Source organism: Rhodococcus sp. SMB37, from assembly GCF_004345605.1.
In the GTDB taxonomy this organism is placed as follows: domain Bacteria; phylum Actinomycetota; class Actinomycetes; order Mycobacteriales; family Mycobacteriaceae; genus Rhodococcus.
On the sequence record NZ_SLVY01000011.1, the window covers coordinates 1 to 113,500 of the forward strand.

Annotated in this window: 110 protein-coding genes, 1 tRNA gene and 4 pseudogenes (1 of these 115 cut by a window edge); 63 read left to right on the forward strand and 52 right to left on the reverse strand. The window is 64.8% G+C overall.

The annotated features are described in order from the left end of the window. Positions 1 to 355: 355 nt before the first annotated feature. Positions 356 to 429 (reverse strand) — tRNA-Gly (locus tag EV641_RS17720). Between the two features lie 85 nt (positions 430 to 514). Continuing rightward, positions 515 to 1,336: an oxygenase MpaB family protein gene (locus EV641_RS17725; RefSeq protein ID WP_132473434.1), complete on the reverse strand. Its 822-nt coding sequence runs from the start codon at positions 1,334 to 1,336 to the stop codon at positions 515 to 517. Positions 1,337 to 1,426: 90 nt separating this feature from the next. Between EV641_RS17725 and EV641_RS17730 the strand changes: the two genes are divergently transcribed. The 3 genes from EV641_RS17730 to EV641_RS17740 all read left to right on the forward strand — a co-directional run bounded on the left by EV641_RS17730 (position 1,427) and on the right by EV641_RS17740 (position 4,037). Then, positions 1,427 to 2,050 carry a TetR/AcrR family transcriptional regulator gene (locus EV641_RS17730; RefSeq protein ID WP_054719015.1) on the forward strand — a complete coding sequence of 208 codons (624 nt, stop codon included), beginning with the start codon at positions 1,427 to 1,429 and terminating at the stop codon, positions 2,048 to 2,050. A gap of 32 nt (positions 2,051 to 2,082) precedes the next feature. Then, positions 2,083 to 2,673, forward strand: a complete 591-nt coding sequence (gene dcd, locus EV641_RS17735; RefSeq protein WP_054719007.1) for a dCTP deaminase — start codon at positions 2,083 to 2,085, stop codon at positions 2,671 to 2,673. A 185-nt stretch (positions 2,674 to 2,858) separates the two neighbouring features. Continuing rightward, positions 2,859 to 4,037, forward strand: a complete 1,179-nt coding sequence (locus EV641_RS17740; RefSeq protein WP_132473436.1) for a glycosyltransferase family 87 protein — start codon at positions 2,859 to 2,861, stop codon at positions 4,035 to 4,037. 258 nt (positions 4,038 to 4,295) lie between these two features. Here EV641_RS17740 and EV641_RS30285 read toward each other — a convergent pair. Then, positions 4,296 to 5,243 (reverse strand): annotated as a pseudogene (locus EV641_RS30285) (hypothetical protein); the annotation flags it as partial. Here EV641_RS30285 and EV641_RS17750 point away from each other — a divergent pair. The 12 genes from EV641_RS17750 (at position 5,215) to EV641_RS17805 (ending at position 17,556) form a co-directional block, all read left to right on the forward strand. Beyond that, on the forward strand, positions 5,215 to 5,499 hold the full coding sequence (locus tag EV641_RS17750; RefSeq protein WP_054720271.1) for a SelT/SelW/SelH family protein: 285 nt from the start codon (positions 5,215 to 5,217) through the stop codon (positions 5,497 to 5,499). The pseudogene EV641_RS30285 and the gene EV641_RS17750 sit on opposite strands and share 29 nt — an antisense overlap. 667 nt (positions 5,500 to 6,166) lie before the next feature. Beyond that, positions 6,167 to 6,901 (forward strand): GntR family transcriptional regulator, encoded by a 735-nt coding sequence (locus EV641_RS17755; protein ID WP_054720275.1) that lies wholly within the window; start codon positions 6,167 to 6,169, stop codon positions 6,899 to 6,901. Between the two features lie 8 nt (positions 6,902 to 6,909). After that, a complete protein-coding gene (locus EV641_RS17760) occupies positions 6,910 to 7,347 on the forward strand; it encodes a phosphonate C-P lyase system protein PhnG (protein WP_132473438.1) in 438 nt (145 codons plus the stop codon). Further along, the gene (gene phnH, locus EV641_RS17765; protein WP_158289187.1) at positions 7,344 to 7,946 is read left to right on the forward strand and encodes a phosphonate C-P lyase system protein PhnH; all 603 of its coding nucleotides are present in this window, start codon (positions 7,344 to 7,346) and stop codon (positions 7,944 to 7,946) included. Before EV641_RS17760 ends, phnH begins: the two co-directional genes overlap by 4 nt. A gap of 1 nt (position 7,947) precedes the next feature. Continuing rightward, positions 7,948 to 9,057: a carbon-phosphorus lyase complex subunit PhnI gene (locus EV641_RS17770; protein WP_132473442.1), complete on the forward strand. Its 1,110-nt coding sequence runs from the start codon at positions 7,948 to 7,950 to the stop codon at positions 9,055 to 9,057. Then, complete coding sequence (locus EV641_RS17775) at positions 9,057 to 10,910, forward strand: alpha-D-ribose 1-methylphosphonate 5-phosphate C-P-lyase PhnJ (RefSeq protein WP_132473444.1); 1,854 nt, start codon at positions 9,057 to 9,059, stop codon at positions 10,908 to 10,910. Before EV641_RS17770 ends, EV641_RS17775 begins: the two co-directional genes overlap by 1 nt. Before the next feature lie 2 nt (positions 10,911 to 10,912). Further along, on the forward strand, positions 10,913 to 11,680 hold the full coding sequence (locus EV641_RS17780) for an ATP-binding cassette domain-containing protein (protein ID WP_132473446.1): 768 nt from the start codon (positions 10,913 to 10,915) through the stop codon (positions 11,678 to 11,680). After that, the gene (locus EV641_RS17785; RefSeq protein WP_132473448.1) at positions 11,677 to 12,918 is read left to right on the forward strand and encodes an alpha-D-ribose 1-methylphosphonate 5-triphosphate diphosphatase; all 1,242 of its coding nucleotides are present in this window, start codon (positions 11,677 to 11,679) and stop codon (positions 12,916 to 12,918) included. Before EV641_RS17780 ends, EV641_RS17785 begins: the two co-directional genes overlap by 4 nt. A 250-nt stretch (positions 12,919 to 13,168) precedes the next feature. Beyond that, a complete protein-coding gene (locus EV641_RS17790; protein ID WP_132473450.1) occupies positions 13,169 to 14,092 on the forward strand; it encodes a phosphate/phosphite/phosphonate ABC transporter substrate-binding protein in 924 nt (307 codons plus the stop codon). Positions 14,093 to 14,121: 29 nt separating this feature from the next. Continuing rightward, on the forward strand, positions 14,122 to 14,952 hold the full coding sequence (phnC, locus tag EV641_RS17795; RefSeq protein WP_054713432.1) for a phosphonate ABC transporter ATP-binding protein: 831 nt from the start codon (positions 14,122 to 14,124) through the stop codon (positions 14,950 to 14,952). Next, the gene (gene phnE, locus EV641_RS17800; protein ID WP_054713433.1) at positions 14,949 to 16,664 is read left to right on the forward strand and encodes a phosphonate ABC transporter, permease protein PhnE; all 1,716 of its coding nucleotides are present in this window, start codon (positions 14,949 to 14,951) and stop codon (positions 16,662 to 16,664) included. Before phnC ends, phnE begins: the two co-directional genes overlap by 4 nt. Before the next feature lie 97 nt (positions 16,665 to 16,761). Then, positions 16,762 to 17,556, forward strand: coding sequence for an inositol monophosphatase family protein (locus EV641_RS17805; RefSeq protein ID WP_054713434.1), 795 nt, complete (start codon positions 16,762 to 16,764; stop codon positions 17,554 to 17,556). Between the two features lie 4 nt (positions 17,557 to 17,560). Here EV641_RS17805 and EV641_RS17810 read toward each other — a convergent pair whose 3' ends face one another. After that, positions 17,561 to 19,654: a copper-translocating P-type ATPase gene (locus tag EV641_RS17810; RefSeq protein WP_347238243.1), complete on the reverse strand. Its 2,094-nt coding sequence runs from the start codon at positions 19,652 to 19,654 to the stop codon at positions 17,561 to 17,563. A 504-nt stretch (positions 19,655 to 20,158) separates the two neighbouring features. Between EV641_RS17810 and EV641_RS17815 the strand changes: the two genes are divergently transcribed. Then, positions 20,159 to 21,661 (forward strand): sugar transferase, encoded by a 1,503-nt coding sequence (locus tag EV641_RS17815; RefSeq protein ID WP_054713435.1) that lies wholly within the window; start codon positions 20,159 to 20,161, stop codon positions 21,659 to 21,661. A gap of 14 nt (positions 21,662 to 21,675) precedes the next feature. Here EV641_RS17815 and EV641_RS17820 read toward each other — a convergent pair whose 3' ends face one another. The 3 genes from EV641_RS17820 to EV641_RS17830 form a co-directional block, all read right to left on the reverse strand. After that, positions 21,676 to 22,026 carry a PLDc N-terminal domain-containing protein gene (locus EV641_RS17820; protein ID WP_132473454.1) on the reverse strand — a complete coding sequence of 117 codons (351 nt, stop codon included), beginning with the start codon at positions 22,024 to 22,026 and terminating at the stop codon, positions 21,676 to 21,678. 72 nt (positions 22,027 to 22,098) lie between these two features. Beyond that, positions 22,099 to 22,557 (reverse strand): hypothetical protein, encoded by a 459-nt coding sequence (locus EV641_RS17825; protein ID WP_054713437.1) that lies wholly within the window; start codon positions 22,555 to 22,557, stop codon positions 22,099 to 22,101. After that, the gene (locus EV641_RS17830; RefSeq protein ID WP_054713438.1) at positions 22,554 to 23,219 is read right to left on the reverse strand and encodes an NAD(P)-binding oxidoreductase; all 666 of its coding nucleotides are present in this window, start codon (positions 23,217 to 23,219) and stop codon (positions 22,554 to 22,556) included. The genes EV641_RS17825 and EV641_RS17830 overlap by 4 nt, the downstream gene beginning before the upstream one ends. Before the next feature lie 108 nt (positions 23,220 to 23,327). Here EV641_RS17830 and EV641_RS17835 point away from each other — a divergent pair, with 108 nt between their 5' ends. Continuing rightward, positions 23,328 to 23,891 (forward strand): PadR family transcriptional regulator, encoded by a 564-nt coding sequence (locus tag EV641_RS17835; protein ID WP_132473456.1) that lies wholly within the window; start codon positions 23,328 to 23,330, stop codon positions 23,889 to 23,891. A 181-nt stretch (positions 23,892 to 24,072) separates the two neighbouring features. Further along, a complete protein-coding gene (locus tag EV641_RS17840) occupies positions 24,073 to 25,110 on the forward strand; it encodes a beta-ketoacyl-ACP synthase III (RefSeq protein ID WP_132473458.1) in 1,038 nt (345 codons plus the stop codon). On the opposite strand, the gene EV641_RS17845 is transcribed toward EV641_RS17840, so the two are convergent. After that, positions 25,042 to 25,887: an MHYT domain-containing protein gene (locus EV641_RS17845; RefSeq protein ID WP_241997329.1), complete on the reverse strand. Its 846-nt coding sequence runs from the start codon at positions 25,885 to 25,887 to the stop codon at positions 25,042 to 25,044. The genes EV641_RS17840 and EV641_RS17845 overlap by 69 nt on opposite strands. Before the next feature lie 43 nt (positions 25,888 to 25,930). Beyond that, positions 25,931 to 26,869 (reverse strand): alpha/beta hydrolase, encoded by a 939-nt coding sequence (locus tag EV641_RS17850; protein ID WP_054713440.1) that lies wholly within the window; start codon positions 26,867 to 26,869, stop codon positions 25,931 to 25,933. Positions 26,870 to 26,944: 75 nt separating this feature from the next. On the opposite strand from EV641_RS17850, the gene EV641_RS17855 reads away from it, so the two are divergent. The 3 genes from EV641_RS17855 (at position 26,945) to EV641_RS17865 (ending at position 29,214) form a co-directional block, all read left to right on the forward strand. Then, positions 26,945 to 27,631 (forward strand): TetR family transcriptional regulator, encoded by a 687-nt coding sequence (locus tag EV641_RS17855; protein WP_199233292.1) that lies wholly within the window; start codon positions 26,945 to 26,947, stop codon positions 27,629 to 27,631. Positions 27,632 to 27,723: 92 nt separating this feature from the next. Next, positions 27,724 to 28,038, forward strand: coding sequence for a hypothetical protein (locus EV641_RS17860; protein WP_054713443.1), 315 nt, complete (start codon positions 27,724 to 27,726; stop codon positions 28,036 to 28,038). Between the two features lie 42 nt (positions 28,039 to 28,080). Further along, positions 28,081 to 29,214: a Rieske 2Fe-2S domain-containing protein gene (locus EV641_RS17865; protein ID WP_132473460.1), complete on the forward strand. Its 1,134-nt coding sequence runs from the start codon at positions 28,081 to 28,083 to the stop codon at positions 29,212 to 29,214. Between the two features lie 38 nt (positions 29,215 to 29,252). Here EV641_RS17865 and EV641_RS17870 read toward each other — a convergent pair whose 3' ends face one another. Next, positions 29,253 to 29,849, reverse strand: a complete 597-nt coding sequence (locus tag EV641_RS17870) for a TetR/AcrR family transcriptional regulator (protein WP_054713444.1) — start codon at positions 29,847 to 29,849, stop codon at positions 29,253 to 29,255. A gap of 102 nt (positions 29,850 to 29,951) precedes the next feature. On the opposite strand from EV641_RS17870, the gene EV641_RS17875 reads away from it, so the two are divergent. Further along, complete coding sequence (locus tag EV641_RS17875) at positions 29,952 to 30,728, forward strand: SDR family oxidoreductase (protein WP_241997330.1); 777 nt, start codon at positions 29,952 to 29,954, stop codon at positions 30,726 to 30,728. On the opposite strand, the gene EV641_RS17880 is transcribed toward EV641_RS17875, so the two are convergent. The 4 genes from EV641_RS17880 to EV641_RS17895 all read right to left on the reverse strand — a co-directional run bounded on the left by EV641_RS17880 (position 30,710) and on the right by EV641_RS17895 (position 34,488). Next, positions 30,710 to 31,465, reverse strand: coding sequence for an IclR family transcriptional regulator (locus EV641_RS17880; RefSeq protein WP_054712518.1), 756 nt, complete (start codon positions 31,463 to 31,465; stop codon positions 30,710 to 30,712). The genes EV641_RS17875 and EV641_RS17880 overlap by 19 nt on opposite strands. Positions 31,466 to 31,566: 101 nt before the next feature. After that, the gene (locus EV641_RS17885) at positions 31,567 to 32,208 is read right to left on the reverse strand and encodes a helix-turn-helix domain-containing protein (RefSeq protein WP_241997331.1); all 642 of its coding nucleotides are present in this window, start codon (positions 32,206 to 32,208) and stop codon (positions 31,567 to 31,569) included. A 171-nt stretch (positions 32,209 to 32,379) separates the two neighbouring features. Next, entirely contained in the window at positions 32,380 to 33,288 is a 909-nt protein-coding gene (gene bphC / locus EV641_RS17890; protein WP_132473464.1) for a biphenyl-2,3-diol 1,2-dioxygenase, read from the reverse strand. A gap of 27 nt (positions 33,289 to 33,315) precedes the next feature. Continuing rightward, on the reverse strand, positions 33,316 to 34,488 hold the full coding sequence (locus EV641_RS17895; protein WP_132473466.1) for a hydroxylase: 1,173 nt from the start codon (positions 34,486 to 34,488) through the stop codon (positions 33,316 to 33,318). A gap of 210 nt (positions 34,489 to 34,698) precedes the next feature. Between EV641_RS17895 and EV641_RS17900 the strand changes: the two genes are divergently transcribed. The 5 genes from EV641_RS17900 to EV641_RS17920 all read left to right on the forward strand — a co-directional run bounded on the left by EV641_RS17900 (position 34,699) and on the right by EV641_RS17920 (position 38,324). Further along, complete coding sequence (locus tag EV641_RS17900; protein WP_132473468.1) at positions 34,699 to 35,184, forward strand: nuclear transport factor 2 family protein; 486 nt, start codon at positions 34,699 to 34,701, stop codon at positions 35,182 to 35,184. A gap of 79 nt (positions 35,185 to 35,263) precedes the next feature. After that, complete coding sequence (locus EV641_RS17905; protein ID WP_132473470.1) at positions 35,264 to 36,121, forward strand: alpha/beta hydrolase; 858 nt, start codon at positions 35,264 to 35,266, stop codon at positions 36,119 to 36,121. A 12-nt stretch (positions 36,122 to 36,133) separates the two neighbouring features. Continuing rightward, the gene (locus tag EV641_RS17910) at positions 36,134 to 36,367 is read left to right on the forward strand and encodes a hypothetical protein (protein WP_132473472.1); all 234 of its coding nucleotides are present in this window, start codon (positions 36,134 to 36,136) and stop codon (positions 36,365 to 36,367) included. Between the two features lie 142 nt (positions 36,368 to 36,509). Next, on the forward strand, positions 36,510 to 36,941 hold the full coding sequence (locus EV641_RS17915) for a MarR family transcriptional regulator (RefSeq protein ID WP_241997332.1): 432 nt from the start codon (positions 36,510 to 36,512) through the stop codon (positions 36,939 to 36,941). Positions 36,942 to 37,049: 108 nt separating this feature from the next. Further along, positions 37,050 to 38,324: an MFS transporter gene (locus EV641_RS17920; protein ID WP_199233293.1), complete on the forward strand. Its 1,275-nt coding sequence runs from the start codon at positions 37,050 to 37,052 to the stop codon at positions 38,322 to 38,324. Here EV641_RS17920 and EV641_RS17925 read toward each other — a convergent pair. The 4 genes and pseudogenes from EV641_RS17925 to EV641_RS17940 form a co-directional block, all read right to left on the reverse strand. Then, entirely contained in the window at positions 38,312 to 38,884 is a 573-nt protein-coding gene (locus tag EV641_RS17925; protein ID WP_132473474.1) for a hypothetical protein, read from the reverse strand. The genes EV641_RS17920 and EV641_RS17925 overlap by 13 nt on opposite strands. Next, positions 38,884 to 40,719: a DEAD/DEAH box helicase gene (locus EV641_RS17930; protein ID WP_241997333.1), complete on the reverse strand. Its 1,836-nt coding sequence runs from the start codon at positions 40,717 to 40,719 to the stop codon at positions 38,884 to 38,886. Before EV641_RS17930 ends, EV641_RS17925 begins: the two co-directional genes overlap by 1 nt. Positions 40,720 to 40,826: 107 nt before the next feature. Further along, positions 40,827 to 41,969: pseudogene (locus EV641_RS17935) on the reverse strand (Na+/H+ antiporter NhaA); the annotation flags it as partial. A gap of 53 nt (positions 41,970 to 42,022) precedes the next feature. After that, positions 42,023 to 43,273 (reverse strand): transposase, encoded by a 1,251-nt coding sequence (locus EV641_RS17940; protein WP_241997334.1) that lies wholly within the window; start codon positions 43,271 to 43,273, stop codon positions 42,023 to 42,025. Positions 43,274 to 43,298: 25 nt separating this feature from the next. Between EV641_RS17940 and tnpA the strand changes: the two genes are divergently transcribed. Next, the gene (gene tnpA / locus EV641_RS17945) at positions 43,299 to 43,715 is read left to right on the forward strand and encodes an IS200/IS605 family transposase (protein ID WP_132473476.1); all 417 of its coding nucleotides are present in this window, start codon (positions 43,299 to 43,301) and stop codon (positions 43,713 to 43,715) included. A 48-nt stretch (positions 43,716 to 43,763) separates the two neighbouring features. Here tnpA and EV641_RS17950 read toward each other — a convergent pair. Next, positions 43,764 to 44,459: pseudogene (locus EV641_RS17950) on the reverse strand (Na+/H+ antiporter NhaA); the annotation flags it as partial. A 102-nt stretch (positions 44,460 to 44,561) separates the two neighbouring features. Between EV641_RS17950 and pip the strand changes: the two are divergent. Continuing rightward, on the forward strand, positions 44,562 to 45,524 hold the full coding sequence (gene pip, locus EV641_RS17955; protein WP_054712523.1) for a prolyl aminopeptidase: 963 nt from the start codon (positions 44,562 to 44,564) through the stop codon (positions 45,522 to 45,524). Here pip and EV641_RS17960 read toward each other — a convergent pair. Then, positions 45,521 to 45,946, reverse strand: a complete 426-nt coding sequence (locus tag EV641_RS17960; RefSeq protein ID WP_132473478.1) for a helix-turn-helix domain-containing protein — start codon at positions 45,944 to 45,946, stop codon at positions 45,521 to 45,523. The two genes, pip and EV641_RS17960, sit on opposite strands and share 4 nt — an antisense overlap. Positions 45,947 to 46,025: 79 nt before the next feature. Between EV641_RS17960 and EV641_RS17965 the strand changes: the two genes are divergently transcribed. Continuing rightward, on the forward strand, positions 46,026 to 46,892 hold the full coding sequence (locus EV641_RS17965) for an SDR family NAD(P)-dependent oxidoreductase (RefSeq protein ID WP_054712524.1): 867 nt from the start codon (positions 46,026 to 46,028) through the stop codon (positions 46,890 to 46,892). Between the two features lie 27 nt (positions 46,893 to 46,919). On the opposite strand, the gene EV641_RS17970 is transcribed toward EV641_RS17965, so the two are convergent. Next, entirely contained in the window at positions 46,920 to 47,666 is a 747-nt protein-coding gene (locus EV641_RS17970) for a GAP family protein (protein ID WP_054712471.1), read from the reverse strand. A 21-nt stretch (positions 47,667 to 47,687) separates the two neighbouring features. Next, the gene (locus tag EV641_RS17975) at positions 47,688 to 48,443 is read right to left on the reverse strand and encodes an IclR family transcriptional regulator (RefSeq protein ID WP_241997335.1); all 756 of its coding nucleotides are present in this window, start codon (positions 48,441 to 48,443) and stop codon (positions 47,688 to 47,690) included. A 270-nt stretch (positions 48,444 to 48,713) separates the two neighbouring features. Between EV641_RS17975 and EV641_RS17980 the strand changes: the two genes are divergently transcribed. The 8 genes from EV641_RS17980 to EV641_RS18015 are packed head-to-tail and all read left to right on the forward strand — an operon-like array spanning position 48,714 to position 56,384. Next, positions 48,714 to 49,775: an NrtA/SsuA/CpmA family ABC transporter substrate-binding protein gene (locus EV641_RS17980; protein ID WP_132473480.1), complete on the forward strand. Its 1,062-nt coding sequence runs from the start codon at positions 48,714 to 48,716 to the stop codon at positions 49,773 to 49,775. A 1-nt stretch (position 49,776) separates the two neighbouring features. Then, the gene (locus EV641_RS17985; RefSeq protein ID WP_132473482.1) at positions 49,777 to 50,640 is read left to right on the forward strand and encodes an ABC transporter permease; all 864 of its coding nucleotides are present in this window, start codon (positions 49,777 to 49,779) and stop codon (positions 50,638 to 50,640) included. After that, positions 50,637 to 51,434, forward strand: coding sequence for an ABC transporter ATP-binding protein (locus EV641_RS17990; RefSeq protein WP_132473484.1), 798 nt, complete (start codon positions 50,637 to 50,639; stop codon positions 51,432 to 51,434). Before EV641_RS17985 ends, EV641_RS17990 begins: the two co-directional genes overlap by 4 nt. A gap of 11 nt (positions 51,435 to 51,445) precedes the next feature. Then, positions 51,446 to 52,495 carry an ABC transporter substrate-binding protein gene (locus EV641_RS17995; protein ID WP_054712474.1) on the forward strand — a complete coding sequence of 350 codons (1,050 nt, stop codon included), beginning with the start codon at positions 51,446 to 51,448 and terminating at the stop codon, positions 52,493 to 52,495. Continuing rightward, a complete protein-coding gene (locus EV641_RS18000; protein ID WP_054712477.1) occupies positions 52,492 to 53,538 on the forward strand; it encodes an LLM class flavin-dependent oxidoreductase in 1,047 nt (348 codons plus the stop codon). The genes EV641_RS17995 and EV641_RS18000 overlap by 4 nt, the downstream gene beginning before the upstream one ends. Next, complete coding sequence (locus EV641_RS18005; protein ID WP_132473486.1) at positions 53,535 to 54,692, forward strand: LLM class flavin-dependent oxidoreductase; 1,158 nt, start codon at positions 53,535 to 53,537, stop codon at positions 54,690 to 54,692. Before EV641_RS18000 ends, EV641_RS18005 begins: the two co-directional genes overlap by 4 nt. A 10-nt stretch (positions 54,693 to 54,702) precedes the next feature. Then, positions 54,703 to 55,410, forward strand: coding sequence for a class II aldolase/adducin family protein (locus EV641_RS18010; RefSeq protein WP_054712481.1), 708 nt, complete (start codon positions 54,703 to 54,705; stop codon positions 55,408 to 55,410). A gap of 26 nt (positions 55,411 to 55,436) precedes the next feature. Continuing rightward, positions 55,437 to 56,384 (forward strand): ABC transporter substrate-binding protein, encoded by a 948-nt coding sequence (locus tag EV641_RS18015; protein WP_132473488.1) that lies wholly within the window; start codon positions 55,437 to 55,439, stop codon positions 56,382 to 56,384. A 102-nt stretch (positions 56,385 to 56,486) separates the two neighbouring features. On the opposite strand, the gene EV641_RS18020 is transcribed toward EV641_RS18015, so the two are convergent. Continuing rightward, positions 56,487 to 57,182, reverse strand: a complete 696-nt coding sequence (locus EV641_RS18020) for a lysophospholipid acyltransferase family protein (RefSeq protein WP_132473490.1) — start codon at positions 57,180 to 57,182, stop codon at positions 56,487 to 56,489. Positions 57,183 to 57,219: 37 nt separating this feature from the next. Between EV641_RS18020 and EV641_RS18025 the strand changes: the two genes are divergently transcribed. Together EV641_RS18025 and EV641_RS18030 are read left to right on the forward strand one after the other, a co-directional pair. Then, a complete protein-coding gene (locus EV641_RS18025) occupies positions 57,220 to 57,765 on the forward strand; it encodes a TetR/AcrR family transcriptional regulator (protein ID WP_347238241.1) in 546 nt (181 codons plus the stop codon). A 45-nt stretch (positions 57,766 to 57,810) separates the two neighbouring features. Beyond that, positions 57,811 to 58,254 carry a hypothetical protein gene (locus EV641_RS18030; RefSeq protein ID WP_054712486.1) on the forward strand — a complete coding sequence of 148 codons (444 nt, stop codon included), beginning with the start codon at positions 57,811 to 57,813 and terminating at the stop codon, positions 58,252 to 58,254. Positions 58,255 to 58,265: 11 nt separating this feature from the next. On the opposite strand, the gene EV641_RS18035 is transcribed toward EV641_RS18030, so the two are convergent. Together EV641_RS18035 and EV641_RS18040 are read right to left on the reverse strand one after the other, a co-directional pair. Continuing rightward, complete coding sequence (locus tag EV641_RS18035; RefSeq protein ID WP_132473492.1) at positions 58,266 to 59,465, reverse strand: flavin reductase family protein; 1,200 nt, start codon at positions 59,463 to 59,465, stop codon at positions 58,266 to 58,268. Between the two features lie 25 nt (positions 59,466 to 59,490). Then, entirely contained in the window at positions 59,491 to 60,906 is a 1,416-nt protein-coding gene (locus EV641_RS18040; protein ID WP_132473494.1) for an MFS transporter, read from the reverse strand. Between the two features lie 189 nt (positions 60,907 to 61,095). Between EV641_RS18040 and EV641_RS18045 the strand changes: the two genes are divergently transcribed. From EV641_RS18045 to EV641_RS18055, 3 genes are all read left to right on the forward strand, one after another. After that, on the forward strand, positions 61,096 to 62,388 hold the full coding sequence (locus EV641_RS18045) for an amidase (protein ID WP_054712488.1): 1,293 nt from the start codon (positions 61,096 to 61,098) through the stop codon (positions 62,386 to 62,388). Positions 62,389 to 62,479: 91 nt separating this feature from the next. Next, positions 62,480 to 62,800 (forward strand): hypothetical protein, encoded by a 321-nt coding sequence (locus EV641_RS18050; RefSeq protein WP_054712490.1) that lies wholly within the window; start codon positions 62,480 to 62,482, stop codon positions 62,798 to 62,800. Then, on the forward strand, positions 62,800 to 63,453 hold the full coding sequence (locus EV641_RS18055) for a response regulator (protein ID WP_054712492.1): 654 nt from the start codon (positions 62,800 to 62,802) through the stop codon (positions 63,451 to 63,453). Before EV641_RS18050 ends, EV641_RS18055 begins: the two co-directional genes overlap by 1 nt. Before the next feature lie 8 nt (positions 63,454 to 63,461). Here EV641_RS18055 and EV641_RS18060 read toward each other — a convergent pair whose 3' ends face one another. From EV641_RS18060 to EV641_RS18090, 7 genes are read right to left on the reverse strand one after another with little or no spacing between them, the layout of a single operon-like run. Beyond that, positions 63,462 to 64,412 carry a PDR/VanB family oxidoreductase gene (locus EV641_RS18060; protein ID WP_054712495.1) on the reverse strand — a complete coding sequence of 317 codons (951 nt, stop codon included), beginning with the start codon at positions 64,410 to 64,412 and terminating at the stop codon, positions 63,462 to 63,464. A 41-nt stretch (positions 64,413 to 64,453) separates the two neighbouring features. Then, the gene (locus tag EV641_RS18065; RefSeq protein WP_054712497.1) at positions 64,454 to 65,203 is read right to left on the reverse strand and encodes an SDR family oxidoreductase; all 750 of its coding nucleotides are present in this window, start codon (positions 65,201 to 65,203) and stop codon (positions 64,454 to 64,456) included. A 9-nt stretch (positions 65,204 to 65,212) separates the two neighbouring features. Next, positions 65,213 to 65,707 (reverse strand): aromatic-ring-hydroxylating dioxygenase subunit beta, encoded by a 495-nt coding sequence (locus tag EV641_RS18070; protein WP_054712500.1) that lies wholly within the window; start codon positions 65,705 to 65,707, stop codon positions 65,213 to 65,215. Continuing rightward, the gene (locus tag EV641_RS18075) at positions 65,700 to 66,980 is read right to left on the reverse strand and encodes an aromatic ring-hydroxylating dioxygenase subunit alpha (protein ID WP_054712535.1); all 1,281 of its coding nucleotides are present in this window, start codon (positions 66,978 to 66,980) and stop codon (positions 65,700 to 65,702) included. Before EV641_RS18075 ends, EV641_RS18070 begins: the two co-directional genes overlap by 8 nt. 41 nt (positions 66,981 to 67,021) lie before the next feature. After that, a complete protein-coding gene (locus EV641_RS18080; protein WP_132473496.1) occupies positions 67,022 to 67,519 on the reverse strand; it encodes a nuclear transport factor 2 family protein in 498 nt (165 codons plus the stop codon). Positions 67,520 to 67,523: 4 nt separating this feature from the next. Further along, on the reverse strand, positions 67,524 to 67,883 hold the full coding sequence (locus EV641_RS18085) for a hypothetical protein (RefSeq protein WP_054712503.1): 360 nt from the start codon (positions 67,881 to 67,883) through the stop codon (positions 67,524 to 67,526). A gap of 32 nt (positions 67,884 to 67,915) precedes the next feature. Then, positions 67,916 to 69,088, reverse strand: a complete 1,173-nt coding sequence (locus EV641_RS18090; protein ID WP_132473498.1) for an acyl-CoA dehydrogenase family protein — start codon at positions 69,086 to 69,088, stop codon at positions 67,916 to 67,918. A 161-nt stretch (positions 69,089 to 69,249) separates the two neighbouring features. On the opposite strand from EV641_RS18090, the gene EV641_RS18095 reads away from it, so the two are divergent. The 5 genes and pseudogenes from EV641_RS18095 to EV641_RS18115 all read left to right on the forward strand — a co-directional run bounded on the left by EV641_RS18095 (position 69,250) and on the right by EV641_RS18115 (position 73,667). Further along, positions 69,250 to 70,728, forward strand: coding sequence for an ATP-binding protein (locus EV641_RS18095; protein ID WP_199233295.1), 1,479 nt, complete (start codon positions 69,250 to 69,252; stop codon positions 70,726 to 70,728). An 80-nt stretch (positions 70,729 to 70,808) separates the two neighbouring features. Continuing rightward, positions 70,809 to 71,002: pseudogene (locus tag EV641_RS18100) on the forward strand (hemerythrin domain-containing protein); the annotation flags it as partial. A gap of 309 nt (positions 71,003 to 71,311) precedes the next feature. After that, positions 71,312 to 71,653, forward strand: a complete 342-nt coding sequence (locus EV641_RS18105) for a hypothetical protein (protein WP_199233296.1) — start codon at positions 71,312 to 71,314, stop codon at positions 71,651 to 71,653. Positions 71,654 to 71,847: 194 nt separating this feature from the next. Then, positions 71,848 to 72,822, forward strand: coding sequence for a 3-carboxyethylcatechol 2,3-dioxygenase (locus EV641_RS18110; protein ID WP_132473500.1), 975 nt, complete (start codon positions 71,848 to 71,850; stop codon positions 72,820 to 72,822). After that, positions 72,819 to 73,667: an alpha/beta hydrolase gene (locus EV641_RS18115; RefSeq protein ID WP_132473502.1), complete on the forward strand. Its 849-nt coding sequence runs from the start codon at positions 72,819 to 72,821 to the stop codon at positions 73,665 to 73,667. The genes EV641_RS18110 and EV641_RS18115 overlap by 4 nt, the downstream gene beginning before the upstream one ends. Positions 73,668 to 73,673: 6 nt before the next feature. Here the strand turns inward: EV641_RS18115 and EV641_RS18120 are convergent, their stop codons facing one another. Next, a complete protein-coding gene (locus EV641_RS18120) occupies positions 73,674 to 74,375 on the reverse strand; it encodes a helix-turn-helix domain-containing protein (RefSeq protein WP_132473504.1) in 702 nt (233 codons plus the stop codon). A 161-nt stretch (positions 74,376 to 74,536) separates the two neighbouring features. Between EV641_RS18120 and EV641_RS18125 the strand changes: the two genes are divergently transcribed. The 4 genes from EV641_RS18125 to EV641_RS18140 all read left to right on the forward strand — a co-directional run bounded on the left by EV641_RS18125 (position 74,537) and on the right by EV641_RS18140 (position 80,328). Next, positions 74,537 to 76,186 carry a bifunctional 3-(3-hydroxy-phenyl)propionate/3-hydroxycinnamic acid hydroxylase gene (locus EV641_RS18125; protein WP_132473506.1) on the forward strand — a complete coding sequence of 550 codons (1,650 nt, stop codon included), beginning with the start codon at positions 74,537 to 74,539 and terminating at the stop codon, positions 76,184 to 76,186. 138 nt (positions 76,187 to 76,324) lie between these two features. Beyond that, on the forward strand, positions 76,325 to 78,733 hold the full coding sequence (locus EV641_RS18130; RefSeq protein ID WP_132473508.1) for a CoA transferase: 2,409 nt from the start codon (positions 76,325 to 76,327) through the stop codon (positions 78,731 to 78,733). A gap of 40 nt (positions 78,734 to 78,773) precedes the next feature. Further along, positions 78,774 to 79,733: an enoyl-CoA hydratase/isomerase family protein gene (locus tag EV641_RS18135; RefSeq protein WP_132473510.1), complete on the forward strand. Its 960-nt coding sequence runs from the start codon at positions 78,774 to 78,776 to the stop codon at positions 79,731 to 79,733. A gap of 16 nt (positions 79,734 to 79,749) precedes the next feature. Next, positions 79,750 to 80,328 carry a TetR/AcrR family transcriptional regulator gene (locus EV641_RS18140; protein WP_132473512.1) on the forward strand — a complete coding sequence of 193 codons (579 nt, stop codon included), beginning with the start codon at positions 79,750 to 79,752 and terminating at the stop codon, positions 80,326 to 80,328. Positions 80,329 to 80,331: 3 nt separating this feature from the next. Here EV641_RS18140 and EV641_RS18145 read toward each other — a convergent pair whose 3' ends face one another. After that, positions 80,332 to 81,693, reverse strand: coding sequence for an alpha/beta hydrolase (locus tag EV641_RS18145; protein ID WP_241997336.1), 1,362 nt, complete (start codon positions 81,691 to 81,693; stop codon positions 80,332 to 80,334). Positions 81,694 to 81,935: 242 nt separating this feature from the next. Here EV641_RS18145 and EV641_RS18150 point away from each other — a divergent pair, with 242 nt between their 5' ends. Further along, a complete protein-coding gene (locus tag EV641_RS18150; protein WP_132473516.1) occupies positions 81,936 to 83,732 on the forward strand; it encodes an NAD(P)/FAD-dependent oxidoreductase in 1,797 nt (598 codons plus the stop codon). Positions 83,733 to 83,809: 77 nt separating this feature from the next. Here EV641_RS18150 and EV641_RS18155 read toward each other — a convergent pair whose 3' ends face one another. Next, complete coding sequence (locus EV641_RS18155; RefSeq protein WP_132473518.1) at positions 83,810 to 85,393, reverse strand: AMP-binding protein; 1,584 nt, start codon at positions 85,391 to 85,393, stop codon at positions 83,810 to 83,812. Then, positions 85,390 to 87,015, reverse strand: coding sequence for an FAD-dependent oxidoreductase (locus tag EV641_RS18160; protein WP_241997337.1), 1,626 nt, complete (start codon positions 87,013 to 87,015; stop codon positions 85,390 to 85,392). Before EV641_RS18160 ends, EV641_RS18155 begins: the two co-directional genes overlap by 4 nt. Before the next feature lie 130 nt (positions 87,016 to 87,145). Here EV641_RS18160 and EV641_RS18165 point away from each other — a divergent pair, with 130 nt between their 5' ends. From EV641_RS18165 to EV641_RS18185, 5 genes are all read left to right on the forward strand, one after another. Next, positions 87,146 to 88,789, forward strand: a complete 1,644-nt coding sequence (locus EV641_RS18165; protein WP_132473521.1) for an FAD-dependent oxidoreductase — start codon at positions 87,146 to 87,148, stop codon at positions 88,787 to 88,789. Positions 88,790 to 88,923: 134 nt separating this feature from the next. Further along, positions 88,924 to 90,234 (forward strand): NtaA/DmoA family FMN-dependent monooxygenase, encoded by a 1,311-nt coding sequence (locus tag EV641_RS18170; protein WP_132473523.1) that lies wholly within the window; start codon positions 88,924 to 88,926, stop codon positions 90,232 to 90,234. A gap of 34 nt (positions 90,235 to 90,268) precedes the next feature. Next, a complete protein-coding gene (locus tag EV641_RS18175; RefSeq protein ID WP_132473525.1) occupies positions 90,269 to 92,095 on the forward strand; it encodes an NAD(P)/FAD-dependent oxidoreductase in 1,827 nt (608 codons plus the stop codon). A 40-nt stretch (positions 92,096 to 92,135) separates the two neighbouring features. Continuing rightward, entirely contained in the window at positions 92,136 to 92,330 is a 195-nt protein-coding gene (locus tag EV641_RS18180) for a ferredoxin (protein ID WP_054719124.1), read from the forward strand. A 5-nt stretch (positions 92,331 to 92,335) separates the two neighbouring features. Further along, positions 92,336 to 93,574 (forward strand): cytochrome P450, encoded by a 1,239-nt coding sequence (locus tag EV641_RS18185; protein WP_054719133.1) that lies wholly within the window; start codon positions 92,336 to 92,338, stop codon positions 93,572 to 93,574. 19 nt (positions 93,575 to 93,593) lie between these two features. Here EV641_RS18185 and EV641_RS18190 read toward each other — a convergent pair whose 3' ends face one another. After that, the gene (locus EV641_RS18190) at positions 93,594 to 94,403 is read right to left on the reverse strand and encodes an SDR family oxidoreductase (protein WP_132473527.1); all 810 of its coding nucleotides are present in this window, start codon (positions 94,401 to 94,403) and stop codon (positions 93,594 to 93,596) included. A gap of 176 nt (positions 94,404 to 94,579) precedes the next feature. On the opposite strand from EV641_RS18190, the gene EV641_RS18195 reads away from it, so the two are divergent. Continuing rightward, the gene (locus EV641_RS18195; protein ID WP_054716360.1) at positions 94,580 to 95,080 is read left to right on the forward strand and encodes a hypothetical protein; all 501 of its coding nucleotides are present in this window, start codon (positions 94,580 to 94,582) and stop codon (positions 95,078 to 95,080) included. 493 nt (positions 95,081 to 95,573) lie between these two features. After that, a complete protein-coding gene (locus tag EV641_RS18205) occupies positions 95,574 to 95,834 on the forward strand; it encodes a hypothetical protein (protein WP_132473529.1) in 261 nt (86 codons plus the stop codon). A 172-nt stretch (positions 95,835 to 96,006) separates the two neighbouring features. Here the strand turns inward: EV641_RS18205 and EV641_RS18210 are convergent, their stop codons facing one another. Then, a complete protein-coding gene (locus tag EV641_RS18210; protein WP_132473531.1) occupies positions 96,007 to 96,894 on the reverse strand; it encodes a DUF2268 domain-containing putative Zn-dependent protease in 888 nt (295 codons plus the stop codon). A gap of 136 nt (positions 96,895 to 97,030) precedes the next feature. Between EV641_RS18210 and EV641_RS18215 the strand changes: the two genes are divergently transcribed. Next, positions 97,031 to 98,638, forward strand: coding sequence for an AMP-binding protein (locus tag EV641_RS18215; protein WP_132473533.1), 1,608 nt, complete (start codon positions 97,031 to 97,033; stop codon positions 98,636 to 98,638). Between the two features lie 89 nt (positions 98,639 to 98,727). Here the strand turns inward: EV641_RS18215 and EV641_RS18220 are convergent, their stop codons facing one another. The 13 genes from EV641_RS18220 to EV641_RS18280 all read right to left on the reverse strand — a co-directional run bounded on the left by EV641_RS18220 (position 98,728) and on the right by EV641_RS18280 (position 108,570). Then, a complete protein-coding gene (locus EV641_RS18220; RefSeq protein WP_054716369.1) occupies positions 98,728 to 99,114 on the reverse strand; it encodes a hypothetical protein in 387 nt (128 codons plus the stop codon). 98 nt (positions 99,115 to 99,212) lie between these two features. After that, the gene (locus tag EV641_RS18225) at positions 99,213 to 99,638 is read right to left on the reverse strand and encodes a hypothetical protein (protein WP_054716372.1); all 426 of its coding nucleotides are present in this window, start codon (positions 99,636 to 99,638) and stop codon (positions 99,213 to 99,215) included. After that, positions 99,626 to 100,396, reverse strand: coding sequence for a twin-arginine translocase subunit TatC (gene tatC / locus EV641_RS18230; RefSeq protein ID WP_054716375.1), 771 nt, complete (start codon positions 100,394 to 100,396; stop codon positions 99,626 to 99,628). Before tatC ends, EV641_RS18225 begins: the two co-directional genes overlap by 13 nt. Beyond that, the gene (gene tatA / locus EV641_RS18235) at positions 100,393 to 100,593 is read right to left on the reverse strand and encodes a twin-arginine translocase TatA/TatE family subunit (protein WP_132473535.1); all 201 of its coding nucleotides are present in this window, start codon (positions 100,591 to 100,593) and stop codon (positions 100,393 to 100,395) included. The genes tatC and tatA overlap by 4 nt, the downstream gene beginning before the upstream one ends. A 44-nt stretch (positions 100,594 to 100,637) precedes the next feature. Next, on the reverse strand, positions 100,638 to 101,603 hold the full coding sequence (locus EV641_RS18240; protein WP_132473537.1) for an intradiol ring-cleavage dioxygenase: 966 nt from the start codon (positions 101,601 to 101,603) through the stop codon (positions 100,638 to 100,640). A gap of 140 nt (positions 101,604 to 101,743) precedes the next feature. Continuing rightward, positions 101,744 to 102,184 carry a RidA family protein gene (locus EV641_RS18245; RefSeq protein WP_132473539.1) on the reverse strand — a complete coding sequence of 147 codons (441 nt, stop codon included), beginning with the start codon at positions 102,182 to 102,184 and terminating at the stop codon, positions 101,744 to 101,746. Next, positions 102,174 to 103,763: a gamma-glutamyltransferase gene (locus tag EV641_RS18250; RefSeq protein ID WP_132473541.1), complete on the reverse strand. Its 1,590-nt coding sequence runs from the start codon at positions 103,761 to 103,763 to the stop codon at positions 102,174 to 102,176. The genes EV641_RS18245 and EV641_RS18250 overlap by 11 nt, the downstream gene beginning before the upstream one ends. Next, positions 103,760 to 104,116 (reverse strand): non-heme iron oxygenase ferredoxin subunit, encoded by a 357-nt coding sequence (locus tag EV641_RS18255; protein ID WP_132473543.1) that lies wholly within the window; start codon positions 104,114 to 104,116, stop codon positions 103,760 to 103,762. Before EV641_RS18255 ends, EV641_RS18250 begins: the two co-directional genes overlap by 4 nt. Positions 104,117 to 104,144: 28 nt before the next feature. Next, positions 104,145 to 105,581, reverse strand: coding sequence for an aldehyde dehydrogenase family protein (locus EV641_RS18260; protein ID WP_132473545.1), 1,437 nt, complete (start codon positions 105,579 to 105,581; stop codon positions 104,145 to 104,147). Beyond that, complete coding sequence (locus EV641_RS18265) at positions 105,578 to 106,804, reverse strand: FAD-dependent oxidoreductase (RefSeq protein WP_132473547.1); 1,227 nt, start codon at positions 106,802 to 106,804, stop codon at positions 105,578 to 105,580. The genes EV641_RS18260 and EV641_RS18265 overlap by 4 nt, the downstream gene beginning before the upstream one ends. Beyond that, a complete protein-coding gene (locus EV641_RS18270) occupies positions 106,801 to 107,148 on the reverse strand; it encodes a Rieske 2Fe-2S domain-containing protein (RefSeq protein ID WP_132473549.1) in 348 nt (115 codons plus the stop codon). Before EV641_RS18270 ends, EV641_RS18265 begins: the two co-directional genes overlap by 4 nt. A gap of 68 nt (positions 107,149 to 107,216) precedes the next feature. Beyond that, positions 107,217 to 107,936: an iron-containing redox enzyme family protein gene (locus EV641_RS18275; protein ID WP_054720235.1), complete on the reverse strand. Its 720-nt coding sequence runs from the start codon at positions 107,934 to 107,936 to the stop codon at positions 107,217 to 107,219. 184 nt (positions 107,937 to 108,120) lie between these two features. Then, complete coding sequence (locus EV641_RS18280) at positions 108,121 to 108,570, reverse strand: heme-binding protein (RefSeq protein ID WP_054720234.1); 450 nt, start codon at positions 108,568 to 108,570, stop codon at positions 108,121 to 108,123. A gap of 205 nt (positions 108,571 to 108,775) precedes the next feature. Between EV641_RS18280 and EV641_RS18285 the strand changes: the two genes are divergently transcribed. Continuing rightward, positions 108,776 to 110,431 carry a helix-turn-helix domain-containing protein gene (locus tag EV641_RS18285; RefSeq protein WP_132473551.1) on the forward strand — a complete coding sequence of 552 codons (1,656 nt, stop codon included), beginning with the start codon at positions 108,776 to 108,778 and terminating at the stop codon, positions 110,429 to 110,431. Here the strand turns inward: EV641_RS18285 and EV641_RS18290 are convergent. Further along, entirely contained in the window at positions 110,418 to 111,839 is a 1,422-nt protein-coding gene (locus tag EV641_RS18290; protein WP_199233298.1) for an MFS transporter, read from the reverse strand. The two genes, EV641_RS18285 and EV641_RS18290, sit on opposite strands and share 14 nt — an antisense overlap. 354 nt (positions 111,840 to 112,193) lie before the next feature. Here EV641_RS18290 and EV641_RS18295 point away from each other — a divergent pair, with 354 nt between their 5' ends. Further along, positions 112,194 to 113,500: the 5' portion of a hypothetical protein gene (locus tag EV641_RS18295; RefSeq protein WP_132473555.1), read on the forward strand. It continues 274 nt past the right edge of the window; only the first 1,307 of its 1,581 coding nucleotides appear in the window; it begins with the start codon at positions 112,194 to 112,196; its stop codon lies beyond the right edge, outside the window.

Sequence of the window (113,500 nt, forward strand, 5' to 3'; positions counted from 1 at the left end):
AGCAACTGCGACGGCTTCGCCGTAGTCCGCCACGCCGGCGATGAACCATTCCGACCGCGATGGCCGCGATCTGGGGCACGATTAGCCGGTCAATGTTGGGACAACAGTCCGTCCGAATCTTTCTGGTCGATCTTCAAGCATGAGGAGTACTACCGGCACGTGTATGCCACGAAGTCGGGGCTTGTTGCTGGCGTTGACAATTGGATTGTCTTCTACAACACTGTTCGACGGAACTCTGCTGTGGGGATGCTCAGTCCCGACAGGTTCGAGAACTCGCTTCGGGTGGAAGTCGCCTGAAGAATGTAACCCCCTTGTCCACTGTTCGGGGTGAACCTCACCCTGCCTGTTGGAACGATGGAGCCGATGACGGGAATCGAACCCGCGTACCTAGCTTGGGAAGCTAGTGTTCTACCATTGAACTACATCGGCACGCTGGGCTTTTGTCGATTCTCACCGACTCCGGCCCACGCTCGGAGCAAACTTTAGCAGACTCTCCGACCGCTACCGCAAACCGCTATACCAGCGCGCGTCCGGTTTTGATCCGCCACCGCATGTCCGCCAGTAATAGGCGGTACGGTGCTTCGCGGACGGCAAGCGGAAGTTGCTTGTTGACCTTGCCGATGGCGCGCATCACTCGATCGAATCGGCGTTGGTCGCGAGGTGTCCACGACAGCAGCATCTCGTCGCGGAACCGCTGCGGCAGGAACCCTGCGGTGAAGAACATGTTGATCGGTCCCGCCACCAGCGACACGGGCTTGGGGAGAAACTCCATCCGCGCGATGGAGATCAGGTGTTCGCGGATGACGTCGTCGATCCGAACCTTCGCGAGGCCTTCGTTCCAGTACTCCTCGAACAGTTCACGATCGGCCGGCCACATGTCGGGCTTGACTTGCAGTGTCGTGCCGAAGGTCGCGCCGCGCTGATAGAAGTAATCGACGGCGTGTTCGGGGATCGGCCCGTACAGCGCGCGGTGGACATCCTCGAATCCTCGGTAGATGCACGCGGCAACCCAGAGTTGGAGTTCGGGATCGAACGCGTTGTATTTGACGGGGCTCGCCCCGGTCGAGCGCACCTGGGCGTGTGCCTTGTTCACGCCGTTGCGGAATACTCGCTTCTCTTCGTCGGTGCCTTTGGCTGCGACAGCGAGGTAGCCGAGGGTGGTGCGGCTCCGCTTGTACGGGTGGTCGAACAGGCGACCCGATTCGACGCGGCTTTCGAATACGCCGTAGCCGACGCCTGGCCAGGACAGCTGCATGATGATGTTCGCGGCGCCCGCGGCAAGGCCGATGCCGTCCATCGCATCATCGAGACCTGCGGGTTTTTCGATCGTGGGCATGCTGAACTCTCCTCCGAGGTCGAAAATTGCTTACGACTGTACTCAGATGAAAGACGGGCGTAAAGGACCTTTGCTGAGATGATGGGCGGCATGGCGACAGGACGGATCTACGGTGGACGCGCAGGCGAGGAACGATTGGCCGACCGAAGGGCGAAGCTGATCGACGCCGGTCTCGACCTGCTCGGCGCCGCCGACGGCGAACCGACTCTGTCCGTCCGCGGCGTCTGTAAACGCGCCGGCCTCGCATCGCGCTACTTCTACGAGAGCTTCGCCGATCGCGACGAACTCACAGGTGCGGTGTACGACTACGTCGTCCAGCGCATCGCCGAAAGCACGCTCGCGGCGATAGCAGAGGCACCTCATGAGGACCGGGCCCTCGTCCGAGCATGCGTCGGGAACATCGTGCACGAGATCGGCGAGGACCCCAGGCTCGGCCGCATGCTGTTCTCCGTCAGCCAGGCCAACCCGCAACTCGCGAAGCGGCGGCTCGAGTCCACCCGGATGTTCGCCGGCCTGGTGATGTTGCAGGCGGAGAACTTCTACGAGGTCAAACCCAGCCCGCGCCTCGACCTCGCCGCCCACTACGTCGTCGGTGGTCTCGCACAGGCGCTCACCGCGTGGCTCGACGAAACCGTGCCGCTGAGTCGGGACGATGTCATCGAGGAATGCACCGAGCTGCTCCTCGCGATGGCCACCCATCTGAACAGGAGCTGAGGTCGCGCGAGCGAGGTTGTTAACCTCTACCCGTGCTGCTCTCCGATCGCGACATCCGCGCCCAGATCGCCTCCGGACATCTGGGGATCGACCCATACGACCCGGACCTGGTGCAGCCCTCGAGCGTCGATGTGCGCCTGGACAGTCTGTTCCGCGTCTTCAACAACACCCGCTACACCCACATCGACCCTGCAAAACAGCAGGACGAGCTCACCTCCCTGGTGGAGGTTCCCCGGAACGAATCGTTCGTGCTGCACCCGGGAGAGTTCGTCCTCGGGTCGACGATGGAACGCTGCTCGCTGCCGTCCGACCTCGCGGGCCGGCTCGAAGGTAAGTCGTCTCTCGGGCGCCTCGGCCTGCTCACACACTCGACGGCCGGCTTCATCGACCCGGGTTTCGACGGGCACATCACCCTCGAACTGTCGAACGTCGCGAACCTGCCGATCACGCTGTGGCCGGGAATGAAGATCGGGCAGCTGTGCCTGTTCCGCCTGACGAGCCCGGCCGAGCATCCGTACGGTAGCGCGAAGGTGGGATCGAAGTATCAGGGCCAGCGCGGCCCGACTCCGTCCAAGGCGTACCTGAACTTCGTGCACGAGCATCCCGACGCACGTCCCAGCTGAATCCGGCGGCCACGGCCCCGTCGTCCGCAGCCGTCGGTGGACGCGCCTCGCAGAGTCGAGATCTCATCTACCGGCCACGCCTTGTCGGTCTGGCATGGCAGGGAGTGCATGGGCAGCGAGATCATGATCACGTCCAGCTCCTGGAGCCGAACCTTCCGGGTGGAGGTATCCGTAACCTCACGGGCATGACTATGCGTCGTCTGATTCGTGCGTTGGAGCCGCGGACTGCTCGTTCGTTCGCTCAGATGGTGGCGTACATCGTGTGGCCGCTGGCGGTGATGGTGGCCGTGCAACGGGTCTGGTGGTCGCTCGCCGACCCGACTCCCGGCCGGTTCCTCGCCCTTTACGACGCATCATTCCGTTTCCTCAACCCGCACACAGCATTCGCTTCCGGCGAATCAGCACTCAGCCCCGGTGCCATCATCCTGACCGCACCATGGGCAGTCCTCGATCCGGACCAGGCGCGGTGGGTGCAACTGAGTCTGAGCGTGCTGACGCTACTGGGCGCATGGGTGCTCCTGCTGCGTCTGCTGCAGATCCCGATGTGGTCGGTCCTGGCGCCGGTGTTTCTGCTCGTCGGGTTCCATTGCGGGCCGGTGACGGACACTCTGCTCACGGGCGACCTCGGTGCATTCGTGGTGCTCGCGTTGGTGACATGGTTGTACCTGACGGTGAAGGGGCACCAGGTCGCCGCCGGGGTTGCACTCGGGGCAGTCGTGGCATTGATGCCGATCTTCGCTGCGCTGCTGGTGGTTCCGCTGCTTCAGCGCCGGTGGCGCGAGTCGGTTCTCGCAGCAGTGATCGCCTGTGCGGCCACCGCGCTGGTGTGGGCACGCCTCGGCGGTGGTGATGGCCTGGGCATATCCGCGCTCGGTGGCACCGCCGCCGCCGCCGATCGTTCGTTCTTTGCGCTTGCCGAGTACCTGCACATCCCTACCGTCGGGACGGTGGCAATTGCGGTGGTGATCGCGGTCGTCGCCATCGCCGCAGTGGCCCTGGCCTATTCCCGGCAGCGCGGCAACGAGGTGCTGTTCCTGATCACGGCCGGCGGCGCCCTCGTTCTCGCGTGCTGTCTGCTCGCCCCGGTCGGTCACGGGAACTATTCGATCGCGCTGTTACCCCTGGTCGGTAGCGTCGTGCTCGCCGGTTCCGCTGTACGGGTATGGCCGGCGTGGCTCGCCATCTATGCCTTCGGCTCCGAACAAAACTGGTACTCGACACATTTCGGTGGGTTCGGGGAACACATCGAGGTCCTCAGAGTGCCGGCGGGATGGTTGCTGCTGTTGGCCACGATTTGCGCGGTGCTCACCGCAGCTGCTCCTCGCACGCGTGCCGGTGCTGCGGAAGGGGCAGATTCGAAATGATCCCGGACTGACGTCATCCCGGGCCGTTTCCCCGATCAGGTACTCGACTGCGCTCAGTTCAGGCCCGCATACGAATGGAACCCGGACACCACATAGTTGATGACGAACATGTTGATCAATGTCACGGCTGAAGCCGCCACATTGATCCAGGATGCCGTAGTGGACTTCCAATTCCGCGTAGCCTGGGCGTGCAGGTATGCGGCGCTCGGCGATCACATGCAACAAGCTCGCGGGGCTGGCGAACAACAGAATTCCGCACGCACTGACGATGATCGTGACGTGGATCGCGATCCAGTACGAGCGCAACGCCGGTACCACCGGAGCGGCATCGTTGTACATGAGCGCCGCCGCGACGAAGAACAGCACGACCACCGGTGCGAGCACGATCGCCGTCAACGAGCGCAGCGCATATCGGCGCACGACGATCAGCCAGCAGATCACGGTCGCCGCACACAGAAACACCGAGTACTCGTACAGATTTCCCAACGGCCAGCGCGACGACGCCAGGCCGCGCAGGACGAGCGCAGCGACATTCAGCACCGCCGCGACGACAGTCACCGCGATCGCAGCACGTCCGGCGTGTTCGGCCGGAGGGCGTCTGACGCCACCATCGTCCGGCACCCGGCCCGGGGCCAACGCGCCAGTGGTGGTTCCCGCCCCGACAACGACCAGCCGGCGAGACTCGCCGCCGAGCCTGCACCGCGTCGAGGCCCCCGCCAAGTCGACAGCGGCCAGGAGAAACGCGAGCACATAGACTGCGAAGGTCGACGCGGCCGCATAGTCACTATATTGCGCCAAAGTGGTGTCGACCGGCATTGTTTCTCTCCCCGAGGATATGTAGATCTCTCTACGACACATCATCGTAGAGAGATCTACGACAAGCCGTCGTAGAAAGCCCCAGGCCGGCTCGCGTACTGCTTCGGCCGTCCGAGTTGGCTTCGGAGCATTGCGCATCATCTGTTGCCGACTGATGTCGTACCTACCCGATCGGGTAGTTTCTCGGCAATACTCGCGAGTAGCAATCTTGGTCGATAGACTCGAAATCGAGTCGTCCTCCTGTCCCCCCTGCGAGGACGACCACGCGGGCCGGTACCCCCCATCTCCGGCCTGCGTCGAAGCCCCGCCGATCCCCACCACGATCGGCGGGGCTTCCTTCATCCGCGATAATCTCGTCTCCATGACCACCACTGGGCCTCGTGTCACCATCGCCTACTGCACCCAATGCCAGTGGCTACTGCGTGCGGGGTGGATGGCGCAGGAATTGCTCAACACCTTCGGCACCGACCTCGGTGAGGTGGCGCTCGTGCCCGGTACGGGCGGGATCTTCCACGTTGCGGTGGACGGCCGAACGGTGTGGGATCGCAAGGCCGATGGCGGGTTTCCCGACATCGTCACTCTGAAACAGCGCGTCCGCGACATCGTCGACCCGGCACGCGACCTCGGGCATGCCGATCGTAAGTAACGCTTGCGTGATCGAACGTATGATCGAGTAGTGAAACTGTATCGAGTCGCGTCCGGATGGGCCGAGCCTGCGCCCTCGCGCTGCCCGAACGGGCACGAACTCGGTGCGAATCGGGTGCTGGTGGGATCGCAGGTGTGCGAGTGCGGTGGCAGGCATCGCACGCATTCCTGCCGGGAGTGCGACGCGGTCGTCTACACCCCGCCGATGGGGCCGAGGTGTCGCTTTCGCGCGTTCGACGAACGATGAATGCCATTCGGTACACATCAGTGAGCAGATTGTTCTATGGTCGAACGGCAGTCGTCGCCGGAGGTCGATTCGGAGTCGGGGAGGTTCTGGACCGGCCGCTGCGCAGGCCTTCGGGAAGGCCGGGCGGCTGGTAGGGGAGCCCCGCCGGCGAATTGAGGGGAGGAGCCGGCGGGGCCCTGAACTGCATCTCCTGTGTCGGGGAGGACCTTCAGGAAGAAGCGTCGCGTCAAGGCGACGGGCGCCACTGTATGGGAGTGCGGCCGACCCCGTCCACTTCCGATGCCGAAATGATATGTAGCACCATAACTATTCGTGCCTGCATCATCGGCGCGAACAACTGGGCCAGTCGTTCAGCTGCGTTTCCCTTCCGGTTACCTACAGTGAAGTTGCCCGTACAACTCGATCGGCCACTGTCTACGGTGTGACGCAGCGCAACGGTTACCACAAGATCGCCGGCCAGCTGGCCGACGAGATCGCCCAGCTGGAATCGGGCACGAAACTCGCGAGCGAGCACGAGCTGATGGCACGGTTCGGCGTGGGACGGGCGTCCGCCCGCTCGGCGGTCCAGGAACTCGAACGGCGCGGGCTCGTCCGCAGGCTCCGTGGCTCGGGCACCTACGTCAACCGCCGCATCGACTACGTCGTCTCCAAGGAGAAGCGACCGTCGTGGCATCGCACAGTCGAAGCGGCCGGAGCGGTACCGCGCTCGTCTGTGTTGCAGTCCGAGATCCGGCCGACTCCCGAGACCCCGGCGGGGTACCTCGGGATCGAGCCCGGCGACCCCGCACATTACATGCGACGCCTGCGGTACGTGGACGACCACGTAGCCGCGTTGGGGGAGGAATGGGTGGCGTGTGACGCCGTCACCGAACTCGGCTCTGCCATGCGTGTCGAGGAATCACTCGACGAACTTCTGCGCCAGATGGGCAGATTCGACGTGGTGCGGTCGTGGTGCCGTACCGCGACGGAACTTCCGACGCCCGAGATCTGCAAGGCCCTCGAGATGACCTACATCGCACCCGTGTGGGTCATCGAAAGCATCAACCGCGACTCCGAAACCGGTGTCGCCGTCACGTACAGCACCGCGTGGATGCGCGCCGACATGATCCGCGTGGTCATGGAGATCGGCGACCAACCTCCCGTTTCGAACCACTAAGGAAACTCATGACGTCCCACACCTACAGCAGGGAGCGGCTCGCCGAGCTGCTCGCCGTGGCACCCGAAGAGGATCTGGTGAGCACAGCCGACGCCTGCCTGTCCGACGGCGCGGCACTGACCGTGCTGACCACCCCGGAGATCGGGTGCATCGCGACCCAGGTTCGTGAACCGATCGGCCATGTCCGCTTCTTCCTCGGCAACGTCCTCGCATGCCATGCGGAGGTGCGCCTCGACGGCACCCGCGGCTGGGCCATGCGCATGGGCGACGACCGCGCCGCGGTGCTCGCCGCCGCCGTGTGCGACGCCGAGGTCGCCGCGGGCCGCCCGAACGCCGGCCACGTGCTCGACCTGTGCGCTCGCATCGAAGCCGAGCTCGGTCGCGCCGACGCCGAGGAATGGGCGCACATCGCCCCCACCATCGTTCAATTCGAGGAGTTGACGTGACCACCGCCGCCACCGACAAGGTCATCGGGATCGGACTCGACCCCGTTGTCGCACAGCAAGTATATCGTGCGATGCTCCAGGCGTTCAGCCGCCCGGGCCTGCCGCAGCCATTGCCGTCGACGGACTTCCCGCCGGCATTGCTGCCCGCCCTCGCCCTCGCCGACCTCGAAACCGGCGTCGCCGTGCTCGAAGACGACTCCGACTGGAGGGAGGTGCTCACCGTCGCCACCGGTGCCCCCGTCGCAGCCCTCGGCCAGGCGAAGTACGTCACCGCGCTTCGCCCCATCACCACCGATGAACTGCTTTCTGCCACACGTGGAACCGCGCTGTCGCCGGAATCTGCCGCGACCGTGATCTGCTCGGTCAGATCCCTCGACGGCGGAACGCCCGCCGAACTCGCCGGACCGGGCGTGAACGGCACCGAAACGATTGCGCCGCTCGGCTTCGACGACGCGCTGCGCAGCGCCCGCAACGACGCCGTCGCCGACTTCCCCGCCGGCATCGACATTCTACTCGTCGCAGACGACGGCGCCGTCCTCGGGCTGTCGCGTACCACTCGCATCAGCACCCCGCATTCGAGCACCGCACAGGAGAACTGACATGGGATACTCCGGAGCCCGCGGCGGACTCGACGCGATCCTCGCCGCCGAAAGCCTCGTCCGCACCGCACGGGAAGCCGACAACTCACCGCGCCTGACCACCGAACAGATCACCGGCCGAATGCGCCTCGCCGTCGACCGTGTGATGGGTGAGGGGTCGCTCTACGACCCCGAGACCGCCGCCGATGCTCTCCGTCAGGCGGAAGGCGACGTCATCGAGGCCACTCACCTCGTCCGCGCCCACCAGTCGACCCTGCCGCGACTGGCAGTCAGTGAACCCGTCGACCCAGACGAAATGACAGTGCAGCGCCGCATCGTGCCGGCGTGGCGTACCCCGGACGGCCCGCAGTTGCTCGGCCGCACCAGCGATTACACCGGCCGCATGCTCGTCCGCGACGACGAGCCCGTGCCGCCGGTCGTGATCGACGAGGCCCCCACCCCGGATCGCACCGACGCCGAACGTCATCCGAAGCGCTTCTCGGAACTGCTGCGCGAGATGGATCTGCTCGCCGACAGTCGCCCGACCGACGGCTCCGACCCCGAGCCGTTCGATATCTCCCGCCACCCCGCCGCGCCCCCGGCGCCACGCTCGGCAGTGCTCGCGTCGATGGCACGCGCCGAGACCGGCTCGCTGATCGGCACGTGGTACCGCTCGATCCGCGGCACCGAAGGCAACCTGCACGAGGTCACCCTCGGCGAGGTACGACACGGCCGCGTCCCGGTGCGCGTCCGGCACCCCCACACCGGAAATGCGTTCTCCGTCGGAGATATTCGTGTCACCGAGTGCGAGGCGATCGAAGATCTCAACGGCCCCGACGAGGATCGCGGTCGCTTCGACGTCGGTTACGGATTGTGCTTCGGACACAACGAACGCAAAGCCATCGCGATGGCGAACCTGGATATCGCATGCCGCCGTTTCGGCGACACCGGAGGTCTCGAGCAGACCCTGCTGCTCACCACCGACGGTCTCGATTCCTGTGGTTTCCTCGAACATCTCAAGCTTCCGCACTACGTCACCTTCCGCTCGATGATCGACCGGAAGATCGCCGTGCAGGCCGGCGCCGGCGACGCCGCGGACCGCAACACCGAACCTCTCGGAAGGACCTGCTGATGACCGACCTGCTCACCACTCGCGACACCGGTTCGCGCGTCACCCACACGCTGGACGCGATCGACGCCGCCACCCGCGAACGCGGCATCCTCGACGAAGGGTCCAAACGTGAGATCCGCCGCGCGACATTGACCGCGGTGTGCGTGCCCGGCTACCTGACTCCGTTCGGCTCCCGCGAGATGCCGGTTGCCCGCGGCTGGGGCTCCGGCGGCCTGCAGGTCACGCTGGGTCTCGTCGGCGGCACCGACGTCGTCAAGGTCATCGACCAGGGCGACGACGACGGCGTGAACGCCACCAACCTGCGACGGCTGATCGAGTCGAGCGAGAAGTGCGCCTCCACCAAGGACACCCGTGAGTCGACGATCATCCAGTCGCGCCACCGTATCCCCGAGGAACCGATGTCCGAGGACCAGATCCTCGTGCTGCAGGTACCCAACTCGGAACCGCTTCGGGCCGTGCAGAAATCGGTCACCGAATGTGCCCGTATGCACGCCGAGGCCGACTACTCGATGATGTGGGTCAGTCTCTACGAGGACCTCGTCCGCAACGGCGTCATCACCAAGACCACCGGATACCCGGTGCTCGTCGACGACCGGTATGTGATGATCACGTCGCCGATCCCGCGGTGGGACGTTCCGCGCCTGGACAATTCACCGCACCTGACGTTGCTCGGCGCCGGACGCGAGAAGCGCATCTTCGCGGTCCCGCCCTACACTCCGGTGCAGCCGCTCACGTTCGACGATGTCCCGTTCGAGGTCGAGGGCAGCGACGACCAGGTCTGCGTGCGCTGCGGCTCGTCCGACACGTTCCTCGTCGAGGCGTCGCCCGGACGGATGATGTGCAGTGACGTCGAGTGGTGCACCCGCGTCGTCGACGCCGACATCGACGAGGCGCTCCACAGTGCGCACGCCCCGATGCAGTTCCTGCCCGACCCGCAGCGCCGCGTACGCGCTGCACACGCCGCGACGCGCCGCGATCCGGCCGAACTCACCGATCGACCCGTGCCCGCGCACCCCGACGGCTGGACCCTCGCCGTACGGGACGTCGGCAAGGTGCACGGCCCCGGCGGCGCCGACGCCGTCCCGGGAACCGGCCCCGACACCGGCACCGCGATCAGCCCGGTCACCGGCGCCGTTGTTGCCGCGTGGGACGTCAGCTTCGACGTCGCACCGGGTGAGGCGCTCGGTCTGATCGGCGAGTCCGGCTCGGGTAAGTCGACGGTGTTGCGCTGCCTGATCGGCGACGACAAGGCCACGAACGGCTCGATGTTCCTGACCACCGTCGGGGGCGGCACCACCGATGTATTCACCCTCGACGACACCGAGCGCCGCGCGCTGCGCATCGACACCCTCGGCCTCGTGCACCAGAACCCCGCTGACGGACTCACGATGACGGTCTCCGCGGGCGGCAACATCGCCGAGCGTCTCACCGCAGCCGGCTGGCGCAACTACTACGAGATCCGCGACCGCGCAGCGTATCTGTTGGAGAAGGTCGAGGTACCCCTCGAGCGTATGGACGATCCCGTCCACACGTTCTCGGGCGGCATGCGCCAGCGCGTGCAGATCGCGAAGGCTCTCGCGACCGATCCGCGGGTGCTGCTGCTCGACGAGCCCACCACGGGCCTCGACGCGTCGGTTGCGGCGGGCGTGCTCGATCTGCTGCGGAACCTGCTCGCCGAGCGCGACACCGCGGCGGTGGTCGTGAGCCACGACTTCGCGGTCATCGAGGCACTCACCGATCGCACGCTGGTCATGAACGTCGGCCGTGTCGTGGAGACCGGCCTGACCGACCAGCTGTTCCAGGACCCCCACCACCCCTACACCCAGCGGCTCGTCGCAGCCGCACGGAGGTGACCATGTCTGTGTCCACTGTGCCTGTGCCCACCACTGCTGATCCGGTCCTCACCGTCCGAGACCTACGTAAGTCCTTCACGCTCCACACCATCGACGGCCGCACCGTCACGTCGTTGCACGGCGTCGATCTCGAGGTCGGCCGCGGCGAGCACGTCGCGCTCGCCGGACCGTCCGGTGCCGGGAAGTCGAGCTTCCTGCGCTGCGTACACCGCAGCTATCTGCCCGACGCGGGCTCGGTCGTGCTGCACACCGACGACGGACCGGTCGAACTCACCGAGCTGTCCGACCGGGAGATGGCCCGGCTGCGCGGACGCGAACTCGGCTACGTGTCGCAGTTCCTGTCGGCGCCTCCGCGCACCGCACCCCTCGAGGTGGTCGCAGCGTCCGCACGTCGTCGTGGGATGAACCGAGCCGATGCCCGCGACGCCGCTGCCGAAGCACTGCAGCGACTCTCACTCGACGAAGCGCTGTGGGACGTCGATTGCAGTGTGCTCTCCGGCGGCGAACGTCAGCGCGTGAACATCGCTGCCGGCACCGTCCACCCGCCGCGGCTGCTGCTGCTCGACGAGCCGGTGTCGGCCCTCGACCCGGTCAACCGCGAGCGTGCACTCGAGCTCATCGCGTCGCTGTCGGCATCCGGTGTCGCGGTGCTCGCGGTATTCCACGATCTCGACGCCATGCACCGTCTCGCGACACGTGTCGTGCGGTTCGCCGACGGCCACGTCGCCCAAATAGGATCCGCCACAGACATATTGGGAGATTCAGCATGACCGGAACAGAAACCGTCGAGTCCCCTGTCTCGACTGCCACAGCGTGGACCCTGCAATCGGCACCGCAGAACTATGTGGTCGGGCACGTCCGGGCGGTACTGCCGGACCGCATCCTCGAGGATGCGCGCATCGTCGTGCGTGACGGCAGGATCGAGGAGGTGGGACCGTCCACTCCCGGCGTGCGGCCCGACGTCGACGGCGGTGGTCTGCTGTGCCTGCCGGGCCTGGTGGACGTGCACTCCGACGGACTCGAGAAAGAACGCCTCCCGCGACCGGGAGTCGAGCTGCCGTGGGCGTTCTCGCTCATGTCGTTCGAGGGCAAGGTGCGCGCGGCCGGCGTGACGACCGTGTTCCACGGTGCATCGTTCTCCGACCGAGCCACCGCGACGACGGGACGCAGCGTCCATGTCGCGCAGCAGATGTGTGAGTCCATCGAGGGTTGGAATACGCGCGACACGGACGCACGACTCGTCGACCACCGAGTCCTGCACCGCCTCGACGTGCGGTCCGTAGCCGGATTCAAGGCCATGCGTGACGAGTTCGACCGGTTGGTCGCGGCAGGTGCCGTCACCACTGCAACGCCCGCGGTCATCTCCCATGAGGATCACACGCCGGGGATCGGCCAGTATGCCGACCGCACCTACTACGAGAACCACATCGCCGGCGTCCGGGGTATCTCGGCGGAGGACGCGCGCAAAGTGGTGGACGGTCTGGCGGCCGAACGTGAGGCCAACGCCGGGATCCGCGACGAGACGATGGGCTGGTTGGCCGAGCAGTCCCGCAAGGGCCTGGCCCGCGTCTTCGGCCACGACCCCGAATCGGCCGTCGAGATCGCCGATCTGGCCGCCCGCGGAGGCAACGTCGCCGAGTTCCCCACGACCGTCGAGGCGGCACGGGAAGCGCGTGACCGCGGCATGTCCGTGGTGATGGGCGGCCCGAACGTGCTGCGCGGACGCTCCCACTCGGGCAACGTCTCCGCCGGGGAACTCGCCGAGCTGGGACTGGTGACCGCGCTGGCATCGGACTACCTGCCCTCGTCGCTGCTCGGTGCGGCGTTCTCTCTCGCCGACGGATACATGACGTTGCCGGCTGCCGTGTCGCTCGTCACGAGTGGCCCGGCAACGGCAGTAGGGCTCGCGGACCGGGGTGCTCTGGGTACCGGTCAGCGCGCCGACCTCGTCCTCGTCTCGTTCGAACATGGTCACCCGGTGATCCGCGCGGTCCTGCGCGCATCATGAAATCCCGGCCCCACACCGAATCGGTGTGGGGCCGGTCTCGTAGTGGGCGGACATGCCACCGCGAACGTCTTCCGCTCGAGGTCGGAAGTTCACCTCGGGTTGGGGAATTCGATACACCGTACAGACAGTCTGGATTCCGACGATGCCGCTGGGTGTCGCCCCCCTCGTGCCCCGACTCCGCGTGCGCGGATTCGACAAGGAGCTTTTCTTCATGCGTACCTCTCGTTCCCGATCCCTGGTAGGGATTACCATGGCCGCCGCAGCGGCGCTGGCTCTGTCCGCGTGCGGCTCGAGCGCCGACGAAGACACCTCGGCCGGCGCATCCGCCGACGAAGGTGCACCCGAGACCCTCGTGCTGGCCTCCATCCCGAGCGAGGACAGCACAAGCCTGCAGCAGGAGTTCGCGCTGGTTCAGCAGGTCATCGAGGATGAGACCGGTATCCCGGTCGAGTTCCAGAACGCCACCGACTACGCGGCCGTCATCGAGGCCCAGCGCGCCGGCAAGGTGCACATCGGTCATTACGGTCCGTTCTCCTACGCCACGGCGAAGGACAGCGGCGTACCGGTGACACCGCTCGGCGTGTTCGCCGACAGCGCCGACGAGGAGCCCGGTTACCAGTCCTACGCGATCGTGCCCGCGGGATCCGATATCCGCTCACTCGAGGACTTCCGGGGCAAGACGGTGTGCTTCGTCGACCCCACCTCCACTTCCGGCTACCTCTACCCGTCGGCCGGTCTGCTCGAGGCGGGCATCGACCCCGCGACGGACGTCACCCCGGTCTTCGCCGGCGGCCACGACGCATCTGCCCTCGCTGTCAAGAGCGGCCAGTGCGATGCCGGATTCGCATTCGACACCATGGTCACCGAAACCCTCGTCGACAAGGGCGATCTCGCTGAGGGCGACCTCGACGTGATCTGGGAGTCCGAGATGATCGCGGCCAGCCCTTCTGCTGTGCTGACCACGTTGCCGCAGGATCTCGTCGACCAGCTCACCGACATCTTCGCGACCAAGCTCAATCGTCCGGCGCTCGTGGAGGCCGGTTACTGCGCCTCAGAGGAGGAGTGCGAGCTTCCCGAGAGCACCGAGTACGGATACATCCCCGTCACCGACGACTTCTACGACGGCGTCCGCAAGGTCTGTGAAGTCACGCAGTCCCCGTCCTGCGCGAGCTGACCCGATCTTTCGAGACCTGGAGTACCGATATGACCGACCCCGACCATGCACGCCTCGGCGCATCCATCGACAGGATTCTCCGGCCGACCATCGAACTCGACCACGTCAGCAAGGTATTCGACCCGGCACTCCGGGCGCTCGACAACGTGTCACTGACGGTGCACCCCGGTGAAGTCGTTGCACTGCTGGGCTTGTCGGGTTCGGGAAAGTCGACACTGCTGCGGCTGCTCAACGGACTGCACCTTCCCACCTCGGGTACGGTGCGGGTCCTCGGACACGATGTGGGTGCCGCCCGTGGCCGTGAACTGCGGGAGCTGCGCCGAAAGGTGGGCTTCGTGTTCCAGCAGTTCCACCTCGTCGGCAACATGTCGGTACTCGAGAACGTGTGTTCCGGCGCCCTCGGCTCGCTGCGTGGGCCCCGGTTCGGTCTCATGATGTATCCGAAGTCGGTGCGTCTCGCCGCTATGGAACAGCTCGACCGTGTCGGTCTCGCCGACCGTCCGTTCCAGCGCGCAGACACCCTCTCCGGTGGCCAGCAGCAGCGTGTCGCGGTGGCGCGTGCGCTCATCCAGAAACCGAAGATCCTCCTCGCCGACGAACCCGTCGCATCGCTCGATCCGGAGTCGTCGGCACAGGTGATGGCGCTGATCTCGCAGATCGCGTCCGAAGACAACCTGACGGTGGTGTGCAGCCTGCACCAGGTCGATCTCGCATTGTCGTGGGGGCACCGACTCGTGGGCCTGCGACACGGGCATGTTGTGCTCGACAAGCCCGCGTCGGTGATCGACCGGAGCGAGACCATGAGCATCTACACCGCCGTCGACCCGGTCGTGTCTGCGGGGAGCATCGCGAACCGATGATCACCGCCCCGCCGCCCGTCAAGACTCTCCCGCGCCCCACGTGGCAGGCCATCAGTGTGCAGGTCATCCTGTTCGGGCTGTTCGCGGCGGCACTGTGGTCGATCGCATCCCTGAAGATCAACGTTGCCACGATCATCGACAGTATCGGCAACGCAACCGATTTCCTGTCGCGCATTTTCCCGCTCGACTTCCCGCCCATCGGCGAACTCGCCGCGATGACGGGCCAGACCCTGGGCATCGTGCTGCTCGCCACCGTGCTCGCCGTGGTGCTGAGCATCCCGGTCGCGCTCGGTGCGGCCCGCAACACTGCGCCCGCCGCAGCCCTGCGAATGCCGGCCCGCGCCATCATCGTCATCACCCGAGCCATTCCCGAACTGGTGCTGGCGATCCTGTTCCTGCGCCTGTTCGGTCTCGGCGCGATCGGCGGTATCCTCGCCCTCGGCATCCACTCGATCGGCATGGTCGGAAAGCTGTACGCCGACGCGATCGAAGACTCCGACCCCGGCCCGCGCGACGCCCTGCGCGCAGCCGGTGCGACGTGGTGGCAGCAGATCACCGGCGGTGTATTGCCGCAGATCATGCCCGCGGTCGTTGCCACGGCCCTACACCGGTTCGACATCAACCTGCGCGCCTCCGTCATTCTCGGCTACGTCGGTGTGAGCGGCATCGGCCTCGAACTGTCGGCTGCGCTGCGCACCATGAACTATCAGCGCGGCATGGCGTTGGCGCTGTTCATCGTCGCGCTGTGTGTCATCGTCGAATTGATCTCCGGTGCTCTGCGGCGGATGGTGCTCGGCGACAAGACCCCCACGCGGCGAAGTCTGTTCTCTCGTCTACGCGAACGGGTCGCGGGCGCTCAGGACGGCTGGGTCGATAGTGAACCCGGCAGCGCGCAGGCTCCGACGGCACTGCGCACCTCCGACGGCCGGTACCGCGTCAGCCCCCCGTGGACGGGTGAGCGCATTGCTCACACCGCCTACGTCGCGATGTTCGTACTGGCCCTGTTGGTGTCGACCTGGGCCGCGAACCTCGACTTGTCCCGTATGGCAGAGGGTGTCGGTTCGATGTGGAACACGCTCTCGCTGTTCTTTCCGCCGGGCACCGGCGGCATCGGCGACGAACTGTGGAAGCAACTGATCGTCACGCTGCAGATCGCCCTCGCAGCCACTCTGATCGGCCTGATCGTCGCGATCCCCGTCGGCCTGCTCGCGGCCCGCAACGTCGCACCCACTCCGGGTATTGCCAAGGGGTTCCGGGTCTTCATCGTGATCGTCCGCGGTATCCCGGATCTGATCCTGGCGATCATCGTGATCGTCGTGACCGGTCTCGGTGCCACTGCGGGTGCGATCGCTCTGTCGGTCGGAGCAATCGGGCTGCTCAGCAAACTGATCGCCGACTCCGTCGAGGAAACGGACATCCGCGTCCAGCAGGCGGTGGTGGCAGGTGGCGCGACACGCATGCAGGTCCTCATCGCCGCGACGGTCCGCCAATCGGGGCCCGCGATCATCGCGCACCTGTTCTATCAGCTCGATACCAATATCCGCGCCGCCACACTTCTCGGTGTCGTCGGCGCAGGCGGACTGGGCTTCTACCTGATGAACGCGGCCCGCGTCATGCAGTTCGACGTGGTCACCATGATCGTTCTCATGATCTTCGCGGTGGTCATGGTCGTGGAGGGTCTCGCCATCTGGGTCCGCAAGGTCGTGTCCTGATTCCCGCCGCCAACTCGACCGAATGTCACCTTCATCTACTCGAGGTGACCAAAGGTGACATTCGGCCACACCACGCCACACCATCTGGAGTAACCATATGACTCTCACCGATTCCGACCACACCACTGCCGGCCGAATGCTCACCGCCGCGTCCGATGCCGCCCTCACCGCCTACCGCGACGCCGTCGCGGAGTATTCGCGGGAGAAGCTGAAGTCCATCGCGATGGAGGGTGCCGACGGCACGCCGACGATGTTCATCGACGTCCTCGTCGAGGACGCCATCATCTCCGCGGCCACCGCGGTGGGTGCGAACGTGTTGTCGGAGGAACGGGGTTGGGTCGACGTCGGGTCCGCTATCACCCTCGTCGTCGACCCCGTAGACGGCTCCGCCAACGCTGCCGCGGGAATTCCGTTGGCGTGCTTCAGTGCTGCTGTGGTGATCGACGGTGAGTTCACCGAAGCGTCGACGACCTGGCTGCACACCGGAGAGACCTGGTGGGCGTCGCGCAGCCGGTCCGCGTTCCGGACCAGCGGATGCACGTCGTTGTCGTCGGCGGCGGTCTCGATGCTCCGCCCGCACGAACGCAACCGCGATGCGTGGTGGCGTGTCGCGGAGCAGGCCACTCGCATCCGCATTCTCAGTTGCAGCACCCTCGAGTCGGTGTTCGTCGCGACCGGATCCACTGATGCGTTCGTCGACGCCGGCAGCGACACCCACCGCTTGATGGACATCGCGGCGGCAGTCGTGCAGGTCGAGGCCTCCGGGGGAGCGGTGATCGACGCATACGACCGTCCCATCGTGTTCGATACCGATCTCACGAAGCGGTGGAGCGGAATCGTCGCCGCCACCGACGACCTCGCCGCCGAACTGCGCGACGCCATTCAGGGATGACCCGTCAGAATTTCTTTGCGCGCAGGCGCAGCGCGTTGCCGATGACGCTCACCGACGACAGCGCCATCGCAGCGGCCGCGACGATGGGAGAGAGCAGGATCCCGAACGCCGGATAGAGGATTCCGGCGGCGAGCGGAATACCGGCCGCGTTGTAAACGAACGCGAACACGAGGTTCTGGCGGATGTTGCTCATCGTCGCCTCCGACAGCGCGCGTGCCCGTGCGATGCCAGTGAGGTCGCCGTGGAGCAGGGTGATGCCCGCGCTCTCGATCGCCACGTCGGTGCCGGTGCTCATCGCGATGCCGACGTCGGCGGAGGCGAGCGCGGGTGCGTCGTTCACGCCGTCACCGGCCATGGCGACCACCCTGCCCTCGTCGCGGAGTCGCTGGACCACGTCGCTCTTGCCGTCGGGAAGCACCTCGGCTTCGACCTGGTCGATACCGAGCTTGCGACCCACTGCTTCGGCGGTGGTGCGGTTGTCGCCGGTGAGCATGACGACGGTGATGCCGTCGGCGCGTAGTTCCTCGAGTGCTGCCGCGGTGGTGTCCTTGACCGGGTCCGCGATGGCCAGCACCCCGGCCACCGACTTGTCGACACCGATGTAGATCGCGGTGGCGCCGTCGCGACGCAGACCGTCCGCGTGCTCGCACAGTGTCCGGGTGTCGACACCCTCGTCCTGAAGGTACGGCGCGTTGCCGATGGTCACACGCCGGCCCTCGACCACACCGACCACTCCGCGGCCCACCGGAGAATCGAAGTCGGTGACCTCGGGGATGGAGATGTCGGCGTGTGCGGCTGCGTCGACGATCGCGATCGCGAGGGGATGCTCGGAGCCGCGTTCGACGCCCGCTGCGAGGCGCAGGACCTCGTCGTCGGTGTAACCGTCGGCCGCGATGATCTCGGTGACCGTGGGCCGGCCCTCGGTGAGGGTGCCGGTCTTGTCGACGACCAGGGTGTCGACCTTCTCCATGCGCTCGAGCGCCTCGGCATTCTTGATGAGCACCCCGAGCCCGGCGCCGCGTCCCACACCGACCATGATCGACATCGGAGTAGCCAGCCCGAGGGCGCACGGGCACGCGATGATCAGTACCGACACCGCAACCACCAACGCGTAGGTGAGCGACGGCGACGGGCCGACGAGCGCCCACACGAGGAACGCGATCACGGCGACCGCGATGACGGCGGGGACGAACCACGATGCGACGAGGTCGGCGAGGCGCTGGATCGGTGCGCGCGTGCGCTGCGCCTCGGCTACCATCGCGACGATCCGCGAGAGCACCGTGTCGCTGCCGACCTGCTCGGCGCACATGACGAGGCTGCCGGTGCCGTTGACCGTGCCGCCGATGACGTGGTCGCCGGTCCGTTTGGTGACCGGCATCGATTCGCCCGTCACCAATGCTTCGTCGACGGACGAGCGGCCGTCTTCGACGACACCATCCACCGGGACCTTCTCGCCGGGACGTACCCGTAGGCGATCTCCGATGTGCACGTGGTCGAGGGGGATGTCGTGTTCGGTACCGTCGTCGTCGATCCGTCGCCCGGTTTTCGGTGCGAGATCGAGCAGCGACCTGATCGCGCCGGACGTCTGCTCACGCGCGCGGAGTTCGAGAACCTGGCCGAGCAGCACCAGCGTCGTGATCACCGCGGCGGCCTCGAAGTACACGGCGACGGAGCCGTCCATCTGACGGAACTCATCGGGGAAGATGCCGGGCGCGAGTGTCGCGACGACGCTGTAGACCCAGGCGACACCGGTGCCCATCGCGATGAGCGTGAACATGTTGAGCGACCGTGTGCGGATCGAATTCCGGCCGCGGACGAAGAACGGCCATCCGGCCCACAACACGACCGGGGTGGCGAGGACGAACTGGATCCATGTCGACACCCTGGGCGGTACGACGTCATGGAGCGCGGGGAACAGGTGCGAGCCCATCTCGAGGACGAACACCGGCACGGAGAGGATGAGCGCGACCCAGAACCGCTTCGTCATGTCGGCGAGTTCGTGGCTGGGGCCGGTCTCGGCCGTCACCATCACGGGTTCGAGGGCCATGCCGCAGATCGGGCATGAGCCCGGCCCTTGTTGCCGGACCTCCGGATGCATCGGACACGTGTACTCGGCCATTCCCGCACCATACCCCTATGGGGTATTAGGTCAATAGTGGTCGCCGTTGTGCCCGATTCGTTATTGCGGTCACGGGCCGTCTCTGTCCGTCATTCGGATGAAACTGTCGGTCCACCTGGCGGTGCGAGCGAGCGGAATGAAAAGATGTGCAGCGCGCCCGATTTGGGAGGTTCCGGGTGTTGTTCACGTCTCGTTCGCGTTGTATTCGGGACAGGGTGTGCTGCCCCGCGAGACGATAGGACGAACATTTCACACTGATTCTCAGCTCGAGTAACACTGAGAGTTCGCTGTGAGATATTCGAGGTGGCGATGTTGCGTAAGTGACATCGGCCTGCCGAACGCCGCCAGGCGAGAACGGCGCAGCTATCGCGGTACCGCACCTTCGGGGGTGTGCGCGTGTCCGCAGTTGGCTTGCCTCTCGCGCGGTGGGTGACGGGGAGGACACAAATGTCTCTGAGGGGAGACATATATGAGGGATGAAGGATGACCACGATCGACAAACTGGGGCGTGAAGCTGCACCACTGACGTCTTCGGCGGGTCAGAGCAGCACGGCCACCCGCTGGACGTGGCAGTCCGCATACGTGCGGCGCCTCTTCTGGACGGACACCGTCATCGTGGTCCTCTCCGTTGTCCTCGCGCACATCGTGCGGTTCGGGCACGAGAGTCTGCTCGCTGCACAGATCGATGCGCTCAACTACACGCTGATCTCCATCGGTCTCGCTGCAGCGTGGCTGGTGAGCTTGCGGATGTTCCGCACACGATCGCGCCGCGTGATCGGTTCCGGATACGACGAGTACCAGCGGATCGTCTCGGCGACGCTCTGGTTGTTCGGGTTCATCGCGATCGTGGCGTTGGTATTCAACATGGAGCTGGCGCGAGGATATCTGGCGATTGCGCTGCCCGTCGGCCTGTTCGGGTTGCTGGTCAGCCGCTGGTTGTGGCGAAAGGTGGTGGCGCGTAAGCGTCGCCGGGGAGAGTTCGCCACATCGGTGCTGGTCGTCGGTGGTGCGCGGGCGGTACGTCACCTGGGAAGCAGTTTCGAGCGTAAGTTCACCGACGGATTTCGCGTGGTCGGGGTGTGCGTTCCCAGGTATTCGGGTGTAGTCGGGGAGGCCATCGATGTCGACGGGCGTGACGTGCCGATCTTCGGTGACGAACATTCCATCGTCGAAGCGTTGGTGGCGTCCGGCGCCGACACGGTCGCGGTGACGGCGACCGAGACGCTGGGGCCCGAGGGCATCAAGGATCTGGTGTGGCAGCTCGAGCCGCTCGACGCGGATCTCGTCGTCGCGACGGGTGTCGTCGATGTCGCGGGGCCGCGGCTGGAGATGCGGCCGGTCGCGGGTCTGCCGCTGATCCACGTGGAGAAGCCGAGCTATCACGGGGCGAAGCGCAGCGGTAAGCGCGTGTTCGATCTGGTGTTCTCGTCGTTGGCGTTGCTTGCGCTGGCTCCGGTGTTCGCGGTGGTCGCGGTGCTGATCAAGCTCGACAACAAGGGGCCGGTGTTCTACAAGGCCGAGCGGATCGGTCTCGACGGTGAGCCGTTCGGGATGATCAAGTTCCGGTCGATGGTCGCGAACGCCGACGCGATGGTCGAGTCGTTGCTGGTGCAGAACGAGGGCGCCGGCCTGCTGTTCAAGATGCGCGACGATCCGCGCGTGACCCGGGTGGGCAAGGTGCTGCGCCGGTACAGCATCGACGAGCTGCCGCAGTTCATCAACGTGTTGCGCGGTGAGATGAGTGTGGTCGGTCCGCGTCCGCCGTTGCGTCGTGAGGTGGAGAACTACGACGGTCGCGTCAAGCGTCGATTGTTGGTGCGTCCGGGTGTGACGGGTCTGTGGCAGGTCAGTGGCCGTTCGGATCTGTCGTGGGACGAGTCGGTGCGGCTCGATCTGTCGTATGTGGAGAACTGGTCGATGATTTCCGATGTGCTGATCATCGGGAAGACCGTCAAGGCCGTTCTTGCGAGTGAGGGCGCTTACTGAGCTGACCCCGACGGTCAACCGGCATTCTCGTTGCCTTCTTCACGCTGACGTTGCTCTTGCGCGACCCGCCGCTGCTCTTCGACGCGCGCCCGGAATCGGCGCTGGAAGTCGTCGTCGTGCTCGGGATCGACAACGGGACGGGTGGGTCGCGGGTATTCGGCGGCAGACTTCGACATCAGGATCTCGACAACCCCCTGAGGCCGGCCGAGGACCAGCCAGAGCACGGACCCAGCCAGCGGAAGCAGAAGTACGATCATCAGCCACAACAGTTTGGGCAGGTGGCGGACGCGTTCCTCATCGGAGCAGATCACGTCGACGAGGCAGCCCAGCCACAGCAAGGTAATGATCAATCCGAGGTACGGCACCCCCGCAAGCTAGCAGCTCCGACACAGAGCTCGCAGCCCTGGTCGCCACCCCCCGCCTCGGCAACACTGGCCTCATCGCAGTTCATGCCCGAAATGCTGGTTGGTGTACCGAAAAATTCGGCACCAACCAGTATTTCGGACACCTATGTCGCCCGATCCGCGCGCCGAGCCGACCATGAACGCAATCGCCAGCGCGGCCGACGCGACTGCCTGGTAGCCGAACCAGAACGCGCCCCCTGATGTCATCATCGCCAGAACAACCAAGGTGACGACGATCCAGCCGCTGTCGTAGCCGATGAGGTACTTGGTGTGCGACGGGGCTGCCGAGCGGAGGGCGAAGACGACCTCTGCGATGCCACTGAGGAGCAGCATGGCCGCGGCGATGACAATGGTCGCGACACTCATGTTCAGTGTGTTGGCGATCGGCGCCACCGCCGCCGAGTAGGTAACGGCAAGGACCACCTTGAACAGGCCGTCACCGAGAAATCCGATGCGCAGCCACCTGCTCGTGTCGGTTGTTGCGACGCTCATGCTCTCTCCTTGCTCGAGTGAGGCGCGACGCCGTACGCGCGCCTGCAGGTGTCCGGGTTCTGCACGACCTCCAACAGCGCTCCGGCCAGATCTGCGCGGTGCACGCTGGCGATCGAATTCGCCTGGGGTACCAGGCGGTGGCCGCGGGCCGGTTTGTCGACGAGGTAGCCGGGACGCAGGATCGTCCAGTCGCAGAACGAACTCGCCGAGCGCAGCACCTCTTCCATTGCTTCGAGGTCCGCGTAGATGTTCGGGCCCTTCCGGCGGACCATCGGGCGGACCGTGCGGCGGAACCACCACGGTTCACCGGCGCCGGATCGTAATACGGGCGACGCCGATACCGTGACGATCCGCTGGATGCCCTGACGCTGCATCGCCGCCAGCAGATTCTCGGTGCCTGCGGTGCACACCGGATCGGTGTCGTCGTACGACCTCTTGCCGAGTGTCGAGATCACGGCGTCGGTGCTGTCGGGGAGTGTCAGCTCGCGGTCGGTGGTGACCTGGGCTTCGAGCATGCGCACACCGTTCGGTGCGCCGAACGTGCTTCCCGGGCGCACCAGCGCGGTGATCGTGTGACCGGCTGCCACGGCGTTGTCGATGAGTAATCGGCCTGTTGCGCCTGAGGCCCCGGCGATGACGAGATGCAAGTGAAGTCCTCCCATGAGGGGGCTAGTACAGCTTGACTACTGCCCTCGAGGGTAGGCCATTCTGGCAACTAGTCAAGGTGTACTAGAGTTGTCGTCACCACCTCGCGACGGAAGGGCTCCCCAGTGACTGCCACCAGGCTGCTCCTCCTCGGAGCGGTTCGTGGGCGCACCACCGCGCACGGATATCAGGTGATGCGCGACCTCGAGAGCTGGAGTGTGGACCTGTGGGGGAGTCTCAGACAGGGCTCGGTCTACCACGGCCTCAAACGTCTTCGAGACCAGGGGCTCCTGCAGGAAGTAGCATCCGAGTCTCCCGCGGCCGGTCCGGCCCGGACCGAATACTCGATCACAGCAGAAGGTGAGAAGGAGTTCCACGCGCTGCTCGAGAATGCGCTCAGCTCGGGGGAGGACCCCTCAGAGATCATCGCGGGCATCGGACTCATGCCCGTGTTGCCGCGCGAGCGGGTGCTCGATCTGCTTCACATGCGGCTCGATGCGTTGACGGTTAAGCGTCAGAGGGTCGTCGGCGAGTACGAGCGCAATTCCGACGCGGATTGGCAGCACCACGTCGAGGCCATCAGGTATTGGGCGAAGACCACCGACAGCGCCATCGAGTGGACGCGCGAATTGGTCGAACGTCTCGAACAGGGCGAATACACGATGGCAGGCGAAGAACACGCTTCGTGATCGTCTTCATCTCTCCGCGTGTCGCCGGAGAAAGCTGGACTCAAAGGTGACAACGTGAACCTTCCCGAAACAAAATGAGCCCCGGACCCGGGCTGCAGGCATTGTCGGGGTGTCTGCAGCCGGTCCATTGCACACAATTGAATACGAGGGTGAACCGCCTGGTTCATGTGGAGAGGAAGTCATGCCCGCTCAGATCGCCACCGCCGCACCCGTCACCCACGCTGCTCTGTTGGGTCTGGGGGTGTACCGACCGCGACGCGTCGTACCCAATGCCGAGATCGTCGACCAGATCGATTCCTCCGACGAATGGATCAAGACGAGGTCTGGCATCTCCTCGCGACGGTGGGCCGACGATGATGAAACGATCGTCTCGATGAGTGTCGCCGCGTCCCGCGACGCGCTCGCCGCGGCCGGTCTGGAAGCCGAACAGATCGATGCGGTCGTGCTCGCTACGTCGTCGCTCATGGTGTTGGGGCCGTCCGCGGGCGCTGTGGTGGCCACGGAATTGGGTATGGAAGACACCGCCGCCTACGACATCTCGGCCGGCTGCGCGGGCTTCTGCTACGCCCTCGGCAACGCCGCAGCCCTCGTTCGTGCCGGACAGGCCAGGAATGTGCTGGTCATCGGGGTGGAACGGTTGTCCGATCTGCTCGAGCCGACCGACCGGACCTGCGCGTTCATCTTCGCGGACGGCGCCGGCGCGGCCGTGGTCGGCCCGTCCGAGTCGGAGGGAATCGGTCCGGTCGCCTGGGGCTCGGACGGAAGCCAGACCGACGCCATCAAGCAGGACAAAGACTTCATGACGTACTTCGACGAGGTCGAAGAAGCGGCCGCGGGCGGTGCCCAGGCCGTGCGTCCGTACATCCGGATGAACGGGTCGGCGGTATTCCGCTGGGTGGTGAGTTTCCTGGGGAAGGCGTGCACCGACGCGCTGGAGAAGTCCGGCGTACAAGCCGCCGATCTCGATGCCTTCGTCCCGCATCAGGCCAACAGCCGCATCACCGACGCGCTCATCAAGGGACTGCACCTGCCCGAGAATGTCGCGGTAGCGCGCGACATCGGAGAGACCGGCAACACGAGCGCCGCGTCGATCCCCATGGCAATGGAGGAGCTACTCAGGTCCGGCGTCTCCAAGCCGGGAGACACCGCGTTACTGGTCGGCTTCGGTGCTGGCCTTGCCTACGCGGGACAGGTCGTTCAGCTGCCCCCGATCGTCTAGCTCGCGGTCGCTCTCGGGGGCGAGCAAAAGTGCCACTATCGGCACCGCAAGCAGAACGATGCCGATACCGAACGCCGGGAACAACAGCGACGGCACCGTCATACCTTCGGGTGCCGACGCATCGAGGTCGACGTGCGCACTCATTCCGACCATGCCGGTGTAGTGCAGCGCCACCACGCCGCAGGCCAGCAACAGAGACGACGCCACGCGCACGTGAAGTTTTCCAGGCACGTCGAACATCCACATCGCGGCCACCGACCCGACGATGCCGATGGCCGCAGACACGGCCACCATCCTCGGGTCGTGGTCGATGGTGCCCCGGATCCTGATCGCGGCCATGCCGCTGTAGTGCATGAGAACGATGGCCGTTCCCATTACTATCCCGCCCACGGTCAGCGACACAGAGCGGGGGAGTCGACGGGCGGCGGAGAGGCGAGCGTCCGAGATCAACAGTCCGAACAGGGTCGCCCCGACGGCAAGCACCACCGAGAACAGGGTGGCACCGAGGTCGTAGCGGACCGGGGAGGTCGGCACGGAGAAGCCCGACATGCCGATGAAATGCATGAGCCAGATGCCGACTCCGCCGATCGACAGGGCTGCCATCATGAGCCAGCAGACACCGGCGGCAGGCGTCAGGTACTTCCTGGACTGCTGGACGCAGCACAATCCGACGTAGCAACCGACCGCGGCCGTGACGAACGCCAGGTATGGCACCCACAATCCCATCGTGAAGTGCTGTGCGTGCGGCATCCGATCCCCCGTGTCCAGGTACTGCACCTTTCCTGGTTCAGCGGCCCGACCTTATCCCATGCGCCGGCGCTTACTCGACCGTTGGAGGACGATGTAGAGAAGGTGTCGTGGGCGTGTCGGCGAGTTCGCGGATCGCGGCAGCGAGGGGAGACCGGGCATGCTCGGGCAGGTCGTGTCCGACCGCGGATAGCAGGAGCGTGCGGGCACCGGGAATTCTCGACGCGATGGCAAGGGCAGCTTCGGGTTTGATCAGGGGGTCGTCCTCGCCGTGGACGATCAGCGTGGGACAGGCGATCTTGTCGATCGTCGGGCCGCTCCACTGTGCACCGATCTGTCGGCTCTGTGATTCCTGGTCGTGGACGCCGCTGTCGGGATTGCCTTCGAGCGTTGCTCGCACTGAATCCTCGTCGAAATCGACACGGGGAGACGACAGAAGTTTCGCAACGGCAAGCCCAGCCTCGATCGCGCCCTCGCGCGTGTCGGGGAACTTCAGCCTCGCGAATTTGCCGAGTGTGCCCATCCGGATGAAGCGGAGTGTGCGCAGCCCCGTGACATCGCCGGGGACAGCCGCGACCGTGGTGAGCGACCGGACGCGCTGAGGATGCCTGAGTGCGACGCGCTGGGCGACCGCGCCCCCGAGCGAGACCCCGAGCACGTTTGCCGAGTCCCAGCCGAGTTCGTCGAGGACCGCCACGGCGTCGTCTGCCATGTCTTCGGCGGTGTAGGCCTCACCGCGTTTGCCCACTAATGCAGTGATCGGGTTTCGCGTGGACGTCGGCGGAAAGTGGGTCGACTCTCCTCCGTCCCGCTGGTCGTATCGCACAACATCAAATCCCTGCTTCGCGAGTTCCCGGACCAACCCGTCGGGCATCGACTCGCGGTTGACGCCCAATCCGGTCGCGACCAAGAGTGGGTCTCCGTCGTGCTCGGGCTCGAACTGGTCGAACGCGATGCGCACCGACCCGTTCTGCGCCCATCGTCGTGGCCCCCATGATCTGTCGGCCGACATCGCGAACCTCCTAAACTGCGTTCAGTGAACTCAGTTTAGGATAGGGCAGAACGGCGACGAGCGGAAGGGCATCGAGTGGCGAAGAAGACGCAGACGATCGTCTGGGACCGTACCGACGGCACGCGCGGCCCGGCACCGTCGCACAGCAGGGACGAATTTGCCGCCGCCGCGATGGAGCTCGCGTCGGAAGGCGGTCTGCCGTCCGTCTCCACCCGCCGGATCGCCCAGAAGCTTGGCGTCAGCCAGTCGGCGGTATATCGGTACGTCTCCGGCGCGGACGACATCTTCGACATCATGGTCGATGCCACGGTCGGCGAGATCGACCTCGACGTTCCCCTGCGAGGCGAAGCGATCGACGACCTCATCGCACTGGCCAGGCGTGCGAAGAGCGTCCACGTGAAGTATCCGTGGCTGCTCGACCTCCCGGTCGAGTCGATGCGTGTCGGACCACGCACCATCGACTTTCTCGAATACGCCCTCCGTGCAATGGCATCCGTCGATGTGCCGGGCAACGTGAAGATGCAGACGATTGCGGTGCTGAATGCGCTTGTCCAGCAGTTCGCTCGCGCCGAGGTGAGTGGGGGCGAATCCCGGCAGGGCCGCCTCATCGCGCAGGTCGCGTACCTACACAAGATTGCGGAGCAGGGCAGTCACCCTTTTCTCGCGGCAGTGTTGACGCCCGCGGATGTCGACCACGTTCCCGGAGACATGTTCGACCAGGTGCTGCGTCGAGTCCTCGAAGGTGTGCTCGCGGGGGACTGATGCCGGCCGACGTCCCGCTGGGCTGAAACATTGTGGTTGCCGCCACAGGTGCTTCCTACTGTCGAGTCATCCGACGAAGGGAAACGGCCAGAATGCAGTCGCTCGCTTGCCACGCCTGTGGCACCTGCGTGCTCGTCGCGAAATACAGCCCCGCGCATACGAGTATCCAGTGGACCGGATCATCCGAAGGGACGTGCCACGAACTCGCCGCCGCGCGTGAGCTCGACACCGCCGCGTATCTCCTGCGCTGCGGGGCACTCGACCACACGGTCGACGTGGCTGTCGCAGAGGGGAGAATTCCCCAGACCACGCGGGTCGAACCGCACGTGAGGCCTCTCCCGTCCCAGGAATCCCTGCTGTCCGAGGAATCCCTGCCTTCCGAGGAACACGCTACCGCCGCGCGGTGACTGCTGCTTGCGTTCAATCCCACTCAGCCCTGGAGGACCCCAATGACCATCGAGCAGGATCGCATCGAGATCCGCAATATCGAAGCCGGCAACAACCCCACTCGCTTCGCGCGCGGGTGGCACTGCATCGGCCTTGCCGAGAGCTTCCGCGACGGGAAGCCACACCAGATCGAGGTGTTCGGTACCAGTCTGGTCGTCTTCGCCGACACGAAGGGCGAACTCCACGTCCTGGATGCCTACTGCAGGCACATGGGCGGCAATCTTGCGCGCGGCGAGATCAAGGGCGACACCATCGCCTGCCCGTTCCACGACTGGCGGTGGAACGGTGAGGGCAAGTGCGAAGCGATTCCGTACGCTCGACGCACACCGAAGGTTGCCCGCACGAAGTCGTGGATCACGATGGAACGCAACGGGGTTCTCTTCGTCTGGCACTGCCCTCAGGGAACGACACCGCCGGAGAACGTGACCATTCCCGAGATCGACGGCTACGAGGACGGGCAGTGGAGTGAGTGGACGTGGACGACCATCCACGTCGAGGGGTCGCACTGTCGGGAGATCGTCGACAACGTCGTCGACATGGCGCACTTCTTCTATGTGCACTTCCAGATGCCCGAGTTCTTCAAGAACGTCTTCGAAGGTCATGTGGCAGGTCAGCACATGCGCTCGTACGGCCGCGACGACATCAAGACCGGTGTTCAGATGGATCTCCCTGAGGCCGAGACGATCTCGGATGCGTTCTACTACGGACCGTCCTTCATGCTCGATACGCTCTACACCGTGGCCGACGGAACGACCATCGAGTCGAAGCTCATCAACTGTCACTACCCGGTGACGACGAACTCGTTCGTGCTCCAGTTCGGCACCATCGTCAAGAAGGTCGAAGGTATGTCCGACGAACAGTCCGCGGAGATGGCGACCCTGTTCACCGATGGCCTCGAGGAACAGTTCAAGCAGGACATCGAGATCTGGGAACACAAGTCGCGCATCGAGAATCCGCTCCTCACCGAGGAAGACGGTCCGGTGTATCAGCTGCGTCGCTGGTATCAGCAGTTCTACGTCGACGTCGAGGACGTCACGCCCGATATGACGCAGCGCTTCGAGTTCGAGGTCGATACCACCCGTGCCCGCGAGTCGTGGCACAGAGAGGTCGAGGAGAACCTGGCTGCCAAGGGGTGACGTCGGTGCCCGTCCCGCCCGCATCGGGCGGGACGGCCTCACTCGTCGCGGTTGCGCATTCCGTCGACGAACACGGTGATGATCGTGTGGGCGAGTTCGGTCATGGGTTCGCCCGGTTCGCCCGGTTCGCCGGGGTGCCAGCGTGTCGCTTGCCACAGGACGTCGTAGAGCATTTCTTGGAAGATGCCGGGGTCGATGTCGGCGCGTAGGGTGCCGTCGGCGACGCCGTCGGCGATGGTGCGGCGCCAGGCGTGTTGCATCTCGTCGGCAGTATCGGCCATGCCTGCTGCCTCGAGGCGCTCGCGCATGTAGTTGCCTTCTCTGCGCCAGATCGATGTGGCTCCGTGGTATTGCACGTTGGAATCCAGGGCGATCGCAGCGAGTGCCTCGAGGCGTTCGATGGGTGACAGTGAACGCGCGACGACCTCGCGGCAGCGCCCCGAGATGTCGTCGATGTACTCGCGGATGAGCTCGGTAACGATCGCTTCCTTCGACGGGAAGTAGTGGTAGAGGGCTCCGGAATGGACACCCACCGCCGCGGCGATGTCGCGGATAGTGGTGGCGTTGATGCCCTTTCGAGCGAATATCTCGGCAGACCGATCCAGGATCTGCCTGCGGCGTTCCTGCGGATCCATTGCACCCTTTCTGCTGCGCGACACCGACGTGCCCGGTGCATAGTGTGCCACATCCCATTGATCAATTGATCAATGGGATCCCTTCTCGCCTCAGGAGTATCAGTGACCACGTTCCATGCGACCGCCGCAGTGCTGGCGGGGGAGACCGCGATCGTCACCGGCGCAGGTCAGGGTATCGGTCGAGGGATCGCGCTGGCCCTCGCGGCCGCCGGGGCGGATGTCGCGGTGGTCGGCCGCACGTCGTCGACGATCACGGCCGTGGCCGACGAGATCGTTGCGCGAGGGGGCCGGGCAGAGCCATTCGTCTGCGATGTGACGGACGGTGTCGCGGTCGACGGGCTCGTCTCGGCGGTGGTGGGGGAGTTCGGTGGGCTCACCGTGCTGGTGAACAACGCGATGGCTGCCGCACACGGGCTTCTGCTGGATGTGGACGAGGCGACCTACCGCGGTGCGATGGAGTCGGGGCCGACGGCGACGTGGCGGATGATGCGGGCATGCCACCCGCACCTGAGCGGGCACGGGCGGATCGTCAATCTGGGCTCGGCGGCGGGGATCCGGTGGGATCCGTCGGGTACCGGGGCATACGCCGCAGCAAAGGAGGCGGTGCGCGTGTTGACGCGGACCGCTGCGTGCGAGTGGGCGCGGGACGGAATTCGCGTCAACGCGATTCTGCCGCTGGCAAATTCCGACACGATGGAGGAGTGGTTCCGTCTCGAGCCTGAGGCCGCGCAGGGGTATCTCGCGACAGTGCCACTGGGACGGTTGGGTGATCCGGAAACGGACATCGGGCCGGCGGTGGTGTTCCTGTGCAGCGACGCGTCGCGATACATCACCGGGCACACGCTGGCTGCCGACGGAGGTCAGGCGCTGGTGCGCTGATTCACCCCGCGCGGTCTCGGACCGTGTTGTGACAGGGTGTTCCACACGGCTCGTGCCGCGACACGGACCGGGGTGGCGAACTGGACGATGTCCACGGTGTCGACGTTGCCCGTGACCGACAGTGCGCCGATACACGTGCGGCCGTTGCCGATCGGAGCCGCAATGCACGCGACACCCCGCATCGATTCTTCGCGCTCCTGTGCGATGTGTCGTTCACGGATCTGGGCGATCTCACCGCGCAGTCGCGCCGACTCGGCGGCGGGCAGTCGGTCGGGGCTCGCAGGGTCGAGTCGTGTGTGCGCGATCAGGGCCTTGCCCAGCGCTGTGCGGTATGCGGGTTGGCGGCCGCCGATGCGGGACGGAAGCGGAACCGACTCGCGTCCGACCTTGTCGAGATACCTCACATTGTGGCCGTCGAGGACGGCCAGATGCGCGACCAGCCCTGTGGCCGAATGTAGTTCATGTAGGACGGGGTGCGCGGCGCGGTGGAGTTCGTCGTGGTGCTGTGCGAGTGCACCCCACTCGAACATGCTGCGTCCCAATGCGTAGGTGCGTGCCTCTCGGCGTACCCATCCTGCGTCGACCAGTTGGGTGAGGAGTCGGTGGACCGACGAACGCGGCAGGCCGGTGCGTCCGGACAGTTCGGACAGGGTGAGATGCCCGCCGCCTCGGAATTCGTCGAGGATGTCCGCCACCCGATCGATGACTGCAGGGGGAGAGTCGTCACTGTTTCTCACGAAACCTCCGTTGATCAAGCGATCAATCAATACGGCAGAACTGTATCAGCATCCCCTTCCCGAGTGAAGAGAATTCGACCGAATCGCAATGATGTTGCTGGTCAGGGGAGGCTGGATGCGGCGATCTGTGCTGCCACGGCGTGGGCCGCCGCGTGGACGCGTCGACCGACGTCGTCCGGGACATGCTCGCGTGGGCCGGTCAGGGACAGTACCGCGATCTCGCCGTGCCCTGCATTGAACGCGGCTGCAACGCAACGGATGTTGTCGCCACCCACGGCGATGCCGTCGTTGCCCTCGCAGAAGGCGAGCGCGGCCGCGCCTTCGACTGTCTCTGCGGCGGGTCTCCTTTCGCCCGTGCGGGTGTGCAGACTCGTGGACCAGCGTCCGCCGATCTTCTCGAGGTAGAGCAGGCTGTCGCCTTCGAGGACGGCGAGGTGTGCGACGAGTCCGGTGTCGCGGCGCAGGTCGTACATCGCCGGAAGTGCCGCCCGGTGGACTCGATCGTGCGCAACTGCGAGTGCGCCGAGTTCGACCAGTTTGGGCCCGAGGTGGTAGGTGGTTCCGTTACGTCGGACCAAGTCCACCTTCACCAACTGGAGCAGCATCCGATGTGCCGACGAGCGGGGGAAGCCGGTGCGTCGGGCGAGTTCGGAGAGGGTGAGGCCCTCGGCGTCGCGGAACGGTTCGAGCAGGGCGGTGACTCGGCCCATGACACTGTGTGGGCCGTCGAGCGCGGTGGTCACGAGGATCTCCTTCGGGGCTGATTCGAAGAGGATTGATCGATTGATCAATGAAGGCGTACCGACGAATCTAGCGCCGTGGCAGCCGAATGGGAAGATGCGGCGACAGATCCGCGAACGAAAACGGGCAGGCACACCCCTGCCGAGGGTGTACCTGCCCGTGTGTGCCTCGTATCAGCCCGCCGGGATGAATGCCTTCAACGGCTCCGACCCGGTCTGATCGTGGCCCCAATAGGCGTCGGCGGTGATCTCCTCCGACGTGTAATGACGCTCGTCGACGAGCATGCCCTCGGTGCCGAACTCGAGATCCCAGCCGCCCGGTGCGCGGACGTAGAACGAGATCATCTTGTCGTTGGTGTGCCGGCCCAACGTCGACGAGATCGAGAAATCCATGCCGTTGACGCGATCGAGCGCCTGCCCCACCGCGTCGAGGCTGTCGACCTCGGTCATCAGGTGCACCAGACCGGGCTCTTCCGTCGGGGGTGCCGGACACAGCGCGAGAGCGTGATGCCGCTCGTTGATGCCGAGGAATCGCACCCGGCTCACGCCCTCCTCGTCGAGTCGGATCGAGCCGCGCGGCAGGAACCCCAGCACCTGGGTGTAGAACTCGTATGTCTCGTCGAAGTTCGTGGCCGGCAGCACCACGTGACCGAGGCCGAGTCCGCCCGTGACCCAGCGTCCGGCGAAGGGTGTCACGACGGGGCTGTGGTCGAGCACCGGACCGTAGAACACCTCGAGTCGGGTTCCGGCCGGGTCCTCGAATGCGATGGCGCCCTCCGCGTCGAGATGGGTCGCCTCCTTCCGTGACAACACCTCCACCGCCCGTCCGGACTTCTCGACGGTTTCACGTACCCGCTGGAGTGCGAACTCGTCGCGCACCTCCCAGCCGACGGCGAGAGCCTTGTCCGAATCGCCGGGCAGCACCGCGATGCGAGCGCGCCGCTCGTCGACCCGCGCGTACAGCGCGGTGGGGTCGGGGCCTGGCCCCACCGCCATGCCAAGGCCGTCGATGAGCAGTTCCCGCCAGCGCGGCACGTCCTGCGTCTGAATGCGGAGGTAACCGAGACCTCTCAGGTCAGTCATTGCACACTTCCTCGAAAGCGAAGGGGGTCAGATCATTGCGCGGTAAGGACCCTGCGGGTCACCGCCGAGCTGGGTGAGGGCAGCCGAGTGGTAGATCGTGCCGGGCACATGGATGGCGTGAGTGAGGCCGACGTGCGCATCGCGCCAGAACCGCTGCATCGGTGTCTTCCTATGCACCGCAGCGCCACCCGCGCGAGCGAAGATCTCGTCCATCGCGCGTACCGCACGCCACGCCGAGGAGATCTGGGTGCGCCGGCCGATGGCGCGCTCCTCGAAGCCGATCTCCTCGCCGCGATCCGTCTTGTCCCAGAACCGATCGACTGTTTCGAGCAGCGCTGTGCGTGAGGCCGCGATCTCGGAGGCCGCGTCGCTGATCGCGTAGAGCACGTACGGGTCTTCCTTGATCGGGACACCGGTGACCTGCACGCGTTCCTTCTGCGCCGCGATGTAGCAGGCCAGAGCACCTTCGGTCATACCGATCAGCGACGACGTGATACCCAGCGGAAAGATGTACGAGAACGGGAACTTGTACAGCGTCTCGTCGCGGCCCGCATGGCGCCAGCCGTTGCCGCTGAGCACGATGTCGGCGTCGATCGTGCGGTACTCGGGGATGAAGGCGTTCTCGACGATCAGGTCCTTCGAACCGGTACCCCGCAGGCCGATGACGTCCCAGCTGTCGGGGTCGATGTCGTAATCGGAGCGCGGCAGGAGCACGTGCAGGACCTTGTCGGTGCGGTTGCCGTCCTTGTCTCCGACGGCAGCGCCGATCATGATCCAGCCACAGTGATCGGTACCCGACGAGAACGCCCAGCGACCGTTGAGTACATAACCACCGTCGACCGGCACCGCGACACCCATCGGCGCGTACGGCGACGCCATCCACATGTCGGCGTCCTCGCCCCAGATCTCCTCCTGGGCGCGGGTGTCGAAGAACGTGAGTTCCCACGGGTGGACACCGACGATGCCTGCGACCCAGCCGGTCGCGCCGTCGAGGTTGCCGATGGCCATCACGGTCTCGGCGAACTCGCGCGGATGAGCTTCCCGACCGCCGTACTCCTTGGGCTGGAACATGCGGATGACGCCGGATTCGCGCAGGCGCTTCGCGGAGATGTCGGGCAGGCGCATGATGGTGTCGCCGACCGCGCCTTCGGCGCGGATCTCGTCCGCGTGTTGCATGATTCTGTCCAACGTGTGGCCCATGAGAAAACCTTCCTGGAGCTGGGGGCGAAGAGGTGGCTTACGCATCTGGCCGGATGTGCTGGCTCGAACAGTCCCAGGCGGTAATGCGACGGCGCTCGCACTTTTCCGTTGAACGGGACGTACGCCACACCGTCCGCCGGCGACGGGTAGAACGGGATCCGCCCTCGCATCGCGCATTGCGATGTGCCCGCACAGTCAGGACGGAGCGATATGACCGACACTGCAGAACTGGTGGCCTCACTGCTGGAGCGCGTTCAGCTCCTCGAGGACAAAGCTGCGATCCAGGAGGTGCTGACTGCCTACGGTCCCGCCGTGGATGCCGGTGACGCAGATGCCGTCGGTGAGCTGTGGGCAGAGGATGCCGTCTACGACATCGACATCCGGGTGATGGAAGGCCGCGACGCGATCACCGAGATGGTGCGCACCCGCCCTCATCAGGACTACATCAACGAAGGCTGCGGCCACCTCCTCGACCCTGTCCACATCCGGGTCGACGGCGACGCCGCAGCCGCGACGTGCCACTCGCTGCTGCTGCGTCGCAATCTCGATTCCGAGTCCTACCGGGTGTGGCGCGTGACCGCCAATCGCTTCGACCTCGCCCGCATCGCCGGGAAATGGACGATCAAGCGCCGTACTGCGCGCGTCCTCGACGGCAGCCAGGAAGCCCGCGACCTGCTGGCACGCGCGTCGCGCTGAGCCCTTCTCCTCCGGTCCGGCAGCCCTCGACTTGTCCGGTCCGGCAGCGCAGCGTCGGCGAACCTTCTAGATTGTGTGCATGGCGATGTGCATGGTCGGGATGGACGACGATGCCACGCTCCGCACCTGGACGACCGGATTGCGTAGATCCGCGCCTCCGGTAGTTCTGCTGCACGGTGGCCCCGGCCTCCCGGACTATCTGCAAGCGGTCGCGCAGATGCTCGACGACGTCACCGTCGTCCACCGCTACGACCAGCGTGGCACGGGCAGGTCGTGCTGGGACGGGCCGCACACCCTCGCGCGACACATTGCCGACCTGAAACTCCTCCTCGACGGGTGGGGTCACGAGCAGGTCGTACTGGTGGGGCACTCCTACGGTTCGGACCTGGCCAGCTATTTCACGCTCGCGCACCCCGAGCGGGTTGCGCGCCTCGTCCACCTGGCCGGACCGTTCACCGGTAACTGGCGTGAGCCGTGCAAGGCGACAGAAGTGTCGCGGCGGACGTACACCCAGCAGTCCAGGTTCGAGATCCTCGACGCCATGGAGGTCAGGTCAGAAGCCGAGGAGGTCGAGTTTCTCGCGCTGGCCTGGTTCACCGACCACGCCGACCGACGTCGCGCGTGGCGGTGGGCGCTGGAGGCCGCGCGCATCCGGCGCCCGATCAACTACTCCATGAACAGCCAGCTGAGCGTGGACAAGAAGGCCGACCCCCTCGACGCCCGCATCGACGAACTGCGAGAGGTGCTGCCGTCCGGGTCGATGATCATCGGCGGTGCAGGCGACCCACGACCGGCAGACGAACTGACACGGTTGGGTACGCGCCTCGACTGCGACGTCGCGATCCTTCCGGAAGCGGGGCACTTCCCCTGGCTGGAGGCGCCCGGAAGGTTCAGGTCGCTGCTGCGTTCGGCCGTCGAACAGCCCATCCCCGGATAGTCGGATGGTGCGATGAGCATTACGTGGACGGGTGAGGTCCCGATCGCTCCGTATCGTGGAAGTACCGAACTCTCGGGAACAGCGACAGGTGGGTACACGATGGGTATGTTGAGCAAGGTCCTGAAGACCGGCGTTGCGATCAAGGCAGTCCAGGTCATCAAACGCGAGGCGTCCAAGCCGGAGAATCAGCGGAAGGCGCAGGAACTGGTGGCGAAGCTGCGTCAGCAACCTCGTGGCCCGCGCTGAGCGGAGAACCTCGGCCGCATCCGGGTGGGAGTTCCTCGACGTCGTGGCTGCTTCAGGCACCCGATCGGGGTCTCCACTCGGTCGGCCGTGCTGTCGGCAATTAATCAACTAGATTGATAAACCTGGTTGTAAACTTGATCGGGTGACCACTGCCGAACACACCATCGCTCAGCGACTCCGCGACGTGCTTCGTCCCATCTGGAGACGATTCACGGCCGAGCAATCCATCTCTGTGGGAAAGATGGGTGTGCTCGGCTATCTGGCCGAGCACGGAGCGACAATATCCTCCACTCTTGCTGCAGCCGAACGGATCAGCCCTCAGGCGATCGCCACGGCAGTGCGAGAACTCGAGAGTGTCGGCCTGATCGTGCGTACCCCCGACGACCAGGACCGGCGGCGGGTGTGGGTCGAGTTGACCGAAGCGGGCCGGGACAGACTGGATCAGGAACGAGCGACGAGCAATCTGTGGCTGGAACGCGCCATCTCCGATCGGCTCACGACCGAAGAGGCCGAGTTGCTCGAGTCTGCCATCCCAGTCCTGCGCAAACTGGTGAAAGCCGTGCCCGATGAGTGAGCGTACTGAGCCACTTCGGTCGACGCATCTGCCTCGAGGGTGCAGATCGACACCGAAATGCCTGTGACGATTTGCTGGTTGAACCAACTGATGGAGAGTTGAGTATCGATGTCCTCTGCCGCCGGAACCGCGCCGCAGCATCACCGTCTGTGGACGCGGGATTTCATCTTGGCGGCACTGACCAATTTCCTCATAGGAATGGTGTTCTACCTGCTGGTGACGGCGATGGCACTCTATGCGGTGGATCGATTCACGGCATCGGACACCGAGTCCGGTCTCGCAGTCAGTGCGTTCGTCATCGGGTCCGTCGTCACTCGTCTGTTCACCGGTCAGGCAATGGATCTGGTCGGTCGACGCAGGACCCTGATCATCGCTTTGGTGGCGTTCCTTGCAGTCTCGGCGGCGTACATGGTGGCGGGCACCCTGTGGCTGCTCATTGCGGTGCGTTTCGTACACGGTCTGGCTTTCGGTGCTGCCAACACCACGCTGGCGGCGTCGGTCATCGGGCTTATCCCCCGTGGGCGTCTGAGTGAAGGCACGGGCTGGTTCGGTACGTCCACCACCGTGGCCACAGCAGTAGGGCCCCTGCTCGCGCTCCAGTTGACGGCCGCCTTCGGCTACGACTCCTTGTTCATCACATGCACCGCTTTCGCGGTGGCCGCCTTGGTCGTCGGGTCGATCGTCCACCTGCCGGAAGCGCCGGGACACCGCAGTTCACGACGGTTTGCGATACGCGAGATGCTTTCTACCGCAGTCATACCCATATCGACAGTCATCCTGATCGCCGGTCTGGCGTACTCGGCCGTGCTTGCCTTCCTCAACGGCTATGCTCAGGACGAGGGTCTGGGTGCCGCAGTTCCGAGTGCCTTCTTCCTCGTCTATGCGGGGGTTCTGCTCGCGTCCCGATTCTTCGCTGGCCCGTTGCAGGATCGGTACGGCGCCAATGTGGTGGTCTATCCGCTGATCGTGTGCTTCGCGGCCGGTTTGGGCGTGCTGTCATTGTGGCCCGCCCCCGGTGGATTCGTGATCGCGGCGATCCTGTGTGCGCTCGGCTTCGGCGCGTTGATGACGTCTCTGCAGTCCGTGGCCATCTCGATCGTGTCCCGAGAGAAGGTCGGCACCGCCACCTCCACGTTCTTCTTGATGCTCGATGCCGGGGTCGGCGTAGGTCCGATCCTGCTCGGTGTGCTGCTGTCGGCTACCGGGTATTCAGGGATGTATCTCGTCCTGTCCGGGGTCATGGTGGTATCGCTGGGCTACTACTGGTTGGTGCATGGCCGCGCATCACGGTCCGCACGGGCTTCCCGCCGACCCCACCGATACGAAGTAGGCAGGCCGAACACTGAGCCGGCAGTGACAGTGGATGTGCGTCAGTCTCCGTAGAATCTCGACGCGTCGATCTTGTGTAGGGGAATCCATTCGCCGGGTTGCTCTGCGCCGACCGCGACGCGGGTCTTGCGGGGATTGCTGCGTAGGGTGACGGCGAGAGCGGGTTCTTCGTCGATCCTGCCGGCCAGGGCGTAGATCGTCGCGAGATGATGCACGCACGGCGTGCGTTTGCCTGTGCAGTCGCAAGTGGCCGAGCACTCGGACAGGTCGGCGGCGATCGCAATGTCCTGCGACCGCAGATCGGCTACGACGCTGTCCGGCAACTCTCCGGTGGGCGCCGACCGGCGCTTCGTCCCGACCGCTCGCAGCGCTCTCGTGACAGCATCGAGTTGCTCTTTCTCCCAGAGCGGTACAGCGATCGTCACAGTTGAGACGGTTCCTCTGACGGTGACCTCCGCGGCGATGTTGCCCGCGGAGATGTCGGTGAGCACCACGGTGTTGTTACGTGCGTGACTACGTGCTGTGCCCAGGCCGGGAAGGGGCGTGCCCACAATTCGTTCGATCGTCCGCAACCATGCGCGACCCCACGCTGTTACTCCGAATTCTGTGGCCATCAGTTGATCACCGCGCCGTCCAGTTCGAGGAGATCCCGCAACTCGGTATCCGGTAGCTTTGCGAGCTCTGCCTCCGAACCGCCGGAAATGGACTCGGCCACCGATCTTTTGGAAAGGTGCATGGCGGCGATGTGATCCTCGACGGTCCCTCCGGTGACCAAGGTGTGGACGTTGACGGTGCGCTCCTGGCCGATGCGGTGCGCCCGGTCGGTGGCCTGGTCTTCGACGGCAGGATTCCACCATCGGTCGTAGTGGACGACGTGGCTTGCGCGCGTGAGATTGAGACCGAATCCTGCCGCGCGCAGGCTCAAGATGAGTACGGGTGAGGAGTCCTGGCCGGTTTGGAAAGCATCGACCATTGCGTCTCGTCGCGACGTGCTCAATCCGCCGTGGAGAAACGGAACATCACCGACGTTCAACTCGGACCCGAGATGCTTCGAGAGCATGTCGCCCATGGTCCGATACTGCGTGAACACCAGGGCGCGGTCGCCGGCGTCGACTATCTCCGCAAGCATTTCTGTCGCGCGATCGAACTTTCCCGAGCGCCCCCGTAGATCCTCGGCATCTCCGGTGACCTGCGCCGGATGGTTGCAGACCTGTTTGAGAGTGGTCAGGAGTGCGAGGATGTTGCCGCGTCGGGCAATGCCGGTACCCAACCCGGAATCGAACGCGTCAGCCACGGCGGAGCGGTAGATTCGGGCCTGCTCCGATGTGAGAGTGCACATGACGGTCGCGAATTGCTTCGGCGGAAGATCTGTGGCAACAGCGTCTTTGGTTCGGTGCAGGATGTATGGGTCGATGATCGTGGCCAACCTCGCCGCGGCGGTTGCGGAACGGCCGGATTCGATCGGTGCAGCGAAACGCTGACGGAAACGGGCGCGGGTTCCGAGGAGACTCGGATTGGCGACGCGAAACAGCGACCACAATTCGTCGAGTCGGTTCTCCACGGGGGTACCCGTCATTGCGACGGTGATGTCGGTAGTCAACCGTAGTGCGGCCTTCGCAGCGAGCGACGTGGGGTTCTTGATCTGCTGTGCTTCGTCGAAGATCACCGAACTCCACGTAGTCGGTGCCAATTGTTCGATGTCGGATCGCAAAACACTGTAACTGGTCAACACCACCGAGCCGGCGGCGAGACGCCGGGGAAGGTTTCGGCCCGATCCGTGATGGACGTGGAGGGGGAGATGCGGGGCGAAGCGTTGAATTTCGTTGCGCCAGTTTCCGACCACGGAAGTGGGGCATACGACGAGGTGTGGTCGGTCGCCGGCGCGGATCGCCATCATCGCAATGGCCTGGAGTGTCTTACCGAGACCCATTTCGTCGGCGAGGATCCCGCCTCCGCAGGAAGACAACGACTTCAGCCACGCGACGCCACGAACCTGATAGGGCCGCAGTGTTGCCTGGATCCCTGCGAACCTCAGTTCCTCGAGGACCGCCGCGGCCTCGTTGAACTGCTGCACGGTGGAATCGGCACTTCTGAGGGCCGTGTCGTTCCGATAGGTGGCGGCATGACCTGCGGTGGGCATGACGTGTGATCCCCCGGACTCGATCACCTCTTTCCATGCACGTACGGATGTGCCGAGGCCGGGAAGATCGACATTCAAGTCCCGTAAACCTTTTACTGCGGAGTCGAATTTGATCAGGTGTGTGTCCACGTCGCGTACTGCGATACCGCCGTCGGCGTCCGGAACCGCAAACCGGCACACGGTAGGTGTGCCGGCCGGAAACTCCAACCTCGCGAGTTCTGCAGCAGAATCGATTGCTCCCCAGAACGCGAAAGCCATCTGTTCCGGTACGTACGTCGCCTGCAGAGACGGTGGGGATGGCTGATTCACGTTCGCCGATGGTAGCTGGCGCACGGGCCCACCGCTACGAAAATATCCGGAAAACCCGCAGATCAGCTGTGGTTTTCCCGACATTGACGAACCGCGATGGTGAGTGTCTACCGGGCGCGTGCTTCTTCGAGCTTCCGGATCAAGGTCGCCGCATCGAACGGGCCGGTGTGCAGGGTGAGATCCGAGTCGGTGGCGCCGATGTAGAACGTCGGTGTCCCGTGCACATCGCTGGACGCGGCGTCGAGGTCGTCGTCTTCCACCCGATGCCGGTACCGACCCAGACGCATGTCCTCCGCGAACCGCTCTGTATCGAGCCCCAACTGCTCGGCGTGTTCGTAGATTTCGTCTTCGGTGAGGGCATCGCTGTTGACGAAGAGATGATCGTGCATGTCCCAGAACCGGCCTTGCACGGCGGCGGCCTCGGCGGCCTCGGCTGCGAAACGCGCGTGCGGATGCGCCTCGTCGAGCGGCAGATGCCGGAATACATAGCGGAGTTCATCGCCGAAGTGCGCGTGCACCTCTCGGATACTTCCGGTTGCCTTGCTGCAGAAGGGGCACTCGAAGTCGCCGTACTCGACGAGGGTGAGCGGGGCATCCACCGGTCCGCGCAGGTGATCTCTGTCCGGGTCGACCGGCCGCAACAACACGTGTCCGGTGACGCCTTCCGGCGGGTGGCGGCGATCCGCGAGCCTGAACAACACCCAGCCCCAGCCGGTCGCGAGAACGGCTGCGACGAGCACGCCGATGCGGGCATCGTTGGCAGCGTCCGGAGATTCGAGGGCCAGATCCACGATGAACAGCGATATGGTGAAACCGATCCCGGCGAGCGCCGCGCCCCCACTGACCTGTGACAGAGTGAGGCCCGGCTGGAGGCTGCCGGGGCGCAGCCGGGAGAACGCGGCAGTGGCGGCGGTGATGCCGACCAGTTTTCCCAGCACCAAACCGAGGATGACGCCCCATGTGATCGGCGACCTGAGAGCGTCGCTCACCGTCTGCCCGGTGATCACGACTCCGGCGTTGGCGAGTGCGAAGATCGGTACCACGAGAAACGCGGTGTACGGCTGATAGACCCGCAGCAGCCGCTCGTTGACGGATACCGCCCGGAGCACGCTCAGCTGCGCGGCGCGCGCATAGTCGGAGTTGGGGGATTGACGGAACGCCCGTGTGAGCTTACCCGCACGTTCCGCCTCGTTTCGTCTCGGTGGGTAAACGGGAAGGATCAGCGCGATCAGCACCCCGGCGAGGGTGGGAGGGATGCACACCCGACTCTTGACTTCCTCCTCCGCGTGAACACGAAGGATTCCTACGCAGCCCCACCAAATGGCAAGGACTGTTCAGCGGGTTCCTGCTTCACCGGGTCCGCGCATGCAAGCACACGTCTTACGCTCCCTCCACAAGCGTTTACCCTCTCCACCAGCCCAGCGGCGAGCAACACACTCACAGCAGCGTTGTAATCCCGATCCAGCACCAACCCACACGACGGGCACACCCACACCCGCACACCCAACGGCTTCGCCCCATCCCGCACCCCGCAACATGCGCACACCTGCGACGTCGGTTCCCACCGGCTGATCCTGTGCATCACCCGGCCATACTCGGCGGCCTTCTCCTCGATCAACCGGGTCAGAATCGACCAACCGGCATCGTGCACCGACTTCGCCACCCTCGTGCGCGCCAACCCCGCCACCGACAATCCCTCGAGGGCAACCGCTTGGTTCTCGCGGACCAACCTCAACGCCAGCTTGTGGTGGTGATCCAACCGCGTCTCGCGCACCTTCCGGTGCGCCACCGCGACCTTCCGCCGGGCCTTGTCCCGATTCTTCGATCCTTTCATGGTGCGTGAGTACGCCCGCTGCGCACGGGCCAATCCTCGCTCCTTCGACCGCAACCAGCGAGGATTGTCGACCTTCTCGCGGGTCCCGTCGTCGTAGACGATCACCGCCAGATCCGTCAACCCGACGTCGATACCCGCGCATCGGGTCGGCGCCGGCTGCGGGACCACCACCACGGGCACGGGCTCGTCGACCACGAACGACACATAATGCCGGCCGTCGGCCTCACGGATCACCGTCACACTCGACGGGTCCGCCGGCAACGGCCGTGACGACTCGTACCGGACCCGCCCGATCTTCGGCAACCGCACACACCCGATACCACTGCCCGGCTCGAGAACCGAGAACCCGGCGTTGCGGGTGAACCGAGCAGACTGGCGATGTGTCCGCTTCTTGAACCGTGGCGCACCGACCTTACGACCCTTACGTCTTCCGGTGCGGGAGTCGAAGAAGTTCGCGTACGCGCGATGCAGATCCGCCAGCGACTGCTGCAACGGCACCGACGACACCTCCGCGAGCCACGCCCGCTCGGGAGTTGTTTTCGCGATGGTCAGCGCCGCCGACAACTCGCTCTTGCTCGGGATCGACCGGCCCGCCCTGCGGGCAGATTCCCTCGCAGCGAGAGCATCGTTGAATACAACCCGGCAGCACCCGAACAGTTGCGACAACGCCTTGTGCTGTTCCCTTGTCGGGTAGGCACGGTAGCGGTAGCGCTTGAGCACACCTCTGACGATAGCATTTGGTGCCATGGGTAAGGACGAGATCATCAGGGTTGGTAGACAAGCAATTTGGAACTGTCACGTTCATTTGGTGTTCGTCACTAAATATCGGCGCGGTGTGTTCACCGGACCGATCTTGGCGGACTGCGAGGAAGTGATGCGGAAAGTGTGTGGGGACTTCGGTTGCGAGCTACGGGAGTTCACCGGTAAGGACGATCATGTGCACCTGCTGGTCGACTTCCCCGCCACCGTGCAGCTGTCGAAGTTGGTGAATTCACTCAAGGGGGTGTCCTCACGGCATCTGCGGCGTGATCACGCGGATCATCTGTCGCAGTATCTGTGGGGTGGGCATCTGTGGTCCCGCTCGTATTATTGCGGGACTGCGGGCGGTGCCCCACTGTCGGCGGTAGCCGACTACGTGAAGTCCCAACGTCGCCCTGTGTAACGGTGATTCACCTCCACCGTGAACGATGGAGCACTCTCACCAAGATCGGTAGAACGCTACCCAGGTCCCCGCCGCAACGATGAAGTAGGCGATGCCACGCCACACCTCGAGCCGGAGGAACTGCAGGATGAGGAGCAGTCCCACCCCACCCAGCAGCAGATAGCCCAGCCGCAGCTCGTCGGTGTAGAAGAAGGCGATGATCGCGAGTGCGCCGATATCATCGGCGACTGCGAGTGTCAGGATGAACACGCGCAGTCGGGCGGGGCACCGAGGTCCGACCAGTGCGAGTGCGCCCAACACGAATGCCGTATCGGTGGAGACCACCACCCCCCACGCACCGGCGGCCTCCCCGCTCGGGTTGAGCAGGAGGAAGAGCGCAGCGGGCAACGCGAGACCGGCGATCGCGGCAACCAGAGGGACCGCGGCCCGCGTGCGGTCGGTGAGTTCTCCTATCGTGAGTTCGCGTTTCACCTCGAGACCGACGACGAAGAAGAACAAGGTCATCGCTGCGTCGTTGACCCAGTGTTTCAAGTCGAGACTGATGCCGTAGTCGCCGATCCGAATGGTCAGTGGAGTGTGCCAGAACGTCTCGTACGAGTCGCCCACGTTGGCCCGGACCAGCGCCACCATGGTGGCCATGAGCAGAAATCCGGCCGCCAGTTTGTCGTCGTCGGTGCCATCACGAATCCCGGAGAGGAGCAGTGATACCCGGCGAAGGTTCCCAGGATGCTCGTCGACCGCCATGTGCCTCGCTCCGAAGTCCGCTCTCAGTCGTCCGTCGACGAGCCTATCCCCGAAGCAGGCACCTATCCGGGCGAGCTGGAGCCTTCCTGCGAGACTTGCGTCGTGAGTGATCTCCATCCAGATGTCGAACCTTACGAGTCCGGCCACCTCGATGTCTCAGACGGCAACTCCCTGTATTGGGAGACTGTCGGAAATCCCACCGGCCTTCCGGTGGTCTACCTGCACGGCGGGCCGGGGTCCGGTTGCACCCTCGGTGGGCGGAGGTACTTCGATCCGGCGGTGTTTCGTGCGGTGCTGTTCGATCAGCGTGGTTGTGGGCGCAGTACGCCTCGCGTCGATGATCCATCGGTCGATCTGTCGACGAACACGACCGAGAATCTCATCGCCGACATCGAACGGCTCCGGAACCACCTCGGGATCGACGGGTGGATTGTCGCCGGTGTGTCCTGGGGTGTCACGCTCGGCTTGGCCTACGCCCAGGCCCACCCCGATCGTGTGCTCGGTATGGCCTTGGGTGCGATCACCTCGGGTTCTGCCAAGGAGATCGACTGGATCACCCGCGATATGCGTCGAGTCTTTCCGCGTGAGTGGGAGCGGTTCATCGAGACGGTGCCGGAGAACGAGCGCGATGGAAATATTGCGGCCGCATATGCACGACTGCTCGCTCATCCTGACCGTCACGTTCGTGAGCATGCTGCGCTGCGCTGGTGCGAGTGGGAAGACACCCACGTTTCGTTGATGCCCGGCTGGGTTCCACAGCCCCGGTATCAGGACCCCGTCTTCCGAATGGTGTTCGCGCGACTGGTCACTCACTATTGGGGCCACGACTGCTTCCTCGTGGATCAGACGTTGTACGACGGGATGGGAGAGTTGGCCGATGTGCCTGCCGTACTCGTCCACGGGAAGTACGACGTGTCCGGCCCGCTCGACACCGCGTGGGAGCTGCACAGGCGGTGGGCGGGCAGCCGGCTCGTCGTCGTCGACGACGCCGGTCATGGTGGTGGTGGCTTCACCAGGCACTTCGTCGACGCCATCAACTCCTTCGCTGAGGTGGGAGCAGATTAGAGACCATGCACCGATGCGCTATCAGTGCGCGACATCCGGGCAGCGGCGATCTCGGCCCGGTGTTCCACGACCCAATCGGCCAGTGCTGACAGGGGCACCAGCAGGGTCCTTCCGAGCGGTGTGAGGCTGTACTCGACACTCGGGGGCACAGTGGCAAACACCTCTCGGTGGACCAATCCGTCGGCTTCCAGACCGCGGAGAGTGCGGGTGAGCATGCGTTGGCTGATGGTCTCGATCGCGCGATGCAATTCGTTGAACCGGTAGGCGCGCTTACCCAGCAGCACGATTACCAAGACCGACCATTTGTCGCCGACTCGGCGCAGAACATCGGTCACCGGGCACTGCTCGTATTCCTCGGCCGGGACGGGGTCGGGCAGCTGGGCACTCACCATCGAGGGCACATCGGTGTGCGTACCGGACATCGAACTGCCTCCTTCCGCGCACGCGTGTGGTTACCGATGATGGTAGTGCGCACCGAGAGTAACTACCGAAGGAGTGATCATGCCGGAACCGGATCCGACCTGTTCGCGCGTGATCGTCATCAGTGGCGGCACCGACGGGATGGGCCGGGCCCTGGCCCTCGCCCGGGCCGGTCGAGGCGACACCGTTGTCGCCTTGGGCAGCAACCTGGACAAGGGCAGACGGTTGCTCGCCGACGCAGACAAGAGCAGCGTTGCAGGCCGGGTCGAGTTCATCCGGGTCGATCTGTCCAGCGTCGGTCAGACGCGGGCCGCCATCGGTGAGATCATCGCACTCCACGATGTGATCGACGCGCTGGTGCTGTTCGCGAACCGGCAGGCTCCCGAACGAACCACCACCGCGGAGGGATTCGAGCAAACCTTCGCTCTGTACTACCTGAGCCGATACATCCTCGGCTACGGACTCCTCCCGCTCCTGCGTCGCAGTGAAGCCGGCGTGATCGTCAATGTCGCGGGTGTAGGGATGGTGAAGGGAAAGATCCACTGGGACGACCTGCAACTCGAGAACGACTACGGCATGGTGGCCGCGCAACTCCAGGCCGGCCGCGCCAACGACCTGCTCGGTGTCGCGTTCGCGGAACAACCCGACAATCCGGTCCGCTACGTGCTCTACCACCCTGGCTTCACGAGGAGCGGAGACCTCAGCCCCCTCCCCGCTGTGCTGCGCGCATCCCTCAGCGTCGCCGCCCGCCTGGCGGCCCGTCCGATCGCCGAGTCCGTCGCTCCCATACACGAATTCATCGACACTCCGCCGTCCGCACCCCTCACTGCGATCGACCGCGGCAAGCCCGTCCCCCTCACCCTCCGAACCCTCGACCCCGCCAACGCCAGACACCTTGCCGAAGCCACGAGTTCCCTCCTCGAAACAGTGGATCGGGCACGTCCGTGAGGAGGACCGGGTCGAATGGCCCCTGTCCTACAGTTCCGCGAACCCATTGCCGATCAGTGCCACGCCCAGAATCAGCAGTACCGCAGCCGTGATCGCCACGTTGTGCCGCATCATCCATCGATCGACCGCGGCGAGAGTGCGCTCGGCGCGGCTCGCCAGTACGACTCGAATCACGGCCGGAGCTGCCACGCCCAGGCTCGCCACGATCGCAAAGGCAACCAGGGCCACCAGCTGCTCGAGCACCTGTGCAGTCGCGTACGCGATGACCGCTGCGCCTGCTGCGACCAGGGCGATGTTCTTCGGGTTCGCTGCGGCAAGTAGAAAACCCAGACCCACCGCCTGTCGAGCGGTCATGGATTCCGCGGTCGCCATCCACCCGGGCACGGTGGATTCCTCGTCGGACCGCGGCCGAGTGAACCACTTCCTGAGGGCTATCAGGACCAGCACGATCCCGAGTACGAGCTTGACGCCACCGGCCCACCAGGTGGGTTCGTCGGACATGGCGATTACATCCGCCAGTGTGATCACGATTGCGCCTACGACGAGGAGCCCTGCAATCCAGCCACCGATGAAGGCGTACGACACCTTCGTCGACCGCTTGGTAATCAGTACCAGCGACAGCATCAGCATCGGCATTGTCGCCAGCAGCAGTCCGACCGCGATGGGCAGTGACTGGCCGATCGCGCTGGTCACGAGTTGCTTCTCGGAGAACTGAGCATCGGCGAATAGTATCGGAGTGCGGTACCGAAGGCCTGGCTCGATGCGCGAAACCATCGCGGGACACCAGGTTCGGAATCAGAGGAGGACGTCCGCGACCTTGCGCGCGGTGACCTTCGCGAGGTCGACGAAGAATGGAACCCGCTCGTCGATCATCAGCTCGACAGGGCCGCGGAGCCCGAGTGCGAATCGGACCTGTCCTGATTCGTCACCGATCGGTACGCCGATGGTGCGGAATCCGTGCACGAGCTCTTCGTCATTGAACGCGTAACCGCGTTCCCGTGTTTGGGTGAGTTCTTTTCCGAGCTCCACCGGCCCGGAGATCGAACGTGCGGTGCCACTGTTGTACGGAAGTCGGGCCAACTCGTCCTCGCCGGCCTGTGCCCAGGCCAACAACGCCTTACCCAGTGCGCTCGCGTGCAGGGGAAGTCGAAGGCCTTGCAGTTCATGCCCGTCGGCTTCGCGCCAGCTGCTGGTTCCCAGTAGGACGACATCGTTTCCGTGTCGAGTTGCGATGGAGGCTTTCGCGCCCGTGATCGTGGCCAGCTCTTCGAGATGTGGTTCAGCGAGGTGGATGCGGTGCTGTCGATAGGCGATCCGGCCGTACTCGGCCAGTGCTGTGCCCAGTCGGTATCGGCTGGGAGAGTCCACCTTGTCCAAGAAGTCCGCTCCGACGAGTGCGGAGAGCAGACGGTGGGTGGTGCTCACCGGCAAGTCCAGTCGCCGGGCGATCTCGGAGACGCCGAGATCTTCGCCGTTGCGGAAGCACGCGAGGACGGACAGGGCGCGCGTGACGGACTGCAGTTGGCCGTTGGCCGAGGAAGTGGGCTCCACGTCGTGACGCTAACACGGAGGATGGCCGATCGGCGCCCTGTTATTCCGTATCAAGGAAAATGATTGTTCAGCAGATGTGAACTGTATCTCTGTCGTATGGCGAGATCTATCAGCTGATATCTGCAAATTCTGCTGCTTCCCGGTGGGCAAACATACACCCTGTGCCTGCGTCAAGCTTTCCGATCAACGGAAAGGTAAGGGTGGGCATCTCCAACTGAGCCGCCTAGTTTCGCTAGGTACCAGCCCTCTCTCGAATAGGAGCCAAGACCGATGCGTCTCCATCGCCGACCACTCCGAGTGCATGCTGCGCTCGCGATCCTCCCCGTCGTCGCGTTGGTTGCTGCCGCGTGCGGCTCCGGCGGAGAAAGTGTGGACGAGTCCGTGGCGGGCGGTGAACCCACCTTCATTCTCAAGGTCACCGACGGAGGAAACTCCGGCCCGCTCGCAGTGGCCAAGCGTGACGGTACCTTCGACGAAGCACTCGCCCCGTTGGGCGCGAAGGTCGAGTGGGTCAACGCTCCGCCTTCATTCAGTGCGAACCTCAAGTTGTTCAACGCCGGCGAGCTCGACGTCTCGGGTGGCGCCTACAGTCCGGTCGTCGGAGCGCTCTCGAAGGACGTCGGTGTTCGAATCATCGCCGTAGCCGATCCGGTGGATCAGGATCAGGCCGGCATCATTGCCAGACCGGACTCGGGTATTGCGGAGGTCAAGGACCTCGTCGGCAAGCGAATCGCCGTCAACCCGGCTGCGAAGGGTGAGTACATCACTCTGAAAGCGCTGGAACAGGCCGGTATTCCGTTCGATCAGGTCGAGCGGGTGCCGCTGCAGATATCGGATGCAGCCTCGGCCTTCTCCACCGGTCAGGTCGACGCGTGGGCGTCGTTCAACGACCCGTACGCAGAAGCCAAGGCGCGCGGGGCTATCGAAATAGCGACCGAGGCCACCGTCGGCTCGACCGACAACACAATCGTCGCGTTTCGCACCGAAGTGCTCGAGACGCGGCCCGACATCGCCGCGAAGTATCTCGAGACACTTCAGCAACTGACCGAGCGTCAGCAGGCCGACCCCGAGGACTTCGAGAACGTGTTCGAGGAAGCTGGTCCGCGGGCATTGTCCGGCGAACGACTCGACCGCGCAATCGATCTCGGACGTCGGGCGACAGTACCGCACTACCCGACTGCCCAGGATGCAGCCAACCTCCAGGAAGTTGCAGACCTGTTCTACGAGAATGGAGTGATCACCCGGGCAATCACGGCGGACGACGTCTTCTACCCGCTCGAGGAAAAGCTCGCCGCCGCCGAGAACCAGTCCGCACCGACTCCCGGGAGCTGAGATGGCCATCGTGACGACGCCGCGCACGAACGGCGGGCCCGACCAGAGGCCGGGGGGACCCACCCTCGAAGTACCGCGATACCGATCGAGTCGAGGCAGGCCGCGCTGGGTCTCCATTCCGTTACGATTCCTTGTGCCGGCACTCCTCGTAGTGGTGTGGTGGATCGGTTCGGCGACCGGTGCGATACCCGAGGAGATCCTCGCCGGGCCGCCGAAGGTGTGGACGGCCTTTGCCGAGCTGTACCAGACCGGACAACTCCTCGATTTCTCGATCGCGTCGTTCAAGCGGGCTGCTCTCGGCGTGCTGTTCGGCGTCGTGATCGGGTTGGTGCTGGGAGTCATTTCCGGGTTGTCCAGCCTCGGTGAGGAACTCGTGGATTCCACGATGCAGATCACCCGTGCGGTTCCATTCCTCGCGTTGGTCCCCTTGTTCATCGCGTGGTTCGGAATCGATGAGACATTCAAGGTGCTGCTCATCGCGGTTGCCACCGTTGCACCTATGTACGCCTACACCTATCTCGGCGTCCGAAACGTCGATCGCAAGATGGTCGAAGCAGCGCGCAGCTTCGGATTGACGGGCTCACGTCTGGTGTTCGAGGTGATCCTCCCGTCGGCACTTCCCGGGGTGTTGATGGCTCTGCGGATCTGCCTGTCCATCTCGATCACCGGCCTGATCGCAGCCGAGCAGGTGGGAACCAGGGAGGGAATCGGATACCTGGTGACTCTTGCGCAGGAATACAACCGCACCGACTACATGGTGCTGTGCGTGGTGCTGTACGCAGTGTTGGGCCTCATTTTCGACGGGGTGGTTCGAATCATCGAACGGTTCTCGATGCCGTGGCGCGGACAGGTGGCGGCCCGATGAGCCCCGAAGCCGCCCTCCCGCCGTTGTCCACACGCACACAGAGCCCGGTATCGGCAACCGCTCGCAGAGAGGGCGAACCGGTCGCGGTGTCGATCACCGGGCTTCACAAGAAGTTCGGCGACAAGGTTGTTCTCGATGAGATCGACCTCGAGATCCGCCGCGGCGAATTCGTCGTGCTCCTCGGTCCGTCCGGAACGGGGAAGACCACCCTGCTGCGGCTACTGACCGGTCTCGAGAAACCGGACAGCGGAGAGGTTCTCGTGCCCTCACGTCGAACAACCGTCTACCAGGAGCCGCGACTGATCCCGTCGAAGCGTGTCCTCGGCAACGTCGCCGTAGGGCAGCGCCGCACCGGCGAGACGAAAGAACGCGCAACCCGTGCGCTGGCCGAGGTCAACCTCGCGGGCAAAGCCCGACAGTGGCCTGCGACCTTGTCGGGTGGCGAAGCGCAGCGGGTGGCGCTGGCTCGTGCGCTGGTTCGCGAACCGGAACTGCTACTGCTCGACGAACCGTTCGCGGCTCTCGACGCGCTGACCCGACTGCAGATGCAGGATCTGGTTGGTGACCTCGTCGCGCGACACCGGCCGGCAGTCCTCCTGGTAACCCACGACGTCGACGAAGCGGTACGGCTTGCCGACCGGGTGCTGATCCTCGACAAGGGTCGGTTCGCCGTCGATACCGACATCGACCTTGCCCGCCCACGGGACCGCACCGATCCGGAATCCTTGCGCTACCGAGCAGCCTTCTTGGCCGAGCTGGGTGTCGGTCGCACACTCCCCACCACAACCACCTGAAGGAGCACGCGATGACCGCTGTATCCAACACCGTCTTCGACACCCTCTGGTACACGCGTTGTCCCGTGCCTACCGCGAGCGGCTTGGCCCACAGCCTCGGCTGGCTCGGCGAGACCGCCTCCGAAGCGGGGGTCGGGCTGGGGGTGTTGCAGGATGCCGGCCCCGAGCTGGCGCCCCGACACTTCGACCATAAGTTGCTGGGCCTGATCCGCGAGGGCGGTAATGTGCCCGCGCTCGCTGCACGGGCCGACGGCTCGCCCACCAGACTGATCGGCCTGACCTGGATCGACGAGGCACAAGCGATCCTGGTGGCACCCGACTCACCTGTTTCCGAGCCGGGTGCTCTGGCCGGGCTGCGGATTGCAGTCCCCGCATGGGCGGAGGACAGAGCACGCAGCTTCCCCCGCGCGATGGCCCTGCACGGATTCGCGAGCGCACTTGCGCTCGGCAGGCTCACCTTGGCCGACGTCCGGCCCGTCGAGGTCGCCGTCGAACGCAATCCGCAAGTACGGGGTGAGGCCGCCACGGGTCGAAGGGTCGCCACCTGGGGAGTTGACGCGCTGCTTGCGGGTGACGTCGATGCGATCTATGTCAAGGGTGCTCGTGCTCAGGAGGTGGCCCGCGAACACGGACTGCGTGTCGCAGTGGATCTGGACGCCACCGGGTCGAAGCGCTCGCGGGTCAACAATGGAACCCCGCGCCCGATCACAGTGCATGCGGACCTGTTGGAATCTCGCCCCGACCTGGTCGTCGGTTTCCTGACTCAGACGCTGCGGGCCGCAGACTGGGCCGCAGGCAACCTCGAGGAGGTCCGCGGCGTACTGGCCCGGGAAACCTTCTCCGGTGCAGAGGGAGTCGAGGCAGCATACGGCAACACTTTCCACCGTGGACTGCACCCGACGCTGTCCGACGAGCGAATCGAACTGCTCGACGTCCAGAAACAGTTCCTCTACACCCACGGTTTCCTTGCCACCGACTTCGATCTCGCATCGTGGGTTGCCCGGGAACCACTGCAGCAAGCGAGTGCGCAGCTCGCCGCCGAACGGAAGGTGCCATCGTGACCGAGTTCCTCTGGGAGCTGCCGACTCGAGGAGACGGGCGTCATGTCGACTCCGTCTCCGAGCACCGCAGTGGATTCGATTTCCTCGATCAGGTCATCCTTGCAGCCGAACTGTCGGGACTCGACGGTGTCGTCGCTCCCTACGACCCGGAAGGGGAAGAGTCGTGGGTGGTGGCCGCCTCGGCTCTGCGGCAGACTCGACACCTACGAGTCGGTGTCGAATTCCATCCTGCGTTCGGGACACCCGTGTATGCGGCCAAGCTGTCCGCAACCCTGCAACGACTCTCGAACGGCCGACTGGACTGGCGGTTGCGCGTCGAAACCGACGCCGCCGACACCGTCGCACGCGGTGACCGGGTGGCCGGCGCTGATCGTTATCGACGGGCAGCCGAATTCCTCACTGTGGCACGGGGAGTATGGAACGACGAGCCAGTGTTGCCCGGACGGTTCGGGGGTACCGGTTTCGAGTTCGACGGCGAATACTATGACGTTGTCGATGGCGGATTCCGTGGCATTCTGTCGGGCCTGCCCTTTCCTGTCGTCTACCTTTCGGGCAATTCGCACGACGCGATCGAGTTGTCGGCCGAGCATGGCGATGTGCACGTATTCGACGAGACCGCAGAAGGGGTGGACGGTGCGGTGACAGCCTTGCAGGATTCGGCGAACAGATTCGGGCGTACCGTGCGCGTGGGACTTGCGTTACCGGTCATCGCCCGTGAGACCGAGGATGAGGCATGGGCGCGGGTACTGCGCCAGTGGCATGAGGTGCACCCGCAGGCAGCCGACACCGAGATCCGGGCGCTTGTGCTCGACGGCGCTCGCTGGTCGGGCTTCGACCGGATCGGCTACAGCCATTCGGTCGGACTGGTAGGGAGTTATGAACAAGTGGCGCAGTCGCTCTCGGACTACCGGGCGCGCGGAATCGAGATATTCGAGCTGACCGGGCACCCGCACATCGAGGAACTGCACCGAGCGGGGGAACATCTGCTTCATCTCGTCGACCCTGCCGGTCGCACACTTGTAGGACAGGAGGATCACGCGTGAGCACCGACTTCTACTGGCGCATCGGCATGGAGGGAGACCATGCGTCGTTGCGTACGCCACGTCGCTACAACCGTGGTAATGCCGGTGGCCATGGCCCGGGCAACATCGCACCTGCGATCCGCGGCGGCAGGCTGGACGGCTACAGCTACATCGACCATATGGCTGCGGTTGTGAAGGCGTCGGAGTCCGCAGGATTCGTCGGTGGTCTCCTGCCGTCCTTCCCGGTCACCGAAGACCCGTGGGCGACCGCGTCCGCGCTCGCACGGGAGAGCGATACGTACCGCTTCATGGTGGCATTCCAACCGGGCTTTCTGCATCCCTTGCAGGCCGCCCGGATGTCGGCAAGCCTCCAGCGTGCCACCGGAGGACGCCTGGTCTACAACATCATCAGTGGCGGCGGTGGAGCACCACAATTGTGGTGGGGCGACAAAGTGCAGCACGATGACCGCTATGCGCGAACCTCGGAATTCCTCGATGTTCTGCGCGGAGTGTGGGATGGCGTGCCCTTCGATTACGACGGACAGTTCTTCAGGACCGAGGGTGCATCGCTGCCACCGTTGCTGACGGGCCAGCCCTTCCCCGAGGTGTACTTCTCCGGGTCGTCCGGCGCCGCCGTGGACGCTGCGGGAAGACACTCCGACTACTACCTGTCCTGGCTCGAACCGTTCGACGACCTTCGCACGAAGTTCGACGGAGTCCGTGCGCATTCCGGGAAGTCCGGCCGCACACCGAAGTTCGCTGTCCGGATCGATATCGTTGCGCGGCACACCGAAGAAGCTGCGTGGGCGGAGATCGAGAAGGGGTGGGCCTTCGTCGACCGTGAGGCAGCCAACCGGGCGGCGCAGGGCGACTCCGTAGGTGCCGCACGCATCAAAGGCCGGGTGCCGGAGACGATTACCGGCTATCGCGACCTCGAAGTCCAACCCAACGTGTGGTGCGGGTTCAGCCTCATTCGTGGCGGACCGGCGTTCGGCATCGTGGGTAGTTACGAGCAGGTAGCCGAACGTCTCGACCAACTGATCGACGTCGGCGTGGATGCGTTCATTCTCGCCGGGAACCCCCACCTCGAAGAGGCCTACCGCGTGGGTGAGGAAGTGCTGCCGTTGCTGCGTCGCACCACGCCCACACCGGTTCGTACGCTTCCCACCCGATAGGAGAATCAATATGACCAGCACCGAAACCCGCGTCAATCCTACTGTCGAGGCCTTCGTCGATGAGGCTCGTCGAGCAGCCGATACCGCCTTCCGGGTGTTCCGTGAAACCGGAACAGTGTCCGCGAACGGCACCGTGAACTTCGTCGAACGGGTGCCCGGTGAAGAGTTGGCCGTCGCACTCAACGAGCCAGGCCCATGGGTAGACGACCGCAGTGCGAAGCCGATCCTCGCGACGTTCGACGGAAAGGTACTGGCCGGTGACGGTCCGGCGGGATTCGTCACCGGGTACGCCGAAGTGTTCCGCAAGCATCCCGAGATCACCTCGATCGTGCACGTACACACGCCGTGGTTGGGCGGGTGGGCACAGACCCACCGCACACTGCGTATCAAGTACGCGGCCTCGCAACGCTTGACACTCTCACGCGACATCCCCGCGCACATCGACCGTAGTCAGGCACCCGGCGACTTCATCCTCGACCGCCTCGTGGACGATCCGGATCTGGTCGCGATCTTCGAGGCCAACGGCGGCGTCAATGTGATCGGCCGGTCGGGTCTGCTCGACCTCGCCAAGTTCGTGGTCCTGCTCGAAGAGGGCGCGCAGTACCAGGCGCTCGGTGAACTCGTCGGTGGCTCTGTCGACTTCGACTCGACAAACCTCGTGGCGCAGTGGAGCCGCAGTGGATTGCTCGATGAAGCCCGCCGTCGAGGACTCGTCTGAGATATCGCCGATAAGGACCCTCCCCAATGACTATTCGTATCGGGTACTTCCCGAACAACAACTCCCTGTTCGTGCTGCGCCACAACGGTCTCCTCGAACGGTATCTCCCAGACGTCGAGTGGGTGGACCTGCGCGAGCTGTCGGCTCCGCCTCGGGTCGATCCTCGTCAGGGGCTGCCGACCCTGCACTCGGACTGGTTGTTCGAGGACGGGGGATACGACTTCATCGGCACAGGATTCACCCCGCCGATCACTGGCCTGGGTCAAGGGCGCGACCTGGTGTACGTCGGTATCTCCGGACCTCGAGTCGAGAACGGGCGGCTGGTGAGCCTCGAGAGTTCAGGTATCCGCAACGTCGCTGACTTGTGCGGCAAGCGGGTCGGGATCGCGCACGGATCGTGGCAGACCACACTTGCCCTACTCGCACTCGATCGCGAGGGGCTGCGCTGGGATGACATCGTTCCGGTCGATGTCGACGTGAATGACGGCGGTGCTGCCCTGGTGCGCGGAGATCTCGACGCGTGGGTCGGTGCCTACCCGGGGCTGGCGGAGGTCGAAGCGGCAGCGCAGTTGCGCACCCTGGTCGACACCGAAGGGCTCTTCAGCCACCCATCGCTGTGGTTCGTCCGACGCGAGTTCGCCGAGAATCACCGCCCGGAGCTCGAAGCGATCATCACAGCCCTGCAGGAATCGGATGCGTGGATCGTCGCCAACCCGCGCGAAGCAGCACGTTACTTCGTCGACGATGCAGAACGCCGTGGCGGCACCGCTGATCTCGATCGCTGGGAAGCGGCGCTGCGCGGCCGCCCCTTCGGGATCGGCACGGTCACCGATGACTTTCTCGACGAGCAGCAGCGTTCGGCGGACCTGTTGTACGCCAACGGCTTGCTGCCTAGAGAGATCGATGTGCGCGACGCAGTATTGCCGTGGATCGGCGAGGCTGTGACAGCACGTGTTTCGACCACCATGGTCTGAGGAAGAAGCTGCCGGCGTAAGGGACCGCATCGTCCTGAACCGTAAACCCATTACCGCACCGGGATAGTCTGGTGCGGTCATGGTGCGCGCCCCGGGGGTCGTTCACGCCGCTTCGGGATGGACCTTCGGCGTCTCCCACCCTTTCGCGTACGCGTCGACGTACTCCTGCCCTGTTCGAACAGCGAGTTCGAGCATCAACGCGTCCGTGGCCGCTCGTGCACCTGCCGATCCGGCACTGCGGTATGGCATCAAGTCCAGTGGCTCGAGGATCTCCACCGTGACCCTGCGTCGCCACCATGGGGTGGAGCGATCCGGCCGCGTCCCTGTAATTGCCACTGGCACAAGCGGAGTTCCCGTCTCGAGGGCGACTCGGGCGGCTCCGGTCCGTCCTCGATAGAGGCGACCGTCGGGTGACCGCGTGCCTTCCGGGTGGATGCCCCACGCTCCGCCCTGCTCGACGATCCGGGTCGCGGCCTCGAGTGCGGGGGCTGCCGTGGATCCACCTCGTCGATCCACCGGAATCTGACCCATGGCCGAGAAGAACCACCTCTGGAGGCTTCCGACGACGCCGCCTCTGTCGAAGTACTCGCGCTTGGCCAGGAAGGTGATCTGCCGCCGGGCGGCCAGCGTCAGGTAGAACGAGTCGAGTACTGCGAGGTGGTTGGCTGCCACGATGATCGGTCCGTGGCGCGGGATGTTCTCCCGACCCACGATCTTCGGACGTCCTAGTAGATGCAGGGTCGGTCCGATCAGGGCGTGCCGGCACAGCCGGTAGAAGCACGCACTCCAGAAATGCATAGACAGTGTCTACACGAAGATGGGAGACACTGTCTACGTGAAAACGGAGGATACGAGATCGGCCCTGGTGAGGGCGGGCATCGAGTTGATGGAGGAGACAGGGTCGGCAGAGATCGGTCTGCGAGAGATCGCGCGGCGAGCAGGTGTCTCGCACGGCGCGCCGCGTCGATGGTTCCCCACGCACAGGAGTCTGCTCGCGGCGATCGCCGAGGTCGGCTTGAATGACCTCTCGGCGGTGCTCGCCGCGGCGGCGGGAACAGACGGCAACCTTGCCCCACTGGCCGTTGCCTATGTCGACTTCGCCCGCCGCCGGCCGGCGATGTTCACCCTGATCTTCCGGCACGACCTGCTCGAAGGCTCCGGTTCCGAGCTGCGGACCGTGTCGCAACCGCTGTTCACATGGCTGGTCACGATGGTCGAGCAATCGGCAGTCGTGGAAGACGCGGCACAGAGCGCGGCGGCGCTGTGGGTCGGGGTCCACGGGATCGCCGTGCTCTCGTCGACGGGCTCGCTGGGTCTTGCAGCATCGAACGTGAACGAGGCCGAACTGATCGACCGCGTCGTACGCGACAGTCTCCGCTGAGCCGAACTTCTGACCACACCGAGTGCCCGGGTAGCGTTCGTGCCCATGAGCACCCTTCAGGAAGTCGGCGACCGCGAGTCGTGGAGATGCTGGTTGTGCGACGAACCGGTGGATTCCGATATGTCGGTCAACGACCCGCGCGGCCCCAGCATCGACAGCATCAATACCGCCAAGAAGGGCGCCAAGGGCAGGGGCGGGGTCGAGCGGCTCGCGCACCGCGCCTGCAACACCAGAAAGGGTGCCGTGAAGCCGGTCGTACCGTGGCCCGATCAGCTGTTCGTCGTCGATCCCGCACCCATCATCGGCGTGGTCGAACAGCTGAGACGGAAGGGTGGGCGCGTCGCCGTCGCCCGGTGCCCCGCCGAGTCCGACGCCGAGGACGCCTCCGCGTGGTTGCTCGACAGACTGTCGCGCTTGGAACCGGACATGCGATTCGACACCCAGATCGATGCCGGCGGCGGCGGATTCCTCCTGGTGCTGAAGGCGTAGTGCAGCGACATCTACTGCCGACCGGATCGTCCTTCCAGCACCGCGACGACTGCTTTGGCTCGGGAAATCCATTCCGCGACCGTCGCTCCGGATGCATTCGTCGGAAGCTGGGCCAGACGTAGCGTCAGTGTGTGGTTACCGTCCCGGTTGCGGACGGGCAGCACGACAGACCCCACGTTGTAGCGACACTCGGGATCGAGTTCCCGCGGACGGTAGTCGACCGTTGATTCGACGATCGATGCCCGAATGTCCCGCTCCTGCACGGGTGTCAGGCGCCCGCACTCGTATCGGCGCGTGGCCTCGCACATCGTGTCATAGGCAGCGACCCCCTCCTGTGGAAGCAGTGACAGCACGTATCCGTGGGTGCGGAGGAACGCTATCCGCTGCCGGTAGTGCCCCTTCACGGATTCGTCGACGCCGTGGGCCTTGGTCAGCCATTGCTCCTGTTCGTCGTCGGCGCGGTCGAAGACCACGCTGTCGCCGATGGGCGGCACGATCGGTATTCGTCGTGCCAGGCCGTTCTCCCGATCGACCCCTGGCCCGACCGCGGATAGGACCGTCGCCATCTCGTCCCTGCTGATCGCTGTGTAGAGGATGACCTCGCATTCCACGGCCCGGGCAAGGGCCTCGACGTCGGGACGTGCGATCTCCGCGTCGTGGATCTCGTCCATGATCTCGTGATCCATCCGGGCCATCAAGGATGTGCTGACGAAACTACCGTAGCCGCCCTGGAAGTAGATCAGTGGCGCAACAGGATTGGTGACGGCCATGTCGTTCACGCTGCAGAGGATGATCCAATGGTCACCGGCGTCCAGTGTGTTCGTGATGCGGGCATCGATCCACGCGACGGACTGTTCGAGTACGGGGTCGCCGGATGGTGAGCCGAACCAGTCGATGCCGTCGAACTTGTTCTCCCAACGTCGTGCGATCGTGGAGACCAGGTCTTCCTGCTCGCCGCCGAGAATGTTGATGCATACCGAATCGCATCGGCGGAGCTTGTCGAACGACTTGGACGTCTTCATCGGCATGAAGGAGACGAGGGGAGGCTCGAGAGACACCGAGCTGAATGTGCCGACGACGAGAGCGAGCAGCTCGCCGTCGTCTGCGCGCCCCGTGACTACCGCGACGCCGGTGGGGTAGTGGCCCATCACCTCGCGGAACAGGCCCTTGTCGATGTCACTGTCGATGTCGATGGTGGTGTCGGTGGACATGAGTGCCCTCCTTGCTCGGGGGAGATTACTTGCTGTAGCCGGCCTGGAGCTTGCGTCCGAGGGCCTCGGGGCGGAGGAACAGGATGCACAGCACGCCACCGACGAGGAGAACGACACCGGTGATCGTGAATGCTTGGTGCACACCGGCGGCCATGTTGTTCGCCATCTCTGGAGTGAGTTCAGATCCGGATGGAGGCGAGACATACCCGGCTCGGGTCATCAGCCATCCGACGAGCGTGGGCGAGATGATCGCTCCCACGGAGGCGACACCACCGAGCGTGGCCATCATGATGGGCCGCTGCTTCTTGCCCACGGAGAACGCCAACGCTGATGCGGTCATCGGGTAGGCGAGGCTGCAACCGGCTGCGATACAGAGCAGCGCCACAGCGAAGACACCTGATGCTGTTTGTACGAGGATGAAGCAGACACCGGCGACGAGTGCCGCGATCCCGAAGGGGATCGCGATGGAGCGGTGCGAATCGAACCCCTTCTGCATCAGCCGATGGCCGAGGAATCCGAGGAACAGCAGGACGACCGCGCCCAGGATCCACGGAATGGTCGTGACCGTTCCGACCTGAGGCAAGGAAAGCCCGACGACGGTGCCGAGGTACTGCGGAAGCCAGGTCGTGACGAAACCCTGGACCCAGAAGTTGGAGCCGCCGCCGATGACCGCGGCGAGGAAGGTCAGGCTGGCGAATGCGCGCCAGAGAGCGATGGGTTTCTGCTTGTCGACGTCCTCGGTGTCCATCTCGGCGGTGGCCTCGGCGGGCACGCCGTCCTCGCCGTGTTTTCCATGACCCGAGTAGGGGCCGTCGCCGGCGAGCAACACCCATGCGATCACCCAGACGAATCCGACGATACCGAGGACACCGAAGGCCCAGCGCCAGCCCCATTCGCCGATGACCCACGCCAGCGCGGGCGCGGCGAGAACGGGACCGAGGGTGGAGCCGGCAGCCACGAGATTCGACGGCAGAGCACGACGACGCGGCTCGAACCACGAGTGGACCGAGGTCAGCGACATCGCCGTGGCCGGCCCTTCGGCGCCGCCGAGAACGATGCGGGTGACGAGCAGGATCGCGGCACCGCCACCGAGCAGCATGGGGAACTGCATGACCGCCCACACGACGCCCATCGTGAGGATGATCCACCGCACCGAGAACTTCGCTGCGAGAAAGCCGGTCACGACGGACACCACGGCGTACAGGAAGAAGAAGGCGCTGCCGATGAAGCCGAACTCGACCGCGGAGATACCCAGATCGGGAATCGCCTCGGACGCAACCAGACCCAGCACTGCCTTGTCGGCGAACGCGACGATCTGGAACAGGACGAGCAGTGCTGTGATGAGCCAGGCCTTGCGGTTCATTCTGCCGAAATCGATCTTCTTCGATGTCTCCGGTCGGGGAGAATCGATGATCTTGTCCGGCGCCACGGACGAAGCCATGTGCAGCCGCCTTTCTTGTGGGCTGGGAATGGGCGTGGTGCGTGCGGGAAGTGTTGGACGGGCACCATCGGACCGACGGTGTGGAAAACATATTTGCCGTTTCCTCGCTCGGGTAGGAGGGAAACCTTTACTGTCGGCGACTGCGCTCACTGGGCAGAATGGTGAGGTCAGCGAACGTAGGAGGAAGATGTGAACGCGCCCGCGGTTGGTTTCTCGGTTTCGGATCAAGTGCGGTCGATCGGAGCGGGCGCGACGACCGCGACGGAGCTCGTCTCGCAGGTCAGAGAGGCGATCGAGGCCAGGGAGCCGGAGCTCGAGGCGTGGGTGCAACTCTCGTCGACGGCGGCCGCCGAGGCCGCGGACATCGACAACGACCCGCGCGACCTCCCCCTGCGCGGTGTCTCCGTCGGCGTGAAAGACCTCATCGATGTCGCGGGTATGCCCACGCGTGCCGGCTCGTCCGTCACTCCTTCCTCTGCGGCCACTTCCGATGCGCCCTGCGTTGCCCGGCTTCGGGCGCTCGGCGCTGTCGTCCAGGGCAAGACCGTGACGACGGAGTTCGGCTACTTCCGTCCCGGCCCCACCCGTAACCCCCGTTCGCTCGATCACACGCCGGGTGGGTCGTCGAGCGGCTCCGCGGCAGCGGTGGGTGCAGGCACTGTGCCGCTGGCTCTCGGCACGCAGACTGCAGGATCCTTGACCCGCCCCGCGTCGTACTGCGGTGCAGCGGGAATGGTCCTTCCACACGGCAGCACCGATATGTCGGGAATCATCGGCCTGAGCGAATCACTCGATTCCCTGGGGTTTCTGACCCGCACTGTCGCCGACCTCCGGTACGTGCACGATGCGTTCCTCGGTGCGCAATCGAGCGATCCATTCGGCAGCGCTACACGCGTGTTCGTCTGGGGTGGTAGCTACCTCGACTATCTTGACCCCGCGATGATTGCACTGCTGGGCCGAATCCCCGCCCTCCTGGGCGATCTGGGGTTCCGGTCGGAGCCACTCGACTGGGACGATCATGTCAAGACGCTCGCGGATGATCACCTCACGGTGATGGGCTATGAGGCCGCGCGGGAGCGTGCCGGTGAGTTCGACGAGCACCGTGACGAGCTGAGCCCTCAGATTCGGGACCTGCTGCAGCAGGGCCGCGAGATTTCCGGTTCGGCATGTTCTGCCGCCCTGATCCGTCGCGATCGCTCGCGCGAACTTCTGCGCGAGATCCTCGACGGTCCGGCTGTGATCGTCGGCCCCGCCGCGACCGGTCCGGCACCGAAGGGGTTGTCTGCGACCGGCTCACCGATTCTGAGCCGCCCGTGGCAGCTGCTCGGCGTGCCCGTGGTGGTCGTGCCGGGTGCCCGCACGGTGCAGGGGCTCCCGCTGGGGCTGCAGGTGATCGGATCGGCAGGCGACGAGGGGTATCTGTTCGACGTGGGGGAGAAACTCGAGGCGGCACTCCGTGATCTGCCGCCGCTGGCCGGATGACGATGTCTGCACCACTGAAAATTTGGGGAACGCAGTGATTTCGGGAGGCACAGTGAATTCGGGCGACACAGCGATTTCAGGAGATACCGGGATGCTGACACCTCGACCGGTCAACCATCATCGGATGTTCCTCACCTGCTACGAGGACACCTTCAACTACGGGTGGCATCACGTCGACCTGTTCGTGCACGACGAGTACGGCCGCGAGGTCAACTGGGTGCACTGGACGGTGGAGGCGGACGGTCCGGAAGCCGCCGACGAGTCGGTGCGCGGGGAGGAACCACTGCTGAGGCGCATCACGCCGTGGGAGCCCCAACTCAGTGCGGTGGGAGCGCGGTACTGGACCGCTGAGGCCGGGTGGGGAGACAGCACCGGGCCGGAAGACAACGTCGGGGTGGGAGGCGACGCCTGATGACCACCGCGCGCGCCACCGACGATGCGCCGGAGACAACGGTGTACGTCGTCGACGACGACCCTGCGCTGTGCGATTCCGTCGACTGGATTCTCGAGAGCATCGGTATCAAGCCGGTGATCTGCCACAGTGCTGATGCCTTCCTCGACGTGTACGACGGTTCGACACCGGCCTGCATCGTGCTCGATGTGCGGATGCCCGGGATGAGCGGCACGCGGCTACAGGAGAAAATCAACGAATTCGCCCCGCACGTCGTGATCATCTTCGTCTCTGCACACGGCGACATCAGGATGTCCGTCGGGGCGCTGCAGAAGGGGGCGATGGACTTCCTCGAGAAGCCCTACGACCCGCAGCGACTGCTCGACGCCGTGCAGTCCGGTGCGGAGAGAGCCAGAAGCCGTTTCGCCGAGCATGTCTCGCGTACGGTCGTGCAGGAGAAGCTCGAGTGCCTGACTCCGAGGGAGCGGCAGATCCTCGCCCTGGTCGTCGAAGGACTACCCAGTCAGAACATTGCCCGCAGGCTCGGCATGAGCGTGAAGACGGTCGACGTTCATCGCGCCCGAATCAAGAGCAAGACCGATTCCGACAGCATCGGAACCTTCGTCCGGGACCTCCTCCGGTACGGAGTGGAAGTCCCGGACGCCGATCGGTAACAGTCCGATCAATAGTAGTCCAGCACGAGCCGGGGGCTCTTCGTGCGCGACACGCATACGGCCATGACCTCGCCGGATTCCTTCTCGGCCTTGGTGAGTACGTTGTCGCGGTGCTCGGGCGACCCTTCCAATACCTGCATGATGCAGGTGCCGCAGATCCCTTCCTGGCAGGAGGTGTCGACGTCGCAACCGTTCTCCTGGAGCACGTCGACGATGCTCTTGTCGGCGGGGATCTCGTAGGTCTCGCCTTCCAGTTCCACTTCGAAGGCCGCGTTCTCGGCTGCGTCGGGCTGTTCGGCGGCGTGGAAGTTCTCCAGGTGGACGGCATCGGGCGAGACATGCCGGCCTGCGACCGCGACGACTTTGTCCATGAATCCGTCCGGCCCGCACGTGTAGACGTGCGTACCTGCCGACAATGTCGTGAAGGCCGCGTCGAGCACCTGCTCCTGGCTGTCGCGGGAAACTCCGATGTGTGCGTGGAGCTTCTCGGGGCAGCGGTCGTTCAGCAACGGCAGGAACGCCGCTTCGGCTTCGGTTCGGGCGAAGTAGTGCAGCTCGAAGCTGATGTCGTGGACATCCATGTAGCGGGCCATGCTCAGCATCGGGGTGATGCCGATGCCTGCGGCGACAAGTACGTGGTGTCGTGCGTCGGTTGCGATGCCGAGGAGGTTCCGGGGCTCGCTGATGCGGAGTCTGTCGCCGACCGCGAGTTCGTGCAGGGCGGCAGACCCGCCGCGGGAGTTCGCCTCACGTTTGACGGCGAAGGCGAACGAGTCCGCGGAGTCGGGGGTGCTGCAGAGCGAGTACTGGCGGGTGATGGCCGTCGGCCCTTCCACGTCGATGTGCGCACCCGGAAGATATGTACCCAGCGGCGACCCGTCGGGCTTCTCCAACCTGATCGACTTGATGGTCGGAGTTTCCTGGGTGATATCGGAGACGATGACGTCGATGAGTGCCATGTCCGTTTCTCCTTGTGTAGCAACAGTGGAAGGGGAGGACGTCAGCGGACGTACAGTCCGCCGTTGACGTCCCAGCAAGCGCCGGTGACGAAGAAGGCGTCGTCGGAGGTCAGCAACGCGACCGTGTCGGCGATGAACGACGGGCTTCCGAGGCGCCCCACCGGGATGCCCGCGATGATGCCTTCGAGCTTGTCTGCGGGCACCGTCCTGCGCACCACGGGCAGGTCGTGCGGGCCAGGGGAGACGGCGTTCACCGTCACGCCCCGGCTCGCCAGCTCACGTGCGAACACCTTGGTGGTGGTGAGGATGGCGCCCTTGGACGCGGCGTAGTGGCCGCCGGTGGCGGTGCCACCGTTCTGGCCCGCGAGTGATGCCATATTGACGATCCGTCCGAAACCCTTGTCGGCCATGGCAGCACCGAACACCTGGCATCCGAAGAAGATGCTGTTGACGTTCGTGTTCAGGACGCTGGTGAAATCGTCCTCGGCGAGGGTCATCAGATCGGCGGCCTGGGTGACCGCAGCATTGTTGACGAGGATCGTAGGTGTGCCCCAGATTTCCTGACACACCGCGAGACCCTCCTCGAACCCGGCCTTGTGGCCCACGTCGAGCTTGACCCCGCGCGCGGTGGATCCGTCCGCGGACAATTCCGATGCGAGCGCATCGACCGCGCCGCCGTCGAGGTCGGCAAGAAGGACGCGGCGGCCGTCGGTGTGCAGTTTCCGGGCGATGACGGCGCCCATTCCGCCGGCGGCGCCGGTGACGATCGCGATGCCGTTGGTGGTGGTCATACCAGCTCCTTACAGCAGGTAACCGGAGGCGCTGACCGCGTCCTCGCTGTCGACGAGACGGATCACCTTGAGGGAGATCTTGTCGTCACCCTCGTCGTCCAAGACAACGGTGTGCGTCAGGTTCGCGCCGAGTGTCAGGAACTCGTTCCGCTTGAACGCATTGAGAATCTGGGCCGAGCGAACGGTGACGGAGGTGTCGGTGAGCTCGCGCACGGTGAAGCGGGAGATGACCCGGACGGTGCGTGCCGCCGCCACCGCAGACGGCGAATAGCCCTGCAGCATGCGCTCGACGCGAAGCCGCCGCATGCGCTTGTCGTCGTACACCAGGTTGAGCGACGACCCGAAATCGTCGGTATCCGGGTCGATCGGGACGACGTAATGGGCGTCGTCGGTGTACATCTGCTCCCACGACTTGTAGTCCTTGTCGTCGAGCGCTTCGGCTTCCTTCCAGATGAGCTCGATCGCGCGCAGGACGCGGGGGTCCGTCAGGGTGAGGTCAGTCATCGCTCATCAACTTCTTCCACATCGCGTAGGCCTCACGCATTCCCGTTTCGTCGGTGACATGTGAAGTGGGCCAGCCTTCTTCGGTGAGATATTCGCGTCCCTCGCCGCGGTTGACGAGGATCGGCATGTTGGGATTGCCGCCGGCACCGATCTGCACCCGGGTCCAGCCTTCGGCATCGTCGGGGCTACCGAATCCGAACGGTCCCTGGAAATGTTCGTGGATGCGCAGTCGTTCCCGGTTGACGCTCTCGGGTCCGCCGTCCATGCCGATGGCCATGTGCCAGATCTCGGTTTCGTCGACGGAAATGGGGATGAGCACGCGGAAGAACGACGACGACATCGCCACGTTCGGGAACGTGTTGAGGTTGAACCCGCATCCGTGCATCGAGCGCATGTAGCGGCGGATCCGCTCGGGACTTTCGCCGGCTTCGGCGAGTTCGTCGACGAGATGCTGGAATCGAGGCTGGATCTCTTCGGTGCCGTCGTCGATGTCGAGGTCCATGTGGGCGGCCGCCATGATCGCGACACTGTGCCCGTTACCGAGCGAGTGTGTTTCAGCGCTCGGATCGTCCATGAACGACATCATGTTCGCGGTTTCCGCATCGACCGAGGCCATCCACGACTTGTGGACCATCGGGAAGTGGTAACCGTCGGTGGTGTTCTCGAGCTGGATCTTCCAGTTTCCTTTGAAGCGGAACTTGTGTACGCCGATGACCTTGGTCGGTACACCGTTGCTCTGTTTGAAGAACCGCTCCATCCAGATCTTGGCGTCGCCCAGGAAATCCTCGAGCGGCTCGGCGTCCTGGTTGAACGTCGCCCAGATCATCCCCATGTAGCTTTCGGTGCGGAGGGTCTGGAGCGGGTAGTCCTTCTTGTCGATGACACCCTCGTACCCGTCCGGGTAGGGGATGCCGCGCAGGCGACCGTCGAGTGCGTACGACCAGTTGTGGTAGGGGCAGGTGAAACCGTTCGCCTTGCCGCTGCGCTGGTCGCACACGGTCGCGCCGCGGTGGCGGCACCGATTGAGCAGGGTGTTGAAATTGCCCTTGCGGTCGCGGGTGACGATCACCGGCTGATCGCCCACCTGGGTGGTCTTGAACGATCCGGCCTCGGGGATCTCGCTCTCATGCGCGACCCACACCCACGTACGGTAGAAGATCTTCTCCATCTCCACGCGGAAGATCTCCGGATCGGTGTAGAGCCGGCCGGCGACACGATCGGTGCCGACGAGGTCGCCGTAGTTCTCTTGGATCGAATGCTCGACCGTTGTCATGGTGCTCTTCTTTCGGAATTCGTGTCGTGCGGGCGTCCGCATCAGTGCAGGTGGGCCATTGCTTCGGTGGGCAGCGGTGTCGCGAACATCCGCTGCGTACGGAACCGGCTCATCCGGGCGGTGGGATGGGGGAGTCGTTCGATCTCGAAGTCGATTTCGAGCCGGGCGCACAACAACTCGGCGGTGCCGTCCGTGTGGAGCGAGAGTTGCTGCATGATCCAACGGCCCCGAGTATCGTCACCCTCGACCCGGATCTGCTCGCTGCCGAGCAGATGAGCATTGCGGACGAAGTGCTCTGCCGGTGGGAGATACTGCGAGACGAGCGCAACCACCTCGGCGCGCCCTCGGGCGATTCCGAACTTGCCGGCGTACTCAGGGCCTACCCCCTCCCAGGTCGCGTCGGCGGTGAACAGCAGTCCGATCTCGTCGGCGCTCTCCAATGGCCCGGGCACGTCGCACAGGTCCATGTAGCGGGTCAGGCAGTCGCGGACGGCGTCCTTCGCTTCGAGGACTGCCAGACGGCGTTCGAGGGCGGTCATCGGATCACAACTCCACGTCGTCCCGAATGGTCAGCTCACGACCCATCCGCGCTTCGATCTTGAAGAACTTCCACAGTGCGTATTCGCCGATCATGGTGGTGCGCAGCAGGTTGCATGCGTTCTTCACCGTCTCTTGATCCCGAGCATCGGCGAGGACGTAGCAGGTCCACGGCCAGCCATCGGACGGCCCGACCATGTGGGCGTCGTCGTCGAAGGTGCCGATGATGTCGATGCCGTCCATGTTCTTCAGGTTCGACAGCATGGTGGAAATGCCGACCCAGACCGGGCCGATCTCCGCCTTGGGCAGATCGAAGAAATTCTGGTTGTTGCCGATGCAGAACAGTGTGCGCAGCGGTTCGGCCATGACGGCGTCCTTTCGTTGGGGTGCGAGCCCGGTCAGGGGAAACTGGGGATACCGGCGTCGAGCCCGAGCAGGATCGAACCGGCGGCCTCGAAGGTGTTGGTCTGGAGCATCGCGTGCTGGGCAGGAACGAGAGCGTCCTGCAGATATCTCTGGAGCGGATGGCTCTCGTAGATCGCACCGGTGCCCGCGAGATCGAAAGCGGTGAGCACCACATCGCGGCCGACATGCGCAGCCTGGGTCGCACCCAATCGGAGCAATGCCTTGTGTTCGTCGGTGATGTCGGCGCGCGATACGGCGAGCTTCCAGACCTCGTCGGTGACCTCGTAGAAGAACGCCCGCGCCGAGCGCAGATCGGCCTCCGCCTTTGCGAGGCCCGTCTTGTAGGCGGGGCGATTCCCCTTGGCTGTGCCGCCGGTGATGCTGGAACGGGCCGAACCCACCTCACGCACGTAGTCGAGGGCGCCGCGTGCCGCCCCGAGTGTCACCACCGCAAGGACCTGCGCCGCGTAGGGAAGCATCGGGTAACGGGTGATCGGCTCATCCACCTGCGGGACGCCGCCACGCACGAAGGTCATCTCTTCGGGCACGAAAAGCCTGTCTGCGCGGACGGCGTGGGAGCCGGTAGCCTTCATTCCGGCAACATCCCAGTTCTCCACGATCTCCACGTCGGCCGGATCCACGAGTGCGGTGAGTGGCATTCCGTTGGAATCCGGCCCGCCGGCGAGGCCGATGCCGAGAATGTCGGCGCCGCGGCATCCGCTGGCGAACTGCCAGAGCCCACTGCACAGGTAACCGCCCTCCACCTTCTCGGCTTCCTGCATCGGGAACAGGCCACCTGCGTAGGCGAGGTCCGGTCCCTCGGCGTAGATCTTCGCCTGCGTCGCGACCGGCAGAGCAGAGAAATACACCAGAGACGACCCGAAGCTCGCAACCCAGCCCGTGGCAGGGTCCACCGCGGAGATCCGCTCGACGAGCTTCATGAACGACGACGGGTCCATCGGTTCGCCACCGAACTGTGCCGGTGTCGACGCCCGATACATCCCGGCGCGCTTGAGCAGGGCAATGTACTCGGGCGGAACGAAGTGCTGCTTGTTGAACTCGTCGCGTCGGTCGCGCAGGACTTCGAGCGCATCGTCGAATGCACGGTCCCGTGCCGCGCCCACAGGCTCGGCCGCGATCCGTTCGGTGGTGCTGGGGATCGTCATGTCGTCTCCGTTCGCTCGTGTTCGCGCTGATGAACACGCTATGGAGGACGGGGCTACGGCGGTATCGGGGTTTTCTCCCGAGGTCATAAAGTAATTACCGATGGCGGTGGTGACGGGCTGCGTTCCATGATGGGCCGTCCTGTTCTCGGAGGTGCTGATCGATGTTCCCGACCCGACGCGACTTCCAGGCGATGGCGGAACACACTCGGACGGGCATCCTGATTCACGAGGCCGCGTCGAAGAACATCCTGTGGGCGAATCCTGCAGCGTGTCGGATGTTCGGATTCACGCTCGAGGAGTTGCGTCCGCTCAAGGCGCACCACATGAGCAGCCAGGAACGGCAGTACCGTCGAGCGCTCGGTGTCGCGTGGCTCCAGTCCGCCGTCGTCCACGGGTCGAGTCGCCGGCAGTGGAAATACCGGACCAAGGCGGGCGTCGACTTCCTCACCGATGCCACCGCGTCGCACATCCAGTTCCAGGATGGTCCGGTGGTGATGGTCGAGTTCCGCAACATCTCCGAGGAGGTCGAGATCCAGCAGGAACTCAGCTGGGTGTCGCAGTCCTTGCAGCGGATCATGACCCACACGTCGGCAGGAATCCTGGTGCTCGACGACGACAATTGCATCGAAGACATCTCTCCGCTCGCCGCGCGGCTGTTCGATTCCACACCCGATCGGCTGACGGGTGTCCATCTCGAAGACCTGGGCCGGTGCGACCCAGCACTGAACTCCGAGCAGGTGGTGGCAAAACTCGCGTCCGGAAACGGATCCGTCAAGATCACGCAGAGGATCACGAAGGTGGACGGGAGCATCACGTGGCTGGCCGGTGAGCTCGAGGACGTCGTGCACGACGGCATCGTCTCGCGCGTGCTGGCCTTCCGGGACGTCACCGAACGCGTCGAACTGGAACTGCGGCACGAGTACCAGGAGGCCAATCTCCAGTATCTGAGCCGCTACAACGCGATGGGTGACATGGCGATGATCCTGGCCCACGAGCTCGGACAGCCCCTCGCCGCGTCGTCGAACTATCTGAGCGGACTGAAGGCGCGTGTCGCGGGAGGCACCCTCGACCGTGAGCAGCTCTCGTACGGATTGGATATGGCAGAGAGACAGTTGAGCCGCGCAGCGGAGATCGTGGCGTCCGTCAAACGGTATGTGCGACGTATCGAATCGACGATGTCTGCACTGGATCTCGATGAGGTGGTCGACGAGAGCCTGTATTTCGTGCGGCTGCGTGCGGCGGAGCGCGGTATCCGCGTCGATGTGCATTCGACGCCCGAACCGCTGCCGGTTCAGGGCGAGAGTGTGCTGATCGGACAGGTGATCATCAACTTGTGCTTCAACGCGATCGACGAGATCGTGCTGCCGACCACCGAGGTCAAGGAACTGACGGTGAGCACTTCGCGCGACGGGGAGTGGGCCTGTGTCTCGGTCGCGGACCAAGGTCGGGGGATGGAGAGCGCACCCGAGAACCGCCTGGCGTCAGGAGTGTTCTCGGCGAAACAGGATGGGTCGGGGCTCGGGTTGATTCTGTCGGAACACATCGTCGAACGGCATGGCGGCGACATCCGGTTCCTTGCGAACGAACCGCGCGGCACCGAGGTGCGGTTGCGTCTGCCGATCACGAGGACGAGTCGGTAGATCAAGATGTGGTCCTGGTCCGAAACGTCGGGTCCGGCACGTTCACATCGCCGGCTTTCCGGGCTGATCGACCCCGCGCTTCCGTGTTGATCGAGAACGTCGAGCATCATATCGACGAGGAAGAGCAGGAGTGGTTTCCGAAGGTGCGTGAAGCATTGGGGCGCAAGAAGCTCCAGGAAATCGGTGAGCGGATGATCGAATTGGAGAAGGAGGCCCCCACCTCCCCTGCGCAGCCGTCGGCGTTGAGAAGCCGGTCGATGCCGTCCTGAAATAGAAAAGCATCGCCTGCGGTGTAATTCCCCTGATGCTCCCCCTCTTCAAGGCCGACCTGATCTTTGGTGTTCTCGACTGCGATATTCGCTGTCGAGAACACCAGATGCGTGCCCTGGCTGTGGCACATGACTACCTCGACCCCAGGAGTAGCACTCGTGTTCCTCCGGAACGGAGAGTGAAATGACAACCGACGGAATCGAAGCCGTGTTTCTGACGACCCGCGACTGCGGAAGGTCGGTGAAGTTCTTCCAACAGACGGGCTTCACCTCGGAGGTCGAGACCGCCCATCGGTCCGGGCGTCTCCACAGGTGTGTCGCACTATCTGACCAGGGACGCGACCGCGGCGACACTTCGGCAGGCCGCCGGGCTCGCAGCCGGGTCGACGCTGGCAATGACCTTCCTGTTGCCCGCCGAGCTGATCGGCGAGATCGACCGCGCAGGCCTCGAGACCGGTGGAAAGGGGGCCGAGGTCTCCGGAACACCCTTCGTCAGCTTCTACACACCCTCTGAAATACTGACTCTCGCCGGGGAATCGGGCCTCACGCAAGTCCGGCACGTCGCGGGAACATCGCTGGGAGCACGCTACTTTGCCGACAGGGCCGACAGTCTGCGCCCGTCGAGCGGGGAGGACATTCTGGTGGCCACCATCTGACGGCCGCTCGTAGGGCGAGCGAGTGAATCCGTCGTCTCATCCGTCGAACCCCTCGCCGCGGACGGGATGGGCGAACCAGCGGGATTCGTTGAACCTCGATGGGTCGGGTGTTACTGTCTCGCGTGTAGATACCGAGATATGGTGTGTATATAACGCACACGGTCCTGCTCGCTCGGTCGACGAACGGAGTGACCATGCCGCTTGCTCTCTGCGCTTCGTCGCACTCGCCGCTGATCGGCCTGCACGACCCTCCGGCAGACATCGCCGACGAGGTGCACGCCCAGCTTGCGGGGGCACGCGCGTTCGTGGAGGAGTTCGATCCCGAACTCGTGCTGGTCTTCGCTCCCGACCACTACAACGGATTCCTGTACGAGCTGATGCCGTCATTCTGCGTGGGCACGGCAGCCGCATCCGTGGGTGACTACGGGCTGCCGAAGGGTCCGCTTCCCGTCGACCGCGCCGCCGCCTATGCCCTCGCGCGACACGCACTCGAGTCGGGCGTCGATGTGGCGCTGTCCGAGTCGATGCAGGTGGACCACGGTTTCGTTCAGCCACTTCTGTTTCTGTTCGGTTCCATGGAGAAGCTTCCACCTCTGGTTCCGGTGTTCATCAACTGTGTGGCCGAGCCGCTCGGCCCGGCAAGTCGAGCGCGTCTGCTGGGGGAGGCTGCAGGACGATCGGTGGCGAAGTCGGGGAAGCGAGTGCTGATCGTCGGGTCGGGTGGCCTCTCGCACGACCCGCCGGTTCCCCGCATGGAAAACGCCACCCCGGAAGTGGTCGAACGAATTACACACGGGCGCAACCCTACTGCCGAACAGCGTAGGGTGCGGGAGTCTCGCACGGTCGCGGCAGCGGGCGCGTTCGCGTCGGGCTCAACCGAGTTCCACGACCTCAACCCCGAATTCGACGCATTCGTGCTCGACGCGTTCGAGTCGGGCGCCACCACTGCGTTCGACGATAAATCGACCGACTGGTTCGTCGAGGAGGGCGGCCATTCCGCCCATGAGATCCGCACCTGGATCGCCGCCTACGCTGCGCTGTCCACTCAGGGCGACTACGAGATGACACGCCGTTACTACCGACCGATCAAAGAGTGGTTCGCCGGATTCGCCGTCACCACTGCAGTACAGAAGGCCGCCGTAATACCGAAGGAGTGTGCTGCGCAATGACTATCTGGGACGACCTCGGCACGGTGGCACACACGATCGAGTACCGCGAGATCGACGGGTGGCGGACCCGGGTGCTGCGCGCGGGTTCCGGTCCTGCGCTGGTGCTCATGCACGGTACGGGCGGACATCTGGAAGCATTCTCGCGGAACATTCCTGCGCTCTCCGAGCTTTTCACCGTCATTGCCTACGACTTCCCCGGGCAGGGTTACACGACTCCGACCGAGCATGATCTCGAGATCGACGCCTACGTCGGGCATCTCGCCGCGCTACTGGATGATCTGGATCTGGATCGCGTGCACCTGTCAGGCGAGTCACTCGGTGGTTGGGTGGCAATCAAATTCGCTGTCGAGCACCCCGAACGGCTGGACCGCGTCGTGCTCAACACACCCGGCGGAACCATGGCCGCCCCGGAAGTGATGGCGCGGATCAGAGACTTGAGCCAGTCCGCCGCCGACGACCCTTCGGAGGAACGCATCCGGGCGCGTCTCGAGTGGCTCATGGCCGATCCTTCAAGTGTCACGGACGAACTCGTCGGGTGCCGCCGAGCGATCTATTCGCGACCCGGGTTCGCCGAGTCGATGCGACACGTCCTGTGCCTACAGGATCCCGAGGTGCGGCGGCGCAACATGGTCACCGACGCAGACCTGGCCGCAGTGGCGGCACCCGCGCTGGTGATCTGGACCAGCGATGACCCGTCCGGCCCTGCGGGGGCAGGCATGGACATGGCCGACAAGATGCCGAACGGGCAGTTCCTCTTCATCGACGGAGCCGGGCACTGGCCGCAGTGGGAGCAGCAGGAGATCTGCGACAAGGCCGTGATCGGTTTCCTCTGCAGCGACGCATGACGGCGCTCAGCCCTCGAGCACTGCCGATGCGATCTCCTCCGCGGCCCGCACGACCTCCGGCGCAGCCGTGGCCAGCTGGTTCTCACGATGGCTCATGAGCGTCAGGCACGCCGCGGGGTGTGAGTTCGCGATCGGGGCCGCGACCGCGTAGGCGCCGGACTCGACCTCACCCGAGCTCGTAGCGTATCCGCGCCGCCGTGCCTCGACGACTACCTCGGGCTCGCCCGGAAGTGCCGGCCCCGCTGCAAGCAGCGCGTAACCGGCGGCGCCGCGATCCAGCGGCGTCCGCATTCCGGCGCGGAAAGCAATGTGCTGGAGCACCGTCACGGGCTCCACCACCTCGATCGAGACTGCTTCCTCGCCCTCGACGACGAACAGGTGCACGGTGCAACCGGCCTGGTCGGCGAGGCGACGCATCACCGGGGTGGCGATCTCGCGCAGCGCCGGTAGGTAGGACGTCGAGAGGGCGGCGAGGAGCGCTCCGGGGCGGTAGCTGCCGTCGGATCCGTGCGTCACGAATCCGAAGTCGCGCAATGTCTGCAGGATTCGGTACGCGATCGAGCGGTGGACGTCCAGTTCGGCGGCGAGACGCTGAACGGTCATGCCGTCGGGGGAGTCCACGACGGCAAGCAGTGCGGTGAGTCCGCGAGCCAGCGTCCGGCTGCCGACCTGGGGTGCAGGCTGCTGGCGCCCGTTCGACGTCGTCATTCAGCGCACGCCCGTGAGCGAAAAGTACAACATGAAGCTCATTATATGCACTTCGGCCGCGATGGCGGTGTTGACACTATAGCTCCGCATTCGACATAGTACGTGTGGATATAGAAGCTCGGTGTTCGATAAATACAACACACTGATGCAAGGGAGTGCCCGTGACCGACGGTCGAGAACGATCTGCTTCGGAGCCTGCTGCCGTCGATGTGCTCATCGTGGGAGCTGGGCCCGTGGGGCTCACCTTGGCGAACATTCTGGGAGCCCGAGGGCTGCAGGTTCTCATCGCGGAGGAGCGAGACGTCCTCATCGACTACCCGCGCGGTGTGGGACTGGACGATGAGTCCATGCGCGCATTCCAGGGCATCGGTCTGGCAAGAAACGTTGAACAGCACCTCATTCCGAATCAGATCCTGCGATTCGTCAACGGCAATGGTGAGCTTCTCGCGGAGATGGCGCCGAGTCGGGCGCAGTTCGGCTGGCCGCGGCGCAACGGGTTCGTCCAGCCACTCGTGGATGCCGAGCTCCTCGAAGGCCTCGCGCGTTTCGACACCGTCGACGTGTGCTGGTCCACCCCGATGCAGTCCCTGCGAGAAGACGGGGACGGTGTCGTTGTCGAACTCCGCGACCGCGGCGCACCTCGCGAGGTGCGCGCGCGATACGTGGTCGGATGCGACGGCGGTAAGAGTCGAACCCGCCACATCATCGGGACCGCGTTCGACGGTGTCACGTCGTCCACCCGTTGGCTCGTTGTGGACCTCGCCCATGACCCCCTCGGCTCGCCGAACAGCTACGTCGGCGCCGACCCCGAGCGGCCCTACGCGTCCATTTCCATCGCCCACGGCATCCGGCGCTTCGAGTTCATGCTCATGGACGACGAGCACGACAGCGAGGTCGACGACATCGGCTTCGTGCGCGCTCTTCTCGGCCTGCACATCCCGCGCCCGGAGGACGCCGAGATCATTGCCTACCGCATCTACACCCATCACTCGCGGATCGCGGGGGAGTTCGGTCGCGGACGCATCTTCATCGCGGGCGACGCCGCCCACCTCATGCCCGTCTGGCAGGGGCAGGGATACAACAGCGGCATGCGCGACGCGGTCAATCTCGGCTGGAAACTCGCCGCAGTGTGCTCCGGACAGGCCGACCCCGACCTGCTGACCACCTACGATGCGGAGCGGCGCGGACATGCCCGGGCCATGATCGATCTGTCGACCATGGTCGGGCGGGTGATCTCGGTGCGTGACAAGCGCCTTGCCTGGCTTCGCGACCGGGTGCTTCGCTCGGCGTCGGCGCTCCCCGCCCTCAAGCGCTACATCCTCGAGATGCGGTTCAAGCCGATGCCGCGATACGAGACCGGGGCGGTGGTGCCCCTCCCCGGCAAGGACTCGCCGGTCGGCCGGATGTTCATTCAGCCCGAGGTCGTCACCGAGAACGGCCGGTGCCGTCTCGACGAGGCGCTCGGAAGCTGGTTCGCGGTGCTTTGCTGGAACAACGACCCCACCGCGGTGCTCGACAAGCCCAGCGTGGAGGCGTGGCGCAAGATCGGTGCGCGGCTCGTCACCGTCGTTCCGGCTGCCCAGGTGGGGCGGACCTCGTACGGAGACGACGTGACCGTGGTCGGCGACCCGGGGCAGCTCAAGGCCTGGTTCGACGCTCACCGCGAGTCGGTCCTGTTCCTGCGACCCGATCGGTTCGTCGCCGCTGCCGGCATCGCGCAGGACGCGAGCCTGCTGTCGACGCAGCTGTTGAGTGCTCTGCGCATGGAGAAGTACGTCGCCGACAGCCCTTCTGGTGCCACCGCGGGCTGACGAGCGCCGACACTTCGCTGGAGAATCCGACCATTTGCTTGACGATCCCCCCTGTGCTGAGGAACAGTGTCCAATAACGAGACACATCGTCTAGTGAACTGGGTTGGCTGCTGATCCGACGGGCGTGAGGAATCTCGAATGTACAAAGGTCAGGACAGCCGGATCGAAGAGCTTCCGCTCGAGGGCTTCGTCGTCGTCGACCTGTCCATCGGCGTTGCCGGAGGCTACGGGACGAAGCTCCTGGTAGACGGTGGTGCCACGGTCCTGAAAGTGGAAGCGACGGACGGCGACCCGTTGCGTCGCTGGTCCGGCTCGGGTGCTGAGATCGGCGACGAAGAGAGCGGTCCGTTCTTCCAGTTCTTGGCGGGCGGCAAGGAAAGCCTCGTCCTCGATCCTGAATCCGCGGACGTCGCAATGCAGGTCGGGCGGCGGCTGGCGAGCGCCGATGCGGTGATCTGGTCAGCGGATTCCCCCTTCGCGAGTATCGCCGAACTGCATCCGAAGCGGTTGGAAGCCGACTACCCGCACCTCGTCATCGTATCGATCAGCCCGTTCGGACTCGATGGCCCGTGGAGTGGCAGGGCTGCAACCGAATTCACACTTCAAGCGTGGTCAGGCGCGATCGTCGGCCTGGGCCGTGGCGCGCCCGATCGCGCGCCTGTCCAGGTGGGCGGCCGGGTTGGACAGTTCGTGACCGGCACCTACACCGCCATCGGGGCCCTGACCGGACGTGTGAATTCACGCCTCACGGGTCGCGGGTGCCTCATCGACCTGTCGATGCTCGAGGCGATCGTGTTGAGTCTGACGTATTACCCCGTCACCTACCACGATGTGATGGAGCGACCGTGGCGCACCGAACGGGCGCTCGTGCTCCCAGGCGTGCAGCAGGCTGCCGACGGTCTGGTCGGAATGGCTTGCGGGACGCTGCAACAGCGCCAGGACCTCTACGTGATGATGAACCACGCGGAATGGATCGAGGACGACGCCATCATGTCCCGTCCGGCGGAGGTGGCGCCCCTGATCGCCGAATGGGTAGCCGAGCGCACCGTCGACGAAATCCGCGAACTGGCGATCGCCTTCCGAATCCCGAACGCTCCCGTCGCAGATCCCAGCAACGTCGCCACACTCGACCACTTCGAAGCGCGCAGGGTGTTCGTCGAGAACCCGTACGGGAAGTTCCTGCAGCCGCGCCAACCTTTCCAGGTGTCGTCGTTCACTTGGGCTGCACCGCAACCATCTCCAGCTCTCGGTGCGCATCGCGACCGGTTCGGTCCCGTGCGCGCACACAGCGACGGCGCTAGTGGCACCTTGCCGTTCGCCGGGTTGCGGGTGCTCGACATGACGGCCTTCTGGGCCGGCCCCACCTCGACCCATCTGCTCGCCCTGCTCGGCGCCGACGTCATTCATCTCGAGTCCGTTGTACGCCCGGACGGCGGTCGGCTCGTCGGTGGAGTGTCGGGTGACGTCGACATGTGGTGGGAACGTTCCCCCATTCATCTCGGTGGAAATGCCGGCAAGAAGAGTGTCACGATCGACTTCACCACCGACGAGGGGCGCACACTGCTCGAGCGTCTCATCGAAACCTGCGACGTGCTCGTAGAGAACTTCACGCCGCGGGTGCTCGATCAAGCGGGGCTGAACTACGAGCGGGTACGCGAGATCAGGCCCGACATCGTGATGGTGCGTATGCCGGGCTTCGGACTCGACGGTCCCTGGCGCGACATCGCCGCATTCGCCTATTCGATCGAGGACGCCGCGGGCCTGACCTGGATGACGGGCTACCCGGACCGGAACCCACTCGAACCCTCCTGTATCGGCGACCCGAACGCCGGCATGCACGCGGTGTACGGTCTGCTACTCGCGCTCGAACACCGCACGGCCACAGGCGAAGGTGCGCTCGTCGAAGCGTCGATGATCGATGCGGCACTGAGCATCACCGCTGAGCAGATCATCGAATACACCGCGACCGGGTCGATTCTGACGCGACAGGGAAACCGAGGGCCGGACGCCGCTCCGCAAGGGTTGTACCGGACGAAGGACGTCGACGAGTTCGGCCGGCCCGACAGTTGGATTGCACTCGCCGTCGAGAACGACGCCCAGTGGGGTGCGCTCGTCGACGCCTCGAAGGAGGTCCCGGAGTTCCGGGACGCCCGCTTCGCTGCCGCTGCAGGGCGTCTCGAGTATCATGACGAGATCGACAAGCTCATGCAGGCCTGGTGCGAAGGCCGGAATGCCGAGCACATCGTCGACCGGCTGTGGAGCGCCGGTGTCCCCGTCGCGAAGGTGATGCAGCCGCACCGCCAGATCGAGATCGAGCAGCTGATCGCGCGGAAGTTCTTCGAGGACATGGAACACCCTGTCGCCGGCCGTTATCGGCAGAGCACCCTGCCGTTCACCATGACCGGACTCCCCGAGCGTCTGACACAGCGCCCGGCGCCGTTGCTCGGGGAACACAACGACGACGAACTGAAGGCGCTGGGCGTCACCGACGACGACCTGCGTGCACTGGAAGCAGACGGAGTGATCGGCCGGGCTCCCGCTCGGTAACAAGTCTCGGTAGCCAATACTGACTTCGAGGAGTACACACATGTCGAACAGCGAACCGCCGTCGGCGGAAGAGATCATCCTCTACGAGAAGGATCCGGCTTCGAAGATCGCGACCATCACGTTCAACCGGCCCGACCGCCTGAACGCTCCCACGGTCGAAGCGCGACTACGCTACGCCGATCTGCTTCATCGGGCGAGCATCGACGACGACGTGAAGGTCCTGGTGGTGCGGGCCGAGGGCGACGATTTCGGAAGCGGGGTCGACCTACCGGACTTCATGGCCGGTATCGACCACGGAGACTCCGCCGAGCGACTCGAGGAGTTCCGGATCGACGACCCCGACGTCGTCTATCCGCCGAAGGACTCGTACCGCAACATGGGCAACTACGGCTCGTGGTTCGCCGACGCCCGGTCCGGCTGCCGGAGTCTGCAGGAGTTCAACAAGATCAGCATCGTCGAGGTCAAGGGCTACTGCTACGGGTGGCACTTCTACCAGGCTGCAGACGCCGACCTCGTGATCGCGTCCGACGACGCACTGTTCGGGCATGCCGCGTTCCGCTACGTCGGCTGGGGTCCGCGCATGTGGACGTGGGCGATGACGATGGGAATCCGGCGTTTCCAGGAGATGGTGTTCACCGGCCGACCGTTCACCGCCGACGAGATGTACGAATGCGGTTTCCTCAACAAGGTCGTGGCCCGCGACGACCTCGAGGATGAGGTGCAGACGTACGCGAAGGCGTGCGCGCGCAACCGCCCGACCGACACTGTCGTCATCCAGAAGATGTTCTTCCGGATGATGAAGCAGCATCAGGGCGAGTACATGGGCAGTCTCCTCACCGGTATGGTCGAGTCCATGGGGCGGCTCGTCCGCCCGGATGAGCAGGAGTTCCATCTCGACGCCGAGATGATGGAGGCGGGGCTGACCGATTCGGTGAAGGCGAACGACGAGAATTTTCCCCCCGAGTTCCGGCTCAGCAAGGCCGCCCGGAAGCGGTCCTAGTTAGGATCACCGATTCATGAGCACTACTCCACGACTGTCCATGCGCGAGCGTCAACGCAACCTGACCCGGCAGAGCATCCTCGATGCCTCCCTGGAGGCATTCGCAGACCGCGGATACTTCGCGACCACGGTCGACGACATCGTGCAGCGGGCCGGCATCGGGCGGGCAACCTTCTACCTGCACTTCGACGGCAAGGCCACTGTGCTGCGAAACCTCCGCGACGCGCGGATGGTCGAGTGGCAGGCCCAGGACGGCTTCAACTGGGGGCATGGGCAGGCTGCCTCGGTGCGGAAGTTCTTCGAGCGGATGGTCGACTTCTATCTGGAGGCTCCGATCCTGTACAAGACGCTGCACGAGGCGCGCGCGGCCGATCCGGAGTTCGCCGCAGAGCACATGCGGACCATGGAGGAACTGGTCGTCGAATGGTCACGCACCAAGACGTCGGCCACCAGGGAGCAATTGCGTCTCAGCGCCGCGATGCTCTACTCGATGCTCGACTACTTCATGCATCTCTGGTTGATCCAGGGGTGGGAGATCGAGCGTGAACGCGCGATCGACGCGATGTCGGACGCGCTGCTGGCCGCGATGCGCTGAAATTCAGTCGCCGGCCTCGAAGGTCCTGCGCAGGACGGCGTAGACGTCGTCGAGGAAACGCTGGGTCTGTTGTGTACGAGGGCGGGCGACGAACCCGCCGTGTATCACCCCGGGGTAGACATGGAGTTCGACCGGAGTCCCGGCCCGGGACAGTTTCGCGGCATAGCGCAGGTTGGAGTCGAGCAGCGCGTCCACGTCGCCGATACCGATGAATGCGGGTGCGGTGCCGCGCAAGTCGTCGGGAGTTGCTCGTCCGGGTGCGGCTGTCGCCGGGAGGACTGTGCCGTGGAGTTCGCCGAGATACGCCAGCCACGAGTGACGTTCGGCCTCGAGTCGCCACAGACCCCAATGTCCGGCACCGCCCTCGAGTGCCCGGAGGGAGCCGTGCTCACGGTCGTCGAGCATCGGATAGACCAGGAGTTGGAGCGCGGGCTGGGGAAGACCCACCTCGGCGAGACGGATGCACAGCGCGGTGGCGAGCCCGGCACCGGCGCTGGCGCCGCAGATGACGAGACGAGACAGGTCGACGCCGAGACCGTCGGAGTGTGTGAGGATGTGGCGCCAGACCGTCTCTGCATCGTCGAGCCCGGCGGGGTAGGGATTCTCCGGTGCCAGGCGGTAGTCGACCGATACGACTGCGCAACCGAGGTCGGCGGCGATGAGATCGAGCCGATCGTCGTTCTCGTCGAGCCCACCCATGATGAAGGCACCGCCGTGGAAGTACACGATGGCAGGGAGTGGACCTCTGGCATCCCGAGGCAGGTACCAGCGGACGGGTACGCTCGGCTGTTCCTCGGTGCCGGGGACGACGTCGTCGACCCGCTCGACTCGTTCGTTCGCCGGGGCCGGAGGTGGAGTGATCTTGGCGTAGGCCGCACGAATGGTGTCGATGCTCGTGGTGTCCCACCGGGTCAGGTGGTCGAGCTGGGCGAGTGTTGCCGATTCGACCCTGCGGTGGACCGCGACGGCGGGCTCGGTGGGGCCCGCGAACTCCGGGAGTGCCGCGATGCGAGCGTGCAGATCGTTCTCGGTGGAGTGGAACGTCTCGGCGAGGATCGGGGGTTCCTTCCGAACCTGTACTCGCTCGGCGAGTTCGGCGGCCAGGGGCTGCGTTTCCGGCGTATCGAGAACGGCGATGCGGCTCGGGTCTGCTTCGAAGAGAGCGGTGGCCACCGAGCGGGCCCATTGCAGGGCGCGGTCGCAGTCGTCGAGCGCACTGCCGGCACGGGTAGGAACCTCGACGATCACCAGCCCGTCGACGGCAAGCTCCCGACAGCTGTCCGAGTGGTCGCCGTTCAGGACCAGGGCCAGGACCAGGTATGGGCTCGTCGCAGTCTGTGGCGATGTGAAGGTTCGGACGGTCAACCCGGCCCCCACCTTATGGGAGTCGATGCCTACCATCCTGGCCTCCGTCTCAAATAGTGCACATCGACGTGTAGGAAATGCACTTCGACGGTAGCTGATGGTGCTGGGCCCCACAAGGTTCCGTTCCGGACTCTTGACGAGAAGTGGAGCGTTCGACCAGTATGTGTGTATATAGAACCAAAGTGTGCGTTAAATACACAAGCCTTCGGATCATGCATCACACCGAGAAGGAGCCGCAACCCATGACGGATGCTCGGCGCAACTCAACCTCTGAGATCGACACTCCGAATGCGGCACAGGTCTTCACGGCCTGGCTCGCGGAATTCGCGTCCGCGCTCGAGAAGGGCTCGGAGGTCGAGCTCGGGGCATCCCTGCACCCCGACGCCACGTGGCGCGACTTCATGGCCTTCCCATGGGACTTCCACCACGCCGTAGGCGGCGCGCAGACCGCCGGTCGTCTGATCGAGCTCGCCAAGGAATGGAGCGCGTCCGGCTTCGCTGTGAGTGCAGAGCAGGAGCCCTTCGTCTCCGGCGACGACATCATGGGGTTCTTCGACTTCACAACCAACGACCGGATCGATCGCGGATTCGCGCGACTCGTACGCGACGGGTCGCGCTTCGTTGCGTTCACGCTGCAGACCCAGGTCGAAGGGCTCGAAGCATTCCCCGAGGGAACCCGTCACCGTCGCCCCGAAGGAAAGGTCTACGGCGTCGTCCCGGGCCGCACGCGCTGGGCCGACGACCGGCGCAACGAGACGTCGTTCGAGGACCGCGACCCCACCGTGCTCGTGCTCGGCGCTGGCCACAACGGCCTGGCTCTCGCAGCGAGGCTGGGTGCCCTCGACGTCGACACGCTCGTGATCGACCGGGAGGCACGCATCGGCGACACGTGGCGCAAACGCTACGCCTCGCTTGCGTTGCACAGCACCGTCTACGGCGACCACCTGCCGTATCTCCCCCTTCCTGCTACATGGCCGGCGCACACTCCGAAGGACAAGTTCGCGAACTGGCTCGAAACGTACGCCACCACACTCGATCTCAATGTATGGACAAGCACGACCTTCCTCAGTGGACACTACGACGAGGAATCCGAGCGCTGGACGGTCCGCGTGCAGATGGGCGACGGCTCGATCCGCGACCTGCACCCGCGCCACTTCATCGTCGCGGGCGGAATGTTCGGTTCGCCGCGCATCCCCGAGATCGAGGGACTCCAGGAATACCGCGGTGTCGCAGTGCACTCCGACGAATTCCAGGACGGCGACCGTTATTCCGGCAAGAAGACGCTCGTCATCGGGTCGGGGGTCAGCGGTCACGAACTGGCGCACGACCTCTGGGAACACGATGCCGACGTCACGATTGTGCAGCGCACCTCGACCTACGTCGTCACCTACCCGAGTTACCACAAGTACTGGTCGACGCTGTTCACCGAGGACATGACGCTGACACCCGACCTCGCCGACCAGATGACCTACGCCCTGCCCAACGAGCGGGTCGACGAGTTCAACAAGGAACTCGTGCAGCTCGCGAAGGCGGCCGACAAGGAACTGCTCGACGCACTCGAATCTCAGGGGTTCAAGCTCAACTGGGGCCCGGACGGTACAGGGATCATCGGTGCGCACATGTCCGGCAAGGACAGCTACCAGATCGACATCGGCGCATCCCAGTTGATTGCCGACGGCCGAGTCCGCCTGAAGCAGGGCGTCGAGGTCGCGGAGATCAAGGGCGGCACAACGGTGGTATTCACCGACGGGTCGGAGATGTACGACGTCGAACTGATCGTCTTCGCGACCGGCTACCACCAGTTCTGGGGCCATTTGAAGCCGGTCCTCGGCTCCGCCGCAGCGAAGATCGACAAAGCGTACGGTCGCGCCGCCGACGGCGAGTACGCGAACACCTGGCGCCGATCGGCGCAGCCCGGGCTCTGGTTCGGCACCGGCTTCATCCGGATGGCGCGCTTCTACACCCGATTCACTGCCTTGCTGATCAAAGCGATCGAAGAGGGCATCGAGCCGATGGATCCGGAGACCCGCAAGCCGTAGACGGCTGGTGCTGTTTACCGCCCGGGCCGAACCTTGGTGTTCTCGACAGCGATATGCGCCGTTGAGAACACCGAAGTTCATCGTCCGCGCAACGTGCCTCGCTGGATCTTGCCGGTCGCGGTCTTCGGGAGCGCGTCGAGTACATGGACCACGCGGGGACGCTTGTATGCAGCGAGGCGCGCGCCCGCGAAAGCGGCCAGTTCGACCGGGTCGGTCGTCTTGCCCTCGCGCAGTGACACATACGCGACGACCGCTTCACCTCGGTAGTCGTCGGGCACCCCCACCACCGCCACCTCGAGTACCGACGGGTGCTCGTACAACACGTCTTCCACCTCACGCGGCCACACCTTGTAGCCGGAGGTGTTGATCTGATCCTTGATGCGATCGACGAGATAGACCCAGCCCTCGTCGTCGATGATGGCGACGTCGCCGGTGTGCAGACGTCCATCAGGGAGTGTGAGCTCCGTGGCTTCCTCGTTCTGCCAGTAGCCGGGAATCACCTGCGGCGCTGTGACGACGAGTTCGCCCTCCTCACCTGGTGGCTGTGGCCTGCCCGCGGCGTCGACCGTGATGACCTCGACGCCGCGTGTCGCCACGCCGACGGACAGCGTCCCGCTCGGCCCGTGCACCGGAGCCGCCACACCCGGCGGCACCGCGATACCCCCGCCCGTCGTCTCGGTCATACCCCAGATGTTGTGGAGGTAGACGCCGAACCGGTCGCGGAAGGCGTCGATCGTCGCCGGTGGGATCGGGGCTCCGCCGGAGTAGACACGCTTCGCACTCGCGAAATGGTCGGCGCCCGCATCGGGAACGCCGAAGAACGCATTGAACGCGGTGATCGAGCCGACGGTGGTGGTGACCTCGTGCTCCCGGATCGTGTCGAGTGCGACCGAGGCTTCGAACCGTCCGCTCATGCTCAGTGTGACGTCGTTGAGCAGCGCGATTCCGGCGTTGAGCGAGAGTCCGGTGATGTGGAACATCGGAGCGATAGCGTAGGAGACATCGCCGGCAGCCAGCCGGATCCACTCGGCGTATCCCGAGACAGCGCAGAGGAAATTTCGGTGGGTGTTGAGCGCGCCCTTGGGCGGTCCGGTCGTGCCGGAGGTGTAGGTGATGAATGCGATGTCGTCGCCGTCATGCATGACCCGAGCCGGACGCTGACCGCGTCGTGCAGCGAGGATCGTGGCGAGGTCGCCGTCAGGGGAGGGCGCGGGGTCCGGCTCGGTGAATACCCGAGGGTCATCCCGCGTCTGGAAGTCCCGCGACGACGCCGAGAGCAGCCACCGGACCGGGGTTTCCGCCAGCGCGTTGCGCGTCGCCTCGTCGGTACCACGCGCGACGATGATCCCCGTCGTGCCGGAATCCTCTACCAGCCGCCGCAATTCGTCCCCGCGGTACATCGGGTTGAGCGGCACGGCGATTGCCCCGGACTTCCACACGGCCAGCAGGGCAACTGGGTAGTAGGGGATGTTCTGTAGGTAGATGCCGATCCGGTCGCCCGAGCGCACACCCCGCGCCTGCAGCTCGGTGGCCAGCCCATCGGTCAGCGAATCGAGGGTGGCGGCGTCGATCGTGCCGTCGAAGTATCGGATCGCCGCGCGGCTCGGGTGGGCGGCGACCCGCTCGCGCCATGCCTCGACGATCGAGCCGGACATGCTCATCGGCCCGCGCCGACCGCGTGCCGTCCGGCGATCCAGGCGAATGTCATTCCAGGACCGAGTGTTCCGCCTGGGCCCCCGTACGACGCGCCGGTCGGCGACGAGACGTTGCCCGCCGCATACAAACCGCCGATCACGTCGCCGTCGAGATCGATGACGCGGGCATGTTCGTCGACTTTCGGTCCGCCCTTGGTGCCGATGACACCGGCGGTCAATTCCATGGCGTAGAAGGGGCCGTCCGTGATCGGTCCGAGGGTGCCTTCGATGCTCCCCTTCTTGTAGGGATCGCCCCACCACCGGTCGTGGGCGCTCTCGCCTCGGCCGAAGTGGGGGTCCTTACCCGCCGCGACGTTCGCGTTCCACTGTTCGACGGTGCGCTCGAGTTTGTCGCCGGGGATGCCGAGTGCAAGAGCGAGGTCGCGGAGGGTGGGCGCCTCCACCAGCCACGGGGGTGTGGTGCCTGTGTAGGGGCGACCGGTCGATCCGTAGGTGGTGAGATAGGTGTGGTCGAAGATCAGCCACGCGGGCAGGTTGGCGTACCGGAACGCGGTGACGTCCTCCTGATGGAAGGCGCCCACGACCGAGTTGTAGCTGACAGCCTCGTTGGTGAAGCGCCTACCGGTGCGGTTCACCATGATACTGCGTGGCCGCGTGCGGTCGCCGTTGATCATCTCGAGGTTCATGGCGTTGATGCCCTCGGGGAGTTCGGTGATGGGGATCCACCAGGCTTCGCGCATGTTCTGGAGTGCAGCTCCGGCACGCATCGCCATGCGTAGGCCGTCGCCGGTGTTCGTGGGGATCGAGGCGGGTTTGGTGACGTGGCCGCGCAGGAACGCCGTGCGGTATTCCTCGTTCCACTCGAATCCGCCGGTGGCCAGGATGACTGCACGTGTGGCATGGAGGGTCCGACGTCCGTCGGTGGTCTCGACGACCACACCGGTCGCGCGGCCGTTCTCGATGATCAGATCGTGTGCCGCTGTCGACACCTCGATCGTGACGCCCACACGAAGGCACGCGTTCAGGAGGTGGCCGACGAGGCCTCCGCCCATGCCGCGCAGGTCTTCGGCCTCGCGGTGTGCTTTCTCCTCGTCGGTGGGTGCCTTGGGAACTGCGCAGCCGATCGCGGTCTCGTCCATTCGCAGGTAGGGGGAGTAGTAGGGGGTTACCTCGACCTTGTCCTGCCACTCACCGAGGGTGGGGAAGGGAAACAGTTCCTGCCCGAGTGTTCGGCCGCCGTCGGGTTTGCCGCCGGGATTCGACGGGTGGTAGTCGGGTAGGCCGGGCACCGCGAAGAACGCGACCCCGCCGTCGTCGGCAAGTGCGCGCACCATCTTCGGTCCGGCGTCCACGAAGGCACGTGCCAGGCGTTCGTCGAGGATGCCGCGTCCGAGAGACATCAGGTAGGTCATCGCGTCGTCGACACTGTCCTTCGCGCCGATGTCCTGCATGTACGGGTTGTTCGGGATCCAGACGTGGCCTCCGGACCACGCGGTCGTTCCACCCACTCGGTCGTTCTTCTCGAGGACCGCGACTCGTGCGCCTTCGTGTGCTGCAGTGAATGCAGCGGTGAGTCCTGCGGCGCCGCTGCCGAGGACGATGACATCGTATGTTTCGGGTTCGGACACTCCGGCCTCCGGTTCGAGTGGGCTCTTGTGGGGTTGTGTGATCCCGCTTACCATAGCGAACGTGCATCAATAGAGACCAGGTGTTCAATATATACAACACGCGCGGGGTGAGATGGTGGGGCGAATTCCAATGCAGGAGACGTACGACGTAATCGTTCTCGGGTCGGGAGCCGCCGGCCTCACCGCAGCGCTCGCCGCCGCACTCGAGGGAGTCGACGTCGCGGTGTTCGAGAAGGCCGAGCTGATCGGCGGCACCACCGCACTGTCCGGTGCGGGAATCTGGGTTCCCGCCAACCCGGTCGCGGCAGGCAAGGGCGTCGAGGATTCCTTGGAGGAGGGCATGACCTATCTGTCGAGCCTGTCCAACGGGATGATCCTGCCGGAGCTGGCCGCGGCGTTGATCGCCGGCGGCCCCGGATTCGTCGACTTCCTCCACGAGCACACCGACCTACGACTCCAGCTCGTCGAGGGATATCCCGACTACCACCCCGAACATCCCGGTGGGAAACCCGGCGGTGGCCGGACACTCGAACCCGGACTGTTCTCCTTCGCCGGGATCGAGGAGTGGATCGACCGCATTGCCGGCGACATCCAACGCATCGTGCTGGTCGAAATGCCACTCGGGGGCGGGACGGGTGTCGTCGCACCCGAGATTCTTGCTGCTCGTGAGGACGCCGCGGAAGAGGGGCTGGGCCGCGCGCTGGTCGGCGGCCTGCTGAAGGCGTGCCTCGAACACGGGGTCGACGTCGTAACAGAGACCAGGGCGCTGCGGCTGTGCACCGACGACGGCGTCGTCGACGGCGTCGAGGTCCAGACCGACGGGGGCGTGAGAACGGTCGGAGCCTCCGCAGTCGTGCTCGCGACCGGCGGGTTCGAATACGACCCGGATCTGGTCCGCGACTTCCTGCGCGGACCGCTGACGCGCCCCATCGGCGCACCGACGAACACCGGCGACGGCCTGAAGATGGCCATGAGAGTCGGTGCCCGCCTGGGCAATATGCGTGAAGCGTGGTGGTCACCGTCGGTACCGTGCCCGGGTACCCGGCGCGACGGGGCGCCGGTTGCAATGCTGTCGTCGCGGGAGCGGGCGCTCCCCGGCTCTATCATGGTCAACCGCTACGGACGCCGCTTCGCCAACGAAGCGGCGAACTACAACGCCTTCGGTGGCGCCTTCCATCATCTCGACGAGTCGCGACTCGACTACCCGAATCTCCCGGCATACATGATCTTCGACCAGTCCACCGTCGACCGGTTCGGTGTATTCGGTGCTCGCCCGGGGGATCCGGTTCCCGAGTGGGTCGTCCGGGCATCGTCCTTATCGGAACTGGCTGCAGCACTGAATCTTCCGATAGGCGCAGTGACGGACACCGTCACACGCTTCAATGGCCATGCGGCGGAGGGCGTGGACCCGGATTTCTCACGGGGCAGAAGCGCATTCGATCGTTTCCCCGGTGGGAGGATGGGCGATCCGGAGTCCCCTGGTGCCACACTGGGTCCGGTCGGGATGGCGCCGTTCTATGCCGTCGAGGTGAGCAGTTCGGCGCTCGGCACGAAAGGTGGGCCCCGCACCGACGTCGACGGGCGGGTTCTCGATGTCGACGGCGACGTGATCGAGGGGTTGTATGCCGCGGGCAACGTCATGGCCAACCCGAGTGGGATGGTCTACGGCGGTGCCGGTGCCACCCTTGCCGTCGCGGGAGTATGGGGGGTCGCTGCAGGTCGGGCTGCTGTCGCGGACCGGGTCCCGGCGCGTTCCGAAGCGAGGCAGACCTGAGTGGACACGTAGACAAGCCAATTCGTCGAAAAGATGGACGCATCGTCTATTGACTTGCCGAACCATCCATCTATAGCGTGTGACTGGGATTACAGGACGACTCTCGATGCCACCTCTGATCTGAAGGACGGCCCATGGCGACTCGGCGCTATCTCCACCTGAACCTCGTCGGCAACGACATCAATCTCCACATGGGGGCTCCCTCTTACGAACAGAAGCACCACGCCGACTCGGCGCTCGTCGACCCGTTCGAGCGGCTGATGACTTACGGCCATCTCGGCGACGAGGGTCTCTTCACCGCGATCTTCCTCGGCGACGTACCCGGCATGCCGAACTCACCCGCCTTCGACGGCGGGCCCGCCGAACCGATCACCGCGCTGACCGCGATGGCCCGCGAGACCCAGCACGTCGGTCTCATCGCCACCGCGTCGACGACGTTCTACGACCCGTACACACTCGCGCGTCTCATCGCCTCGCTCGATCAGGCATCCGACGGCCGGGCCGGGCTCAATGCAGTCACCACCGTCGGAGATGCGCTCGCGCTGAACTACAGCAAGACCAGTCACCCCGACCGCGAGACACGGTACCGCCGCGCAACAGAATTCCTCGACGTGACCGAAGCTCTCTGGGCGAATCGTGAGGTGCGCAGAGACCCCGACGGCGTCACGCGGTATTACGCCTCGCCGATCAACCACAAGGGCGAATCCTTCAGCGTCATCGGACCGCTCAACGTCGCGCCGAGCCGCCAGGGCCGCCCGCTGGTCGCCCAGGCGGGTGGGTCCGGGCCCGGCATCAAGGTCGCCGCACGGCACGCCGACATGGTGTTCACGGCCGCGTCCAACCGGGAACGTGCGGCCGCATACCGGGAGGACCTCGACAAGGCGCTCGCCGACGCGGGTCGCCCCGTCGGAAGCGTCCCGGCGGTCCCCGGCCTGATCCCCTACGTCGCACGTACCGCGAAGGAGGCCGAAGAGCAGATGCTCGCTCTGGACGAGTTCGTTCCGTGGGAGCTCCTCGCACCGAAGGTGCTGGTGCAATTCGGGTTGGAGCCGATTTCGTTCGACAGCGTCGAAGACCGGTTCCCGTTCGAGAAGATGCCGAAGCCGGCAGACGTCGAGACGACCATCAAGAGCACATTCGGGAACTACGTGGGTCTCTACGACTGGATCGAGGCGCATCCCGGCGCCACCGTCCGCGAGGTCACAGCGCAGTCGCTCGGTCGGGGCGGTGCCCAGCACCGCAAATTCGTCGGCTCGTACGACGACATCGTCGACGATTTCGAGGCGTGGTTCAATGACGGCAACGTCGGAGGCTTCAACCTCATGTTCCCCGTCGGTCCGGCGTCGATCCGCGACTTCATCGATGAGGTGATTCCCCGCATGATCGATCGCGGGATCTACCGATCCAGCCCCGACGACCGGCCGCTGCGAGAACGCTTCGCATGAGCAGCAACCTGCCGACAGGTGAAAGGAACCGAGCATGCCGGAGCCGTTGACGCCGCCGGGCCCGAAACCCGAAGGCTTCGATCCGGATTGGGTGCGGGCAAAGCATGCCTACGAGCGGGCCAAGCGGCTGCGGCGCGACGGCATCGAGCAGTTCGTCGAAGTCACTGCCGAGTTCTCGCACTGGGAGGACGATCCCTACGTCGAACGGGTCGAGCGCGATCCGGTCAACGACGACGTCGAGATCCTGATGATCGGTGCCGGCCTCGGCAGTCTGATCGCCGCGGCACGGATGCGTGAGGCGGGACTCGACGGCATCAGACTGCTCGACCGGGCAGGCGGCGTCGGTGGAACCTGGTACTGGAACCGCTATCCGGGCGTCCAGTGCGACATCGAGTCGTATATCTACATGCCGCTACTCGAAGAACTGGGCTACGTTCCCACCCAGAAGTACGCGTACGGCGCCGAGATCCGTGAGCACCTCACGGCGATCGCGCACGAGTACGACCTGATGCACGACGCGCTCTTCCACACCACGGTCACCGAGATGGTCTGGGACGAGGCGAGCGAATGCTGGATCGTGCACACCGATCGCGGCGACCGCATCCGCGCCCGGATCGTGGTGGTCTCGCCGGGCTCGCTCGTACGTCCGAAACTGCCAGGTATTCCCGGCATCAACGAGTTCGAAGGACACACCTTCCACACCGGCCGATGGGACTACAACTACACCGGGGGCAACGAGTCCGGTGAGCTGACCGGGTTGCAGGACAAGTCTGTGGGCGTCGTCGGTACCGGCGCGACCGGCCTGCAGGTGGTCCCTCACCTCGGTCGATGGGCCGAGCAGCTCTACGTGTTCCAACGGACGCCGAACGCCGTCGACGAACGGGGGAACAAGCCGACCGACCCCGACTGGGCCGCGAATCTCGAGCCCGGATGGCAGCGCGAGCGGATGGAGAACTTCACCCGCTACACCGCGGGCATGGAGAGCCACACCGACCTCGTCGACGACGGCTGGACCCGCGTGGCGTCCGAGGTCACCAAGACTGCGATCCAACAGGAGAACGAACGCCGCGGCGCACCGATGACCCCCGAGGAGACCGGCGAGTTCCTGTTCGAGGCCGACTACAGATCGATGGAGCGGGTGCGTGCCAGGATCGACTCCGTCGTCACCGACAAGGCGACCGCCGAGGCGCTCAAGCCCTGGTACAAGCGGCTCTGCAAGCGCGTCGGGTTCCACGACGAATTCCTGCCCACGTTCAACCGCGACAACGTCGAGCTCGTCGACACCGACGGACGCGGAATCGAGCGGCTGACACGCGACGGGGTCGTCGTCGGAGGCACGGAATACAAGGTCGACGCGCTGATCTTCGCAACGGGATACGACGTCAGCAGTAGCTACACCCGCCGTGCCGGATTCGACATCATCGGTCGCGACGGCATACACCTGAGCGACAAGTGGAAGAGCGGACCACGCACCTTCCACGGCCTGCAGTCCAACGGATTCCCCAACTGCTTCTTCCTCGGGTACACGCAGACCGGTATCGCGAACAACTACACGCACACCGCAGAGGAACGCGCTCGCCACCTCGTCTACCTGCTCCAGCAGCGCATCGAGCGGGGCGCCACCACGATCGAGGCCGACCTCGAGGCGGAGGACGGTTGGGTCGCCACCATGAAGGAACTCGCCGGGCCGGGCCAGGCCTTCTACGCCGACTGCACCCCCAGTTACCTCGACAACGAGGGCGACAGTGGTAATCCCGACGGACTCGTCGCAGCCAACTACGGCGGTGGCCCGATCCAGTTCTTCGAACTGCTGGCCCGATGGCGGGACAGCGGACAGATGGACGGCGTCGCGCTCGCGTAGTGCCCTTGGTCCCCAGTCACGGTTACGGAGTGAATTGTCAATGAGAGTCGAGATCATCGAAGAGCGATGCGTCTCTGCCGGCCAGTGCGCCGCGATCGCACCCGAGATATTCGACCAGCGTGACGAAGACGGCGTCGTAGTCCTGATGGACCCGAAGCCGTCCGAGGAACACTGGGATTCGGTTCGTCAGGCAGCAGCGTCGTGCCCCGCGGTCGCCATCGCATTCGAGGAGTGAAAGACATGACAGAGAATTCCACGACCGGGGTCGGCGAGGCCGTTCTGAGCTTCCCTGTCGAACGCGACGCACGCTGCCCGTTCGACGTGCCCGCCGCACTCATCGGCTCGGCGGCCGATCAGCCTCTGAGACGAGCACGCATCTGGGACGGCAGCACACCGTGGCTGGTCACGGGCAACGCCGAATTACGGTTGTTGGCACTGGATCCGCGCATCAGCACCGACGATCGTCTGACGGGTTTCCCGCACTGGAATGCCGGTCGGGCAGCGATCGCCCCGATGCGGCCCGACAGCATCTTCAACACCGATGGGCCCGGGCATCTGCGACTACGCCGCATGATGACACGCACATTCTCGTACAAGCGTGTCGAAGCTCAACGCGAGAAGATCCAGCAGGTGACGGACAAGCTCATCGACGACATGCTCGCAGGGCCGAATCCGGTCGACCTCGTACCGGCATTCGGTCTTCCACTTCCGTCGTTCATGATCTGTGAATTGCTCGGAGTCCCCTACGACAATCACGATTTCTTCCAGGAACACGCCTCGGCGGCGATGGATCGCTATGCCACACCGGAACTGCAGGAACGGCTGTTCACGGCGATGCGTGGCTACATGCGTGAGGTCATCGAAGAGCGGCTCGCCTCGCAGGAGGAGTCGACGGGCGTGATCGCAGAGTTCGCCGACAACATTCGTGCGGGCGACATGACGATCGACGAAGGGGTCGCGCTGGCCAACGGTCTGCTGTCGGCCGGGCACGAGACCAGCGCCGGCATCATTTCACTCGGGACCCTGGCTCTTCTGCAGAATCCCGAGCAGCTCGAGTTCCTGCGCAACAACGACGATCCCAAGGCCATCGCCAATGCGGTCGAAGAGCTCCTGCGGTACCTGAGCATTGTGCACAACGGCCAGCGTCGGATCGCCTTGGAAGACATCGAGATCGGCGACGTCGTGGTCCGTGCAGGCGAAGGTGTCATTCTCGACTACTCCGCGGGCAGCTGGGATGCGAGGACTTTCGACGAGCCGCGGCAGTTCGATGTGGCTCGAGTGGCGAACAAGCATCTTGCCTTCGGATTCGGCCCGCACGGGTGCATCGGCCAGCAGCTCGCCCGCGTCGAACTTCAGGTCGCCTTCGCCACTCTCATTCGCCGAATCCCGACTCTGGAGCTCGCCGTTCCGATCGAGCAGATCGAGTTCAAGCACGACCGGCTCGCCTACGGTGTCTACTCCCTGCCCGTGAGTTGGTGATGGGCAGGGAGTCTCGACTTCAGCTCTGACCCGGAGTCGTCATCGTGCTGCCCGCGGCTGTGCCGCCGTCGACACGGAGGACGGCGCCGGTGACGTAGCGGGCGCGGTCGCTGGCCAGGTAGACGGCGGCTTCGGCGGCGTCGTCGACCGTCCCCTCACGGTTGAGTGGTCGCTTCTTCGACTGCGTGGTGCGCACACTGGAGATCATCGCTTCGCGCTCCTCACCCTCGAGTTCGGTTGTCGACGACTCCAGCAACGTTGTCGGGATGCTGCCCGGTGCAAGGCAGTTCACGCGGATACCGTGGACGCCGAGGTCGATGGCTGCGGACTTCGTGAAGTGGATGACCGCGGCTTTCGACGCCCGGTAGGTGATCACTCCGCGGCCGGCCATGATGCCACCGATCGAGGACGTGTTGATGATCGAGCCGCCACCGTTCGCGGCCATGTACTTTGCTGCTGCTCGAGTCCCCACCATCACCGCGCGCAGGTTGATTGCGAAGATCTTGTCGAAGGCCTCGAGGTCGTCGTCGAGGAAACTGGCGTAGATCGGTCCGGAAATGCCGGCGTTGTTGACCAGCACGTCGAGGCCCCCGAACGTCTGTACCGCGAAGTCCACCAGTGCTCGTACCTCGCCGATGTCGGATACGTCGGTTTCCCGGAACACTGCGGAGGCGTCGAGCGAGTCGGCCAGAGCCTTGCCTTCGTCGCGGTTGACATCGGCAATCACCACCCGGGCGCCCTCGCGGACGAAATGTTCGACTGTCGCTCGACCTATTCCAGTGGCTCCACCTGTGACGATGGCGATCTTTCCGGTGAGTTCTGAAGACATGTAAGCACTCTCGCATCTCGGACGGTTCGACATTCATTGCATCCAACTACTGGACGCATTGTCTATCAGTAGGCGTGATCTGCCAAGGGCTCGCCGTCGAGGGTGGGCGGTGATGGCCGATGATGAGAGCACACTGGAAATCGTCCGGCACCGGGATACCAACAACGGGAGAACACATGATCGGAGACAGGTGGGGAGTCACCGACGAGGAGGTCGCGCGCCGTTACCCGTGCGACGACATCGTCCCTGCGCCGAGCCTGTCGGCATGGCGAGGCGTCACCGTGAATGCTCGGCCCGAGGCGGTGTGGCCGTGGGTCGTGCAGATCCAGTGGGCGCCGTATGCGTACGACTGGATCGACAACCTCGGCAAACGCTCACCGCAACGATTACTGGGCTTCCCCCAACCAGTACCTGGCGACCACTTCACCAGCACGGCCGGTCGTCCGCAAGGACGGGTGTTGTCGATCGAGCCGCAGGTGCACTACACCGGTCGCATCATGGGAGCAGTCCTGTCATACGTCCTCGTTCCCGTCGACGACCGCACCACTCGCTTGCTGATGAAGGTCGTCATGAGTGGGAATCGATGGCTTGCTCCTGTCATCTCCGTCGGCGACCTCGTGATGGCGCGACGCCAACTGCTCAATCTCGAGCGGCTCGCGGAGAGGGATCTGACGTGATGCGGTGACGTGCTCGAGCCGTCGGCACACGCATCGAGTCTGGGTACGCGTACTTCAAGATTATGGACGTCGAGCGACGACGGCGAAGGTGAGAGGAATCCGCGGCGACCCCTCGGGAAGCGCCCATCCCTGGTCGCAAGGGGTGAGTTCGGCGAAGGCCGGCCAATCCATGTGGGGAAACTCGGCGAGGGTTTCGATCGTGAGCCCGGCGTCGCGCAGTGAACCGACAACCTCACTCAGACTGTGACGCCACTCTGCTCCGAGGAGGGGGTGATCGTCGCGGATGGAGTGAGCGATTCGATTGATGGGAACATGTGTTCGACTCGAGGTAGTGTGTGGACCGCGCGGGCCGATGAGGCGCCATGCCTGGGAAGCATCGGTCCGCGTCCAACTCGGCCGCAGTGAGATTTCCAGAACGAGGTCGACGTAACGATCCGGATGCGGTAGTCGATCGATAGCCGACCATGTAATCCGTTCGAAGGGTGTCTGTTTCGTGAAGCGTAAATTCGTCGCAGTTGTCATGGGTTGCGCTGCAGTCGCACTGATCGTGCCGGGCGCCGCGAATGCGGTGCCGACCGGTAGCGCTGGCTCGGGAAGCGCCAATTCGGGCAGTGCTCAGTTGGTGCCCATTTACCTCGACATGCTGCCACGCCTCGCGCAAGCCGCAGTCAACTGCCTCATCGACGGAACTCCGATGCAGCAGTGCGGCTACACAGGAATGGACCACGACTCGATGCCGGTCATCGGGGGCTGACTTCCGAACTTGGTTGTGAGTCAATAACTTCAGGTCTGGCTCATGTGCGAATCGAGCGATTGACCCGATTTTCACAGGTGGCCGAAATGGCGGTTGGTGCATCGATATTTCGTGCACCAACCGTCGTTTGGAACCCTTATGCCGCGTCAATTCGCAGCGACCCGGGGCGTCGTCACCGACGCGAGCCGAGTGCAACGTTGATGATCTCCGCACTGGGCGCGTGCAATGCGTCGGCCGCGCTCTTGCCTGTTTCGGCGAGATAGCGGTCGACGAGGCGGTTGCCCACCGCATAACCGGCTCCCATGGGAACACCGACCGGTTCGGCGCCGAACCGGGCCGCGGCATCATCCCCGATGACCCACGCGGCGAAGTTCTCCATACCCGAGACGTTCAGTCCCGACACGATCTTCTCGAACACTGCGTCGTCGTCGAGGTGGGGAACGCCGAACGGTGTGTATCCGAGTGCGTCGCCGTACAGCTGACGGGCGAATGCGTCGGCGAGTCCTTCTGAGACGATATGTTCGCCGACGACGACGGACGCGGGATCCCACACGACCCCACCGGGGGCGTACCGGAGGTTGTGGTTGAGTTCGTGCACGGCAGCAGCCTCCAGTCGGGCCAGGTTCTCGTCGGTCGGCCAAAGTGTGAGCGAGATGTAGCCCGTGGCGCTGCCGTTTCCGCTGAGCCCCCGTGCCGAGTTCATGAAGTAGTCGTCGTCGGGGTCGCCGAGGACGAGCAGGAACGTGATATCCGGAACCTGCGAATTGGGGGTAGCGAGCGATTGCACGGCGACGGCATCGACGAGTGCCCGCTCGATCCGGTTCCAGGCGTCCGCGGCCTCCAGGCGTCCGAGGGCTTCACGTGTTTCGTCCACGCGGCGATCGATCGGGAAGCCCATGCTCATGGTGTGCATGGCGAAGAGGTCGACGTCGCCGGGATAGTAGCGGAACATTCCTTCCATCGGTCGAAGCAGTGCGCGTACGAGTTCGGGGCGCTCGGCTTCGTCGGCGGTCAGTACGGCGTTCATTTCTTCGGCGGTGTCGAGCACTGTGATCGTCATGTCGGTGACGGTAGATCCTCACGTTGCGTGAGGTTCAAGTTCGGCGACGGAGTGACGAATCCTCGCAAACCCTTCCCCTGAGGTGAAACGTGTTCTAGATTTTGAGGGAGGGTTCGTCGGAGTGGAGGTATGCACAGTGGAGTTCAACCTTGCTGATGTCGTCGAGACGACCGCGTCCGCGGTACCGGACCGCATCGCACTCACCTACGAAGATCTGAATCTCACGTATGCAGAGCTGGACGCGGAAGCGAACCGCTCCGGACAGCTCTTCGCCCAGGCGGGGATCTCCAAGGACGATCACGTCGCAGTGTTTCTCAAGAACTGCGTCGAACATGTCACCAGCATCCTCGGCCTCATCAAGGTCCGCGCCGTGCCGATCAATGTCAACTACCGCTACACGCCCACCGAACTCGAATACATCTTCATCAACTCCGATTCGGTGGCGGTGGTCGTCGAACTTCCCGAGCATCAGCAGGTCCTCGCGTCGTTGCTCGACGGCTGCCCGCTGATCCGCACGGTCTTCGTCGTCGGCGACACGACCGACGAGTTGAGGCGGGCAGCCGAACAGCGATCCGTCGCCGTGATCTCCTTCGCCGACGCACACGATCTTCCGGCGACCGCAGAGTTCCCGGAACGCTCGGGTGACGACCTGTACCTGCTCTACACGGGCGGAACCACCGGATACCCGAAGGGTGTGATGTGGCGGCACGACGACTTCTTTCGCAAGCCGCTCTCCGGAGGCAACCCCTACGGTGATGAGCCGCGGAAGGATCTAACCGAAGTGGCCGCGGGAGCGAAGGAATTCCCCGGTCTCTCGTTCCTCATCGCGGCACCCCTCATGCACGGTGCGGCCCTGTACTCACTGTTCACGTTCTTCACGCTCGGAGCCCGGGTCGTCCTGAGGCGCGACTTCGACCCGAAGACGGTCGTCGAGGCCGTCGAGCAGGACAAGGTGCAGGTGATCCTCATCGTCGGCGACGGCATGGGATTGCCCCTGGTCGACGAGATGGAACGACGGAAGGACGACGCCGACCTCAGCTCGCTGTTCTCCATCACCTCGGGCGGCGCCATCTGGTCGACGAGTGTGCGCGACCGCATGCTCGCCGTGAAGCCGGACCTGTTGCTACGCGACAACTTCGGTGCCTCCGAAACCGGCAACGACGGCGCGTTCAACGTCGACGAGGACGGAAACCTGCGAATGCCGCCGAGCCCCAACATGATCCTCGTCGACGAACGTCTCGAGCCCGTTCCGCCGGGTTCCGACGACGTCGGCTACATCGCCCGTATCGGAAATGTTCCGCTCGGTTACTACAAGGACGAAGAGAAGACCGCCCGGACCTTCCCGACTCGCGCCGACGGCACCCGCCTGTCGATCCTCGGCGATATGGGTCGGGTGGAGGCAGACGGCACCATCGTCTTCCTCGGTCGCGGCTCGCAGTGCATCAACACCGGTGGCGAGAAAGTCTTTGCCGAAGAGGTCGAGTCGGCGCTCCATGCACACCCGTCGGTCTCCGACGCTCTCGTTGTGCCGGTTCCGCACGAACGGATGGGTCAGGCCGTCGCGGCTGTCATCGCCATCTACCCGGACGCCGGCGAGCTGACTCTCGAAGAGGTTCAGGATCATTGCCGTAAATCATTGGCAGGATACAAGATCCCGCGCTCGATCGTTGTGGTCGACGAGGTGAAGCGAACCCCCGCCGGCAAGGCCGACTACCGGTGGGCCGCCGCTCAGGCTGCGCAGTAGGCGACAAATACAAACTCTACGCACAGATACGCCCCTCTTCGCGAGGGGCGTATCTGCCCGTGGTGTAACCGGATTCTGATTCGCCGCGGTCAGAACTGAGCGCGGCGGGCACGACGCTCCGCTTCTGCGAGGGCACGTCGGACAACGCCTGACAGTGCGACGAATGATTCCAGCTGGCTGGATTCCACGGCCTTGACGTCGTCGAGTCTGGCTTCGATCGACTCGCTCTCGCTGCGGAGCTCAGTGGCGAGAGCGCACTGCTCGCTCAATGACTTCAGGTCGGCCACAGACCAACTCGCGTCGATGAGCCGGTAGTCGCTGCGTTCCTTCAACCGAACCCCTCGGGATGCGAGGAAGCGTCGAAGCGCTTCGTTGACCTCGATGGAGCGATCGGTGACCTCGATCCACCTCTGCATTGCGTCGAGCTGTGAGCGCTCGCTACGACGCCTGCCCAATCCGAACAGTGAACGCTTCATTCGCGATATCCCCCTTTTACTGGGAATCATCGTAACGGTAACGCCGCGATCGTGTACGTGATTCGGCCGAGGTATTCGGATCCGCGGGTCGAATTGCTTCAGCCGGTAGCTCGGTCGAGTTCGGAACCGGACTGGACGGGTGCAGCCGCGATGCGGCGGGGATCGCCGTCGGGGAGCGATTCGATCAGGATACGTCGCGGGTGTGCCGCAGAGCCCGTCGTCAGATACTTCTGGCCAGGACGCACACGTCGGGCCTCGTCGGCTGTCTCGTCCGTGACCGGAGGAGCAGTGGGTTCGTTGAGTGCGTCGCGCACGACCCGTCGTGGGTCGTACTGCTTCAGGTCCAATGAAGTCGCGACCCCCATTTCACGTTCGGCTGCACCGCGCGTCGATTCGACGAAGTCGCGCAGTGCCCGAACAGTGCGGGCGAGCTGATGGGCGTACACGGGCAGCCGTTGCGGACCGAGCACGACCCCCGCGATGATGGCGACGAGGAAGAGTTTCTCGAAGGTCAGGCCGAACATGTTGTGGATTCCTCATTTCGGGACGCTCGCCTGTCGTGCAGCGTCGTGATGACGAGTGCGGCGCCGAACAATACCGACATCGGCAACGCGACCAAGAACATGGACAGGACGTCGGCGGCCGGTGTTACCAGTGCACTGAACAGCGTGATGACGACGATGATTACGCGCCAGCTGCTACGGAGCCTGGCTGCGGAGACGATCCCGATGTAGTTCAACATCACCAGGAACACCGGCAGAACAAAGGCAATCCCGGTCGCCAGAACAACTTTCATCACGAAGTCCACGTAGTACGACGCGTTGAGGATCGTGCTGTCCTGGTCGGACGAGAATGCGGTGAGCACGCTCACCATCCGGGGGAAGATCAGGAATCCGAACGCGCAACCGGCAGCGAAGAGCGGGGCGGCCGCCGCGGAGAACCCGAGGACGTACTTCTTCTCCCGGCGTGTCAGGCCGGGGGTGACGTAGGCGAAGAGCTCTCGCAGCCAGATCGGACTGGACAGGATCACGCCCGAGAACAGCGCGATCTTCAGCTGGAGGTCGAACGCACCGGTCACGGTATCGTAGTTGAGGCTGGCCTCCCGGGAGAGCGCCAGCTGCTCGACAGGTTCGCGCAGGACGTCGAGGATCTGATCCGAGAGAGCGAACCCGACGATCACGCCGATGAGCAGCGACACCGCCGCGCGAACACCGCGACGTCGTGCCTCGCCCAGGTGTCCGGCGATCGGCATCGTGCCTCGCGTGGCGGTGATCGCGGTCATGACGCGCGGCGGTACGGAACCTGAGTGAGGTCCGCGGTCTGCGCGTCGGTGGTCGGCTCGTCACTCACCTCGTCCTTGAGGATGCGCATCGACTGGCCGACGCTCTTGGCGAGCGCCGGAAGCTTGGTCGAGCCGAAGACGAGGAGGACGATCGCGAGGATGATGAGGGCATGCCAGCCCGTGAGGTTGTTCAACATGGTGTTGTCCTTGTGTGTTGGGTGAGTGCGTGTCGGGTGAGTGATCAGTTGGGGGCGTCCGAGCCCATGCCCGGCATGCCTCCACGGGGAGGTTCGCCGCCCATCGGTGCACCCGCCGGGGGGACGCCGCCACTGCTGAGGGTGGGTTCGGTCGTCGTATCGACCGCGACGGCCAGCGACCCGACGTATCCGGAGTCGGTGTTCCCGGAGAACGTCCCCATCTGCAGGTCGTATCCGTCGCCGAAGACGTTGTCGTTGTCGAGGCTTCCGATCTGGGCAAGATTCTCGGCCGACCCCGAGTAGGTATCCAGCAGGTAGACCTCGTCGAGCATGTCCTGGGGAAACGCGATCTGTGACGTCGCGATCGCATTCTCGACGTTGGTCGCGGAGTCGACGTCGGGGTAGACCTCGAAGTGAATGTGGGTCCAGCGACCCGTGTAGCAGCCGGGCACGATCGTCTCGAAGGTTGCCTTACCGTCGGCGTCGGCCACCTGGATCCCGCGCAGGTAGGTCTCGTCCTCGACACCTTCGGTGTACATCGAGTACCGGCCCTGCGCGTCGCACTGCCAGGCGTACACGGCGACCCCTTCGAACGGGGTGTTGTCATTCGCCATGTCGGTGACAGTGAAGGTGAGGGAAAGGGGAACACCGTCGGCGGTGGTGCCGCCGTCGAGGCTCGACGTGATCTCACTGCGGACGATCCCGGATTCCTCGAGCACGTTGACCCCGTTCGTGCCATCGGCCGGATAGGGGCCGTTGGTTTCCTCGGGGATTTCGCCGGCGGGTGTGCTCACCGTGGCGGCAGTGCTGTCGTTGCTCGGGGAACACGCGGCCAGTGCCAGCGCCCCGGCCCCGGCACCGACGATGCTCAGCACTCGCCGGCGGGTGACCAGGGTGGCGATGTCGAAGCCTGCACCCTGATCGACGACATCCTCGGTGGGGCGGTCGAGCAGGCGGCCTTGGTATGCGGGTCCGTCCGGTGTATCGGTGGGTTCGGGAGCGGGGCTCATTTTGTCTCCTCCGTTGGTCGCTCAGTGGTTCAGTGATAACCACAGTCCCAGCCGACGCAGGGGGAACCCTGTGTCGTCGCTGGGTGTTTGCTGTGAGCGATGCGGAGCGGAGGAGTGGGTGGCGCGGGTGGCTTTCGAGATCAGGAGTTCAGGTCGGTCACCAGTACCGCGGTCAACGCAACTTCCACCGGCGCCCCGCCTGGGAGGGTGTACACCCCGATCGCACTGCGCGCGGGTAGGTGGTCCGGGCCGAGCTCTGTGGCAATCATCTCCGACGCTCCATCCGCCACCGCCGACAACGCCGTGAAATCAGCGGTCGCTGCCACGTACACGACCATCTCGGCCGGGCGAAAGCGGTGACCGGCAGGAACCACCGACCGCACCGCGGCCAGTGCATTGCGTGCGCCCAGGGACGCGGCCGCATGGGCCTGGGCGACAGTCACCTCAGCGCCGACCCTGCCGGTGACGGTGAGTACGCCGTCGACACGGGGCGTCATCCCCGCTGTGCGGACGGTGTCGCCGGCGAGTACCGCAGCGACGTAACGACCTTGCGGTACAGGGGCTTCGATATCACTCGACACCGAGCACCACCCCTTCCTGTCGAGGATCGCTCCCCCCACTCATCACACCCTGCGTCATCGAGACGACTTGTGCGCTGCCCTCGGCACCGTAGGCGTCGAGCACGTTGACCTGGTGACCCATATCCGACAGCGATCGAAGGACCTCACGGCCGACTCGTCCTTCGATACGCAGCTCGGGGGCGTGGCCGAGGGCGTTCGCATCGGACCCGGGGTACACCGTGAACCGAGGCGCCTCCACCGTCTCCTGCGGATCGAGTCCGTGGTCCAGCAGATGGGACAGGAGTTGCATGTTCCACTGCACCTGGCCGTCACCACCGGGGGTGTTGCCGACATGCATGAGTTCGCCGTCGCTGCCGGTGACGATCCAGGCGTTGAGTGTGTGCAAGGGTTTGCGTCGCGGCGACACCTCGTTGGGATGGCCGTCGATCAGGTATGCCCCACGACCGAGTCGGTTGTTGAGAGCCACACCGGTTCCGGGCACTGTGAACTTCGCGCCGAAGGTGAATGCGAGGGAATGGATGAAGGAGACGGCTCGGCCCTCGGCGTCGACGGCGACGAACGACGTCGTATCTCCACCCGACACGGCAAATGCGCCTGCGGCTTCCCAGGAGGCGAGCCGAGCCCGTCCGTCGGCGATGTTCGTCGCGGAAAGCGCTTGTTCGACGCCGTCATTGTCCGAACCACACCACCGCAATCGGTCCTCGAACGAGAGCGCTGCGGCACGCGCCATACGGTCGATGGCCGGAGCGCTCAGCCAAGGCATCGTGCCGAGCTCTCCGTCGCACAACGCGGCCTGCTGCAACACCATCCACCCCGGTGTCGGCAGCGGGGTCTGGTGCACTGTCGTTCCCGCGTACGTCCCGGTCAGTGCGGATTCGACGGGAACCGAAGCACCCGCGACCCATTCGTCGCCTGTGAACGGCGCACCGGAATACTGCAACGCCGCGACACAGTGCTCGGCAATTGCCCCGGTATAGAACGAAGATGGATCCGACGCGAGGGCACGGATGGTACGCGCCAGGTCGACCTGCGGAAGCCGATCACCCACGCGCGGAACGGCCCCCGTCGGCGTGTATACCGAGGCGAGACCGACATCGGAGCGGATGGCGTGGAGTGCAGCCTGCACGTCGGCGCGGGTTTTCGCCGAACACGGTAGCCCGCGTTCGGCGATGCGCGCGGCGGGCTCCCACAACTCGAGCAACGACATGCTCGCCCCGTACGCATGCAGAGCGGCGAGTGCAGCGGGCGCGCCCGGCACGGCGACGGCGAGAGCGCCGTCCAGCGGGATCGCAGAGAGTCCCCGGTCCCGGTAGAAGTCCGGAATACCACCGTCCGGTCCGTAACCGCTGCCGTTGACAGTCCGGACGGAACCGTCCGGGTCGCGCACCACGGCGAATGCGTCGCCGCCGATCCCGCATTGTCCGGGCAGTGTCAGCCAGGTGACCGCCGCCATCGCGAGGGCCGCGTCGACCGCGTTACCACCGTGCGCCAGTACTCGCGCTCCTGCCTGGCTCGCGAGTGGGTGACTCGACGCCACCATGCCGCCGGTCGCAAGAGTGGCGGGGCGCCGCGCGCTCATGCCGACCTCATCCTGCGCCGGCGTGGACCTTCCGGAGGCTCGCTGGGATCGATGCCGACGAAGATCTCACCGTCCCGTTCCTCACACGGGTAGGTCTTGATCGGCTCGGTCGCGGGCGGGCAGATCGGCTCGCCGGTCTCGAGGTCGAAAGCACTTCCATGGCAGGAGCATCCGATCCCGTCCTGCACAAGCTTGCCGGACGACAGCAGACAGTCTAGATGGGAACAGTAGTTGGACGTCGCATACGCTTTGCCGTCCAGCCGTGAGATCGCGAATTCGTAGTCGTCGGCGTAGAACCGGCGAACGATGCCTTCGGTCACCTGCCCGGAACGGGCCACTCGCTTGAACTCCATGGTCTTCCTCCAGGTAGGTGTGAAGCAGTCAGGCCTGCGGCGACAGGTACACGGTCTTCTCGGATTGGTAGAACTGCATCAGGGTCGGTCCGGCCTGTTCCTTGAACGTCTGGGTGCTCGACTGCTTGTAGCCGCCGAACGGCGCGTTCATGGCCATCCCGGTGGTGGGCTGGTTGACCTTGACGAGACCGGTACGGGAACCTGCGATGAACCGATGAGCATCCGGCAGATTCTTCGTCACGATCGAGGCGCAGAGCCCGAACGCGGTGTCGTTCGCGAGGACGAGAGCTTCGTCGAACGACGTGGCGCGTTGGAATGCGAGGACGGGGCCGAAGATCTCGTCCGTCAGCAGTCGCATACCGGGGGTGGTGTCGGCGAAGACGGTGGGCCGCACGAACAGTCCGCCGATGCGCTCCCCACCGCACACGAGTCGTGCACCGCCGTCGATACCGATTGCGACGTACTCGAGATACTTGTCGAGTTGAGCCTCGGAGGCGAGTGGGCCCATGGATACGCCCCGGTCAGAGCCCGTCCCGACCGTGAGTGCTTCGGTCCGCGTGACCACCTTGTCGAGCAGTGCGTCGTGGATCTCGTCGACCGCGATGACGCGGCTGGTGCCGGTGCAGGCTTGTCCCGACAAGCCGAACGCGCCCTTGACGATGAGCGCCGCGGCGGCGTCGATGTCGGCATCGGCGAGTACGACGACAGGATTCTTTCCGCCCATCTCCAACTGCACGCGGCGTTCGGGGCCGATGCCGCGGTGGATTGCCCTGCCGACCTCGGTGGAGCCGGTGAATGTCACTGCCGCTACACGTTCGTCGCCGACCATGGCGGCACCGGCCTTGCCGTCGCCCTGGACGAGCGCAATCGCACCTGGAGGCAATCCTCCGGCGAGCAATGCTTCGACAAGACGTTGGCCCATGAGCGGGGTGATTTCGGACGGCTTGAACAGCACCGTATTTCCGGCAGCAAGTGCGGGCCCGAGCTTGCGGGACGGAATGTTCAGCGGGAAGTTCCACGGAGTGATCGCACCGACTATCCCGATGGGCTCGCGCACCGTGTACACCGTGGTGGGACCACCGCCGGGGTAGACCGTGCCCGTCGCACGGTGGGCCTCGCCGGCGTAGAACCGGAGGTTCATCGGCGTGCGGCTCACCTCCATCGATGCTTCGGCGCGGGTCTTGCCCTCTTCGCGGATCAGCTCCTCGACGAGTGTGTCCGCGTGGGCTGCGAGGTGATCGGCGGCGGCCTCGAGGATGGCGGCGCGCCGCTCCGGTGGTGTGGCCGCCCACTCGGGGGCTGCCTTGTCGAGCGCATCGACGGCGTTCTGCACGTCGACTGTATCCGAATCGGGGAATGTTCCGATCAGGTCGGAATCGTCTGCGGGGTTGCGTCGTTCGAATACCTTTCCGGAGTTGGCCGGTACCCAGTTGCTGTCGATGAAATTCGATCCGGTGATCGTCATGCCTGCTCCAACTCCTCGTACATTTCCCACAGATCGGCGTCCTCGTCGCCGAGTAGTGCAGCGTCGACACGCTTCCCGACCAGTTCGCGTGCGGCCATGATGTCTTCGCCTCGATCCATCGCGAATGCGGCGGTGAGTGTCTCGCCCGCAAGATAGAAGACGGAGAACTCGCCGGTGTCGATGTCGCCGCGCACAACGAAGTCTGTTGCACCGGATGCTGTACCCGCGAATTGGATGTTCGTGTCGTATTGATCGGACCAGAACCAGTGCGGGTCGTCGGAGAGGGTGTCGCGTCCGACGAGCGCGTTCGCCACCACACCCGCCTGCCGGTTGGCATTGTCGAAATGCTCGACGCGGATGTGCCTGCCCACGCGCGGTGAATATCGACTGGCGACGTCGCCCGCGGCATACACGTGTGGCACCGAGGTACGACCGACTGCGTCGACCACGATCCCGCCGTCGACGGCCAATCCACTTGTCGCGGCGACCTCGACGTTCGGGATGATGCCGATCCCGACCACTGCTGCATCCGCTTCCACGACGTCCCCTGTCGTCGTCGTGATTCGGACTCCGCGGTCGGAGGTGTCGACCGCGGAGACGCCCGTGCCGGTGCGTAGATCGACGCCGCCGCGGCGATGCAGATCCGCGCAGTAGCCGCCGACCTGCCGGCCGAGGACGTTGCCGAGCAGGTGCTCGGACTGCTCGATCACCGTGACGTTCACCCCGAGGGAACGGGCGGTCGCGGCAATCTCGAGCCCGATGAATCCGCCGCCGACGATGGCGAGTGAAGAGTTGGGGGTGAGCCGCGCGGCGAGCGCCTGCGCGTCGTCGAGGGTGCGCAGGTAGTGAACCAGGTCGGTGCGAGTGCCCGTTGCAGGGACAGCGCGTGGGCGGCCGCCGGTCGCGAGGACGACGGCATCGGCGGCGATGCTTCCGCCATCGAATTCGACGGTGCCTGTGGCGGTGTCGACTCGTCGGACCGCGACACCCGTACGGATGTCGATGTCGTTGGTCTCGAGCCATTTCGGAGTCAGAAGCGCCAGGGAGTCCACCCCTTCACGTCCTGCGAGGAACTCCTTCGAGAGCGGCGGGCGCTGGTACGGTGCGTGCAGTTCGTCGCCGAGCAGGATGATCCTGCCGTCGAACCCGCGGCGGCGGAGGGTACGGGCGGCGACTGCGGCGACCTGGCCGGCGCCGACCGTGACAACGGTGCGGATTGTCATGAAGCACACTCTCTTCCGGACACCTCGCGCGGTGTGGGATCGATGTGGACGGTGTCGCCGTCGACGTGGACGGCGTACGTCGGCTGGCAGAGGTCCTGGTCGTCCTCGTACCCGGTGTCGAGGTCGAAACGCCATTGATGGCCCGGGCAGATGACACGGCCGTGCAGTAGCGTGCCCTTGGCGAGGGAACGGTCCTGGTGGACGCACAGGTCGGCGAAGGCGTAGATGCGGTCGTTGGCGTGGAACAGCGCGATCGCCACGCCGTCTACTTCCACGCGTAGCTTGCGGCGCCGAGTCACCTCTTTGACGGTGGCGACAGCGACCCAAGTCTGTGGGGTGGACATGATTACTCCTTCGCTCGTGTGCTGCGGGGCGGGAGCCCGGTCGCGCTCCCGCCCCACGCTCGTCGGGGTCAGGCCGACGCCAACTCCAGGTCGGGAGCGACGTAGCTGTCGTACAGACCCTTGGTATACGAGAAGCGCATCTCCGCACCCCACCGCACGAGCTGCAGGCAACGCTGCTGCAGCGCGGGAGTATCGGCGCAGTCGAGCACGATCTGGTAGCCGCGCTCGCCGTGGACGACGTCGGAGGTGATGTGCAGGTCGAAGAACTCGATCTCGTCCTCGGTGAACCCGTACACCTCGCGAAGCGGGATGATCTGCTTCTTGTAGATGCTCGGCACCTGGGATTCGAGACCGACAACGAGCGCGGCAGTGGCGACCACGAAATGTTCGCGCTGCGAGACCGCGTAGCACCAGGCCTGCAGGCCTCGTGTGACGGCATTCATGTTGTTCGGGTCTTCGATGCGTTCCTTGGTGGTACCGCAGGCCTCGGCGAACTTGATGAGGAGATCGGTGTGCCGGATGTCGGCGAGTTCCTCCTCGTACATGTTCTGGAGGGTGAAGTCCTTGGCGTCGGTGTAGTGGTCGGGGGTGTTGGAGTAGATGTTGGCGAGGTAGTCGGCGAACGGGCCGACGTAGTGGTAGTGGTTTTCGGCCCAGCGGGCGAAGTGGTGCTTTTCGAGCTTGCCTTCGGCCCACGCCTTGCTGAACGATGCGTCCTTGGCCTCGCGGCCCTTGATTGCGTTTTCGAGTGCGGCGCGGAACTCGTCGCGTCCGAGCAGTTCGGTCATGAGATGTACCTTTCACGTTGATCGTGCGGGCGATGCCGGGCTTGGGGTACGTCCGCGACGTTGCGGTCCGAAAAATGCCTGACGGCAGTTTGTTTCGGTGTCATCGACCTTAAGTTCGAGTAGGACCCGCTGCCATGGTCACAATGACCGGAGAATTCGGCCGGTCAGGGTCGATATGCACGAATCATTGAGCGGGTGCCGAGACGAGCGCCTCGAACTCGGCGAGCATTGCGGCGCCGACCGCCTTGTCCTGTTCGCCGTTTCCGCCGCTGATGCCCACGGCACCGACGATCTGGCCGTCGTGGACGAGGGGGAACCCGCCGACGAAGACAGCGAACTTGCCGGGCAGCATGTGACTGATTCCGAAGGCCTCGTTGCCGGGGAGTGCCGGTCCGTTGGGCGGCTCGTTGAACAGGTGGGTGGCGCGCTCGTGGCCGGCGGCGGTGTAGGCCTTGGCGATGGCGATGTCGACGCCGGTCAGTCGTGCACCGGGAATCCGATGCAGTGCAATGACATTTGCGCTCTCATCGCATACACACAGTGTCTGCTTGACGCCGAGTTCCTCGGCCTTGGCGCGCCCGGCGGCGAGCAGGGGGAGTGCGTCGTCGAGGTCGATCCGATGAATTCGATGCATTGGTTCCCACTTTCGAAGTCGGGGGCTGTGGGCTCATTTCTAACAGCGCGGAGACTCGACGGGGATAGCCAAAGTAACTCTGCTTATCGATCTATTATGGACATTGTGCACATTCGTGAGGGGCTTATGGCTCTGGTATCTGATGTAGGGAGTACATGACGTTCCGCTTTCGTGTGGCGTCGCCGTCCGAGGGAAGCAGGTTACTGTGGAACCGAGTCCGCGCCTGACCGTCCGTGGTCTTCTCGACGAACAACTCATGGAAGGTGCTCGGGTCGCGCCCGACAACGCTGATCTCGACAGTGCCCTCACGTGGGTACTGCCACTCGGCGAGGTCATAGGCCGCTACGACGATCTGTCCGGCGTCGCCGTATACACCCGACCGGAGGCGCTCGCGGCCAACGCACCGGCCGTATCGGCGATCGCTGCCCGTGGCGCCGCAGCGCTCATCGTCGACGGCGCAGCGCCGGCGTCCGACGCCACATGGCCCCTGGGCCTACCCGTGATCGAACTCGACCTCCCGGTCGGATTCGCCGCGCTCAACAGGCTTCTCGCCGAACGGTCACTGACACAGGAAGTGCACGTGATGCGCTATTCCGCACTTGTGCACTCCACTCTCGCCGGCCTCCTGCATCGAGGTGCCGGCCTTGCGCTGTTGATCAAGGAGGTGTCGTCGCTCGCGCAACATCCCGCGCTCGTGCTCGACGCCCGCGGCCAGGTCGTAGCCCATCACGCCATAGATCGGGTGGTCGTCGATGAGATTACGGAGCACCTCCAGGGTCCCCTCGCCGCCGCGCCGACGGCGAGCCGGCATCAGCATCACGACACCCGCGTCGTGGAGCAGACCGCGGGAGGGGTGCGCTGGACGTGCACTGCCGGCGCGATCCGCCTCGGCAAGAGGTTCGAAGGGTGGGTGGTGATTCTCGCCCCCGGCCCCGCGCCGGGCCCGCACGATCTCGCTCAGCACGCGGTGGTCACCGAGCAGGCATCTGCGATCATCGGTTCCGAGATGCTGCGCCAGAGCAGCGTGGACGAGGCCGAGGAACGCGCGCGCGGTGATTTCGTCCAGGCGCTCGTCCACGGCAGCTTCTCCAGTCGCCATGATATGCAGGCCCGCGCCGAGTATCACGACATTGACCTCACCTCGACATTCGCCGTGTTCGTCGCGCCCGGGTACAGCGGGAATCCTTCCGCGCCGGGCGGTGAGGGTCCGGGCGGATTGTTGCGACTCGCCCGGTACGCGGCCAGCGTTCTGCCGCACCCCTCCGTCCGGTCGTATGTCACCGTGATCGGCGACGCACTCGTCGTGGTGCGGTCGCTCCGATATCGCGATGCCCCCGACATCGAAGCGGAGATCGACGAATTCGCGGAGGCCGTGTCGGCGGACCTGTCGCGGCGTCGAGGCCGGCCGGTACCTGTCGCACACGGAGTACCCGCCGTCGGCGCCGATCAGATCCGCGAGAGTTACCGACAGGCGCGGGTGGCGCTCGGGATCGGGCAGCGGATGGACATGTCAGGCTCGGTGTCATACCACGACCTGCGCGGATACGGTGTCCTCGAGCTCGTCGCCGACACCGACCGCAGCCGACGTTTCGTCGATGACGTGCTCGGCACCCTAAGGCCGGGAACCGACCTCCACGACACGCTCGTCGCGTATCTCGGCGCCGGCGGCAACGTCAACGCTGCCGCACGCGAACTCAACGTGCACCGCAACACGATGCTCTCGAAGCTCGACCGGATCTCGCGGGCGATGTCGATGGACGTACGGGTGCCGGAGAATCAATTCACTGCCTGGCTCGCCATCCGGCTCGAATTGCTCGATCGACTGCATACCTCGGTGGATCGCGAGATCAACTACCGCTGAGCGTGTCTGCATCGGTGTCGCGTGCCGGCGGCGATGCGGCAGTGTCTTCGGGATCGCGTCCGAGGAACGAAGCTCCGAGCCCGATGCACACGACGGCCACGCATGCGACGAACACGATTCCCACCGACCACGCGGACAGCGCGATCGTCACCCATGCCGCGCCCACCGCGGAGCCTCCGAAGCGGATGAGATTGAAGACGCCGAGCCCGGTGCCCTGTGCACCGGCGGGGGAGCGCGTCGATCCGGCCGCGGCGGGTGTCTGCACTGCGGCGATGCCCGCTCCGGTCACCGCGAGAACACACGCGACGAGCCACAGGTTCGGTTCGTCGTTCGACAGAACGACCGCGAGCGCCCCCTGAGTCACCACCAGGACGGCCAGACCGAACCGCAGAACACGTCGCCCGCCGATCCGGTCGGTCGTCCGGCCCACCAGCGGTGCGAGGGCCGCCATGACGGCAGGGAGTGCGAACAGGACCATGCCCGAAGTCGCGGTGGATTCACCCGTCGCCGTCAATCTGAGTGGAACGGCAAGCAGGGCAGTGCCGAGACAGAACATCTGCGCGAACGCGGCGACCGCGCTCCGAGCGAAACGACTCTCGACGAGCAGGCGCGCATCGATGAACGGCAGGGGAGCGCGCAGGCAGTGCGCGACAAACCATGCCAGTACGGCGGTCGATGCCACGAGTGCCAGTGGAGGAACAGCCGGCGCGACACCGGACTGACCGAACATGCTCAAGCCCAGCACGATTCCCGCGGATCCTACGGTGAGTGTCGTAGCGCCGAGCACATCGAGTCGAATGGGTCGGCCGGGGAACGCCGGTATCCATCGCAGTGTTCCGGCGAATCCGATCAGCGCAATCGGAATCAGAGGGACGAACACCCACCGCCAACCCCAACTGCCGGCCACGAACCCGCCGAGCGACGGTCCGATCGCCTGGCCGATCCCGTTGACGGTTGCCCACGCGCCCACGGCACGCGCGCGGCGTTGTGAGTCGAAGAGCCACGCGATCAGTCCCATCACCGCCGGGGCGAACGCTGCGGCCGAGAGTCCACCGAGTGCGCGCCAGGCGATGAGCACTTCGAGGGCGGGGGCTGTGGCTGCGCCTGCCGCGCACACCGCGGTACCGAGGAGGGCGCCGCAGTACACGCGCCGGCGCCCGAAGCGATCGCCGATGTAACCCGCGATCGGCATCGCTGCCGCGAAGGTGAGGAGGAATGCGACGGCGAGCAGTGTGCCGTCCTCCAGCGACGCGTCGAAATCCGAGAGGATCTGGACAAGCGGAACGTTGATGATGTTGTTGCTCAGTGTTCCGACGAGTGTGCCGGCGAGAAGCGCGGACAGCGCCAGTGGGGTGCCGGTGCCGGACGCGTCCGGAGACGCGGCGGGCACGTGTGTGGAGGTGGTCATCGAGCTCCTGAGCCAGTCGAACTGCACGGCACTGTGCGAGCCGTCGTTCCACTTTGTCACCGCACATCGAGCGCGTGCATCAGTGTCGCGGAGGCAAAGAGCACATTCTCTGGTGGACGGATGTGGGCATTGTGCACAGTGCGCGGTGGGAAACCCTGGCCGCGCGTGTGTCGACACATGTTCGTAGCAATTTGTCACATGCGAGCGGCCCGATGACACGAAATCGCAAAAGTGGAACACACTGCACACGTAACGTCCTGGGCACTGTGCATGGTTCTCGTTGACCAAGCATGGAGGAACGCGGAAAGTTCCACCAACAGCCCTCCGCTCCGCTCTCCTGTTGAAGGACATGCCTTGGACGTACAACTCACCGCCGCCCACTGGGTCTACCTGGTCGGCATACTCGTCATCCTGGCCACCATGGCGCTACGGAAGAACATCGTCGTTCCCGCCGTCATCGCAACGTTCCTGACCGCACTGGTTTTCTCCGGCAGTATCGTCACCGGACTGTCCGCCATCTTCAACGCCAGCCTGGTGGCGGCGAAGGAACTGTTCAACATCTTCCTCATCATCGCGATGGTCACCGCGATGCTCGGCGCACTACGCCAGCTCGGCGCCGATCGGATGATGGTCGCACCGTTCCGCCGCGTCATGCGTGCCGGAACCAGCAGTTTCCTGGTTCTCGCTGCCGTCACCTACGTGATCTCGCTGTTCTTCTGGCCGACTCCCGCTGTCCCGCTGGTCGGCGCGGTGCTCATTCCCGTCGCAATCCGGGCGGGCTTGTCTCCGCTGTCGGTGGGCATGGTCATCGCGATCTGCGGCCAGGGAATGGCGTTGTCGTCGGACTACATCATCAAGGTCGCACCGGGCATCTCCGCGTCCGCGGCGGGGGTCGACCCCGATGCGGTGGCGGACAAAGCACTCGTGTTGTCGCTCATCGTCGGTGGCACCGCCCTTGTGCTCACGTACCTCATGCAGAAGAAGACCTGGCGTACGCCGTCTCCCGAGCTGCTCATCGAATGGGAAGCCGAGGCCGATCGGGGGATCGGCGAATCACGTTCCGGGGGTGATGATTCTTCGGGTGGGGGTGGAGGATCGAAGCCGGTGCCGGCGGGTCCGGCCGGCGGGCCCACCGGTGGCGGTACGTCGGCAACCGCGGCGACCGTTGTACTCGCCCCCGCGGCGAGCCCGTTCCCGGATGAGGTTGCCGAGGCGGAGAAGGAACGTCGCGGCACCGCAAAGGCTTTCGCGATGCTCGTGCCTCTCGCATACCTCGCGTTCATCGTCTATCTGATGCTGGGAAAGTTCACCGAGGTCGTGCCGCCACTGCAGGGTGGCGACGCCGCGGCGATCGTGGGTGGCATTGCGGCACTGGTCTTGTTCGCTGCTGCGGCATCGACCGATGGGGGCGGCTTCCTCGAGACGACTTCGGACCACCTCGTCGACGGCCTGGTGTTCGCGTTCAAGGCCATGGGTGTTGTGCTGCCCATCGCAGGGTTCTTCTTCATCGGCAATGCCGACTTCGCCGGTGCGATTCTCGGTGTTCCCGACAGTGGCGCTGCACCTGCGATCCTGTTCGACCTGGTCACCGCAGTGCAGACACACCTGCCACAGAACGCGTTCATCACATCGTTCGGGATCCTGCTCATCGGCCTCGTCGC

Coding starts and splice junctions, on each gene's coding strand:
- EV641_RS17725 (WP_132473434.1), bottom strand. CDS start 1,336: ATGCCCACGATCGAAAAACCCGCAGGTCTCGATGATGCGATGGACGGC.
- EV641_RS17730 (WP_054719015.1), top strand. CDS start 1,427: ATGGCGACAGGACGGATCTACGGTGGACGCGCAGGCGAGGAACGATTG.
- EV641_RS17740 (WP_132473436.1), top strand. CDS start 2,859: ATGACTATGCGTCGTCTGATTCGTGCGTTGGAGCCGCGGACTGCTCGT.
- EV641_RS17750 (WP_054720271.1), top strand. CDS start 5,215: ATGACCACCACTGGGCCTCGTGTCACCATCGCCTACTGCACCCAATGC.
- EV641_RS17760 (WP_132473438.1), top strand. CDS start 6,910: ATGACGTCCCACACCTACAGCAGGGAGCGGCTCGCCGAGCTGCTCGCC.
- EV641_RS17770 (WP_132473442.1), top strand. CDS start 7,948: ATGGGATACTCCGGAGCCCGCGGCGGACTCGACGCGATCCTCGCCGCC.
- EV641_RS17775 (WP_132473444.1), top strand. CDS start 9,057: ATGACCGACCTGCTCACCACTCGCGACACCGGTTCGCGCGTCACCCAC.
- EV641_RS17780 (WP_132473446.1), top strand. CDS start 10,913: ATGTCTGTGTCCACTGTGCCTGTGCCCACCACTGCTGATCCGGTCCTC.
- EV641_RS17785 (WP_132473448.1), top strand. CDS start 11,677: ATGACCGGAACAGAAACCGTCGAGTCCCCTGTCTCGACTGCCACAGCG.
- EV641_RS17790 (WP_132473450.1), top strand. CDS start 13,169: ATGGCCGCCGCAGCGGCGCTGGCTCTGTCCGCGTGCGGCTCGAGCGCC.
- phnC (WP_054713432.1), top strand. CDS start 14,122: ATGACCGACCCCGACCATGCACGCCTCGGCGCATCCATCGACAGGATT.
- phnE (WP_054713433.1), top strand. CDS start 14,949: ATGATCACCGCCCCGCCGCCCGTCAAGACTCTCCCGCGCCCCACGTGG.
- EV641_RS17805 (WP_054713434.1), top strand. CDS start 16,762: ATGACTCTCACCGATTCCGACCACACCACTGCCGGCCGAATGCTCACC.
- EV641_RS17810 (WP_347238243.1), bottom strand. CDS start 19,654: ATGCATCCGGAGGTCCGGCAACAAGGGCCGGGCTCATGCCCGATCTGC.
- EV641_RS17815 (WP_054713435.1), top strand. CDS start 20,159: ATGACCACGATCGACAAACTGGGGCGTGAAGCTGCACCACTGACGTCT.
- EV641_RS17825 (WP_054713437.1), bottom strand. CDS start 22,557: ATGAGCGTCGCAACAACCGACACGAGCAGGTGGCTGCGCATCGGATTT.
- EV641_RS17830 (WP_054713438.1), bottom strand. CDS start 23,219: ATGGGAGGACTTCACTTGCATCTCGTCATCGCCGGGGCCTCAGGCGCA.
- EV641_RS17840 (WP_132473458.1), top strand. CDS start 24,073: ATGCCCGCTCAGATCGCCACCGCCGCACCCGTCACCCACGCTGCTCTG.
- EV641_RS17850 (WP_054713440.1), bottom strand. CDS start 26,869: ATGTCGGCCGACAGATCATGGGGGCCACGACGATGGGCGCAGAACGGG.
- EV641_RS17860 (WP_054713443.1), top strand. CDS start 27,724: ATGCAGTCGCTCGCTTGCCACGCCTGTGGCACCTGCGTGCTCGTCGCG.
- EV641_RS17865 (WP_132473460.1), top strand. CDS start 28,081: ATGACCATCGAGCAGGATCGCATCGAGATCCGCAATATCGAAGCCGGC.
- EV641_RS17870 (WP_054713444.1), bottom strand. CDS start 29,849: ATGGATCCGCAGGAACGCCGCAGGCAGATCCTGGATCGGTCTGCCGAG.
- bphC (WP_132473464.1), bottom strand. CDS start 33,288: ATGACTGACCTGAGAGGTCTCGGTTACCTCCGCATTCAGACGCAGGAC.
- EV641_RS17895 (WP_132473466.1), bottom strand. CDS start 34,488: ATGGGCCACACGTTGGACAGAATCATGCAACACGCGGACGAGATCCGC.
- EV641_RS17900 (WP_132473468.1), top strand. CDS start 34,699: ATGACCGACACTGCAGAACTGGTGGCCTCACTGCTGGAGCGCGTTCAG.
- EV641_RS17905 (WP_132473470.1), top strand. CDS start 35,264: ATGGCGATGTGCATGGTCGGGATGGACGACGATGCCACGCTCCGCACC.
- EV641_RS17910 (WP_132473472.1), top strand. CDS start 36,134: ATGAGCATTACGTGGACGGGTGAGGTCCCGATCGCTCCGTATCGTGGA.
- EV641_RS17920 (WP_199233293.1), top strand. CDS start 37,050: ATGTCCTCTGCCGCCGGAACCGCGCCGCAGCATCACCGTCTGTGGACG.
- EV641_RS17925 (WP_132473474.1), bottom strand. CDS start 38,884: ATGGCCACAGAATTCGGAGTAACAGCGTGGGGTCGCGCATGGTTGCGG.
- tnpA (WP_132473476.1), top strand. CDS start 43,299: ATGGGTAAGGACGAGATCATCAGGGTTGGTAGACAAGCAATTTGGAAC.
- EV641_RS17960 (WP_132473478.1), bottom strand. CDS start 45,946: ATGTCCGGTACGCACACCGATGTGCCCTCGATGGTGAGTGCCCAGCTG.
- EV641_RS17965 (WP_054712524.1), top strand. CDS start 46,026: ATGCCGGAACCGGATCCGACCTGTTCGCGCGTGATCGTCATCAGTGGC.
- EV641_RS17970 (WP_054712471.1), bottom strand. CDS start 47,666: ATGGTTTCGCGCATCGAGCCAGGCCTTCGGTACCGCACTCCGATACTA.
- EV641_RS17980 (WP_132473480.1), top strand. CDS start 48,714: ATGCGTCTCCATCGCCGACCACTCCGAGTGCATGCTGCGCTCGCGATC.
- EV641_RS17985 (WP_132473482.1), top strand. CDS start 49,777: ATGGCCATCGTGACGACGCCGCGCACGAACGGCGGGCCCGACCAGAGG.
- EV641_RS17990 (WP_132473484.1), top strand. CDS start 50,637: ATGAGCCCCGAAGCCGCCCTCCCGCCGTTGTCCACACGCACACAGAGC.
- EV641_RS17995 (WP_054712474.1), top strand. CDS start 51,446: ATGACCGCTGTATCCAACACCGTCTTCGACACCCTCTGGTACACGCGT.
- EV641_RS18010 (WP_054712481.1), top strand. CDS start 54,703: ATGACCAGCACCGAAACCCGCGTCAATCCTACTGTCGAGGCCTTCGTC.
- EV641_RS18015 (WP_132473488.1), top strand. CDS start 55,437: ATGACTATTCGTATCGGGTACTTCCCGAACAACAACTCCCTGTTCGTG.
- EV641_RS18020 (WP_132473490.1), bottom strand. CDS start 57,182: ATGCATTTCTGGAGTGCGTGCTTCTACCGGCTGTGCCGGCACGCCCTG.
- EV641_RS18030 (WP_054712486.1), top strand. CDS start 57,811: ATGAGCACCCTTCAGGAAGTCGGCGACCGCGAGTCGTGGAGATGCTGG.
- EV641_RS18035 (WP_132473492.1), bottom strand. CDS start 59,465: ATGTCCACCGACACCACCATCGACATCGACAGTGACATCGACAAGGGC.
- EV641_RS18040 (WP_132473494.1), bottom strand. CDS start 60,906: ATGGCTTCGTCCGTGGCGCCGGACAAGATCATCGATTCTCCCCGACCG.
- EV641_RS18050 (WP_054712490.1), top strand. CDS start 62,480: ATGCTGACACCTCGACCGGTCAACCATCATCGGATGTTCCTCACCTGC.
- EV641_RS18055 (WP_054712492.1), top strand. CDS start 62,800: ATGACCACCGCGCGCGCCACCGACGATGCGCCGGAGACAACGGTGTAC.
- EV641_RS18060 (WP_054712495.1), bottom strand. CDS start 64,412: ATGGCACTCATCGACGTCATCGTCTCCGATATCACCCAGGAAACTCCG.
- EV641_RS18065 (WP_054712497.1), bottom strand. CDS start 65,203: ATGACCACCACCAACGGCATCGCGATCGTCACCGGCGCCGCCGGCGGA.
- EV641_RS18070 (WP_054712500.1), bottom strand. CDS start 65,707: ATGACTGACCTCACCCTGACGGACCCCCGCGTCCTGCGCGCGATCGAG.
- EV641_RS18075 (WP_054712535.1), bottom strand. CDS start 66,980: ATGACAACGGTCGAGCATTCGATCCAAGAGAACTACGGCGACCTCGTC.
- EV641_RS18080 (WP_132473496.1), bottom strand. CDS start 67,519: ATGACCGCCCTCGAACGCCGTCTGGCAGTCCTCGAAGCGAAGGACGCC.
- EV641_RS18085 (WP_054712503.1), bottom strand. CDS start 67,883: ATGGCCGAACCGCTGCGCACACTGTTCTGCATCGGCAACAACCAGAAT.
- EV641_RS18090 (WP_132473498.1), bottom strand. CDS start 69,088: ATGACGATCCCCAGCACCACCGAACGGATCGCGGCCGAGCCTGTGGGC.
- EV641_RS18095 (WP_199233295.1), top strand. CDS start 69,250: ATGTTCCCGACCCGACGCGACTTCCAGGCGATGGCGGAACACACTCGG.
- EV641_RS18110 (WP_132473500.1), top strand. CDS start 71,848: ATGCCGCTTGCTCTCTGCGCTTCGTCGCACTCGCCGCTGATCGGCCTG.
- EV641_RS18115 (WP_132473502.1), top strand. CDS start 72,819: ATGACTATCTGGGACGACCTCGGCACGGTGGCACACACGATCGAGTAC.
- EV641_RS18120 (WP_132473504.1), bottom strand. CDS start 74,375: ATGACGACGTCGAACGGGCGCCAGCAGCCTGCACCCCAGGTCGGCAGC.
- EV641_RS18130 (WP_132473508.1), top strand. CDS start 76,325: ATGTACAAAGGTCAGGACAGCCGGATCGAAGAGCTTCCGCTCGAGGGC.
- EV641_RS18135 (WP_132473510.1), top strand. CDS start 78,774: ATGTCGAACAGCGAACCGCCGTCGGCGGAAGAGATCATCCTCTACGAG.
- EV641_RS18140 (WP_132473512.1), top strand. CDS start 79,750: ATGAGCACTACTCCACGACTGTCCATGCGCGAGCGTCAACGCAACCTG.
- EV641_RS18150 (WP_132473516.1), top strand. CDS start 81,936: ATGACGGATGCTCGGCGCAACTCAACCTCTGAGATCGACACTCCGAAT.
- EV641_RS18155 (WP_132473518.1), bottom strand. CDS start 85,393: ATGAGCATGTCCGGCTCGATCGTCGAGGCATGGCGCGAGCGGGTCGCC.
- EV641_RS18165 (WP_132473521.1), top strand. CDS start 87,146: ATGCAGGAGACGTACGACGTAATCGTTCTCGGGTCGGGAGCCGCCGGC.
- EV641_RS18170 (WP_132473523.1), top strand. CDS start 88,924: ATGGCGACTCGGCGCTATCTCCACCTGAACCTCGTCGGCAACGACATC.
- EV641_RS18175 (WP_132473525.1), top strand. CDS start 90,269: ATGCCGGAGCCGTTGACGCCGCCGGGCCCGAAACCCGAAGGCTTCGAT.
- EV641_RS18180 (WP_054719124.1), top strand. CDS start 92,136: ATGAGAGTCGAGATCATCGAAGAGCGATGCGTCTCTGCCGGCCAGTGC.
- EV641_RS18185 (WP_054719133.1), top strand. CDS start 92,336: ATGACAGAGAATTCCACGACCGGGGTCGGCGAGGCCGTTCTGAGCTTC.
- EV641_RS18190 (WP_132473527.1), bottom strand. CDS start 94,403: ATGTCTTCAGAACTCACCGGAAAGATCGCCATCGTCACAGGTGGAGCC.
- EV641_RS18195 (WP_054716360.1), top strand. CDS start 94,580: ATGATCGGAGACAGGTGGGGAGTCACCGACGAGGAGGTCGCGCGCCGT.
- EV641_RS18210 (WP_132473531.1), bottom strand. CDS start 96,894: ATGACGATCACAGTGCTCGACACCGCCGAAGAAATGAACGCCGTACTG.
- EV641_RS18220 (WP_054716369.1), bottom strand. CDS start 99,114: ATGAAGCGTTCACTGTTCGGATTGGGCAGGCGTCGTAGCGAGCGCTCA.
- EV641_RS18225 (WP_054716372.1), bottom strand. CDS start 99,638: ATGTTCGGCCTGACCTTCGAGAAACTCTTCCTCGTCGCCATCATCGCG.
- tatC (WP_054716375.1), bottom strand. CDS start 100,396: ATGACCGCGATCACCGCCACGCGAGGCACGATGCCGATCGCCGGACAC.
- tatA (WP_132473535.1), bottom strand. CDS start 100,593: ATGTTGAACAACCTCACGGGCTGGCATGCCCTCATCATCCTCGCGATC.
- EV641_RS18240 (WP_132473537.1), bottom strand. CDS start 101,603: ATGAGCCCCGCTCCCGAACCCACCGATACACCGGACGGACCCGCATAC.
- EV641_RS18250 (WP_132473541.1), bottom strand. CDS start 103,763: ATGAGCGCGCGGCGCCCCGCCACTCTTGCGACCGGCGGCATGGTGGCG.
- EV641_RS18255 (WP_132473543.1), bottom strand. CDS start 104,116: ATGGAGTTCAAGCGAGTGGCCCGTTCCGGGCAGGTGACCGAAGGCATC.
- EV641_RS18260 (WP_132473545.1), bottom strand. CDS start 105,581: ATGACGATCACCGGATCGAATTTCATCGACAGCAACTGGGTACCGGCC.
- EV641_RS18265 (WP_132473547.1), bottom strand. CDS start 106,804: ATGACAATCCGCACCGTTGTCACGGTCGGCGCCGGCCAGGTCGCCGCA.
- EV641_RS18270 (WP_132473549.1), bottom strand. CDS start 107,148: ATGTCCACCCCACAGACTTGGGTCGCTGTCGCCACCGTCAAAGAGGTG.
- EV641_RS18275 (WP_054720235.1), bottom strand. CDS start 107,936: ATGACCGAACTGCTCGGACGCGACGAGTTCCGCGCCGCACTCGAAAAC.
- EV641_RS18280 (WP_054720234.1), bottom strand. CDS start 108,570: ATGCATCGAATTCATCGGATCGACCTCGACGACGCACTCCCCCTGCTC.
- EV641_RS18290 (WP_199233298.1), bottom strand. CDS start 111,839: ATGACCACCTCCACACACGTGCCCGCCGCGTCTCCGGACGCGTCCGGC.